The sequence below is a fragment of the Chelativorans composti genome (assembly GCF_039541695.1).
GTDB lineage: Bacteria > Pseudomonadota > Alphaproteobacteria > Rhizobiales > Rhizobiaceae > Chelativorans > Chelativorans composti.
This window is the reverse complement of sequence record NZ_BAABGS010000009.1, coordinates 56,885-158,582: the sequence shown is the minus strand read 5'-3', so window position 1 is coordinate 158,582 and position 101,698 is coordinate 56,885. Positions and strand designations below refer to the sequence as shown.

Below are 101,698 nucleotides of genomic sequence, written 5' to 3'. Positions count from 1 at the left end.
CGTGACGATCTCGTCGGGCTTGTGTCGCTTGTTTGCCATTGTGGTCCTCCTTCAGGGTCAAAACCATACTTCAAGGTGGACCCGTTCAATGGGGGTGGATCACTTGCGCCGGCGTCCGACCTTGCACCCTTCGCCTATTCCGGGCTGGTCTGGTCCATGGCGGTCACATGGCTGGTCTGGGGCACGATACCCGAAATCTGGACCTTCCTCGGTGCAGGCGTGATCTTCAGCAGCAGCTTCTTCTACTTCGTGAGCTCCAAGAAGAAACGCGAACAGAAGGTCTGACGCTCCCGCGTCCACCTACAGCAAGCAGGGCAGGGGACTTTCGTCCCCCGCCATCAGGTGATCTCGATCACCACCCGTCCGCGAATCCGTCCGGCAAGGATTTCCCCGGCGAGTTCAGGTACGCGGGACAACGGCTCGACTGTCGTCATGGAATCCAGGAGGGCGAGGTCCAGGCTCTCGGCAAGCGTCGCCCATGCGCGGTCACGCTTGGCATGCGGCGCCATCACCGAATCCACGCCAATTAGCGTCACCGCGCGCAAGATATGCGGCATCACCGAACCGGGCAGGTCCGCTCCTCCGGCTAGCCCGCAGGCAGTCACCGCACCACCGTAAACCGTCTGCGCCAGCACGTTCACGAGCGTTGTCGAGCCGACCGTATCGACGGCGCCAACCCAGCGTTCCTTCTGCAGCATGCTCCCCTTCTCGGCGAGGGTGCCGCGATCGACGAAACCCTTGGCGCCCAACGAGGCCAGATACTCGTGGGTTTCCTTGCGTCCGGTCGAGGCGGTGACCCGGTAGCCACGGCTGGCGAGCAGCGCCACGGCTACGGAGCCGACCCCGCCGGCCGCACCGGTGACCAAAACTTCGCCCTCCCGCTCCCGGATGGTGCCCCAGTCCTCGAGCGCGTTGACGCAGAGAGCGGCCGTATAGCCCGCCGTTCCGATCGCCATCGCCTGCCTGAGCGAAAACTTGGCCGGGAGTCTGGTGAGCATGTGCGGTTTCACCCGCTGGTAGCGCGCATAACCGCCCCATTCGGTTTCAGACATGCCCCAGCCGTTGACGACAACCTGATCGCCGGGTTTCCAGTCCGGGGAACGGGACTCGACTACCGTGCCGGCCAGATCGATGCCCGCAACCATCGGCAACCGCCGCGCAATGCGGCCCTTGCCACTGACGGCGAGCCCATCCTTGTAGTTCAGGCTGGAATAGGCCACCTCAACCAGGACGTCGTTATCCGGCAAATCGGATAGGGCAATGGGTTTGAATCCGGCACGCGGCTTGCCATCTACGTCCTCGATCATCAGCGCCTGAAAAGACTGTGTCACCAACTCCTCCATAGAATCAAACGACGCTCGCCACTCTTCTCCCAAATCCCCGGGCGCGGCCGCTACACCTGGGCACGGTTCATGCCCGGCTTGCGGGAATGATCGGCCCATGTGGTTACGATTCATACCCATTTTGCGAACCCAGGCCAGAGAACAGTTGCCCGGTGCAGCACAAACGGGTTTCAGCACGATCGTTCCCGTTGTCGGACCGGAGATGAGCTTGATCAATGCGCCCGCAAAAAATCCGTGCCACCCGACACGCTTGGCAGAGTGCCCATTGGCGCCGCTGCCATCTTGAAGGGAAACATCTTTCTTCAGATGCGGATACTGGCGCGCATATTCAGTCCTTTGAGGAATTCATGAGCGGATTGTCCCGATACCTCGCGGTTCTCCGCCTGCTGGGCGACGAGAGACCGCACATGACTGTTCCGGAAATCGCCCAGGCACTGAACACACCCACGAGCTCCGTCTACCGCACCGTGCGCGAGCTGCTGGCTGACGGATTTCTGGAAGCATCCGTGGAGAACAAGTACCGGCTCGGCCCGGCGATCATTGAGTTCGACCGCAGGGTACGCCTGTCCGACCCGCTCATCCGCACCGGGGAGCGGTTCCTGCCCCAGCTTGCAGAACAGGTGCGCGTACCGTGTCTGGTCTCTCTCTGCCGGCTCTACGGCGAGACGGTCATGTGCATCGCCGATTTTCACCACCCGGCTGTCGATTTCGTCTCGAGCTACGAGCGCGGACGCCCGATGCCTTTGCTACGGGGCGCGACGTCCAAGATCATTCTGGCCTACATGCCCACGCGCAAGCTCCAGCGCCTCCTGCGCACGCATCTTGCAACGGAAGAGGAGTATGAGGCCGTGAAGGCGGAGCTCGCTGCCCTGCGCAGGGTCGACTACTGCATCACCAGGGGCGAAGTGGACCCCGGCCTGATAGGAATTGCGGCGCCGATCCACGATCCAAACCTCGGCATCAACGCAAGCATTACCGTCATCGCGAAGCAGTCGGATCTCAATGGCGAACTGGCGATGCAGGTCCTGCCGTTCCTCGTTTCGACAGCCAAGATCATCAATGACCTGATGTCAAAATCCAGCATCCCGGGTCTCTGAGCGGAGCCCGTCTACGCGCCGCCCGCATCCGCCGGAGACCGGGTACCGTCTCTGCCGCTTCGCATCCGAACATCGCACTGCTGCCAGGGCAGGGCATGCAACGGGGTATGACCGGTGCCGGGCCACGTCATCATGTGCTACACGCTGGGCGGACCCCGCCTGCAAGAGAATGAGTCGCTGTGACCGATACTTCCGACAAGTCCCACGCAGCCCCGCACAGGCCTTCGCACGTGGACAACTATCTGGTGGGAATGCTGTTTGCTCTCCTCGCCTTCTTTCTGCTGGCGGCGATGAACATGATCGCCAAGCTGCTGTCGGTCAATCACAGCGTCCTGGAGATAAGCTTCTACCGCAATCTTATCGCGGTCATGCCCTTTCTGTTCGTTGTCTTCGGGATGGGCAGGCGGGACATCCTGAAGGCGAAGGGAGACGTGAAACTCCTGATCTTCCGCTCCGTGCTCGGAACTGTGTCTTTGGCCGTGACTTTTGCTGCCTATGCGGCCATGCCGATGGCGGACACGACCGCCTTTCTGTTCACGACATCGCTGATCGTCCCGGCACTCGGCTTTTTCATGCTCGGCGAACGGGTGAGCTCGTTCCGCTGGTCGGCGATAGCCGCGGGCTTCATCGGGGTCCTGATCATGGTGCGCCCGGCGGGCGACGTGAACGTTCTTGGTGTTACCCTGGCGCTGAGCGCCGCCTTCATACACGCCTTTCTTCAGATCCTCCTGCGTAAGCTGGGCAAGGTGGAATCGCCTGAAACCGTGACGTTCTATTTCTTGCTGATCGGGATGCTCGTGACCGCCGTGCCGATGCCGTTCATCTTCACCATGCCCACCATGGAGCAGGTTCCGTTGCTGATCGCCATCGGTCTCTGCGGCGCGCTGGCACAACTCTGCCTGTCCATCGCCTACAAGAACGCACCGGCCAACGTGGTGACGACCTTCAACTACAGCGGCATCATCTGGGCGACGGCCTTCGGCTGGTTCATCTGGAGCGACTGGCCGACGCTCAACGTATGGATCGGCGGCGTGCTGGTGATCCTCTCGAACCTGGTGATCCTCTGGCGAGAGGCGAGGGCAGGCGCCCGCCAACCACGCGCCGTCGAGTAGGCGTTCGCGGGAGACGGCCGCGCTGCCATCAGCAACGCGGTCTGATTTCTTTGGTCGGTTACTCGGCCGCCTTGTCGTAGGCCGCCGGGACGTAATTGAGGATCGGACCGAGCCAGCGCTCGACCTCTTCGATCGCCATGCCCTTGCGACGGGCATAGTCCTCCACCTGGTCGCGCTCCACCTTGGCGACGCCGAAATAGTAGCTCTCCGGATGCGAGAGATAGAGACCCGAGACCGAGGAGCCCGGCCACATGGCCATGCTCTCGGTGAGCTTCACGCCTGCCTTGGACTCCGCATCGAGTAGCCGGAACAGCGTGACCTTCTCGGTATGATCCGGCTGAGCCGGGTAGCCGGGGGCAGGGCGGATACCCTTGTACGCTTCGGCAATCAGCTCGTCGTTGGTCAGGTTTTCGTCCGGCGCATAGCCCCAGAGCTCCTTGCGCACATATTCGTGCATGCGCTCTGCGAAAGCCTCGGCGAAGCGGTCGGCCAGCGCTTTGACCATGATCGAGCTGTAGTCGTCGTTCGCGCGCTCAAATCGCTCGGCGATGGCGACTTCCTCGATGCCCGCGGTCACCACGAAACCGCCGATGTAATCGCGCTTGCCGCTCTCCAGCGGGGCGATGAAGTCGGCGAGCGCCAGGTTCGGCTTGCCGTCGCGGCGGCTCAACTGCTGGCGAAGCGTGAAGAAGGTCCCAAGCTCCTGGCCGCGGCTCTCGTCGGTGAAGACGCGAATGTCGTCACCGACCGCGTTCGCGGGCCAGAAGCCGACCACGGCCTTCGGCGCGAACCACTTCTCCTCGATGATCTTCTGGAGCATCGCCTGCGCGTCCTCGAAAAGCTGCCGGGCGGCTTCCCCCTGCTTCTCGTCCTCGAGAATCTGCGGATAACGGCCGCGCATCTCCCAGGCCTGGAAGAAGGGCGTCCAGTCGATGTAGCGGGCCAGCTCGGACAGATCCCAGGTCTCGAAGGTCCTCGTGCCAAGGAAAGAGGGAACCGGCGGCTCATAGTTCGCCCAGTCGATCTTGTAGGCATTGGCGCGCGCTTTCTCGATCGGCACGCGCTGCTTGTCCGCCTCGGCCCGTTCATGCGCCTCCGCCACCCGCTTGTACTCGGCACGGACGGACTCGATGAACTCGTTGCGGGCATCCGACAGCAGCGAGGAGACCACGGCCACCGCGCGGCTCGCGTCGTTGACGTGAACAGCCTGGCAGCGGCTATAGGCCGGATGGATCTTCACCGCGGTATGGACGCGGCTGGTGGTGGCGCCGCCGATTAGCAGCGGAATGTCGAAGCCCTCACGCTCCATCTCGGAAGCCACATGCACCATCTCGTCAAGCGACGGCGTGATGAGTCCGGAAAGACCGATGATGTCGACCTTCTCTTCCTTCGCCGTCTGCAGGATCTTGGTCGCCGGGACCATGACGCCAAGGTCGATGATCTCGTAATTGTTGCAGGCGAGCACGACGCCGACGATGTTCTTGCCAATATCGTGCACGTCGCCCTTCACCGTCGCGAGCAGGACCTTGCCTGCGGACTGGCGTTCGCCACCGGTCTGGTTGGCAAGCTTCTCCGCCTCCATGTAGGGCAGGAGGACGGCCACGGCCTGCTTCATCACGCGGGCGGACTTCACCACCTGCGGCAGGAACATCTTGCCCGAGCCGAACAAGTCACCGACCACGTTCATGCCGGCCATCAGCGGGCCCTCGATCACGTCGAGGGGGCGCTTGGCCTTCTGGCGGGCCTCTTCGGTGTCCACCTCGATGAACTCGGTGATGCCATTGACCAGTGCGTGCTCAAGCCGCTTCTCGACCGGCCACTCGCGCCAGGAGAGATCCTTTTCCTTGCTCTCCTTGCTGGCGGAACCCTTGTACCGTTCGGCAAGCTCCAGGAGGCGCTCGGTCGCCGTGCCGCCGGCCTTCGGCTTGCGGTTGAGCACGACGTCCTCACAAGCCTCGCGCAGCTCCGGGTCGATCGTGTCATAGACAACCAGCTGCCCGGCGTTGACGATGCCCATATCCATGCCCGCCTGGATGGCGTGATACAGGAACACCGAGTGCATCGCCTGCCGCACTGGCTCGTTGCCACGGAAGGAGAAGCTCAGGTTCGATACACCACCAGAGACGTGAACGTGCGGCAGGGACTTGCGGATCTCGGCCGCCGCCTCGATGAAGTCCACGCCGTAGTTGTCGTGTTCCTCGATACCGGTCGCGACCGCAAAGATGTTCGGGTCGAAGATGATGTCTTCCGGCGGAAAGCCCACCTTCTCCGTCAGCAGCTTGTATGCGCGGGTGCAGATTTCCACCTTGCGCTGCCTGGTGTCGGCCTGGCCCTTCTCGTCGAAAGCCATGACGACAACCGCGGCGCCATACATGCGGCAGAGCCGCGCGTGATGCAGGAATGCTTCTTCGCCTTCCTTGAGCGAGATGGAATTGACGATCGCCTTGCCTTGCACGCACTTCAGGCCGGCTTCAATCACCTCCCACTTGGAGGAGTCGATCATGATCGGCACACGGGCGATGTCGGGCTCAGCGGCGATGAGGTTAAGGAACTCCACCATCGCCTTCTTGGAGTCGATCAGGCCCTCGTCCATGTTGACGTCGATGACCTGTGCGCCGTTCTCCACCTGGTCGCGGGCCACGTCGAGCGCAGCCGCATAGTCGCCGGCGGTGATCAGTTTGCGAAACTTGGCGGAACCGGTGACGTTCGTGCGCTCGCCGACGTTCACGAAGGGAATGTCTTCCGTCAGTGTGAACGGCTCAAGGCCGGAGAGCATCAGCAGCGGGCGGGGCTCAACCGGCTTGCGCGGGGCAAGACCGCGCACCGCCTCGGCGATCATGGCAATGTGTTCCGGCGTCGAGCCGCAGCAGCCGCCCACCACGTTGACCAGCCCCTCCTGCGCAAAGTCGCGCAGCTGGGCGGCCATCATCTCCGGCGTCTCGTCATACTTGCCGAATGCGTTCGGAAGGCCCGCGTTCGGATAGGCGCAGATGAAGGTATCGGCAACGCTCGCGAGCTCCGCGATGTGCGGACGCATGGCGGCAGCGCCGAGGGCGCAGTTGAGTCCCACCGTAAAAGGCTTCGCGTGGCGGATCGAATACCAGAATGCCGTCGGCGTCTGGCCGGAGAGCGTGCGGCCGGACAGATCCGTGATCGTGCCGGAGATCATCAGCGGCAGACGGACACCCTTTTCCGCAAACACCTCCTCGCAGGCGAAAATGGCCGCCTTGGCGTTCAACGTGTCGAAGATCGTCTCGATCAGGATGATGTCCGCGCCGCCATCGACCAGGCCGCGAATCTGCTCGCCATACGCAAGGCGCAGCTCGTCAAAGGAAATGGCGCGAAAGCCGGGGTTGTTCACGTCAGGCGAAATGGACGCCGTGCGATTGGTAGGACCAATGGCACCGGCCACGAAGCGGCGCTTGCCGTCCTCGCGCTGGGCGCGCAACGCCGCGCGGCGCGCGAGCCTCGCGCCCTCGCGGTTGAGGTCGTAGACGGCATCCTCCATCCCGTAATCCGCCTGAGCAACCCGGGTCGAGGAAAAAGTGTTGGTTTCAAGGATGTCCGCGCCGGCGATGGCATACTTGTAATGGATCTCTTCAATCGCCGAGGGCTGCGACAGGATCAGAAGGTCGTTGTTGCCCTTCTGGTGACACTCACAATTGATGAAGCGCGAGCCCCGGAAATGTTCCTCGTCGAAACCCAGGCCCTGGATCTGGGTGCCCATCGCGCCATCGAGAATCAGGATGCGCTCCCGCGCTGCCGCGGTCAGGGCCGCAAGCACCTCCGCGCCATCGGGCCTGGCGACTGGACCGAGAAGATTATCCAGCAAAGACGGTTCCTGCGGCATGACAATTCCTTATGTGACGGGCTCTTGGGCTTTTCACATAAAGACATCTTTATGTCAACATACAGTCATTGGCATAGAGAAATGCCGGCCCGGCACCGGCCGGACCACCTAGTTCTCCGATCCGTCGGTCGCCGTCAGGTTCGCAAGAACAGCAGCCCGAAAGCTACTCCAATTGCGACAATGGCCAGCAGAAACCACCATACGCTCACGGCACGCGGCTGGACAGCCCCTTCGATCGGTCGCATGGCCTCGGCATGGGACGAGGCATGAGCATCCCGGTTGGTCCGGGGCGTGTCCGATGGGGTTTCCGGTGGCAACGGATCTGAAGACCCCCCCGCTTCAGCGTCCGTTTCCAGCGGCGCGGCTGCGGGATCGAAGCCGGGGACCTTGTCGCCATCGAGACCCTTCTGGATGCGACCACGGGTCTGGGCGGCTTGGCGTGCGGGCGTGGCCTTGTCACGAATGACCGTCATATGGCCCTCCTTCTATTCTCGGAAGAACCCGCAAGGATGGCGCCGGTTCCCTCATGGGGCTGCAACAGTCTGGCGACAGCCAGCAGTGCCCAGACGACACTCCCGCCGAACCGCCTTCGGGCGGATCGAGACAATCGGGACTTCATGATGTCGGATGCACCGCATCCCATCCGTCCTTGGTCCAACCAACTCAGGAAGGAGGATCCCGATGCCCAGCACCGTACGCCTGCACCGCGTTCTCACCGCCAGCCCGGAAAAGGTCTACCGCGCCTTTGTGGAGGCCGACGCGGTTGCCAAATGGCTCCCGCCCAACGGCTTCACCTGCACCGTCCAGCAATTCGAGCCGACGATAAAAGGCACGTTCCGAATGTCATTCCGCAATTTCACGACCTCCCAGGCCGAGTCCTTCGGGGGCGAGTTCCTGGAGCTCTCGCCCGGCGAGCGCATCCGCTACACGGACAAATTCGACGATCCGAACCTGCCCGGCGCCATGGAAGTCACTGTAACCTTGAAGAAGGTTTCGGTGGGCACGGAGCTCGAAATCGTCCAGTCCGGTATACCGGATGCCGTTCCGCCGGAGGCCTGCTATCTCGGCTGGCAGGAGTCATTGCGCAACCTGGCGCGTCTGGTGGAGCCCGAGATCACGGCATAGGCTTGGGGAACCCGCATGAACGAGACTCGGCCGGGCGCCGGCAACTGGCGCCCCCGACCGCGCTAGCCGTTCTTGAACTCGGCCTGCCGCTTCTCGATGAAGGCTGCCATGCCTTCCTTCTGGTCCTGCGTGGCGAACATGGAATGAAACACGCGACGCTCGAAACGCACCCCCTCCGACAGCGAAACCTCGTCAGCCCGGTGGACGGCCTCCTTCGTCATCATGGCGATCGGAAGAGACATGGAGGCGATGGTCTCGGCAGTCTTGATGGCGTCGTCGAGCAGATTGGCAAGCGGCACCACGCGCGCGACGAGACCCGCTGCGCTCCGCTTCCTCCGTATCCATCATCCGGCCGGTCAGGCACATCTCCATGGCCTTCGCCCGCCCGATCAGGCGCGTGAGGCGCTGCGTTCCGCCCATGCCGGGCATGACGCCAAGCTTGATCTCCGGCTGGCCGAACCTGGCGTTGTCGGCGGCAATGATGAAGTCACACATCATCGCAAGCTCGCAGCCGCCTCCCAGCGCATAGCCGGCAACCGCTGCGATCATCGGCTTGCGGCGCGAAGCCACGCGATCCCATCCCGCGAAATAGTCGTCGAGATAGGTGCCGGGATAGGTGATGTTCGCCATCTCCTTGATGTCCGCGCCAGCGGCAAAAGCCTTCTGCGAACCCGTGATGACAATGCAGCCGATGGACGGATCGCGGTCGAACCCGTCCAGCACCTCATTCATCTCCCGCAGAAGCTCCGAGTTGAGCGCATTGAGCGCCTCCGGGCGGTTGAGTGTGATGAGCCCCACCTTGCCACGCGTTTCCACCAGTATAGTCGAATAGGACATCAGTCCTTGCCTCCACCCCTTAGAAAATTGATGATTCCGGAGAAGTCCTCGCTGGCGTGCCCGGCTGCAGCGAACAGCGAGTAAAGCTGCGCCGCCTCGGCGCCAAGCGGCGTCGTGGCGCCGGTGGCGTTTGCCGCCTCCTGCGCGAGCCGCAGATCCTTCAGCATCAGCGCAGCTGCAAAGCCTGGCTTGTAGCCGTTGTTCGCCGGTGAGGATGGAACGGGGCCCGGCACGGGGCAGTAGGAGGTCAGCGACCAGCACTGGCCGGACGAAGTGGACGCCACATCGAACAGGGCCTGATGCGAGAGGCCCAGCTTCTCGGCCAAGACGAAGGCCTCCGCGACGCCTATCATGGAAATCCCGAGGATCATGTTGTTGCAGATCTTGGCTGCCTGCCCTGCTCCGGCGTCGCCGCAATGGACGATCTTCGCACCCATCTTCTCAAGAACCGGCCTGGCCCGCGCGAAGGCTTCCCCCGTTCCGCCGCACATGAAGGTGAGCGTGCCGGCTGTGGCGCCGCCCACGCCACCTGACACCGGCGCATCCAAGGACGCGAGCCCGCGGTTCGCCGCCGCAGCCATTTCGTGCGCCTGGCGGGCGCTGCCGACATCGAGCGTGGAACTGTCTATGAGAAGCGCGCCATCCTTCATGGCCGGCACGATCTCCCGCCAGACGGCAAGAACGTGCCGCCCGGCCGGAAGCATGGTGATAACGACATCGGCATCACTCACGGCCTCCGGCGCAGACGTCGCGGTCTTGATGCCTTTCTCCCGGGCGTCTGCGCAGGCCGTGGGCGACAGATCGAAACCCGTCACCCGATAGCCGCCTTTAACCAGATTGGCAGCCATCGGGCAGCCCATGTTGCCAAGCCCGATGAATGCGATCGTCTCCGCCATGGCGCGTCCTCCTTCGAGCGCATGTTCACAGCAAACTGAGACGATCCTAGGCCGTTCCCCGCTCCCTGCTCAAGACACAGCTTCGCGCGTCAACGGAAGCAGAAACGGCCGGAGCATTTCCCGCGTCGAATGCGAAGACCCATCGCCGGAACGTCTGGTGCCCTGGAGACCATCCGCGCTTTCGGCAGAGCAGTAATGGCAGCAAGAGGCCTTAGTGGCAGGCCATGGCCGTCAGCGCCTGGCGCTGCACGATGTCGACGCCGCGCAGTCCGGTCAGCCGGATGACGCCGCGCCGCTTCAGCGTCGAGAAGGCGCGGGAAACCGTTTCGATCGTCAGGCCGAGATAGTCGGCGATGTCAGACCGCGTCATCGGAAGTTCGATGTGGGACTGTTCGCCCTGCTGCTCGGCCATTTCCAGGAGGAAGCTGGCAATCCTCTCCATGGCGTTCTGCCGGCCGAGCATCATGAGATGGTCTTCTGCACGCAGCAGGCACTGAAGCGCCATGGGCAGCAGTTCGTTTGCCATCTCCTCGGAGCCGGATCCGGTCGAAAGGATCTGGATCCCGCTGTCACAGACGGCTTCTGCAAAAAAGCGGCGCTCCTTGCCGGCCTCGAAGCCGAAGACCTCGCCCGGCAGATGGAACGCGGAGATCTGGCGCCGGCCGTCCGACAGCAGGCGGTAGACACGCACGCATCCGAATGCCACCCGATAGAGCTTCCCGCAGGCATCGCCCTCAGCATAGATCTCTGATCCAGCCCGAAAGAAAACCGGTGCCGGCAGGTCCCTTTCGGGACGAACAGCAGCCACATTCGGATTGCGGAACTTGTGACCATGTGCAGTGGAAACACCAGGAATTTCAGATGCGAGCATTTGACAACCCTCCGTGTTTGTCGGGTTATCTATACTGAAGATGCCCAGCTCCGAAATTGTGCCGTATCCTTACGCAATTATACGTATTCATAACAAATGAAGCTTTTTCAATGGCAACAATTTTTGATAGTGAAATAGTTTATAATATATCACAGTCCTGGATCTGGAATATACTGAGATAATGGCCTATAAATAAAATAAATGGCAGAATCTAAAAATACGATAATCCTGAACAATACACAACATGATTGCGCATCAGGCTGCCGACGCGAGTACGGACGGATAGCCGGCCCTGCAATGGCTGGACACAAAAGGTTCGCATCAAAAAAAGCATCGGCGCGCAAGTTCGCGCGCCGGTGCAGTGCGACTTTGCACATGCCCATCAACCTGCGTTGATGGCGATCTTCTTTTCGGCTTTGGCTTCAGCCGTCTTCGGCAGCTTTACCGTCAGGACGCCCTTGGCGAAGCTTGCCTCGATCTTGTCGGCATCGACGCCTTCGGGAATGCGGAAGCTGCGCTGGAACGAGCCGTAACGGCGCTCCGACAGGTAGTAACCCTTCTGCTTCTCTTCCTTGTTCTCCGACTTCTCACCCTTGATCGTCAGAGTACCGTTCGCAAGGCTGACTTCGACGTCCTTCTCGTCCAGGCCCGGAAGTTCGGCCGTGATTTCGTAGCAATCATCCTTCTCGGCGATATCCGTTGCCGGAACGAGGGTGCCCGCAACATTCGACAAACGAGGCACGTCAAAGCCTAGAAAGCGCGACGGAAGTCTCCACTCGTCGAACAGCCGGTCGATCTCCCGGCGCAGGTTTTCAAAGGGCGACCAATCGTCAACCTTGGCAGGATCGGTGTTCTTGGAAATCGGGAGTTTATTGCCCAACATGGGTCTTCTCCTTTGGTCAGAGATTGCCGCAATGATCCGGGCACCGACCATCGGCCTCAGCGGCGGCTCACATGCTTCGATGCCGCGGATCCTTCTGCCGAACGTGACTGCGGAACCCAGCCACAAAAGCACTCAGAGGGCTGGCCAACCAGCTTGTGTCCCGTTGCAAGCGATCAACCAGCATCAACAGAAGAGCTCTCATGACACTTTCCTTCATTGACGCCGATCAAACATAAGCAAGAAGATCTTTGCGAACAGAAGCGACACCATAAATTTCATGTGCAGAATAAGCCTGTCCCGGGCACAGTCTGCGCCAGAGACACCGTAAATCCAGCAAGTTGAAAAAAGTTACATTATAAATTTAGGCTCAGTACTTCCGAGCGCAAGAGCTTTCGGTAGCGCGCATCCGACAACGCATTATCTGGCACATGCCTTAGGCCTGCGGCGGGAGAGACACCAGGACGCCCCGGCTCCCGGAGCAATAGCTGACCAATCCAGGCGCGGAAGAAGGGATGATGAGGCGCGGCCTGCAGCCATGGGCACCGTGACGACCACGAGGCATCCGGGCGTCAGCGCCAGATGCAATTCTTCGATTGGTTTTCGGCTGGCGCGTTCACACGCTTCCGTTGGACTGTTATGCGTCCTCCGGAATGTCCGTCACGTCGCGGATCTCGACGTTGCTCGTCAGCGTGTTGCCGACGGTACAGAGATGGTGCGCCTCGTCGATCAGCTTCTGCCGTTCCTCTTCCGAAAAATCGCCCTTGATCGCGAAGAGGCAATCGAACCTCGCCACCCGCGACGGCTGATCAAGCGCCTTTTCATGGCGCACATCCACCTTCACGGAAACCAGCCGATCCTGCCAGCCAAGATTGCGGGCGGCGATCCTGACGCTCAGCACGAGGCAGCCAGCCAGCGCGGCGTCCATCATTTCAAGAGGTGTCATGCCACCGTCACGCACCCCACCGGCGATATCGATGCTCGCGCCCGTCGACCGCGCCACAACCTTCCCCTGCCCCTGTCCCGGCAGGAGGGCTTCCACCACACTGGATCTCTTCACGATATTGACCATGACACGCCCAACAAAAGTTTCACTGACCGGCGCAAGCTGCGAATGATGCACGCAACCTTCCCCTCCTTCCAGATAGAGCGTCAGGGGCAAAGGCGCAACAAGGCCGGGAGGCCTTGTCTACGCCAAAATCCATTCTAGCGGCTCGTCCTTGCATGAAATGATATTGCTGTGACCATTGATTTCGTAAAATAGTTTTCTTCGCCGGTCCCGTTGGAAACGTCTACATTCACGCCAAATCGTCTGGCGCCAGCAACAATCGCCCGGCGCAACGAACAGGCATGAGGAGAACAACAAGATGACCGTAAAGCAGAAGTGGGCTGGCTGGGGTGCCGGCATCGCCACGGCCCTGATGCTGGTGCTCTCGGGCACCGCCGAGGTCCGGGCGCAGGACGCAGATCCGAACGCCATCATCCGAATCGGCTCGCTCTACGAGCCGCAGAATCTCGACAACACCGCCGGTGCTGGCCAGGGCATCAACGAGGCTTTCAACGGCAATGTCTACGAGGGCCTGTTCCAACTGCAGGACGACGGCTCCGTGAAGCCCAAGCTTGCGGCCGAATATTCGGTCAGCGACGATGGCCTGACCTACACCATCAAACTGCAGCCGAACGTGACCTTCCATTCCGGCGACCCGCTGACCTCGGCTGACGTCAAGTACAGCATCGAGCGCGTGACAGCGGAGACCTCCAAGAGCTCGCGCAAGAGCAGTCTCTCCAATATCGAGAGCATCGAGACGCCGGACGACCAGACGGTCGTGATCCGCCTTAAAAGCCGCTCGATCTCGCTGCCCTACAATCTCACCTACGTCTGGATCGTAAACGATGCGGCCGGCAACATCACCTCGGCCGCCGACGGCACCGGCCCCTACAAGCTCGACACCTGGCGCCGTGGCTCCAGCATCAGCCTTGTCCCCTTTGAGAACTACTGGGGCGAGAAGCCGAAGAACGGCGGCGTGACGTTCAACTACTTCACGGAGGCGACGGCGCTCAACAACGCCCTGCTCACCGACGCAGTGGACATCATCACCAGCGTCCAGAGCCCGGATTCGCTCGCCCAGTTTACGGACAACCCGGCCTTCACCGTATCTGAGGGCGCGTCCACGACCAAGGAAGTGCTTGCCTTCAACGACCGCATCGAACCCTTCAGCAACACGAAGGTCCGCAAGGCCATCACCCGCGCGATCAACCGCGAACAGCTGCTCAAGTCCATCTGGGGTGAGTATGGCACGCTGATCGGCTCGTTCGTGCCGCCGACCGACCCGTGGTACATCGACCTTACCGGTGTCGATCCGTATGACCCCGAGAGCGCCAGGCAGCTGCTGGCCGAGGCCGGCTATGCCGATGGCTTCACCTTTACGCTGGATACCCCGAACTACGATCCGCACCCGATCGTCGCGCAGTTCGTTCAGAGCGAGCTCGCCAAGGTCGGCATCAAGGTGAACATCAACATCATCACCGCCAACGAGTGGTACACGAAGATCTACCAGGCGCGCGACTTCGAGGCGACGCTGCAGGAGCACGTGAACCATCGCGACATCGTCTTCTACGGCAACCCGAACTTCTACTGGGGCTACAACAATCCGCAGGTCGTGGACCTGATCGCCTCGGCCGAGGCCAGCGCCACCGAGGAAGAGCAGGTGGAGAAGCTCAAGGAAGCCAACCGCATCATCGCTGAGGACGCGGCCAGCACCTGGCTTTATCTCTATCCGCAGATCGTGGTATCGAGCGCGTCGGTGAGCGGGTATCCCGTCAATGGGCTGAACTCGCAGTTCTTCGCCTACGACATCGTGAAGCGCGCGCAATAGACGGCCACCTAATATGACGAAAGGGCGGGCCAGCGGCTCGCCCTTTTCCCCTCCGCAGGATCACAGGCTCTATGAGGGCCGGTGCTCCCGCCGCACCAGCTCCGCCTTGCGCCGCGCGGTCTCCATGCCCAGCGAAATGAAACTGCGCGCATGCCGCGCCAGATCCACGTTATCGGTCCAAAGGTTGCGCCAGATGGCCGCCTTCAGTGAAAGATCCTCATCTACAATTTCCGAAGAGAAGGATTCGAAGGTGATGTAGTCATCGTAGCCGATAGCCACGAGCGCATCGAACACGGCTGCGAAGTCGATGCTGCCGGTACCGAGATAACCCCGGTGGCTTTCGCCTATGTGGACATAGCCCACCTTGTCGGCGGCGTTCCGCAGCGCCAGTCCCAGGTCCGCCTCCTCGATGTTCATGTGGAACGTATCGAGGTGGAGGAACACATTCGAGGCGCCCGTGTCCCTGATGTATGCCAGGCCCTGAGCTGCAGTGTTGAGCAGGTTGCTTTCGAAGCGGTTGACTATCTCGAGATTGAGCGTGACACCCGCCGCCTTGGCCCGCTCGGCCACCCTGGCAAGATTGGAGACACTGCGGTCCCAGGCATCCGGTGTCGGCGCCTCCGGCGTATAGCCATGGGCCGAACTCAGGATGCCGCCGAGTTTGGTGCCCCCGAGATCACGGGTGAGCGCGACAGCTCGGTCAAGAATGGCCACGCCATTCTTCTGGATGTCCGGATCGGCACTGGAAATGTCGCCGTCGCGCGGCAACCCCATGCTGATGGCCACCGCAAGCCCATATTCCTCAAGCCTTCGTGCCAGCCACGGCATGTCGACGGCGGTTGGGTCAAGATAGGAGAATTCGATAAGATCGAAACCGGCTTCCTTGGTGCGGGACAGAACGCTCTCGATTTCGTTGCGCGACGAGCTAGCGCTCCAGACAAAGGAGTGAATGCCGAGTTTGGTCATGGCAACCTCTCGCGTTCGGGGACTGCGGCTGCCGCCGCTGCTACCCCACGGACCGGACCGTTCCCGCAAAGGCGGAAAAAGCCCATCTTCAAATGAAAGGCGCAGCCGGAAGACTCCGGCTGCGCGATGGCAGGTCAAGCTTCAGCGGGCAGCGGTCCAACCCTTGTACTCGTTCACGTTCTCCGCGGTGATCAGCTGCGGATCGAGCAGCACGGTGTCCTGCTCGGGCTTCTCGCCCTGGAGCACCTTGTAGCCCAGCTCCAGCGCCATACCGGCCATCACGTAAGGATCCTGCGAGGCCGATGCCTTGATCATCGAGGTGCCGGTCTTCAACGCCTCTTCGATGTCCGGAGCCCCGTCCACAGCGGTGATGAAGAACTCGGTACGATTGAGCTGGCGCGCCGCAAGCTCGGCGCCGATTGCTGTCGGGTCGTTGATCGCAAAGACAGCATCCACGTCGTCAAAGCGGGTCAGCAGGCTCTGCATCACGTCCAGACCGCCCTCGCGGGAGGCCTTGCCGTTCTGATCATCCGACAGAATGTTGATGCCCGAGTGTTTCTCGAACACGCTCTTGCAGCCCTTCACGCGGTCAATGATGGACGACGACTGCGGACCGTTGATGATGATGACATTGCCCTGGCCGTTGAGCTGGTCAACGATGTACTGACAGGCGATCTCGCCAGCCTTCACGTTGTTGGTCATGACCGTGACATCGGCGCCGGGCGCGGACACGTCAAAGGCGGCGACGACAATGCCGGCATCCTGAGCTTTCTTCACAGCCGGCGCAATGGCACTCGCATCCACTGCGTTGAGCATGATGATATCGACGCCAGCCGCGATGAAGCTGTCGATCTGGGATACCTGCTTGTTCAGGTCGTAGTCGGCCGAGACCGACGTGATCTTCACGTCCGGGTTGATCTCCTTGGCGCGGTCCTCGATGCCCTTGATCGTGGCCACGAAGAAGGGGTTGCCCAGCAGGCCCACAGAGATGCCGATGCTGTTCAAGTCTTTCGCCACGGCCGAACCCGCCATCATGGACGCGAGTGCGGCGCCGCAAAGCAGCCTTTTCATCCTCGTCATTGTTGCTCCTCCTCTTCCTCCGTTTTACGCCGGATGGCGCTGACTCACCGGTCGTGAACCGGTGTTGGATCATCAATCACGTCCTACTCACTCCCTGGAGCCGGTAGCGATCCAGCGCCACGGCCGCGATGATGACCAATCCCTTGATAATGTACTGCCAGATGTCCGAGACCCCCACGAGGATGAGGCCATTGGACAGCACAGCTATGATGAGGGCGCCGATCAGCGTGCCCCAAATGGAACCGACTCCCCCCACGAAGCTCGTGCCACCGAGAATGACAGCCGCGATGGCATCGAGCTCATAGGCTTGGCCAAGCTGCAGCCCGTTGGCCGCGAACAGGCGCGCCGCCGACATGGCACCGCCAAGGCCGGACAGGAGGCCGGACATCGAGTAGACGAAGAGCAGTACAAGCGACACCTTGATGCCAGTTAGCCGTGCCGCCTCCATGTTGCCGCCCACGGCATAAATCCAGGTGCCTAGCACCGTCCGCCGCAGGATGAACCACGATACCAGAACCACCGAGATGGCTATGATTGCCAGCCAAGGCACGCCAAACAATGTGCCATTGCCGATAAAGGCAAAGGGCAGCGACGGGTTGAACACCGTGGTGTCGTTGCCGAGAAGGCGGGCAACGCCGCGCACGGCCGTGAGAGAACCCAGTGTCACAATGAACGGCGGTAATCGCAGATAGGCGATGAGCGCTCCGTTGATGAAGCCGCATGCAAGACCCATTGCTAGTGCTGCGAGAATGCCCAGCATGCCCCAGTCTGGGAAAAGTGAGACGATGACCGCGATCATCGCCGAGGCTGCCAGCACCGAGCCGACCGACAGGTCGATTCCGCCCGTGAGGATCACGAAGGTCATGCCGGCGGCGAGCACGATGTTGATCGAGGCCTGCTGCATGACGATCGACAGATTATTTAGCGTCAGGAAGCGGCCCGAAAGCAGCTGGAAGCCGATCACCAGCAGCAGCAGAACCGGCAGCATGCCGAGAGCGGAGATCAGCATCCGAAGCCGGAGCTGTCGGTCTCTCTGGGTCTGGACAACAGCGTCAGTCATCGCCTTTTCTCGATCTTGCCTTTGCGTTTCACGATCATGCCGCCGGCACGCGTTCCTGAAGGCTCGCGGCGCCCGTGGACAGGGCCATGACGGCCTCCTGGTCAATCGGCTCGGTTGCGCTCGCCGCCACCTCGCCAGCGATCCTGCCCTCACGCATCACCAGCGTCCGGTCAGCCACGCCGACGATCTCTGGAAGCTCGCTGGAGATGATGACAATCGCGATGCCACCGCGGGCGAGTTCGTCGATCAGCCGGTAGATTTCAGATTTGGCCCCCACATCCACGCCGCGCGTCGGTTCGTCGAGAATGATGACCTTGGGCTTGGTCTCCAGCAGACGCGCCAGCAGTACCTTCTGCTGGTTCCCGCCCGACAGCGCGCCAGCCTTCATCGCAGCGCTATGCGCTCTGATGGACAGGGATTCAATCGCCTGGGCCGCACGCCGCGCCATGGCCTTGAAGTCGATGAGACCACCCTTGCGGGCATCCTTCCTTAGCACGCTGACACTTACGTTCTCGGCGATGGACATGTCGAGGAACAGGCCCAACACCTTGCGGTCTTCCGTGAGATAGGCCACGCCCTGGTCCAGGGCCTCGCGCGGTGAACTGATCGACAGCTCCTTGCCGTTGAGAATAATGGTTCCCGAGGTTCGCTTATCCGCGCCGTAGATCAGGCGCGCCAGCTCCGTCCGCCCGGAACCAACGAGGCCGGCAATGCCAAGCACCTCGCCGCGGTAGACATCAAAGGAGCAATCGTGGACCCGCTTGCCGTCCCCCACGTTGCGCACCGAAAGAATGATCTCGCCACTCTTCGGCGTGTAGTGCTGCTTGCGATAGAAGGAGGAAAGGTCCCGCCCCACCATCATGGAGACCAGCCGCGAGGCAGACAGCTCCTCGCGCTCAAGCGTGCCCACATAGGTGCCGTCGCGCAGCACGCTGCAGCGGTCCGCCAGGCGATAGATCTCTTCCATCCGGTGGCTGATGTAGATGACGGCGATACCTTCCTTCTTGAGGTTATGGATCACCTCGAAGAGCTTTTCCGTCTCCCGCGTTGTCAGCGAGGTCGTCGGCTCATCCATGACAATGATCCGCGCATCGGCGCTGAGGGCGCGGGCGATCTCCACCAGCTGGCGCTCGCCCAGCGACAGTGTGCCCACCAGCGTCGTCGGGGAAAAATGCACTCCCAGACGTTCAAGAATTGGTCCGGACGCCTTCACCATCGCACGGCGATCGACCGTGCCGTAGCGGGAGGGCTCGCTGCCCAGGAACATGTTTTGGGCGACGGTGAGGTTTGGCGCGAGCGACAGCTCCTGATAGATGACGGCAATTCCCCTTGCCTTGGCCAGCTTCGGATTGCCTGTCGGCATCGGCTCACCGCCGACAATAATCTCGCCGCCGGGATCTGCCGTGTAGGCGCCGGAGAGGACCTTCATCAGCGTGGATTTTCCCGCACCATTCTCGCCCATGAGCGCGTGCAGTTCGCCCGGGTAAACGGTGAAGGAGACATTCTTTAGCGCCTGAATTGCTCCGAAGGTCTTGCTTATATTGCGCATTTCAAGCACCGGAGCGGTCGCCCGCGCAGTGACGGAAAAGGCCCCCTGCCTGGTCGCGAGATTCTCGTTTAGCGCGTTCATGAGCGACTCCTTGCCTTTTGCCGCCGCTCCTCGACCTTGTCGCGCCACTCGGCGCGGTATTCGACAAGGCCGCGAAGTTCGGAAGGAACCGTAACGCTGCATTCGACCGGCCTTGGCTTTCCACCCAGCGCCTCGAAAGCAAGCGCTGCAGCACCAACCGCCGACCCCTCGGGGTTGTCGCTGGACAGCACCTTCTGCTCCGGCCGGAGCTGGGCCAGCACCTCTGCATAGGCACCCGTCTTCACCAGCCCGCCGTCGACGATGATGGTGTTGCGGGAACCGATAAGGTCAAGACAATAGTCGCTCATCAGCGTTACGTAGAGCAGCGCCAAGGCAGCGCGCTCGACATCCGAGCCGATCGCTCCCGTGATCTCACCTCGCGTTTCCTGCGAAGGTCCACCAGGTGCGAAACTTGGCAGCGCGAACAGCCTGCGGTCGATCACGGCCTGAAGGCTTTCGCGGCTCACCCGCGGGGATGCACCTTCGCGGATTGTGTCGAACTCACGCCCGCCCATGAAGCGGATCGTGGGTACCGGCGCGCCGTCCACGCTCACATTGGCCAGCATGTCGCGCTCCTCGTCCAGCAGGGAAAACGGGCATTCACTGTTGAAGATGACGACCCAGGTGCCGCTGGAGATCAGCGTGAAGGAATCGTGGCCCGCAGCCCGATAGCAGTAGAGCGACGAATTGGAGTCGTGTACCGCGTTGTGGACCGCCAGAGTGCGCGCCTCTCCTGCTGGCAGCGCGATACGGGTGTCACCCACCACTTCGCCCGCCCGCACAAAGGGCGGCATCTTTTCGCGCCAGCCGCGTTGGTCAACCAGAGAAGAGAAATCGTTCCGCAGCGGTGCCCACAGATGCGAATGGCAGCCGAGATAGGAGCGCTCCGACACGGCCGTTCCGGAAAACCGCCAGGTCCAGAACTGCGGATATCCCAGGATGTATTGCGATGCCTCCAGCACATCCGGTCTGACATTTTCCAGCCAAAGAATGTGCCGGCCAAAGTTGAAACCCATCGGCAGGCGCGGTGAATAGGTTTCGGAAAATGACGGAATTAACGCGTCGATTTTTGCCGCAATATCCTCCGGCGGCTCCTGTTCATAATCCAGGATCGGATAGGTGAGGCGGTCGCCCGAGACGAGGGCGAAGGTGCACCCGTGACCGGAAACCATCACGCCTTCGACGCCGTATTCGGTAACTGCCTTGCCGAGCGCAGCTCGCATCCAGCTCTCCAGCCTCGCGTCATCGAGCACGCGGAAACCCTCATGGTTCCGCCACGCCGGGGCCTCACGCTGCTCGTCGAGGATCTCCCCCTCTGGAGAAAAGACAAACATCTTGGAGTTCGTCTTTCCGAGGTCGAACACTGCAACCGGCGCGATCATGCCTCGTCCCCCGCCCTTCTCGCGATCATCAGCCGGATGCCTGCACTCTCGATCATCTGGGCATTCTTGTCCGAAATTCCCTCGTCCGTCACCAGCGTGCTGATGCGCGGAAGCGGCAGCACGACATGACGTGGCCGGAGCGAAAACTTTCGACTGTCCGCCAGCACCACAATCTCGTCCGCGCATTCGCTCAGATCCCGGATCACTTTCACAAGAAGCGGATGGGATTCGAGAATGCCTTCGTTGCTGATGCCCTGCGTGCCCAGAAAGAACTTTGAAGCGAAGAAGCCTGGCGAGGAAGACTGCAGAGAATGGATAATGCCGGGCTCGCGGTGCAGCTCGCCGCCCGCGACAGTAAGCTGGCACGTGCCGTGCTCACCCAGATAGGAAGCGAGCGGCATGGAATTCGTGTAGATACGCAGGTTCCGGCGGGCCAGTCGTATGCCGAGGTAATAACAGGTAGACCCAGCGTGAACGATAATGGAATCCCCGTCTGCAACAAGGTTTTCCGCCACCCGGGCAATGGCCTGCTTGGCATCAACGGCGATGTCTCGGTTCTCGTTGTAGGGACGGGCGGAGGCGTAGCCCGCGGCATATCCTTCAGCCGCCGAAATGCCGCCATAGACCTTACGGGCCAAGCCAGTCTCGTGGAGTTTCTCAATGTCGCGCCGGACGGTTGCGGCCGAAACACCGAGCACCTTCTGAAGGTCCCGCACCGAGGCAAACGGGCGTTCCTTCAACAGTTCCCGGATAACTCTGTGGCGATCACTGTCGCTCACCAGCCTGTTCCTCCCCGCGTCTTTTCGCGCGTCCTTGATCAGATATAATCAGAATGGGCGGCGCATAGCAAGCAACTTTGCTCACGGTTGACGAAACTCAATCATCATGTGATAGCTAGCGGAACCGCCATCCAGCGGGTGCCCTTCGGAGGAAACTGTGACCAAAGCGTCAATGCTCCCCGCGCTTAGAAACCTGTCGGCAAGGCTTGGCAGGGACATCACGCGCACCCAGGGCGCGGGCGGCAACACCTCCGTCAAGTCCGGCGGCATCATGTGGGTGAAAGCCTCGGGTACCTGGCTTGCCGAGGCCAAGGATCGGGAAATCTTTGTGCCCGTCGCGGTCGAGCCGCTGGTGGCCGCCCTCCAGGCGGATGACGGGAGGGTTGAAACCTCCATCACGGACTTCGTAGTGGAAAGCCTCAACGAAACCCGGCTGCGCCCCTCCATAGAGACCAGTGTGCACGCGGTGCTGCCGCAGGCCGTCGTTGTCCATTTCCACTGCGTGAACACCATTGCTCATGCCGTGCGATCGGATGCCGAGGCCTTGGTCGGGGCGCGAATGCAGTCAGTGCCTCATCTCCGGTGGGCCATGATCCCGTACCGCAGACCAGGCGTTCCGCTGGCACATGCAATAGCGCAAGTGGCATCGGAAAGACCGGATGTCCTTGTCCTTCGCAACCACGGCATCATCATTGCAGGCGAGAGTGTGGACGAAGTGGACGAAAAGATCGAAGCCGTCACCTCCGCGCTCCGAATAGAGCCGCGGCGCACGCCGCGCCCCGACCTCGACTACCTCTCCTCCATTGTTTTGCCCGGATACTGTCTTCCTGAGGATGAGGCTATACATGCCGTGGCCCTCGATTCCGCTGCCTTCCGGATTGCGCGCGCCGGCTCTCTTTACCCCGACCACGTGATCTTTCTGGGGACCGCGCTTGGCGTCATGAATAGCGGGTCGGATGTTGCAGCCACGAAATCTGGCGGCGGTAATGGCGCACCAAAGCTGATTCTCGTCCCCGGTCGCGGGGTTCTTGTATCGGAAACGCTGTCCTCCGGCGGCTTGGTCATGGCGCGCTGCCTTACCGAGGTGGCGCTTCGCATCGATCCGCGGGCACCGATCGAATATCTGGGGCGCAGCGAAGAGCGCGAACTGCTCCACTGGGAAGCCGAGCAATACCGCCAAAAACTTGACCGCCCGGAACGTTAGGCGATGCAGAGCCAGACCCACACAGCCCTTGCCCTGGGGATTGATATCGGTACTTCGGGCGTTCGCATCGCGGCCGTCGACAGCGAAGGCCGTATGAAGGGCTTTGCGGCAAAGGGTTTTACCAGGCGCGAGGAACGGCACAGCCCCGCCGCCTGGTGGAGTTGCGTGGAGGAGTGCTTTGGAACTCTGGCCGGGCAAGTCGATCTGAATCTCGTCGCAGCGGTCTCAGTGGACGGCACATCCGGCACCGTGCTTGCGCTTGATTCATCGCTGATCCCGCGCGGCCGCGCGCTTATGTATGACGAGACCTGTCCCGATCCCGCAATCGTGTCCCGGCTCGACGCACTGGTGCCGGAAAGCAGCACCGCACGCGGTCCCTATTCAGCGCTTGCACGGGCAGTTTATCTTGCGCGGAAACATGGTGCGCGGCACATCGTTCATCAGGCCGACTGGATCGCCATACGGCTTGGCGCTTCCATCACCAGCGACGAGAACAACGCTCTCAAGACCGGATACGACCTCGAAACCGGAACATGGCCTGAATGGATCCAGGAATCGGGCCTGGGCCTCGAGGTCCTGCCGGAGGTGAAGCCTGCCGGAAGCGTGATCGGACCTGTCGGTGAACAGGCTGTAGCGCTGGGCCTGCCTCCGTCGGCAGTCATCGTTAACGGAACAACGGATGGCTGCGCCTCATTCCTTGCCACGGGCGCGAGCGAGCCGGGTGATGGCGTCACGGCACTTGGATCCACGCTTGTGCTGAAACTCCTGTCCGACCGGCGGATCGACGCCCCTGCCTACGGTGTCTACAGCCATCGCATAGCGGGCATGTGGCTTGCCGGCGGCGCGTCGAACACGGGAGGCGCAGTGATCCGCCACTTCTTCGAAGACAGGGACCTGCCGGCGCTGACAGCGAGGCTCGAGCCGGACCGTCCAACCGGTCTCGACTACTATCCGCTGCTGGGCCCCGGCGAGCGTTTCCCCGTCAACGATCCGGCCTTGCCGCCCCGGTTGGAGCCCCGGCCCGCGGACAATGCAACCTTCTTCCAGGCACTGCTGGAGGGCATTGCCGCTGTGGAGGATCAGGGTTACCGGCGCCTCGAGGCGCTGGGGGCGCCTGCTCTCAGGTCCGTGCGCAGCGTGGGCGGAGGCGCGGCGAACGAGGCGTGGGCCCGGATACGCCAGAAAAGGTTGGGCGTTCCCTTCCTTCCTGCGCTTTCAACCGAGGCGGCCGTTGGCACCGCTCTTCTGGCCTGGAGGGTCCTGCGCCAATGATGAAGAACGTGCCACTTTCCAGCCTCATCAAGTCCTTCGATGTCTTTTTCCTTGACCAGTTCGGAACGCTGCACGACGGCGTTGCGCCCTACCCCGGCGCCGCGGAAGCCTTGCAACGCATCCGGGCCGCCGGCAAGCAGGTGGTCATCCTGTCAAACTCCGGAAAGTCCGCTGAAGCTAACGCCAGACGCTTCGTGAAGATCGGCTTCCCGAAAGACTCTTTCGATCAATTTGTCACCTCCGGCGAAGTGGCGGTCGATCTCCTGATGAGGGGTGCGTTGAATTTGCCGCTTTCGCCCCGCACCCGATGCTTCACCATATCGCGTGACGGAGACACCTTCCTCGCAGACAGGCTAGGGCTCGAGGCCGTCGAAACGGCGGACCATGCGGACCTCATCGTCATTTCCGGCAGCCAGGCCCACCGCATCAGCCTCGACACATACCGGGAGATGCTGCGACCCGCGGCCGAAGCCGGCGTGCCGGCGATTTGCACCAATCCCGACATCATGATGCTGACGCCCCAGGGCCTCGCTCCAGCCGCAGGCAGCATAGCCAAGATCTACGAGGCGCTCGGCGGCACGGTTTCCTGGGTCGGCAAACCTCACCGGGCAATGTATGAGTATGCTTACCGGATCTGTGGTGCGCCACCGAAGGATCGAATCGTTGCCATCGGTGACAGCATGGAACATGATATCTTCGGCGCCCAGCGTTTCGGCATTTCTTCAGTGCTGATCCATCTCGGGGTGAGCTCTGGAATCGCCAGGAAGGAGCTGGAAACTGTCGCTGAGAAGGCCGGCCTCGGAATGCCCGCCATACTCGAGCGTTTCTCTTGAAGCCTGCGGAAACGCATCGTCGAGATGATTGCACGGATGGATAAACCCGTCCGCTATCGCATCATCGCTGAGGATGCGGCCAGCACCTGGCTTTATCTCTATCCGCAGATCGTGGTATCGAGCGCGTCGGTGAGCGGGTATCCCGTCAACGGGCTGAACTCGCAGTTCTTCGCCTACGCCATCGTGAAGCGCGCGCAGTAAGCCGGACCGGGCAAGCTGCGGAAGGAGGGAGCTATCCTAGCTTACATTCTTCGTCGGCTTGCCATTCTGGCCTTCTCGCTGCTGGCTGCCTGCATCGTCCTGTTCGTCCTGCTGCGGCTCCTGCCCGGAGATCCGGCCAATGCCCTCCTCTCCGTAGGGGCCGACGAGGCGCAGATCGCAGCCGCTCGGCGGCAGGTGGGTTCCGACCTGCCGCTCGCGCAGCAGTTCGTCCATTTCATCTCGAGCCTCGCGCGGTTCGACCTCGGCACGTCCTTCGTCAGTCGCGTGCCGGTGCTCGACGAGATCATGGCGCGGCTTGCCGTGACACTGCCGCTGACCGTTCTTTCCTTCCTGCTCGCCATCGTCGTCGCCGTGCCGCTCGGCATTATCGCCGCGGTGAGGGCGGACCGCTGGTATGGCGCGGCCATTTCCGTCATTTCGCAGCTTGGCATTGCCATTCCCGTTTTCTGGGTCGGCATCCTTCTGGTCACGGTCTTCGCCGTAAACCTGCGACTGTTTCCCTCGGGGGGCTTCCCTCCGCAGGGCTGGGGCGCGCCGCTTGCGGCGCTCCGCAACCTCTTTCTGCCCATCATCACCATCGCCATCGTGATGTCCGCCTCGCTACTGCGCTACGTGCGATCCGCCACGCAGGATGTGCTGGGCAGCGACTACCTGCGCACGGCCCGCGCCATGGGCTCGGGCTTTGGCGAAGCGCTGGTGCGTCACGGCGTCCGTAACGGAGCGGTCCCGGTCGTCTCCATCCTCGGCATCGAGCTTGCCACCACGCTGCTCGGCGCGGTGGTGGTGGAGCGCGTCTTCGCGTTGCCAGGCCTCGGTTCCATGCTGCTGCTCGCCATCGAACAGCGCGACTATCCCAACATCCAGGGCGTGCTCTTCATCTCCACGCTGCTGGTGCTGCTCATCGGCTTCCTTGCCGATCTCGCCCAGCGGCTGATCGACCCGCGCCTGCGCGAACGCTCGGGGAACAGGCCATGACAGACCTTGTCGAGCTCAAGGCACCTTCGTCCGCACGCCGCACAGCCCGTTCGCTGACCCTTGCCGTCGGCCTGATCCTGGTCGGCCTGCATCTCCTTGTCGGCATCCTTACGCTGTTCTGGACCCCCTATGACCCGACGGCCATGACCGGCGGGCGGCTGGCACCCCCCTCCTGGGAGCACTGGGCCGGCACGGACCGTCTGGGCCGCGACCTCTTCACCCAGATCATGATCGGCTCGCGCATTGCACTGACCGTCGGCGCGGGCGCCGTCGCCATTGCAGCGCTCATTGGTGTCACGCTCGGCGTTCTTGCCGCCTTCGCAACGCGCACGCTGGATGACATGCTGGCCGCGACCTTCGATATCCTGATTGCCTTTCCGACGCTGCTGCTCGCCATGCTGGTGGTGGCGGCAACTGAAACGGCGAGCCTCTTCTCGGCAATCCTTGCGCTTGGCATCGCCATTTCGGCGATCGTGGGGCGGCTCACCCGCATTCTCGCTAAGCGTGTGCTGGCGATGGACTACATCACAGCCGCCCGCACGGCCGGCTCGTCCTGGCTCAGCATCGTCTTCCGCCATGTGCTGCCAAACATCTGGCCAACCCTGTCGGTGAATTTCGCGCTGCAGTTCGGCATCGCGATCATCGCGGAAGCCTCCCTCTCCTACCTCGGGCTTGGCGCGCCGCCGCCCAACGCCTCGTGGGGGCGGTTGCTGCAGGAGGCGCAGGGCACGGTCTACACCGCTCCCTTCGGCGCGGTGGCGCCGGGCATCGCGCTGGTCTCGCTCGTGATCGGCATGAACCTGCTGGCAGACGGCCTGCGCGACATTGGCGATCCGACGCGGAGGGGGCGCCGATGAGTCTGCTCAAGATCGACAGTCTCACCATCCGTGCAGGCGGCCAGGTGTTGGTGAAGGATGTTTCGCTCACCATCGAGCACGGCGCACGTGTCGGACTGATTGGCGAATCCGGTTCCGGCAAGTCGCTGACGGCCTTCGCCGTAGTCGGCCTGCTGCCGCCGGGGCTGAAGGCGAAAGGCTCCATTCTGCTCGACGGTGTTCAGGTCATTGGCGCGGCAGACCAGCAGCTGAGGCCGCTGCGCGGCAGCGCGGCCGCGTTCGTGTTCCAGGAGCCGTTGACTGCGCTCGACCCGCTGATGAAGATCGGCCGGCAGGTAGCCGAGCCCATCGCGCGGCGCCACCGCCGCGAGGGCAGGTCCGCAAGCCGGCAGGAGATCGCCGCCGAGGTACGCCACTACCTCGAACGCGTCGCGCTGCCGGACATCGACCGGATCGCGAATTCCTACCCGTTTCAGGTTTCCGGCGGCCAGCGCCAGCGCGTGGCGATTGCCATGGCCCTCGCCTGCCGCCCGAAACTGCTGATCGCCGACGAGCCGACGACCGCGCTCGATGTCACCACGCAGGCGGAAATCCTCGAACTTCTCTCCACACTTGTCCGCGAGGAAGGCATGGCGCTGCTCTTCATCAGCCACGACCTGCCGGTGGTGGCGAAGGTGGTGGAAGAAGTGACCGTCCTGCGGCGAGGGGAAATTGTCGAACAGGGACCGGTGCGGGCCGTGTTCTCCGCTCCACAACATGAGTACACGAAGATGCTGGTTGAGGCCGCGGCGGCCTTCGACCGCGCGCTGGGAGAGCCCGTGCGATGACGCTGATCTCCGTCGAATCGGTCGCATTCAGCTACGGCCGCAAACCGGTTCTGCACGATGTCTCCTTCACCGTGAAGAAGGGCGTCAACCTCGGGCTCGTGGGCGAGTCCGGATCGGGCAAGTCCACCATCCTCAAACTGCTGCTCGGGCTCGAAAAGCCCTCCGGCGGCACGATCCGCTTCGAGGGAGAAACGCTCAACCTGCGTGACCGCGAATTCATGCGCCGCTACCGCCGCGCCGTGCAGGCTGTCTTTCAGGATCCCTATTCTTCGCTCGATCCGCGGCAGAAGGTTGAATCCATCATCGCAGAACCGCTGCGCGCGCTGAGGATCCCGGGCGACCACCATGCGGCGATTGTGCAGGCGCTTGCGGACGTAGGACTGCCAGCTGACGCCATCTCGCGCTACCCCCACGAGTTCTCCGGCGGCCAGCGCCAACGCATCGCGCTGGCGCGCGCCATCGTGGCCAGGCCGCAGCTGGTGCTGGCGGACGAGGCGGTGAGCGCGCTCGACCTTTCCACCCGCATCCGCATCGTCGAACTGCTGAAGGAGCTGTCGCAGGCGATCACCATCCTGTTCGTCTCGCACGACCTCGGCGTCGTCGCCGCACTCTGCGAAGAGATCGTCATCCTGGAGAAGGGCCGGATCGTGGAGGCAGGCCGCACGGCCGATATTCTCGCCAATCCGCAGCATCCCTACACAAGGAAGCTTCTCTCCAGCGTACCGCGCATGCCGGCGTGACGGCACCCTCGAAATTGGGACTGTCCAGAGGACAACCGGCGAAATAATCTGCGGCAGGGAGGAAAGTCGAAAGACTCTTGATCCCGCTCAATGCCGAGCGTCCATCGTGGATCAACTCTGCAGGCAAGCAAGCTGCAAGGAGGTGCTTCCATGCCGTTCAAAGTCATTCTCGCCGTCACGGGCCCTGATGTTCCCGATCCCAGGCTGGATCTGGCTGTTTCTCTGTGTCAGGACGCGGAAGCGCACCTGGCCGTCCTTGCCACTGCAGTTGCCGCGCCGCCGCCCATCGGCCGATATGCAGCAGAGATTTCGGACGCCTGGCATGAAGAGCGCAGAGCCGAGATCGCCAATCTGCAAAAGTTCGCAGCCGAGCTCCGGGAAAAGCTCGCCCAAAAGGATGTTTCGTCCGACATCTCCACGATCTACGAGGAAGAGGGCTGGGTGGACGACGTCATCGGCCAGCGCGCAAAGTACACCGACCTGGTTCTGCTCGGGCCGGACCTGCTCGCCCATCCGCTGATGAAGGAGAAGGTGGTTGAAGGAGCACTGTTCCGCGCCGGAAAGCCCCTGCTTGTCATTCCCGAGGGCGCCAGGCCGACGCTGAAACCGAAGCGCATTCTGGTAGCCTGGAACGCACGCATCGAAGCCTCCAAGGCTGTTTCGGCGGCCATCGAACTGCTGGCTGGAGCGGAGTCGGTCCACGTGGCCCTCGTCGATCCGGAGCAGGGCGAGCGCGATCACGGCTTCGAGCCCGGCGCCGACATTGCGACATACCTGGCCAAGCACGGCGCCAAGGTCACCGTCGACCGCCTGCCGAGCCAGGGTCGTCCCGTCGAGGACATCCTTCGCCAGCATGCCGTGGATGTGGCCGCGGACATGCTCGTCATGGGCGCCTATGGTCATTCCAGGATGCGCCAGCGCATCTTCGGCGGCGTCACGCGGTCGATGCTCGACAATCCGCCGCTGCCCGTCTTCCTGGCCCGCTGACGTTTCCCGATCAAACCGATGGATTGCGCCGGGCAATCCGGCGCGGTCCTGTATCGAGCGGCAGAGGACGATCCTCGATCCGTCGCGGTCTCCGCCGCCATCAAACGGAACTTCGTCATGTCCGACATGCAGCAGCGGGTAGTGGCCTTTCTGATCGAGGCGCTCGCGCGGGAGCTGGGCGCCTCGGTCGAAACGATCAACACCCACATTTCCCGCATCTTTCTCGCCGGCGACCGGGCCTTCAAACTGAAGCGCGCCGTCAAGCTGCCCTATGCCGATTTCTCAACGCCGGAGCTGCGATACGCGGCGTGCCGCAGAGAAGTGGAGCTCAACCGCCTGACGGCCCCCGATCTCTATCTCGGCGTCCGGCGCATTATCCTCGACACAGACGGCCAGCTGTCATTCAACGGCGATGGCGAACTCGTGGATGCCATCGTCGAAATGCGCCGCTTCGATCAGGCTCAGATCATGGACCGGATGGCCGACGCCGGACAGCTCACGCCACAGCTGATGGCGGACACGGCGTCGATGATCGCCCGCTTCCATGAGAACGCCCCCATTGTCCGGGCGGGGACAGGCACTTCCAATCTCGTGGACGTGCTGGACATTAACCGGGCGAGCTTTGACCGCACCAACCTTTTCATCTCCGCCGAAGTGGATGCGCTCGACCATCAGCTGCGCACCAGTCTGTTCCGTCATGCGGACGTGCTCAACCGCCGTGAAGAAGCCGGAAAGGTGCGGCGCTGCCACGGCGACCTGCATCTGCGCAACATCTGCGTCTTCGAGGGACGCCCGCTCCTGTTCGACTGCATCGAGTTCAACGAGCAGCTTGCGACCGTGGACGTGCTCTACGACCTCGCCTTCCTGCTGATGGACCTGACGCATCGCGGACATGTGGATCTCGCCAATCTGGTCGCCAACCGCTACTTCGACGAAACGGACAATGAAAACGGGTTCGCGCTCCTGCCGTTCCTGATGGCGATCCGTGCCTCGGTCCGCGCCCATGTGACCGCAACGCAGGCCGAAGAAGCGGGCGATCCTTCGGGGGAACTCAGCCAACGGGCCCGCAGCTACTTTGACCTCGCCCGCAGCCAGCTCGCCGTTCTCTCCCCTCGCCTCATCGCCATCGGAGGGCTGAGCGGGTCGGGCAAGACGGTGATCGCCGAAGCACTCGCGCCCCGCATCGGCGTTGCGCCCGGCGCACGGATCATCGAGAGCGACCGCATCCGCAAGGCTCTCCATGGCGTTCCGGCTGAGACCAGGCTGCCGCCTGAGGCCTACCGTCCGGAAGTCTCAGAAAGGGTTTATGGGGAGATGGCCCGGCGCGCGGAAACCATTCTCGAAGGCAGCGCCCCCGTGGTCGCAGACGCCGTTTTCCAGCGCCCGGAAAACCGGGAGCGCATCGAACACGCGATGCGGAAGCGGAAGCTACCCTTCCTCGGCGTGTGGCTGGACGTGCCGGAGGACGTGCTCAAGGAGAGGGTGCGGCAGCGGCAGGGCGGTCCGTCCGATGCGACGGTCGATGTGCTGGCGCGTCAGATGATGGTCGACACCGGCGACATCACCTGGCACCGCGTGAATGCCGCCCGGCAGCCGGAGGCGATCATCGCGGATATCCTGTCCCTGCAAGCACCATGATAGCATTTCGGGGGGCTTCCAGCGATGCGTTGACTTTCGTCAACGCGGTGCGCCCGGCCCGGCCATTTACTGGTCGCAGGTCTTCCGCATGGGATGCAGTGGCCACGAGTCCAAGGCGGAGGCCTCGAGCAACGCAAGGAAAGAGGACTGAAATGATCCTGCCGACCGGAACGATCGTCGCCGTGGTCGATGGCGAAAAGCTGCGGATGTTCCGCAACAAGGGCCACGAGCCCCGCATCGAGCTGGTACCGCTGCCCGCTCCCGATATCGAGCCGGTGAAGGGAGGATCGGGCGTCCGTCACATCAACAAGGCTTCCAATCCCGACAGCGATCGCCTGGACGAGGACGCCTTTGCCGCCGCAGCGGCCGAATACCTGAACGGGCAGGCCATCAAGGGCGCCTTCGAGAAACTGTACCTCGTGGCTGATCCCCGCACGTTGGGCGAAATGCGCCGCAACTTTCACGACGCGCTGGAGCAGCGCCTGGTGGGAACGCTCGACCGCGATCTCGCCGGCCTTTCGCTTGAGGCGATCGCCGAGGCCATCGTGGCCGCGCGATGAGCCGTGCGGGTTTCTTCGGCCAATGGCAAAGAGCGGCCACTGCGCCGCCCTTCTTCTTTTCCGGCTCCCGGCGGTGAAGCGGCCGCCTTCTCCCCCGAACGCCCTTACCTGATGGAAGCCCGGAAGCGCCAAAGCGCGATGACAAACAGGGCAGAACCGATCGCCAGCATGATCACCAGCTGATGCCACACGGCATCGAGCCCCGCGCCGCGAAACAGGACCGCCTGCGCGAACTGGATGAAATGCGTGTCGGACGTAAATGACATGACTGTCTGCAGGAAGTCCGGCATGCTTTCGATCGGCGTCATCCCGCCGGCCAGGATCTGCAGCGGAAACAGCACCAGCATCAGCAGCAGGCCGAACTGTGGCATGGACCCCGCGATCGTCGCCAGCAGAATGCCAAGCGAGGCCGTGCAGAAGAGCTGAACAGCGACGCCCACCATCAGAAGCCACAGGGAACCGGCCACCGGAATGTGGAGCCACGCCTGGATGACAGCCGTCATGGCGAACAGGACAGCGATCATCACGACAAGCGCCATCGGCCAGATCTTGGAAACCATGATCTCAGTGGAAGTGACCGGCATCACCAGCAGATGCTCGATCGTTCCCCGTTCCCGTTCGCGGATCAGCGCTGCACCCACCAGGATCACCGAAAGCAGCGAGACATTGTTGATGACTTCCATCATGCCGCTGAACCAGCCCGGATTGAGTTCCGGATTGAAACGGGCGCGCAGCACAAGATCGACGGTGGGCGTATCAGTGCCGCGGTGGCGCTGCAGGAACTCGTTCACCTCGCCCGAGACGATCGCCTGGACATATCCCGCTCCGGTGAAAGCCTGTGACACGCGTGTCGCATCGACGTTGAGCTGGAGCGCAGGCGCCTTTCCTGCCAGCAGGTCGCGCTCGAAGTTTGGCGGGATGACCAGCGCGAACGTGTCCATGCCCGCATCGAGCCGTCTGTTCATGTCCTGCTGCGTGATCATGGTCGGCGGCCTGAAATAAGGCGGATAGAAGGCCGACACGATGCGCGTCGACAATGACGAGACATCTTCGTCGACGATCGCGATCGCCGCCTTGTTGAGGGTCAGCGGCGTGGCCGTCGCCGAAATGTAGATCTGCAGCGAGAAGGAGAAGGCGATGACGGCGAGAAGCGCAGGCGTCCGCAGGAGGCCCCAAAGCTCCTTGATGCCCAACCGCCATATGGTCGAGAACCGTATCGTCGTCATTTCGCCTGCTTCCGAAGGAACATCACGCTCAGCATCAGCAGCACCGGTCCCGCCGCTGCCAGAGGCAGGAAGGACCAGACCAGGTCTCTGAGACCCAGAGCTTTGGCAAAGACGCCACGCGAAATCGTGATGAAATGGGTTGCTGGGTTGACGTGACCAATCGCTGCGCCAATGCCTTCCATCGCCGCCACAGGATCGATCAGGCCGGAGTAACTCACCGCAAGCAGCATGGAGGCTATGGTTGTGAGGAAGATCGCCGCGATCTGGCTGTTCATGAAGCTGGAGATGAAAAGCCCAAGCCCCGTCGCGGCAATGGCATAGAGGAAGCCGCCGAGCATGTAGGCGGCAAGCGAGCCGGTGAACGGCACGCCTTGCACCACAACGGCGAACACCAGCAGCGTCACGAAATTGAGCATCGCCATCGCCACGTAGGGGATCTGCTTGCCTAGCAGGAACTCTAGCCTGGAGACCGGCGTCACGTAGAGGTTCACGATCGAGCCCATTTCCTTTTCGCGCACGACCGCAAGCGTGGCCAGCATGGTGGGGATGAAGAGAAGGATGACACCGATAACGGCCGGCACGATTGCCACGATGCTTTGCAGGTTGGGATTGTAACGGAAGCGCGTCTCGAGCTCGAACGCGCTCGCGAGCGCCCGGTCGCCATAGAGCTCCCGTGCCTTCTGCGTGAGCCAATGCGCGTGCAGGCCCTGAACGTAGCCCTGCGCTGTTTCCGCCCTCATCGGCATCGCGCCGTCAAGCCAGGCGGCTATTTCCACCGAACGGCCCGCCGCGTGATCCCGCGCGAAGCCGGGCGGGATCTCGAGGGCGAGGCTCAGTTCGCCCTCGCTCATGCGCTTGTCGAGATCGGTCGGATCCCTGATGGGTGGCTCTTCCGTGAAATAGCGCGACCCAGAGATTTCGAGCGTGTAATCGCGACTGATGGTGGTCTGATCGCGATCAAGGACGGCAAAGGGCAGGTCCTCGACGTCCATGCTGATGCCGTAACCCAGCACGAACAGCAGAATAAGGCTGCCCACGAAGGCGAACGAGGCGCGGATGGGATCCCGCCACAGCTCCAGCGACTCGCGCAGCGCATAACTGCCTAGCCGCCGCAGGTCGAGGAAACGCCTTGGCTTCGGCTGTTCGTGATGCCTGGCGACGGCGTGGAGCGCCTCCAGCTCGTCTGCCACGCTGACCGCTCCGCTTCCCGCCTCATTCGCGATGGCCTCCTTGAGGCAGGAGACGAAGGCCTCCTGGAGATTGGCCGCACCCCGCTGCCGGACGATGTTGGCCGGCGTGTCCGACACCAGAACTTTGCCCGCGTGCATGAGCGAGATGCGGTCGCAGCGCTCGGCCTCGTTCATGAAATGGGTGGAGATGAAGATGGTCACGCCGTCGTTGCGCGACAGGTCCACGAAGCTTTGCCAGAGCGCGTCACGTGCGATCGGGTCCACGCCGGAGGTCGGCTCGTCGAGGATGAGGATTTCGGGCTTGTGGATCATCGCAACGGCCAGCGACAGGCGCTGGGTCACGCCGAGCGGCAACGCATCCGGCAGCCGGTCCATGATGTCCACCAGCTCGAATCGGCGCGCCATTTCCTCGACGCGCGCGGGGATCTCCTCCTCGGGAATCTGGAACAGGCGTGCATGGAGCTCGAGGTCCTGCCGGACGGTGAGTTCGGTGTAGAGCGAGAAGGACTGCGTCATGTAGCCGACGCGCCGGCGCGTCTCGAGATCGCGCGGATCAACCTCCTGGCCGAACAGCTTCGCCGTGCCTTCGCTTGCCGGCAGAAAGCCGGTCAACATCTTCATGGTCGTGGTCTTGCCACAGCCGTTGGAGCCAAGGAAGCCGAAGATCTCTCCCCTGGCGATGCTGAAGCTCACGTTGTCGACGGCGGTGAAGTTGCCGAAGCGCATGGTCAGCCCATCCGCCTCGATGGCCGGCGTGCCGCTGCCATCCTCGGGGCGCGGCGGAATCGCGACCTTGCGGTGAAGCTTTCGCTTTTCCTCCGGCAGCAGCTCGATGAAGGCATCGTCCAGCGTGTTTGTGCCGGTACGTTCCTGCAGCTCGGCAGGCGTTCCCGTTGCGAGCACGCGCCCGCCGTACATCGCGACGAGATGGTCAAATCCCGCCGCTTCATCCATATACGCGGTGGCGACGATCACGCCCATTTCGGGACGGTCCTGCCGTATGCCGTCGATAAGCTCCCAGAACTGCTGGCGGGATAGCGGATCGACGCCGGTTGTCGGCTCGTCGAGGATGAGCAGGTCCGGATCGTGGATGAGCGCGCAGCACAGGCCGAGCTTCTGCTTCATGCCGCCCGACAGCTTCCCGGCAGGGCGATTGAGGAACGGATCGAGTCCCGTCGCCTTCAACAGTTCATGGATGCGCCGTTCGCGCTCCGCGCGGGCGTGGCCGAAGAGGCGGCCGAAGAAATCGACATTCTCGAAAACGGAGAGTGTCGGGTAGAGGTTCTTGCCGAGGCCCTGTGGCATGTAGGCGATGCGCGGGCCTGCGCGGCTGCGCTGGCGCGCGCTGCGCATGTCGGCCCCGAGAGCCTCGATTTCGCCCTTCTGTATCCGGCGGGCGCCCGCGATCAGCGAAAGCAGGGTCGACTTGCCGACACCGTCCGGTCCGATCAGCCCGACGATCCGTCCCGCCGGGAAATCCAGCGTGACGTCATCAAGGGCGACCGTCTTCCTGAAGACATGGGTGACGGAGCGCACCCGTGCGGCGAATGACTCTATCGCTTCAGGCTGAACGGATGCGATCATTCCAGCACACCGGCGCGCAGCGACTCCGGCCACTCTGCGTTCGGATCAAGCTTCACATAGGCCATGCCAGGCATGCCCGGCTTCACATACCGGGCATATTTCTGGAGGAGTTCCGGCGGGACACGAACCTTCACGCGGAACATCAGGTCCAGGCGCTCCTCTTTCGTTTCGACCGTCTTCGGCGTGAACTGTGCAACATCCGAGACGAAGGAGACCTCGGCCGGCACGGCAATGTTGGGCGCCGTGTCGAGCACGATCCGCGCCTCCGCGCCGACCGCCACACGTCCCGCCTGCACCGTCGGCAGGAAGAACGTCATGTAGACATCATTGAGGTCGATCAGGTTCAGCACGCGGCCGCCGCTTGCGATCACTTCGCCCGGCTGCGCCACACGGTACTGGATGCGCCCGTCACGCGGGGCGCGCAGCACGCTGTCGTTGATCTCCACCTGGATGCGTTCGATGGCAGCCTCCGCCGCCTCGATGGCCGCGTCCGCGTCCACGATGCTGGCCTTGGCAGTGGCAATGGCCGCCTGGGCGGAAGCGGCCTGGGCCCGCGCAACGTCGAGCGCGGCGCGCGCACTCGCCGCCCTTGCCCGGTCGGTATCGAGCGTCTGCTGGGAAATGGCATTGGTGCGAACAAGCTGCTCGGAACGTTCGAGCTGGCGCTCCGCAGTCTCAAGCTCCGCCTGGCGCTGGGCGATGACAGCCTGGGCAGCCGAGTATTCCGCCTCGGCCTGGGTCATGTTGCTTTCAGCCACCTCCCGGGCAATCTTGCCACGCTGCAGCTGCGCCTGGGCCTCGCGCAGCTGTGCCTCAAGCTGCTGGGTATCCATGTAGGCGAGGATTTGATCTTGCTCGACGGTATCGCCCTCGTCCACGAGGATTTCACGGACCCGACCGCCCGTCTTCGAGGCGATGTCGATGGACACGGCCTCGATGCGTCCGTTGCCCGCGGCGATCCACGACGGCAGTTCCGGCTCGGTCAGCCTCTGGACAAGGAACCAGCCCGCCACGACGGCAGCGGCCAGAACGGCAATCCACAGCCAGTTCCTCGAAAACACGTCCCTCGCTTCCTTAAACACCAGCTCTTACCCCTCCGAGCACCTCCGGCGTCAGGACGGATGCGTGCCGTCCCGGCCATCTGGCAGGACTTGTCTGAATGCGCCTTCTTGCACAGCGGGAGCGCGGTTCATCGAACCATACCGGGAAACCCGAGTGTTTGGCCGTGTCGGTAAGCATCGTTGCCGCGCATCCAACGAATACGGTTTCAGACGGTTGACGTCCTTCCGTCGTCGACTGACAGCCGGATCATGCAGGATGCCGCCCTCCAAACCATTGATGAAAATCAACCGCGGCAGACTTTGTCTCCACTACGATTGATCAGCTTCGCATCCATCGTGACAATGTACGATGGATGAAGACCAAGATGCGGGCGGCGCCAGGGCAGCACGGGCGCCGCCCGTCAGACAACCGCTCCAGGAGCATGGACGATCGTGAATTCGTTTACCGCCCAGCGACCGGAAGCCGGCGCACATGATCACCCAAAGGGATCGGCAGGTATCGAACCGCATCGCGAAACCCTCGAGGACGTGCTCGCGGCCCTTGGATCGGATTCCAGATGCGGCCTGTCCGACGCCGAAGCCGCCAGCCGGCTCACGCGGTTCGGCCCCAACCAGCTCGAGTCAACCAAGCCCATTCCGGCCTGGCGCAAGTTCCTGGCACAGTTCACCGATGTCCTGGTCGTTCTGCTGATCATCGCCGGTGTGATTTCGGCGGTGCTGTGGGTGGTCGAGGGCGAGTCTGCACTGCCATACGAAGCTATAGCCATCTTCGTCATCGTGTTGCTAAACGGAATTATGGGCTATGTGCAGCAAGCGCGCGCGGAGCGGGCGGTGCACGCGCTGCGCAACATGTCCGCTCCCCAGGCGACGGTGATTCGCGACGGCGTACAGAAGCGCATACCCTCCAGCCTTCTCGTGCCGGGCGACATCATCCTGCTCGAAGAGGGAGACACCATCCCCGCCGATGCGAGACTGATCGTGTCAACCTCGCTCAAGACGATGGAAGCCGCGCTGACGGGTGAAAGCCTGCCTGTCACAAAGCACACCGCCCCTGTTCCCAGGGACGCCACGCTGGGCGACCGGCACAACATGGTTTTCAGCGGCACGGCCGTCTCCTACGGACGCGGGAAGGCTGTTGTCTCCGCGACCGGGATGCAGACCGAAATGGGCCGCATTGCCGGAATGCTTGAACAGGCGCCGGCCGAACGCACGCCGCTGCAGGAGGAACTCGACCGTGTCGGCCGCACGCTCGGCAAGGTCGTGGTCGCCATCGCGGTCATCATGATCGCGACCATCGTGATGGTCGGCAACATCGATGGAGCAGCGAGCTTCTTCGATGTGCTGATCCTGGGCGTGGCGCTCGCCGTTGCTGCCGTGCCGGAGGGGCTGCCGGCCATTGTCACTGCCGTCCTTTCCATCGGCGTCCTGCGCATGGCGAACCGCAATGCCATCGTGCGCCACCTGGCAGCCGTCGAGACACTCGGCTCCGCCAATGTCATCGCCTCGGACAAGACGGGCACGCTCACGAAGAACGAGATGACCGTCCGCAAGATCGTGACGGCCAGCGGCGTAATCCGGATGTCGGGTTCGGACGAGCCGGAAATCATCCCCCGCGGCGACGCGGATCCCGAACGGCTCCGGGCCGAGCTGAGCCGCGCCCTGATCGCCGCGGAACGCGCCAACAACGCCGTGCTCCAGAAACACCACGACGGCCGCTGGTCCGTGCAGGGCGATCCGACCGAAGGAGCGCTGGCGGCCGCCGCATGGAACAGCGGATTCGAGCGCGCCGAACTCGACCGCCGCTTCCGTCGTGTTGCGGAGATTCCGTTTTCCTCCGAGCGCAAGCTGATGAGCACCCTGCACGAAGTTGCCACCCGCGACGGCCAGCTGCGGGCCTTCACCAAGGGCGCCCCGGACGTGCTGCTGACGCGCTGCTCCCATGAGCTCGTGGGAGAGGAAACGCGCCCTCTCACCAAGGAGCGCCGGGCGGCCATCATGGCCGCCAACGAGGCGCTCGCCGACGAGGCGTTGCGCACCCTGGGCGTTGCATTCCGCAGCGTGGATGCCGCCGAAGCCGATGATTGCCCGCCGGAGGAGATCGAGAACAATCTCGTCTTCCTCGGCCTGATCGGCATGATGGACCCGCCGCGCGAGGAGGCGAAACAGGCTGTCGCCGACGCGAAGGCGGCTGGCATCCGCCCGATCATGATCACCGGTGACCACCCACGCACCGCGGCCGTCATCGCGGCGGAACTCGGCATCACCGGCAACCGCCGGGCCGTCACCGGCGCGGAGCTGGAAAGAATGTCGGACGAGACGTTCGATCGAACGGTGCGCGAGGTCTCCGTCTACGCACGCGTCAACCCCTCACACAAGCTACGCATCGTGCAGTCCCTGCAGCGCCAGGGAGCCATCGTCGCCATGACCGGCGACGGCATCAACGATGCCCCTGCCCTCAAGGCCGCGGACATCGGCATCGCCATGGGCATTACCGGGACGGACGTGTCGAAGGAAGCGGCCGACATCGTGCTCGCGGACGACAACTTCGCCACCATCGTCGCGGCAGTGGAGGAGGGCCGGGCGATCTTCTCGAACATCCGGAAGTTCCTGCGCTATCTCCTTTCCTCCAACATCGGCGAGGTGATGACGATGTTCTTCGGCGTGCTGCTGGCGGGCTTCATCGGCCTGACCGACGCCGACGGGGGCCTCGTCCTTCCGCTCCTCGCCACCCAGATCCTCTGGATCAACCTTGTGACCGATGGGGCCCCTGCCCTAGCCCTCGGCGTGGACCCGGCACACCCTGGCCTCATGAGGCGCCAGCCCCGCCCGCGCGGTGAAGGCGTGATCCCGCCCCGCATGTGGGTAGGCATCTTCATCGTCGGCGCGACCATGGCGGCGGGCACGCTGGCCGTGATCGACGCCGCTCTGCCAGGCGGGCTGATCGAAGGCACCGGAACGGTTCCCTACGCCCAGACCATGGCCTTCACGACGCTGACGCTGTTCCAGCTCTTCAACGTCTTCAACGCCCGCTCCGACGAGCGCAGCGCCTTTACCGGCCTTTTCAGCAACCGCTGGCTCTGGGGCGCGATCGTTCTCTCGATCCTGCTGCACGCGGCGGTCATCTATCTGCCGGTCCTGCAGAAGGCCTTTTCAACGGTGAGCCTAAGCCTGTCCGACTGGCTGTTCTGCACGGTGGTGGCAAGTTCGGTGCTCTGGGTGCGCGAGCTGACCAAGCTCGCGTTCGCTACGGGGAACGGAAAGGCTATTTCAGCCTAGGCGAACGCGCCCATCGGTCGGGAATGGCGGCTGAGGAGGGCTGACGGCTTTTCCCTGCCCAGTCCACACACGTGATGATACGGCGGTTACTCGTCGCCTTCCCGCGCGCCATTGTCCTGCACCAGGTGGACGACACCTACGACCTTTTCCAGCGGCAGGCAGAAGGCCAGTCCCTTGCCGGGTGCGTTGAGTTCCCCGGCCTCTTCAGCCGCGCGCAGTACCCTGTCCTTCATGACCGCGGGGACGACGGTGAGCACGACCTCCTTCTCCGGCTCGATCTTGATGCCGAAAACCTGTTGCTGCTCATTGCGCCCGATGCCGCGTCCGATGAGAACGGTGCCCCCGTGCGCGCCGGCGTTCATCGTGGCCTCCAGGATCGTGTCGCCCCATCCGCGGCGGACGATGCTTACGATCAGATACGGCTCGAGCACCTGTTCACTCATGGTTTTTGCTCCTTTAGACGTTTCCGCCCGATCAGCAGGCCAAGCACGGTCACCGAAATGATCGGCGCGACAGCGATGAGCGCCACCAGACCCAGGCCGTGCGTGACCGGATCCTGATTTTCCATCGCCGACGACGCACCAAGCGCCAGCGCTAGCAGAAAGGTGTTTGCCAGAGGCCCCGTCGCCACCCCGCTCGCATCGATGGCTATGGCCACGAAATCGCTGTCGCTCCTCCAGATGAGCAGGACCGCGAGGACATAGCCCGGCAGCAGCAGGTAGAGGATCGGGATGCCATGGACGATGCGGAGGAACCCCATCGTCACCCACACGGCAACGCCGATGCAGACCGCGTAGAGCACAAGAATTCCGGGGATCGTTCCCTGTGAGGCTTGGTCCACCTGATCGGCGAGGATGCGCACCGCGGGCTCGCCCCAGGTGGTCACGAAACCGAGGAAGAGCCCGATGGCGACGATCCACCACCAGTCCTCGACCGACCCGATCGCCTGGCCGATCGCGCGGCCGAACGGCAGAAAGCCGATGCTCACTCCGAGCAGGAAGAGGAAAAGGCCCACGGAAGCAAGCAGGCTGCCGCGCAAGATGTCCATCACTTCCCGGCGGGGAAGTCTCAGCATGAAGACCTGGAAGAGAATGAAAAGTGCGGCCAGCGGCACGACCGCCACCGCGACGCTGAAAGCGGTCTCCGCTACCCGATCGAGGACGGTGCCGTTCAGCTCCACAGGACCCCCATCAGCAGTACCGAGAGAATTGCCCCGACCGAGACAAGGCCTGAAATGCCGAACCCGTCACCGACGGCCGAGCGGCCGGCGAGCACCGAGCTTAATCCCATGGCGATGGCTATCAACACCGGCGCGGTGAGAACGCCGGTCGTGACGCTGCCCGCATCGAAGGAAAGGGCGACAAACTGATCCGGCGTGAACAGGGCCAGCACCAGCATCGCCAGATACGCTCCTACGACGAGATATTTTATCGGCCAGCCGAAAATGATGCGCGCACTGCCCAAAGCGGTGAACAGACCGACACCGCCCGCGATGACGTAGAGCACGGCGATCTTCGGAATGGAGCCGCCGGAGGCCTCGTCCGCCTGCCCGGCCAACACCAGCACGTCGGGCTCGGCGGCTGTCGTCGCAAATCCAAGGGCGAATGCCACGGCCAGAATCAGGGCGAGCGATCCCTTCTGCGGCAGCTCCGCCCCGATGAAGCGGCCCATGGGCAGGATGCCCAGATCAACACCCAGGAGAAGCAGGACCATTCCCACGCCGGCCAGGAAAGCCCCGGCGATGAACTGGAGAAACAGCTCGAGCGGCGCATGGACGAGCGTGACCTGCAGCACACCTACCACCACCATGAGCGGCGCGATGGCCCTGGCGACTTCGATCACTTTCTCGGTTGTCTTTGACGCCATGCCCCCGCTCGACAACAATCACTGGAAATTCGGGCGCTATACTGCCACAGAGTGACGAGCGTTGCCCTTTCCGAGATAAGTGTCAAATCGGGCGGCGACGACGCGCACCAGCACATGGGCCTCTGACGGGATCCCGAACAGGTCGCCGTTCCGGACAAGAAGGCTGTCTTTCTCTTTCGTCAAGGCTTCGGCTTCCGTAACGATCTGGCGTCCGAGTTCGCCGAAGCGGTCTTCTGCCTCAGCAGCCGAGAAGGCGAACTCGCACATCAGCCGCTCGATCACCCAGCCCCGCGCCAGATCCTCGTCAGAAAACGCGATGCCGCGCGCGGTGGCAAGGCCGCCTTCCTGCACCTGCTTGCTGTAGATATTGATGGCCGGCGTGTTCTGCGCATAGCCCTGGCGCAGGCGCGATACGGAAGAGGGCCCGAGACCAATCAGCGTTTCGCAACGGTCGTCCGTATAACCCTGGAAATTGCGGCGGAGCCTTCCGGTTCGCGCTGCCTCGGCCAGTGAATCGTCGGGCTTGGCGAAATGGTCGAGGCCGATAGGCTGGTAGCCTGCCTCCACAATGAGCCGCGTGGCGAGCTGCTGCTGCGCGAAACGCTCCTGCGGGCCGGGCAAGGCCGACTCGTCGATCATCGTCTGGTGCTTCTTGAACCACGGCACATGCGCATAACCGAACTGCGCGATGCGGTCCGGCGAAAGCTGCAGGGCCTGTTCCAGCGTCGCCTGCAGGCTTTCGAGCGTCTGGTACGGCAAGCCATAGAGCAGATCGAGGTTGAGCGAACGCACGCCACGGGCACGGCAGCCATCCACCACGGCTTTCGTCAGCTCGAAGCCCTGTTCGCGGTTGATCGCCTTCTGCACCTTCGGGGCGAAGTCCTGTACGCCCAAGCTGGCGCGGGTCATGCCGATGGCTGCGAAGGCGTCGAGCCGCGCTTCGTCAATGTCCGTAGGATCGAGCTCGACGCTGATATCCGCATCCGGCAGAAAGTCGAAGGCGTCGCGGAGCGTGGCGTTGAGCGCCGCCACGTCCTCGGGCCTCAGGATCGTGGGCGAGCCTCCGCCGAAGTGCAGCGCGCGCACGCGGGAACCCTTCACCAGTTCGCCGACGGTAGCAATCTCCTGCTTCAGCGTTTCGAGATAGGTCGCCACCGGCTCATAGCGCTTGGTCATCTTGGTATGACAGGCGCAGAACCAGCACAGGCGGTCGCAGAATGGAATGTGAATGTAGAGCGAGATGTCCTCGCCCTCTTTGACCTGCCCGAGCCAGCCGCGGAAGACGCCCGCGTCGACACCGGCGTGAAAGTGCGGCGCCGTCGGATAGCTTGTGTAACGCGGCAACGACTCCGTCAGGTGCGCCGTGAGGCCCCGTGGTGCGGTGCCAATCATCTGTTCGCCTGCTCTTTGCATTTGCGATCCCCTTCGCTGTCGGCCGACCTTGTGCATCGACCGTCCGCGGACGCATTGATGCGGATCAAGGCAGGGCGACGCAGCGAATGGCTAGTGTCCTGCTCGCCCGGTGCATCAAGCTTCATGCGCATGATTTCATGCAATCAAGTGAGGTGGCACCTTCAGAAGGGAGGGCGACATGCCGGATCTGGCAACCTTCATCTCCGCCGCGACCCTATTCGCATACCTCGGCCTTGTGGCGTTCGTCTTGTTATTGGGGCAAAGTGAACGCGAGACGCCGCGCTTTGCCCGAGTTTCAACCCGGCAGGACCTGATGTGACACTTGCACGCGAACCGGTGCGCATACCACTCACCCTGCACGCCGATCGGTCTCATTCCAGGAAGGGGAGGACCATATGCCTGTTGAAGCCTTGTTTCCGCTGATCACCTATCCCGACCCCACCAGCGCCGGAAGTGTCGCGAGCGCCGTAAAAGCCGCGCGCCTGATCGGGGCCCGGCTCCATGGGATAGCTCTGGAGGTACAGGTTCCAGCCGTCTCGAATGCGCTTTCCGGCGCGCTGGTCGATGTCCGCAAGCTTGCGGCGGAGGCCGAGGCGCTGAGCCGCAAGCGGGGCGAGGAACTGCTCCGCACCATTTCCAGTGCCGCGGACGAGGCCGGTATCACGTGCGAGACCGAGATGGCCCGGGCTATCGAGGCCGAGTTCGGCAATGTCATCGCCACGGCGGCGCGCTACCACGATGTCTCGTTCGTCGGCTGGGATCCGCTCAGCCGCACCGTCCGCGCAACGACGGAAGCCCTGATCTTCGATTCCGGCCGGCCGGTGCTTCTGCTGCCCGAAACGGCGCCGGAAGACTTCAACCACATCGCCATTGCCTGGGATGGAAGCCGGGTCGCCGCACGCGCGGTGGGCGATGCCCTGGCTCTGTTCGGCAATGCGACGAGGGCGACCGTCATCCTCGTCACCGACGAAAAAGCCATTCCCGACACGAAAGGCGCCGAGCGGCTGGCGGCTTTCCTGACCCGTCGTCGGCTTGAGGCAAAGGCGCACTACGCGACCACGGCGGGTCGCGCCATCGGCGAGACCCTGCAGGCCGAGGCAAAAGCCGTCGGGGCGGACACGCTGGTGATGGGCGCCTACGGCCATTCGCGCCTGCGGCAGTTCATCCTGGGCGGCGCGACCAGGGGAATCCTGGACAACCTGCAGCTCCCGGTCCTGCTTTCTCACTGAGGGCAGGCTTCCCGCCAGTGGCCTGCGGGCGGAAACGGGCATGATTGCAGCATATCGGAGAATGACGAATGACCATCCGTAACCTTGAATACGCTGTTCATCCCAAATCCGTCGCTGTGCTCGGTGCATCGACGAGAAAGGGTTCGGTCGGTTACACCGTGCTCTGCAATCTCATTAACGGCGGCTTCGAGGGAGACATCTGGTCGGTCAACCCGAAGTATGACGAGATCGAAGGCAGGCGGTGCTACCGCACCGTCGCCGATCTTCCGGCGGCGCCGGAGCTTGCAGTGATCGCCACGCCCGCGCCCACCGTGCCCGGCCTTATCGCCGAACTCGGAGAGAAGGGCTGCCGCGCGGCCGTTGTCATTACCGCGGGCCTCACCCGCGCCAATGGCCTGCGGCAGGCCATGCTCGACGCGGCCAAGCCCCACCTCCTGCGCATTTTCGGGCCGAACACGATTGGCCTGATCGTCCCGCCCGCGAAACTCAATGCGAGCTTCGGCCATCTCCAGCCTGTGGCTGGCGGGCTTGCCCTGCTGTCCCAGTCCGGCGCCATCACGGCCTCCCTAATCGACTGGGCAGTGGAGGAGCAGATCGGCTTTTCGCACATCGTCTCACTCGGCGACATGGCCGACGTGGACGTGGGTGATTACCTCGATCTTCTCGCCGGTGACGCGAATACCAGCGCCATCCTGCTCTATCTCGAGACGGTGACCGAGCCCCGCAAGTTCATGGCTGCCGCCCGCGCGGCTTCGCGCGTGAAACCCGTCATCGCCGTCAAGGCAGGACGCCATCCCGCAGGGGCCAAGGCCGCCTTCACGCATACCGGCGCCCTCTCCGGCTCCGACAATGTGATGGATGCGGCGCTGCGACGGGCCGGCATCCTGCGGGTGAAGAGCCTGAGCGAGCTGTTCATCGCCGCCGAGACGCTTTCGCGCTTCCCGCGTCTCGAGCGGGCCCGAGTTGGCATCGTGACCAATGGCGGCGGCGCGGGCGTTCTTGCCGTCGACCGGCTGATGGACCTGAAGGCGGAGCTCGCCGAGCTCGCGCCGGCGACGATCGAGCGCCTCGAGCGCGAGATGTCCTCCAACTGGTCACGCACCAATCCCGTCGACATCATCGGCGATGCACCGCCGCAGCGTTACGCGGCCGCGGTCAGCGCCGTGGCGGAGGATCCGAACACCGACGTCATCCTGATCATGAACTGCCCGACGGGCGTGGCCTCTCCGGCGGAAGCCGCCCGCGCAGTTGCCGAGCTTTCACAGAAGGGCATGATCGCCGGAAAGCCGGTGCTCACCTGCTGGCTTGGTGAGGCGACGGCCCGCGAAGGACGGAAGGTTCTGCAGGAAGCCGGAATCGCCACCTTCGCCACCCCGGCCGACGCTGCCAATGCAGTCGCCTATCTCGGCGGCTGGGCACGGGCACAGAAGGAGCTGACGCGTGTCCCCTCCATGATCAGCGGAGAGTGCGAGCGCGACATGGAGAAGGTCCGCGCCATCTTCCGTACGGTTGCCGCAGAAGGCAGGACCATCCTCACAGAACCGGAAGCCAAAGCCGTCCTCGCCGCCTACAGCATTCCCGTTCCGGAAACCGTCGTCGTCACCACGCCGGAGCAGGTCGAGCAGGCTGCCACGCGGCTGCTTTCGGTATCGGGCAAGCTCGCCGTCAAGCTCATGTCCAAGACCATCACGCACAAGTCCGACGTGGGCGGCGTCGTGCTGGACATCGGTAGCGCCGCGCAGGCGCGAGAGGCGGCGCAGGCGATCCTCGGTCGGCTGGCGGCCATCGGAAAGGCAGATGCCGTGGACGGCTTCTCCGTGCAGCCCATGATCACCAGGACGGGCGCCCATGAGCTGATCCTCGGCATCGGCCACGACAACATCTTCGGCCCGACTCTCCTGTTCGGCGCAGGCGGCACGGCGGTCGAGGTCATGAAGGACACGGCCATCGCCCTGCCGCCCATCGACAGCGTGCTTGCCGGCGACCTGATTGATGCCACGCGCATCGGCAAGCTGCTCGTCGGCTACCGCGACCGGCCTCCGGCAGATCGCGAAGGCATTATCCGCTCTCTTAACGCCCTCTCGCAGCTGGTCGTCGACTTCCCGTGCGTCGTCTCGGTCGACATCAATCCGCTGTTGGCCGACAAGGATGGCGTGATCGCACTCGACGCGCGCATCGTGATCGACCCGGCAACGGTGGAAAAGACCGGGCCCAACCCGGCACTGGCGATCCGCCCCTATCCGGACGGATGGGAAAAGCACGAGGTCCTCAATGACGATCGCTATTTCCTACGCCCGATCAAGCCCGCGGACGTTGTCCTCTATCCCCCCTTCCTGGAAAAGGTCACGGAGAAGGACATCCGGCTGCGCCTGCTGGCGCCGCGAAAGCACTTCCCGCAGGAGATGCTCGTGCGCCTCACCCAGATCGACTACGAGCGGGAAATGGCCTTCGTCGCGCTCCGCGAGGAAACGGGAGAGCTCGCGGGCATAGTGCGGCTCTTCTGCGATCCCGACAAGGAGACGGCCGAATACGGCATTCTGGTGCGCAGCGACCTTCAGGGACGCGGTATCGGCTGGGCGCTGCTCAATCACGTCATCGACTACGCGCGTACCGAGGGTATCAAACGGATCGACGGCTCCATCTTCGCGGAAAACACGAAGATGCTGACCATGGCGAAAGACCTTGGCTTCTCGGTCCGGCCGTCCGGCACTGATCGTACGGTCCTGCAGGTTTCGCTCATCTTGTGAAGATATTGCGCAAGAAATACCAATTGCGGTAGGCGCAACCTTCAAATGGTGTTCTAGACTTGGCGCAAATATTAATAAACATTGACGCACGTCAATCCTGAATAAGCAATGCGTGGTAGCGTATCAATAAAGTCATGGAGCCGGGATGGCGGCGAACTTCCGCCATCCGATCTGATGGTTCACTTACCGTAGGCTGCGGCAGGATCGGAATTGCATCTCTTGCCGTGCCGAAGAGAGGGGCAATTCGACATGGCTACGGCATCCGACGAACTCGCCGAACCGAAACGTTTTCGTTTCCCGACCGCGTTCACCATCCTTTTCGGTCTCATCATCCTCGTCGCCGCGCTGACATGGATCATTCCAGCCGGCCAGTATCAGCGCGTCATGAATGAGGCGCTCGGGCGCGAGGTGCCGATCGCCGGCACCTACACGGAGGTGGAACCGAACCCGCAGGGCATCTTCGACGTGCTCATGGCGCCGATTGCCGGCATCTACAACCCGGTGACAAACGAGGCGAACGCCATCGACGTCGCCCTGTTCGTCATGATCCTGGGCGGCTTCATCGGCGTCATTACCTCGACCGGTGCCATCACCGCGGGCATCTCGAAAGCCATGATCACGCTCAAGGGGCGTGAGAAGTGGATGATCCCGGTGCTCATGGGCCTGTTCGCATTCGGCGGCACGACCTACGGCATGGCCGAAGAGACGCTGGCCTTCTACGTGCTGCTGATCCCGATCATGATCGCAGCCGGCTACGATGCGATGACCGCCGTGGCGATCATCCTGCTCGGCGCCGGCGTCGGCGTGCTCGGCTCCACGGTCAATGCCTTCGCGACGGTAATCGCGTCCGACGCGGCAGGCGTTCCCTTCACCACCGGCATGACGCTGCGCCTGGTGATTCTTGCCCTGTGCTGGCTCGCCTGCGTGCTCTACGTGATGCGCTATGCCGAGCGCGTCCGCGTCGATCCATCCCGCTCCTATGTCTATGACCTGAAAGAAGAGAACGAACAGCACTTCCTTGCCGCCTATAGAACCGAGCAGCAGCCTGAGTTCACTACGCTGCACAAGATCGTTCTTGCCATCTTCGGCCTTACCTTCGTGGTAATGATCTGGGGCGTGCTGTTCGCCGGCTGGTGGATGGGCGAAATGACGGCCCTGTTCCTGACATCGGCCATCATCGTCGGCCTCATAGCCCGTCCGGGCGAGAAGGAATTCGTCGACTCCTTCATCAACGGCGTGCGCGACCTGGTGGGCGTTGCGCTGATCATCGGTCTTGCCCGCGGCATCGTCGTCGTGATGGACGCCGGCCGCATCACCGACACGATCCTGCACTGGGCGGAAGTCTCCGTCGGCGGCCTGTCCGAAGTTGTGTTCATCAACGTGATCTACTGGATCGAGGTGCTGATGTCTTTCTTCGTCCCGTCCTCATCCGGTCTCGCGGTGCTGAGCATGCCGATCATGGGACCGGTGGCCGACTTCGCGAACGTGGGCCGTGACCTCGTGGTGACCGCCTACCAGTCCGCCAATGGCATCGTGAACCTCATCAACCCGACCTTCGCGGTCGTCATGGGCGCGCTCGCGATCGGCCGTGTGCCCTACGAGCGCTGGATCGCCTTCATGTGGCCGCTGCTGCTGATCCTGACCGTCATCATCATGGCGTGTCTCAGCGTCGCGGCCCTCATCTGATGGAGACTGAAATGACCCTGACCTATGGCGTTCATTCCGAGGCAGGCAAGCTGCGGCGCGTGCTGGTGCACCGGCCCGGCACGGCCCTCGCCCGCCTAACTCCCGGCAACTGCAAGGAGCTGCTCTTCGATGACGTTATCTGGGTGAAGCAGGCCCGCGTGGAGCACATGACCTTCGTGGACGCAATGCGCCACCGCGGCGTCGAGGTCGTGTTCCTGCGTGAGCTGCTGGCGGAAACGATGCAAATCCCGGAAGCCCGGCAGTGGCTGCTGGAGCGCCGCGTCAACGACAACACGGTCGGTGTCGGCTTGGCCGACGAACTGCGCGCCTATCTTACCGAAATCAGCGCCGACCAGTTGTCGAGCATTCTGATCGGCGGGATGAACAAGGCGGAGATGCCGATCAAGGCCCATAGCGTCGTCGCGGCCGTGATGGAGCCGGAAGAGTTCATCCTGCCGCCCCTGCCGAACCACCTGTTCACCCGTGACACGACCTGCTGGATCTACGAAGGCGTGACGCTCAACCCGATGCGGTGGAACGCGCGCCAGCTCGAGACGGTCAATATAGCGGCGATCTACAAGTTCCATCCGGATTTCCGCGATGCCGGCTTCCCCGTCTGGTGGGGCAACCCGGACCTCGATTACGGGCTCGCGACCGCCGAGGGCGGCGACATCATGCCCATCGGCAACCGGACGGTCATGATCGGAATGGGCGAGCGGACGACGCCCCACGCGGTGGGCCAGATCGCCCGCGCGCTGTTCGCCCAGGGCGGTGCCGACCGGGTAATCGCCTGCCGCCTGCCCGTCGAACGGGCCAGCATGCACCTCGACACGGTGTTCACCTTCTGCGACCGCGACCTGGTGACGATCTTTGCCGACGTGGTGAACCACATCCGCGTGTTTTCGCTGCGGCCTGGCGAAAAGGACTGGCAGATCGACGTGCGCCCCGAGGAGCGTCCGCTCACGGAAGTCGTGGCCGAGGCGCTGAATCTGAAGGAACTCCGCGTAGTCGAGACGGGCGGCGACGCCTATGTCCGCGAGCGCGAGCAGTGGGACGACGGCAACAATGTCGTGGCCCTCGAGCCGGGTGTTGTCATCGGCTACGACCGCAACGTCTACACCAACACGCAGCTGCGCAAGGCAGGCGTCGAGGTCATCACCGTCCCCGGTTCAGAGCTTGGCCGCGGCCGTGGCGGCGGACACTGCATGACCTGCCCGCTCATCCGCGACCCCGTATGAGGAGGGACCGGCATGCCAGTGAACCTGCGTGGCCGCAGTTTTCTCAAGCTGCTGGACTTCTCCCCGGACGAGATCCGCTTCTTGCTGCGTCTCGCCGCCTCGCTGAAGCAGGCGAAGTACGGTGGGTATGAGCGGCCAACGCTCACCCGCAAGAACATCGCCCTGATCTTCGAGAAGGACTCCACCCGTACCCGCACGGGCTTTGAGGTGGCGGCCTACGATCAGGGCGCCCATGTCACCTATCTGGGCCCCACCGGGACCCAGATAGGCAAGAAGGAATCGATCAAGGACACCGCTCGGGTGCTCGGCCGCATCTATGACGCCATCGAGTACCGCGGGTTCGGGCAGGACACCGCCGAGACACTCGCGCGCTATTCGGGTGTGCCCGTTTATAACGGGCTCACCGACACTTTCCACCCGACGCAGATTCTTGCCGACTTCCTCACCATGCGCGAGTACACGCGCAAGCACCTGTCGCAGCTCAAGTTCTGCTTCCTGGGTGACGCGAAGAACAACGTGGCCAACTCGCTGATGAGCGGCGCGGCCCTGATCGGCATGGAAATCCGCCTCGGCGCGCCGAAGTCCTGCTGGCCGGACCCGGCTCTCGTCGATCAGTGCCGGGAGATCGCCGAGAGGACCGGCGGCAAGATCGTTCTCACTGAAGACCCCCATGAAGCCGCGCGCGGTTGCGACTTCGTCTACACGGACGTTTGGGTATCCATGGGAGAGCCGGACAGCGTGTGGGAGGAGAGGATCAAGCTGCTCACGCCCTATCGCGTGACGAGGGACATCATGGCGGCGACGGAAAACCCGCACGCCAAGTTCATGCACTGTCTGCCCTCGTTCCACAACCGCGAGACGGAGATCGGCGAGAAGATCTTCCAGCAGTTCGGCATCGATTGCATGGAGGTGACGGAAGAAGTGTTCGAGTCCGAAGCTTCGGTCGTTTTCGATCAGGCTGAAAACCGTATGCACACCATCAAGGCGGTTCTTGTCGCCACGATCGGAGGCTGAAGTCATGCGTGTGGTTGTGGCCCTTGGCGGCAACGCGCTACTCAAGCGCGGCGAGCCTATGACGGCAGAGGTGCAGCGCGCGAACGTGCGTGTTGCGGCCGAGGCACTCGCCGACCTCGCCCGCGACCACGACATCGTGGTGGCGCACGGCAACGGCCCGCAGGTGGGGCTGCTTGCGCTGCAGGCAGCGGCCTACAAGGGCGTGCCCCCCTACCCGCTCGACATTCTCGGCGCGGAAAGCGTCGGCATGATCGGCTATCTGGTCGAGCAGGAGATGATCAACGCCATGCCGGACGGCTCGGCCTGTGCGACGCTGCTCACGCAGGTGGAGGTCGATCCGGACGACCCCGCCTTCCGCACGCCGACCAAGCCCATCGGTCGGCTCTATGAGGCGGACGAAGCCGAAAAGCTACGCGCCGAAAAGAACTGGCCGATGGTCGAGGAAAGCACTGGCAAGTGGCGGCGCGTGGTGCCTTCGCCCACGCCGCAGCGCATCGTGCAGGTCAACCCGATCCGGATTCTGGTGGAAACCGGAGTGACGGTCATCTGCGCGGGCGGCGGCGGCATTCCGGTGATCCGAAATGACGAGGGCGATCTCGAAGGCGTAGAGGCGGTAATAGACAAGGATCACGCGGCGGCGCTTCTCGCCCGTGAGCTCAATGCCGATGCCTTCCTGATGCTGACCGACGTGGATGCGGTTTACGCCGACTGGGGCACGCCAAACCAGCGGCCGCTGCAGGACACGACCCCCGCGGAACTCTCCGCCATGTCCTTTGCCGCCGGTTCCATGGGACCGAAGGTCGAAGCGGCCTGCACCTTTGCACTATCAGTTCCTGGACGGCTGGCCGGCATCGGGCGGTTGCAGGACGCCCGCGCCATTCTCGAAGGGCGTGCCGGCACGCGCGTGCGGGCGGTGGAATAGCCGCCCTTCCGTCCTGCAAAGACGGCCGGTCCTGTCACCTCCGCACATGTCTGTTTGCCCGAACAAGACAGCCGCACCACATTTCGGTGGCGCGGCTGCGGTGTCGGTGACGCAGCCCTGACTAATGGTCGCGTCACGGTGCCGTATAGGCGCCGTCGACCAGGTGATAGCTGCCGGTGATGAAGGACGCCTTGTCCGACAGCAGGAAGCAGGTAAGCGCGGCCACCTCTTCCGGCTTTCCAAGGCGCCCCACCGGATGCAGAGCGGTGATCTGTTTCAGCGCCTCGGGGTCGATGTTGTTGGTCACCAGCGGTGTCTCGATGAAGCCTGGCCCGACCGCGGTCACGCGGATGTTCTTCGTCGCATACTCCATCGCCGCCGTCTTGGTGAGACCCACGACGCCATGCTTGGCGGCCACGTAAGCGCTGGAGTTGGCGAAGCCCTGGGTGCCAAGGATCGACGACATGTTGACGATCGCGCCACCGCCCGCCTCAAGCATCGCAGGGATCTCGTAGTGCATGCAGTAGAAGACGCTCATCAGGTTGATGTCGATGACCTTGCGCCAGCCGTCGAGCGGATATTCGGCCACCGGCGCCGACGGGCCGCCGATGCCCGCGTTGTTCACGGCCAGGTGCAAGGCCCCGAACGTCTTCTTGGCAAAGGCCACCATGGCCGCGACCTCCTCCGGAACCGACACGTCGATACGGAAGGAAGCAGCCTTGCCGCCCTTGGCTTCAATTTCGGCCACAACCTTTTTGGCGCCCTCCTCGTCGAGGTCGGCGACCACGACGGCCGTTCCCGACGCCGCGAGCTGAAGCGCGCAAGCTGCTCCAATCCCAGACGCCGCGCCCGTTACCAGCGCGACCTTGCCTTCAAATTCCTTGGACATCTGCATCACTCCTTCATGGGTTCGGAAACCCGACACGGCAGTCTTCCCGCTGTCGCGTGCTTTGTGCGGGGAGTTCCGGCGCCCCCGTCACAGGCATAACGGTCGCCGGTCTTGATCAGTTTTCCCTCACCATTCTCCGGCTAACAGCCGAGTGTAGCGCGTTGCGCTCACACGGGTTCGACGATCTTGATCTGATAGGTCCGCATCTTGTCTTCATCGTCGCGGACGGACACGTATTCGCCAACCACAAAACGCTCTTCGCCGAGGCGGAAACCGATCTCGTCGTCATCCTCTCCTTCGCCGTAGTCGAAGAACCACTGTCCGCCGGGCTTGCGGCGCAGCTTGCCAATCTGGTCCTCCTCGCCGGGGCGGAAGCGCCGCACGCGGCAGTCGTCCTTGCGCTTCTTCCATTCTTCGGGATCAAGCGTGCCGTCCGGGGTCAGCGGAACCACGAGATCGTACCCGAAGTTCCGATCGCCCATGGGATGCTCCTTCTCGCGGGCGAGCTCCATGCGAACGTGCCACAAACCCAGAGCCGATTTCCTGTCAGTCGCTTCCATTGCGTCCTCCGTGGGTAGCGATTCAGCTTCTCAGGTCCGCGGTCCCCCGACATTGATTGGCGTCAATCGATCCTGAACCATGGATTGACGCGGCACAAGGTTCTTCGCTCTAGTAGGGTCAAGCCTTTGCAAAATTGGCGACCCACCCCGCAAGGAGACATTTGATGGCCTTTAAGACTGTACTGTCGGTCGTTGAGACCCGGGCGTCCGAAAACGACCTGAAACTGGCGGTCGACCTTTGCCAGAGAGAGAACTCGCATCTGGCAATCCAGCTCATCACCATTGCCATTCCTCCTCCCGAATCGCCCAGCGCCCCCATGAGCGACACGGCCTGGGTTGAGGCATACCGCAACCTCACGGACCAGCTTAACCAACGGGTGAACACGATAAACACCCTGTTTGCACAAACGGGCGTGTCGGGAGACATTGCTACCGAGTATCTGGACAAGGGCTCCGTCGATGAGGCAGTCGGCATCCGGGCGAGATGCGCGGACATCGCCGTGATCGGCCCGGAGCTGATGGCAAATGATTCCCTGAAATCGTCTGTGCTCCGGGGGCTTTTCTACATTGCACAGATCCCCGTGCTGCTCGTGCCCAAAGGCAAGTCGGCCACGTTCCACCCAAAGACGGTGCTGCTTGCCTGGGATGGCGGCCTGGAAGCCAGCCGCGCTGCGCATGAGGCGCTTCCGCTGCTCCTCAACGCGGGGAAGGTCCACATCACCATGGTCACCCCGGACGATTCGACCGAGAAGCGCACGATGGAACCGGGGGCTGATCTTGCTGCCTATCTGGCGCGCCACGGCGTGAACGCGATCGTCGACCGCCTGCCCCGGGACGGACGGCGAGTCGCGGAGGTGCTGCAGGCCCATGCCGCGGACATTTCGGCCGACCTGATTGTCATCGGCGCGTACAGCCATTCGCGCCTGCGCGATCTCATCTTCGGCGGCGTGACGCGCACGATGCTCTCGGACGCCCGGCTGCCGGTCTTCATGGCCAGGTGATATCGCTTGAGTCCCGCGAAAGCCGTTCGCGGACGGCTCTCGCGGCCGGCGAGCTCACCGCCGGAAGTGCGGTTCCTCCGCCAGCGGCTCGAAGCAGCGCGCAACCTCGTCATCCGAGATGGCGGACAGCTCCGCGGGCTCCCAGCGCGGTTTGCGGTCCTTGTCCACGATCGCCGCGCGTACACCTTCGAGGAAATCGGGGCGCTGGATCGCGTGCACACCGGCGCGGTATTCATTGAGCAGGCATTCCTCGACCGTAGACGCGTTCCGCGCCAGGCGCACCAGCCGCAGTGCGAGCTTCACGCTCATGGGACATTTCGCCAGGATCGTCTCGCGCGTTTCCTGGGCGAAGGCAGTCACGGACCTGTCGAGCGCGGCAACGATGCTTTCAGCATCGTCGTGCAGGAAAGCGGCATCGATCTCGTCCCTGTAGGCGGGCAGGACGATGCCCTGCGCAGGCTCCTCGAAATCCTCCAAAATGGTTTCGATCTCGTCCGCCAACGACACCTTTACCAGGGTCTCGACCAACTCATCGAGCCTTCCTGTCGGGATCATCATGTCAGCGAACCCAAGCTGGATGGCGTCCCCCGCGGCGAAACTCTCGCCCGTCAGGGCCAGATAGGTTCCAAGCTCTCCCGGCGCCTTGGCCAGATACCACGTCGCGCCCACGTCGGGCACGAAGCCGATGCTCACCTCCGGCATTGCCAGCCTGGAGCGCTCGGTGACTATCCGGTGACGGCCATGTACCGAGAGCCCGATACCGCCTCCCATCACGATGCCGTCCATGATCGCGATGAACGGCTTGGCGAACCGGGCGATTCGCGCGTTGAGCTCGTATTCGGCCCGAAGGAACCGAGCCGCACCGTCGGTTCCTGCCCGCACGGCCTCGTACATCTCCCGAATATCGCCGCCGGCGCACAGCCCGCGGTCCCCGGTACCATCGAGCAGTACGGCGACCACACCCCCTTCAGCCTCGAACCGGTCGAGCGCGCGCGAGATGATACCCGCCATCTCAGTGTTGAGGCTGTTGAGCGCCTTCGGCCGATTCAGCTTGATGCGGCCAAGCGCGCCCTGGCGGAAAACAAGAACAGGTCCTTCAAGCACATCCGTCATGTGGTCTCCGTTTCCTCAAACGTGCTGTTTCTGACGCTCGGAATGACTCGCCCGGACTTCGGGAGCTTCAGAACAATCTGGTCCAGCAGGACAACACAAGCAATCCGGATGCTCAAACAACGTCTGGATGCGGCTGAATCAGGCATTCCGCCCCGCGGTTGCAGACTGGATCGCAGAACAGGTCACGGAACTTCAATTTGATGCGGAAACGTGGGAAATCACATCCCTCACCAATGAACACAATGCCAGGCGGCCCAAGGCTTAGGGCGGTGTGAGCGCATTTGATCTATAACAAACATAGATGGATATGCCGGGGCGCAGCGTGCAAGATCCTCCGCGGGTGGCCGGTCATGGTGGTCGGCACCCTCCAGCTAGAGAGGAGAAATCATGTCCTGGAAGTCACCGAAAATCGTTGAAGTGCAGGTCGGCATGGAAATCAACATGTACGCCTGCGCAAAGCGCAAGTAACAGCACGTTTGTCTGCCGCAACCTCGAGAAGGGCAAGTCATCATGTTGCGAGCCATCGTATTGGGAGCTGCGGCAGGCGGCGGCGTTCCTCAGTGGAACTGCAATTGTGAGAACTGCCGGACCGCACGAGGCACCCTATCCCTTCAGGCGACGCAGGCCTCCCTGGCCGTCAGTTGCGACGACAGCCACTGGTTCCTGATCAACGCCTCGCCTGACGTGCGGCAGCAGATCATCGCAACACCTAGACTACATCCCAGGGAAGGCGCCTTGCGACACACGCCGATCGCAGGCGTCTTCCTCACCAACGGCGAGGTGGACGCGGTGGCCGGCCTGCTTTCCTTGAGGGAAAGCTCGCCCTTCACAATCTACGCCCACCGCAAGGTGCTATCGGTGCTGGCGGAAAACAGCATCTTCAACGTGCTCAATCCTGACTTTGTGCGGCGCGAGCCGATCGAGATCGAACGGCCCTTCGAGCCGAAGCTGCCGGACGGCAGCCACTCCGGGCTCGAGGTCACGGCCTTCGTCGTGCCCGGCAAGCCAGCCTGGTATCTGGAGGGCACAGGACGCGAAAAGCCGGAAGAGGAAGGCGACACGATCGCCCTCCACATCCGCGCGAAGAGTGGAGGTGAGCTCTTCTTCATCGCCGCCTGCGGCGAGGTCACGCCCGAGCTGGAGAAGCGGATCGCAGGCGCGCCGCTCGTCTTCTTCGACGGCACGCTCTGGCGCGACGATGAGATGATCACCTCCGGTCTCGGCTGGAAAACCGGCCGGCGTATGGGCCACATCTCCATGTCGGGCGAGGACGGCGCAATCGCGAGGCTCGCCGACCTCGGCATCCGGCAGAAGGTTTTTCTTCACATCAACAATTCCAATCCCGTGCTCAGACCCGGCTCCGAGGAGCGCCGGCAGGCCGAAGCGGCGGGATGGCTAATTCCCCATGACGGAATGGAGCTCACCCAATGAACGTGGTCCCGACGTGGTCCGACATTGACGACAGCCCGCTGGAAAGCGCCGAGGCCCTCGAAAGGCGGCTCTACGAGATCGGTGCAAAGCGCTATCACAACCTGCACCCGTTCCATAAGATGCTGCACGGCGGCAAGCTCAACAAGGGACAGGTCCAGGCCTGGGCGCTCAACCGCTACTATTACCAGAGCTCGATCCCCATCAAGGATGCGCATGTTCTCTCGCGCTTCCGCGACCGAAACATCCGACTGGAATGGCGCAAACGCATCGAGGACCATGATGGCGTTGCCGGCGACGAGGGCGGCATCGAACGCTGGCTCGTCCTGACCGATGGCCTCGGGCTCGACCGGGCCTATGTGGAGTCAACGCAGGGCATTCTCCCCGCCACACGCTTCGCGGTAGACGCGTACGCGAACTTCGTGGCACAGCGCACGCCGCTCGAGGCGATCGCCTCCTCACTCACGGAGCTCTTCGCCCCGCAGCTGCACGAGGAGCGGATCGCCGGCATGCTGGAGCACTACGACTTCATCTCGCCGAAGGTGATGGCCTATTTCAAGCGCCGCCTGGACCAGGCTCCGCGCGACGCCATGTTTGCCCTCAATTACGTCAAGGAGCACGCCCGCACGCCGGAGGAGCGCAAGGCCGTTTGCGAGGCGTTGATCTTCAAGACAAACGTGCTCTGGGTGCAGCTTGACGCGCTCTACCATGCCTATGTCTGCGGCCACATTCCGCCCGGAGCCTTCCGCCCGGAGGAACACGCATGAACACGGCTCCCGCCAGCAGCCCCCGTCTGGAGCTTTCGGAGCAGAGCCGCCCGAAGCTTTCGCGCCACGCACGGCTGAAGTTCGACAAGATACGTGAGCAATGGGTGCTGCTGGTGCCGGAGCGTGTCCTCGTTCCGGATGAGACGGCGGTGGAAATCCTGCACCTCTGCGACGGCGAGCGTAGCATCGCAGCCGTGGTGGACGAGCTTTGCAGGAAATACGCGGCCGACAGACAATTGATCAGAAACGACGTCATCGCCCTGCTGCAGGACCTGGCCGACAAGGGTTACCTGATTGACGCCGGGGAGGAGAAAGCATGACCGATCTGCTTGAAGAACCAAGAGACGGAGCGAAAACGCTTGCCGGCGCGGGCAAGAGCTATGGCATTCCCATGTCGGTGCTGGCGGAGATCACCCACCGCTGCCCACTGCAATGTCCCTACTGCTCCAATCCGGTGGAGCTGGAGCGCGCGGGCGCGGAACTCACCACCGAGGAGTGGAAGCGCGCCATGAGCGAAATGGCGGATATGGGCGTGCTGCAGATCCATTTCTCCGGCGGGGAACCGACGGCGCGGAAGGATCTCGTCGAACTTGTCCGCCATGCGACCGAGGTGGGCCTCTACTCGAACCTCATCACTTCCGCCGTGCTGCTCACTCGCGACAAACTCGCGCAACTCGCTGATGCTGGCCTGTCCCACGTCCAGATCAGCTTCCAGGGCAGCGAGGCGGGCATCGCCGACCGCGTGGGCGGCTTCAAGGGGGGCCATGCGAAGAAGCTTGAGGTCGCGCGCTGGGTCCGGGAGGTCGGCCTGCCACTCACCATCAACGCGGTCATGCACCGGCAGAACCTCCACCAGTTGCCGGAGATCATCGACATGGCGGTGGCGCTGGATGCGGACCGGCTGGAGGTCGCCAACGTCCAATATTATGGCTGGGCGCTGAAGAACCGGGCTGCGCTGATGCCAACGGAAGAGCAGGTCGACTGGACGACCAGGATCGTCGAGGAGGCGCAGGAGCGGCTGCGCGGCATTCTCGCCATCGACTACGTGATCCCGGACTACTACGCGCTGCAGCCCAAGAAGTGCATGGGCGGCTGGGGCCAGCAGTTCTTCAACATCTCCCCCTCCGGCAAGGTGCTGCCCTGCCACGCCGCGGAGAGCATCACGGGCCTGCATTTCGACTCGGTACGTGACCATTCGCTCGCATGGATCTGGGAAAATTCACCCGCGCTCAACCTTTACCGCGGGACGGACTGGATGCCGGAGCCCTGCCGCAGCTGTCCGAAGAAGGAGGAAGACTTCGGCGGCTGCCGCTGCCAGGCCTTCGCCCTCACGGGTGACGCTTCAAACCCCGATCCGGCCTGCGTCTTCTCGCCCTTCCACGAGCAGATCTTCCGCGCCGCGAAGGAGGAAGCAACAGGCCCGGCCGAACGGTTCATCTACCGCAATTTTGCGGGCGGCACGCCTGAAGGCGAGCGGTAGTGACAATGCAGGAAGCGCTGGTTCCGGCGCACCTCCGGTCGGAGTACCTCGAAGCGGGCGATGGCCACGAGATTTATGTGGAGACGGTGGGCAATCCCGAAGGCATTCCTGTCGTCTTCCTGCACGGCGGGCCGGGAAGCGGCTGCCAGGCCGAGCACCGGACGTTGTTTGCAGATTCCCGGCTCCATGCCGTGCTCTTCGACCAGCGTGGCGCGGGGCGCAGCCGGCCGCATGGCGAGCGGCGAGCAAACACCACCGGGCATCTGATTGCAGACATGGAACTCATCCGCCGCCACCTCGGCATCGAAAAATGGCTGGTGGTGGGCGGCTCATGGGGCGCGACGCTGGCGCTCGCCTATGCCGAACAGCATCCGGAACGCGTGCTGGGCATCGCGCTGCGAGCCACGTTTCTCGGAACGCGCGCCGAGCTCGAAACGGCATTCCGTGAGAACCTCTCCCGTTTCTACCCGCTGCTATGCCGAGACTTTCTCGCCCTGCTTCCTGAAGCTGAGCGGCATGATCCCCTGCCCGCCTACTGGCTTCGCATTCTCGGCGTGGACCCGGAGGAGGCCGCGAGCTTTGCCCATGCGTGGGCCGCCACCGAACGGGCGCTCGCTTCGCTCATGCCACACGCCGACCGGCTTCCGCCACCCGGCAAGCCTTCACCCAGCGCGTACATGGAAGCGCATTACTTCAGCCACGGCTGCTTCCTTGCCGACGCTCCCGTGCTGGAAAACGCGGGGAAGCTTCACGGCACTCCCGGCATCATCATTCTGGGGCGCTACGACCTGCTCTGCCCGCCGGAGACAGCTTATGCGCTCGCCGCACGCTGGCCGGAAGCGGAAGTGCGGGTCGTTGAGGGCGCGGGCCATTTGCTTGGAGAGCCGGGCGTGCGCGAGGCCGTGGTAAAGGCTATCGGCGATCTTGCTGACAGGATCGGTGAACGAGGCGACCTATACGGCCGTTAGCGTGAACAGGCCTGGGCGCTCCGCGAGCGCTGCCTGGAGCGCTTCCTCCGAACCCAGCACGGCAACACGCTTCGGCTGCGCCTCGATCAGGTCGGCCAGACGGAGGAAGTCGTTCCGCGTAGCGGACAGCAGGCTGTCGCGCCGTGCCTGCCGCTTCTCCAATGAGTCACCGGACAGCATTGAAAGCATGGCCTCCAAGCTGCTCTCGCGCGGCAGTTTCGGCCGGTCCCACTCAGCGATGGCGCTGATGATGCCCTGCCGGATCTCCGTTTCCGAAATTGGCCCCCGCAGGAATTCGAAAACGGAGCCGAAGACATCCAGCGTCCGCGACAGGTGCGGATCGCGATAGGACAGAAAACGGAGCGGACCTGCGAGTGGATCGAACCGCGCCAGCGTGCCATAGGCCCCGCCCTCCATGCGCACCCGGTTCCAGAGCCACGATCCCGTGACATGACGCACAACCGCTGCGAAGGCTCCCGCGCGATCGTCCTTCGGCACCCTCACACCCTGGGCCACGAAATTGACCGAGGCGTTGACGGCAATGCCCATCGGGGCCCGGAGTTTCGGGACCATCGCCACTCCGAAACCCGTCTCCTCCGGCAGGCTGCCGAGGGCCTCCACTGCCACTGCCGCGCTTGCTTCCGCGACCGCCGGCGCTGCCGTCACGCTACAGATCACGCTGTTGCGCCGAACGAGCCGGCCGTGGAGATCCTGCAGGTCATCCCGAATGCCGTCCCATTCCGCTTCCACTCGATTCTTTAGGCGCCTCAGAAACTGAAGTTGCGAGATACCTTGCAGGATTTCAGCAAGCGCGCCGGCTTCGTTAAGGGCCGAGGAAACTGCCAGGTCCGCATAGTCATGCCCGCGTTGGATCAGCCCCGCGCTATGGCGGGCGATCTCGTCTGCCAGCAGCGTCATGAAGCGTTCACGGTCATCGGGTAAGGGCGCGGCTAGCAAATCCACCACGAGCGCCAGGATTTCCGGCAAGTTCTCCTGCATGCCCGCCAGCCGCAGGAACAGCCAGGCCTGCGGACCGTCAGATGTCGCAAGGGCGCGGGTCTCCACTGAGGTACGGCCGAGCAGCCGGTTTCTGCGCGCAGCGAAGGCTCCGTTCTCCAGCATCATCCGTCCGAAAAGCGGCGCGAGCGGCAGAAGCGAAGGCGGAAGGCGATGCAGCGGCAGCCCAAGCTGAAAATGGCAGATGCCGTTGGTCTGTAGCGGGAAGAGCAGAATGCGCGGGTTGCTCTCCCGAACGATCTCGCACGGGATCCGCTCTTCCTTCCGCCCGATCTCGTCGATACCAAGAACCGGCACGGTTGAAGCCGCGGGTTTCTCCTTCGCGGGAGGTTTGTAAAACGGCAGCAATGCCGCCAGCCTGGCCTGCTCGGTCGCAGCTTCGCGCGCGGCCTGCTCCGCATCCGGCTCGAGGATCACCGTCGCGTGATGCGGATTGTCCGCCAATAGTCTTCGGATTCGATCGCGAATGCTGGCCGTGTCCTTCACCAGTTCCCCAAGCGTCGCCAGCGGCTTCTCGAAGGCCAGAAAGTCGAGCGGGTCGCGCCCTGCCCGCCAGAAGGCAAGGAGCTCATGCATGAGCGCCAGCCCGGACGGCATGCGCCCGCCATCATTCTCCCGCAGGCGGAATTCAAGACGGTGAAGCGCGGCGTTCGCCAGGTCCGGATCAAGCCCATGGCGGACGATTTCGGTAAACGTGCCATCAACAATTTCATCGAAACGGCCAACCGCCAGCTTCGCGTTGAGGCCGCCCATTTTGATCGAAAGCACGGGCTGAGGTGTTTGGCGGGAAAGGCCCGAACCCGTCACGTGCCCGCCCAGGCCGCTTTGATTGACCGCCCTTCGCAACAGCCCGGCATCAGACCCGACAAGAAGTTCTGCCAGAAAGTCCTGTTCCAGCGCCTCGGGCAGGTCAATGGGCGGCGGCAGAACCCAGCCGCGCGTGATGTGCCCTGCGGAAACGTCCGCCACCGCGGGGAATGTACGGTAAAGCTGCCTCGGTCCGTTGAACTGCGGCTGTAGCGGTGGCGGCTCCAGCTTCGGTCCACGCTTGAAACCTGCCAGCCGCTCATCGAGAAATGCCAACGCCTCTTCGACATCGAGATCGCCTGATAGAAACACCAGAGCGTTCGAGGGCTGGTAGTGGAGCGCATGAAAGGCACGCATCGCTTCGGGCGTCAGCGACGGGATCGCGACAGGGTCGCCGTCATGGTCGAACCGGTAGAATGTGTCGGGGAAAAGGGCCGCCCGCAGCGCCCGGTCAAGCCGCGCGTCGGGATGGCCATAGGCACCTTTCATCTCGTTGTAGACCACACCGCCGAAACCGGCCGGCCTGCCGTCCTCTTCGCTGGGCTCGATGTGCCAGCCTTCCTGCCGGAAGGTGGTTTCCCTCAGCAAGGGATGAAGCACCGCGTCGAGATAGACGTCGAAGAGATTGTAGAAGTCGCGCAGGTTCCGGCTGGCCGCCTTGAAAACGGTCATGTCCGGCAGCGTCGCGGCATTGAGATGGGTCTGCAGCGACCCCTTCAGCAGCTCCGCGAAAGGCGCCGTGGACGGGTAGCGGCGAGAACCGCAGAGCACCACGTGTTCCAGAACATGCCCGATGCCGGTGTCATCGGGCGTCTCAGTGCGGAAGGCGATGCCAAAGCACCTGTTGACGTCACCATTGGTCAGGGAAAGCACCTCGAGTCCGGTTCGGTCATGAACGTAGGACCGGGCAACCGAACCGCGTTCGGGGATCTTGATCTCCCGCAGGAGTCTGAACGCCTGCCCTGTCACTCCGCCGGTCTCCCCATGATCACCGCATTATCCGGACAAGGATGCACCACCTGGCCCGGCAGTGCTAGCGTTTCGCCAGGATCGGCGGCGTGTCGCGCAGCGCGGGGAGTTCAATTTCTCTCGACACGTCCTGCAGGATCTGCAGGAAGCTCGCATAGGGCTGGGTATGCTGATACTGGGTCGGCACGAGCGCCACGATCTTTCGCGGCGGGAAGGAAACCCGGTAGAGGCGAAACCCTCCTTCGGCTGGCCCGTCCATGACGCAGGCAAGCGCGGGTGCAAGGCACACCCCCACGCCGGCGCGCACCAGCGCCAGGGCGTCGCCGTAGCCGCGCGTGCTGGCAACCTGGCGGTTCTCCGGCAGCAGCTCCGAATACCACTCCTGCACATGCTGGCTGTGGGCCGTGCCGAACGAAAAACGGATCGACCGGTTGAGAACGTCCCGCACACCCCGCGAAAGCCCGTCCGAACTGGCTATTCCCTCCAGTTGGACGTTTCCCGGAACCACGAGCACATATGGATCTTCCAAAAGGGGAATCTGCATGAAGCCCGTGCCGGCGCTCGCCACCGCGCCCGCGTTGATGAGGCCGATGTTGGCCCGCCGGCCATAAAGCATCTCGAGGACATCCGGCGGCGCGGCATCATGAATGTCGTATTCCACGTCGGGAAACATTTCCTGCGTCCGCGCGATCGCCCGCGGCAGCACCAGGCGCAGCATGGAACTCAGACCCGCGATCCGCAGCGTGACGCGCAGGCCTGCGCTGAACTCGGCAAGTCCGTCCTCAAGTTCCTGCATGTTGCGCAGCACGGCTTCAGCCTTGCGCAGCAGGAAATGGCCCGCCTCCGTCAGGATCATCTGATTTGAGCGCCGCTCGAACAGCGGCGTGCCAACAATGGCTTCCAGATTTGCGATCTGCTGGGAAAGCGTGGGCTGCGTGAGCCCGAGCTGCTTGGCCGCCTTGGTCAGGGTCTCGCCGTGGGCGACAGCCCAAAAGATCCGCATGCGCTGCAGCGTGATCTCGCCGCCGTTGCGCTTGCCGGACTTTCGCGGCAGCTCGGCATTGGACACGGTTCCTCCCCCATGTGAGTTTATCCGACTGAGTTTATCCGACCGTTTCCGGCCATCCGGCCAGAGACTCGCGTGGATGCTTATCACACCCCCTTAATAATACTATCACCTCAAAAACGTTCAGGGCACGCATGATGCTCCCCTCAACAAGAACCCGGCCTCGCGGCCGGGTCTTGCAACGCGTTCCGCCGATCCGACGCTGTTCAGCGCATCGTCGGGATGACGAACTCGGCGCCGCTGCGAATACCGGAGGGCCAGCGCGACGTGACCGTCTTGGTCTTGGTGTAGAAGCGGATCGAGTCCGGCCCGTGCTGGTTGAGGTCGCCGAAGCCCGAAGCCTTCCAGCCTCCGAACGTGTAGTAGGCAAGCGGCACCGGAATCGGCACATTGACGCCGACCATGCCCACATTCACGCGGGAAACGAAGTCCCGCGCCGCATCACCGTCACGCGTGAAGATGGCGACGCCGTTGCCATACTCGTGCTCGCTCGGAAGCCGCAGCGCTTCCTCATATGTATCCGCCCTTACGATGGACAGCACCGGCCCGAAGATCTCCTCCTTGTAGATGTGCATGTGGGGCTTGACCTCGTCGAACAGACAACCGCCCATGTAGAAGCCGTTCTCATAGCCCTGCATCGTGAAGCCGCGGCCGTCGACCAACAGCTTTGCGCCTTCCTGAACGCCGAGGTCCACGTAGGAGATTACCCGGTCGCGGTGCGCTTTCGTCACCAGCGGTCCAAAGTCCGCGGTGGGATCGGTGGATGGTCCCACTTTAAGAGATTCGACGCGCGGGACCAGCCGCTCCACCAGCGCGTCTGCGGTGGCTTTGCCCACGGGCACGGCCACCGATACGGCCATGCAGCGTTCGCCGGCCGAGCCGTAGCCCGCGCCGATGAGGGCGTCGACCGTCTGGTCGAGGTCAGCGTCCGGCATGATGATGAGATGGTTCTTGGCGCCGCCGAAGCACTGCACCCGCTTGCCGCTCGCCGCCGCGCGCGAATAGACGTACTGGGCGATGGCCGACGATCCAACGAAGCCGACCGCCTGGATATCCGGATCGTCCAGAATGGCGTCAACCGCCTCCTTGTCGCCGTTCACCACGTTCAGGATGCCGGCTGGAAGGCCCGCCTCCATCATCAGCTCGGCAAGCCGCATCGGCACGCCCGGATCACGCTCCGAGGGCTTCAGAATGAAGGCGTTGCCGCAGGCAATCGCCGGCGCGAACGTCCACATCGGGATCATGGCCGGAAAGTTGAACGGCGTGATGCCCGCCACCACGCCCAACGGCTGGCGCATGGAATAGATGTCGATGCCGGGCCCTGCCCCTTCCGTGAACTCCCCCTTCATCAGGTGAGGAATGCCGCAGGCGAACTCCACCACCTCGATGCCGCGCTGGATGTCGCCCTTCGCATCGGCAATGGTCTTGCCCTGTTCGCGCGCCAGCAGGTCGGCCAGCGAATCCATCTCCCTGTTCACCAGCTCGAGGAATTTCATCAGCACGCGGGCACGGCGTTGCGGGTTGACGGCGGCCCACGCAGGTTGCGCGGCCTTCGCATTCTCGACCGCCTTGCGAACCTCGTCCTTCGATGCCAGCGCGACCTGCCCGATCACATCGCCAGTCATTGGCTGGTAAAAGTCCGCGAACCGGCCGGACGTACCCTCGACGTGCTTGCCTCCGATGAAATGGCCAACCTGACGCACAATAACCTCCTCCAATTCGGTCTTTCTTAGATAGCAAGGATGGCGCGCGCAGCGAAGGATGAAGTTTTCACATTCCCGAGGCAGCTGGAAGATCAGGAGTGCTCGGTCGCGACTCCATCATTCAGTTGGATAGCAAAAATACTCTACAACGATACTGTGATCAGAAATAGTTTCCTAAGGCTCGCTTTGACGGAAAGGCGGTCATGCCTAGAATGATGGCTGCAGATTTCGCAATTTCGCGCCAACGGGACGCTCGTCCTGCAGCAACGGAGAATTACCCATGTCATTGTCGCGTCGCACGCTTCTCAAGGGCGCAGGACTGCTGCTTGCGTCCACTGCACTTCCCATCACCAGTTTCAGGCAGGCTCTTGCGCAGGATCTTCCGACGGGTGGCCGTCTGATCGTCGCCGCGGACTCCGAGCCGCGCAATCTCAACCCCGCCATCGTCGCCTCGAACGGCGTGTTTTTCGTCGCCAGCAAGGTAATCGAGCCGCTGGCGGAGGCCGATTTCAACGGTCAGGATGGCCTGGTACCCCGGCTCGCCGTCTCCTGGGAAGGTTCGGATGACGGCCTTTCAGCCACCTTCAGACTGCGTGAGGGTGTCACCTGGCACGACGGTACGCCGTTCACCTCGGCCGACGTCGCCTTCTCGGCGATGGAAGTCTGGAAGCCGCTGCAGAACCTCGGCCGCATCGTATTTGCCAACCTCGAAGCTGTCGACACACCGGACGAGCACACGGCTGTCTTCCGCTTCTCCAAGCCAACGCCGTTCCAGCTCATCCGCAATGCTTTGCCGGTGGTCACCAGCGTGCTGCCGAAGCATCTCTATGAGGGCACCAATATTGCCGAGAACCCGCACAACAACCAGCTGGTTGGCACGGGGCCGTTCAAGTTCGCGGAGTACAAGCCGGGCGAATACTACCGGCTCGTGCGCAACGAGAACTACTGGAGCGAAGGCGAGCCGTATCTGGACGAGATCATCTACCGCGTCCTGCCGGACCGCTCGGCGGCCGCCAGCGCAATCGAGGCAGAGGAAATCCATCTTGCCGCCTTCTCGGCGGTACCGCTGGCCGATCTCGCCCGCATCAGCAAGGTGCCGGGCATCGATGTCGTCACCAAGGGCTACGAGGGCCTGACCTACCAGCTTGTGGTGGAGATCAACCATCGCCGCAAGGAACTGGCCGACGTCAACGTGCGCCGCGCGATCGCCCACGCCATCGACAAGAAGTACGTGGTCGACACGATCTTCCTCGGCTACGCGACACCGTCGACGGGCATCGTTCCGCAGAACGCGCCGGAATTCTACAATCCGGACGTTCCCCAGTATGAATTCGACGTCGCCAAGGCGAACGAACTGCTCGACCAGGCCGGCTACCCGCGCGGCGACAACGGCATCCGCTTCTCGCTGAGGCTGCTGCCGGCGCCGTATTTCAACGAGACGCGTCAGTTCGGCGAATACCTGCGCCAGGCGCTGGCGGCGATTGGCATCGACGCGCAGCTGGTCAACAACGACTCTGCGGCGCACCAGAAGGCGGTTTACACCGACCACGACTTCGACCTTGCCGTGGCTCCGCCCGTGTTCCGCAACGATCCGGCGATCTCCACGACCATCCTGGTGCGCTCCGGCACACCTGCCGGTGTGCCTTTCTCCAACCAGGGTGGATACGAGAACGCCGAGATCGACGCCCTGATTGACCGCGCTGCCGAAACCGTGGATACGGAGGAGCGCACCCGGCTCTACAAGGAGCTGCAGGTGAAGGTGGTCGAAGAGCTGCCGCTGATAAACGTGGCCGAGTGGGGCTTCATCACCGTGACACGGGACAGCGTGCTCAATGTGGGCAACAACCCGCGCTGGGCCGTCTCGAACTGGGCAGATGTAGCCCTCAAGCAGTAAACGCCTTCAGCGGCGCGGAGTACAACGACTGGTGAAGAACGCCCTGAAGCTGATTGGACGTCGCGCGATCAGCAGCATTCCCGTGCTGCTGATCGTTGTCATTGGGACGTTCTTCCTGCTCGAGCTGGCGCCCGGCGATGCCGTGGATGCCTACATCGTCTCCATCGGGGGCGGCGACGCCGCCCTAACGGAGCAGTTGCGCCAGACCTACGGGCTCGATCAGTCGCCGCTCAACCGGCTCTGGCTCTATCTCACCTCGCTTCTCCGCTTCGACCTCGGATGGTCGGTGGGCTTCAACCGCCCGATCATCGACCTGATCCTCGAGCGTCTTCCGAATACCTTCTATCTGATGGGCAGTGCCACGGGACTGGCCTTTGTGCTCGGGACGGTGCTGGGCATCGTTGCCGGAGCCCGCATCGGCAGCCCGCGCGATCGCGTGCTTTCCATCGGCTCGCTCGCCCTATACGCAATCCCGAACTTCTGGCTGGGCCTCGTGCTCAGCATCGTCTTTGCCGTGCAATTGCGCTGGTTTCCCACCTCGGGCATCGAGACCATTGCCTCAGGCAAAGAGGGCTTGGCGCGTTTCCTCGACATCGCCTGGCACCTCGTGCTGCCGGTTTCCGCGCTCGCCATGATCTATCTGGCGCTGTTCCTGCGCGTGATGCGCGCGGGCATGGCGGAGGTATGGCGGCAGGATTTCGTGCGCGCCGCCCGAGCAAAGGGACTGTCCCGCCGCCGCATCGTGCTGCGCCACGTGGCGCGCAACGCGCTGCTGCCGGTCGTGACCATGCTCGGCCTCCAAGCCGCCTCGATCCTCGGCGGCAGTGTGGTGATCGAAAGCGTCTTCGCCATCCCCGGCTTCGGGCGTCTGGCCCAGGAGGCGGTCGCCATGCGCGACGCGCCGCTGCTCATGGGCATCATCGTCGTGAGCGCCGTTCTCGTCGTGCTGGTCAACATGATCGTCGATCTCGTCTACGCCTTCCTGGATCCGCGGGTGGGCGCATCGGAGCGCAGCTCATGAGTGCACTCCGCCGCTTTGCCCGCTCGCCCGAAGGCGTTGTGGGCTTCGTCATTCTTCTGACGCTCGCGAGCGTCGCCCTGCTTGCCCCGGTGCTCTTTCCCGGGGATCCCTTGCGTATTGCAGGTGCGCCGCTCATTCCGCCCTTCACGGATCCCTCTTTCCCGCTCGGCACCGATCGCCTCGGCCGTGACGTGCTTGCGGGCCTCGTGCATGGCGCGCGGGCCTCGCTGATCGTGGGCATTGCCGCCGCGCTCGTGGCGGTCTTGATCGGCTCAATCGTCGGCACGCTCGCGGGTTTCGCCGGCGGACTTATCGACGAAGCGCTGATGCGCGTGGTCGACGCATTCCAGATCGTACCGGGATTCCTGCTGGCGCTTGCCTTCGTGAGCGTGCTGCAGCCGAGTCTGCCCATCGTGATCCTCGCCATCGCGCTGGGCGCCTGGACCGGTCCCGCACGCCTCGCCCGCGCCGAGGTGCTCTCGATCCGTGAGCGGGACTATGTGGCTTCCGCCCGCATCATCGGCATGCACCCGCTGGAGATCGCCCTGCGCGAGGTGCTGCCCAATGCGCTGCCGCCGGTGCTGGCGTTGAGCGCGGTGATCGTGGCCGGCGCGGTGCTCACCGAAGCCGCCCTCTCCTTCCTCGGTTTGGGAGACCCCAACATCGTCACCTGGGGCTCGATGATAGCCGAAGGCCGGGCCGTGCTGCGCTCCGCGCCGTATCTTTCCATCATCCCGGGCCTCGCGCTGGTGGCCACAGTCGTGGGAACCTACCTCTTCGGCGAGGGCCTGACCGCCATGCTGTCGCGGCGGGAGCAGCACTCATGACGGCTCTTCTGAAACTCGAAGGCTATACGCTCACCTATCCGCGCCAGACGGAACCGGCGCTGATCGACATCTCGCTCGAGCTCGCGGCCGGAGAGAAGCTCGCAGTGATCGGCGAGAGCGGATCGGGCAAGAGCACGCTCGCCCGCGCGGTGGCATGTCTCAACCCGCGCGGCACCTGCGAGAGCGGCACCATCTCCTGGCCGTCGCTCGGCCGATCCGCCCAGGCGGGAAGCGATTTCGGCATGGTGTTTCAGGATCCGGGCTCCAACCTCAATCCGGTGCTTCGGATCGGCGAGCAGGTGGCCGAAGCCGCTCGGGAGCATCTCGACTTGAGCTGGAAAGAAGCCGAGGCCGTGGCGCTGGATCTTCTGAAAAAGGTTCAGATCCCGCAGCCGGAGGCGGCACTTCGCGCCTACCCGCACCAGTTCTCGGGAGGTCAGCGCCAGCGCATCGCCATTGCCGCGGCCATTGCCGCCCGCCCGCGACTGCTGATCGCCGACGAGGCTACCAGCGCGCTCGACACACTGGTGCAGGCGGAGATCGTGCGCCTGATCGAGACGCTGGTGACGACCGAGAAAATGACGCTCATGTTCATCACCCATGACATCGCGCTTGCGAGCCAGCTCGCCGACCGCATCGCGGTGATGCACCGGGGGCGCCTGGTGGAAATTGGTCCGGCGGAGGAGATCGTGGCGAACCCGCGGGATCCGTACACCCGCCACCTTCTCGACACCCACATCGACCTCGACGACGCGCCGAGGATTTCCGGGGGAGCCGCATGACCCCGCTGATCAAGGTCCGCAATCTTTCCAAGCGCTACCGCAGCCACGGCCGTGAGGTGCAGGCGCTGGATGATGTCTCCTTTACGCTCGGGGAACGCGAGACGCTGGCGCTCGTCGGCCCTTCGGGGAGCGGCAAGTCCACGCTTTCACGCGCCATCACCCGGCTGATCACGGTGGATGGCGGCGAGATCTGCTTTGCCGGCGAAGACTGGCTGGCGCTGAAAGGTGCGGAACTGCGCCGCAAGCGCCGGTACATGCAGATGGTGTTCCAGGACCCGCTGGAAGCGCTCAACCCGCGCGCGACGGTCTTTTCTGCCATTGTCGATCCCATCCGCATCCACGGTCTTGCGCCTCGCGCACGCTGGCGACAGGAGGTATCGCAGCTTCTTGACCGCGTGCAGCTGCCTTCCCATCTCATGGACAGGGCCGTGCACGAGATTTCAGGCGGCCAGCGCCAGCGCGTCGCGCTCGCCCGCGCGCTTGCCTGCAAGCCGCGGCTGATCGTGCTCGACGAGGCTGTCTCGGCGCTCGACGTGTCGCTCCGCTCGCACATAATCGACCTGATGATCGAGCTGCAGCGAGAGGAAGGCCTGAGCTACCTGTTCGTTTCCCATGACCTGGCGGTCGTGAAGGCCATGGCCCACCGCACTGCGGTGATGGAAGCAGGCCGGATCGTCGAGCTCGGTCCGACACAGGATGTGATCGACCGACCGCAATCAAACATGGCCAAGGCGCTGATCGCCGCCGTGCCCCGCCTCATCCGCTCGAGGAACCCATGACACACAGCATCCCTCACAACGTTCTTCTCGATCTTCCTCCCTTCCCGCCGCAGCGCACTGGCGAACTTGCCGACCGCGTAGCGGCGCTGCTGGGCACAAAGAATGACGTCCTGCTTGTCCAGGGCGAGGCGATCATCGCGCTCGAGGCGGCGGCTACGAGCCTTGCGCGCCCAGGCCTGAAGGCCCTCAACATCGTCACCAGCCCCTATGGCGCCTGGTTCGGCCTGTGGCTGGAGCGCGGCGGCTCCGAGGTTACCAATCTCGCCGCCGAGAATGCCCTGCCGATCACCTTCGCGGCTGTCGAAGCCGCGTTCGAGAAGCAGGACTTCGACCTCGTCGCACTGGTGCATGCGGAATCCGCGAGCGGTATCCTGAACCCCCTGCCGGAGATCGCCGCCCTCGCCAGGTCGAAGGGCGCGCTTGTGGTGACCGACTGTGTGGCCTCCGTCGGTGGCCATCCGGTCGAGGTGCACAGGCTCGGCATCGACATCGCCGTGATCGGCCCGCAGAAGGCGCTGGCCGGTTCCGCCGGCCTTTCCATGCTGTCGGTGAGCCCCGCCGCCTGGGCGCAGATCGAGAAGCCGGGGGCAAAGGAAATCTCGACGCTTTCGCTGCTCGACCTCAAGCGCAACTGGCTGGAAAAGGGCCGTGGCGCGCTTCCCGGCATGCCCTCGAGCCTCGAGCTTCACGCGCTTGACGCCGCCCTCACCCGCGTCGAAGCGGAGGGCCTTGCCAACGTGATCGCCCGCCATGAGACGGCTGCGCGGGCTTCCCGCGCGGCGCTCAAGGCGCTTGGTCTGCGCGAGCTCACGCCACCGGAGACCGCCTCCAATCTCGCCACGGCGATCGTGCTGCCGGAGGGCATTTCCGTGCCCGACGCGTTGGCAGCGATCGGGCCCAATGGCAGGGCTATCTCAGCCAGCGTTGGAGCGGCTGCGAACCGCGTGCTGCGCTTCCAGCACACCGGCAGGCTCGCAGGTTTCGAGCCGGTCGTGGCGAACATCGCGGCGCTTGCCGGCGCGTTGAACCGCCTTGGACACAAGGCCGATCCGGGGGCAGCGGTCAACGCCATTCTTGAGGTTTACAACAAGGCATCTGCTGCATGATCCGCGCGGTTCTCTTCGATCTCGACGACACCCTGATTTTCGCCTACGCCAATCCGGCCCCGGCCTGGCGGGCGGTCGCGGAGGAATTCGCGCCTTACCTCGGCGCGGCTCCGGTCGATGCCGTCGCAAAGGCTCTGGCAGATTCCACCGCCGTCTTCCTGAGCGATGACGAGAACCGCCGCCGCTGGCGCCTGGAACAGGTGGTCACGCGCCGGTCCGTGGTGCGCCATGCGCTGGAAAAAGCAGGCTTCCCCGATCTTGCGAAACTCGCGGAGGATATTGCCGACCGCTACGCCTCGTATCGGGAAGAGAACATGTTCCTCTATCCCGACGCTCACCAGGTGATAGACCATTTCCGCGAGCAGGGGCTGAGGCTCGGCCTGGTCACCAATGGCGCGACGGAAGTGCAGAACGCCAAGATCGACCGCTTCGGTCTGCGCAACCGGTTTGACCATTTCCAGGTCGAAGAGGAAGCCGGGTTCGGCAAGCCCGATGGCCGCGCCTATCGCGAGACGCTGGCCGCCCTGAACGTGAGGCCGGAAGAAGCGATCATGATCGGCGATGATCTTGTTTGGGATGTGCTGTCGCCCAAACGCGAGGGACTCATGGGCATCTGGTGCAACCGCTTTGGTCTCAAGCTGCCGCCGAGCATTCCGGCGCAGCCCGATCACACGATCACCCGCCTTGGCGAGCTTCTCGATATCTATCCTGCGGAACAGCTGCGGCGTTGCCAGCTGCAAGGCTGCTAACAGCAGCCAGACCACAAGACTGCAAGCCCCTTGAATCACCGAGCCAGTGAGAGGTGCCGGGACTTCTCACCGGGCTCACAACGACGAAACGCGGCCCCTGCCTTCCCGGACCGGAGCCGCGTCCCGAATCTCAGGCACCAGCGTCAGGCGCGATCCGCCTGCAGGATGCTCGCGTAGTTGGCGACGGCTGCGCCGCCCATATTGAAGAGCAGGCCCCACTCGGCACCCTGGCGCTGCATCTCGCCGGCCTGGTCTGTCAGCTGACGGTAGCCCAGCGCGTGCATGGAAACGCCCGTGGCGCCCACGGGATGACCCTTGGCCTTGAGACCGCCCGAGAGATTGACCGGCGTCTTGCCGTCGGCAAGCACGCGGCCCTCGTCGATCGCGCGGGCGCCCTGGCCCTTCGGCGCAAGTCCCATCGCCTCGTAGATCAGGAGTTCAGCGATGGTGAAACAGTCGTGCACCTCGGCGAAATCGAGGTCGTCAACGGTGATCCCCGCCACCTTGTAGGCCTGCTGGATGGCGCGTTCCGGCCCCTCAAACAACACGAAGTCACGCCGGCTCATGGGCAGGAAGTCGGACACGTGCTCGGCAGCGGCAACGCGCACGCGGCGCCTGGCGGAAGCAGCCTTTCCGTTCTCGCTGCTCAGCACGATTGCTGCAGCGCCATCCGAAATCAGCGAGCAGTCGCTGAGCCGCAGCGGCGGCGCGATCAGCGGGTTCTTGTCAGTTACCTCGCGGCACTGCTCGAAGGTCAGCGGGCGGTGCATCTGCGCGAGCGGATTCTTCATGGCGTTCTGGTGGTTCTTGGAACCGATGCGCGCCATCGCGTCGAGCGGATCGCCGAACCGCTCCGTGTAGACCTGGGCGAAGAGGGCGAAGACCTGCGGGAAGCTGAGCCCCGCCTCGCGCTCGTCATTCTGGTAGCCTGCACCGGCCAGAGCGGTCGTCACCTCCGGCGTGGAGCGATGGGTCATCTTCTCGGCGCCCACGACGAGCACATTACGCGCTTTGCCCGCCTGGATCAGGTTCATTGCGCTGAAGATGGCTGCGGCACCCGAAGCGCAAGCGTTCTCGCAGCGCGTGGCTGGCGTGAAACGCAGCGCGGGATGCGCCTGCTTCACCAGGGACGAGGGGAAGCCATCCGGAACCAGGCCGGAATTGAAGTGTCCAAGGTAGATTGCGTCAATTTCGGCAGGGTCGATCTCCGCCTCCGCAATTGCCTCCCGCGCGGACTCGACGATCAGTTCCTCGAGGTTCTGCGTGAGACGGCCGAACTGGGTATGGCCGCTGCCGATGATGTAAATGTTTGAACTCATGAACGCTCCTCTTCCGCCCAATCATTCCCGAGGCGTTGTTAAACAGTACGAGGGGATAACGACTTATCTAGGCAAAATCTACGTACAATTTCGCCTCGGAAGGCACCGGTGCCGAGATAAACCTTACTCCCGTCCGCCTCGTACCCCAAGAGAAAGAACACGGCTGATCGTTACAAAGCCAGCTCACGAATGGAACGCAGATGGCATTCGCGCGTTAAGGGTCACGGTTTCGCATGCGCTGGCACAGCCGGCGCCGGGGAATCGTGACAGGGACGCACCGACAAGGGGTGAGGTGAAGCGATGCCATCGAAGATGAGGGGAATGATTGCCGCTGCCATGTTCATGCTGGCTGCGGGTCACGCGAGCGCGCAGGTCGTCGTCTCGTCCAAGATCGACACGGAAGGCGGAGTTCTCGGCAACATCATCATCCTGATGCTGGAAGCCAATGGCATCGCGACGGAGAACCGTCTACAGCTCGGTGCAACCCCGATTGTCCGCGAAGCGATCAAGGCGGGCGAAATCGACATCTACCCCGAGTACACCGGCAACGCCGCCTTCTTCTATGATCGCGCGGGCGAAGAAATCTGGAACGACCCAACAGCCGGGTACGAGGAAGCGAAGAAGCTCGACCATGACGCCGAGAAGATCGTCTGGCTGACGCCGGCTCCCGCGAACAACACCTGGGCAATCGCCGTCACCAATGACGTGGCCCAGCAGAGCAACCTCAAGACCATGACCGACTTCGCCAGCTGGGTAAACAATGGCGGCGAGGTTAAGCTCGCAGCCTCCGCCGAGTTCGTGAACTCCGAGGCCGGGCTTCCCTCCTTTCAGAAGGTCTACAATTTTACCCTGTCCTCCGATCAACTGATCACGCTATCGGGCGGAGACACGGCAGCCACCATCCAGGCCGCAGCGCGCGGCACAAATGGTGCCAATGCAGCCATGGTCTACGGCACCGACGGCGGCATTGCCGCTTCCGGACTCGTGGTACTGGAAGACGACCAGCATTCCCAGCCGATCTACAATCCGGCGCCGATCATCCGTGAGGAAGTATTGAACGCGAATCCGCAGATCGCGGACATCCTTGCTCCCGTCTTTACCGCGCTGGACCTTACGACGCTCCAGGAGCTGAACGGCCGGGTACAGGTTGGCGGGGAACCCTCGAATGCCGTGGCCGAGGACTTCCTGCAGACGAAAGGGTTCCTGAAATAGCCACGAAGGCTGGCAATCCATGGCAGAAGCAGCCCTTCAGGCATCGACCAGCCGTTCCAGATCGCTCATGTGGGGCATGGCGCGCATAGACCGGGTGGGGCTGCTAGCAGCGCCCATTGCGGTCGCAGCCCTCTTCCTGCCCTTCATGAACATTGCCGCCAACCGGATCGTTGAAGGCGAGCCGCGACCGATCCTCGAGTCTCTCACATCCGTTCAGGCGGCCGGACTGTTTCTTGCAGTGGGGGCAATGGCCCTTGCCGCGCTGTTGCGTGTGCCACCTGCCTCCAAGGCCGTGATGGCGGGTGCAACGGCCCTGGTGGCTGCCATTTTCGCCGGCCTCGCCGCCGACAATCTAGCCGCAGACGCCGGCAGCTTCGCACGCATCCGGCCCGCAAGCGGATTCTGGCTGCTGCTTTTCGCCTGCTTCCTCACGATGGCCAATGCGATGGCCCACATCCGCCTGAACCCGTGGGTGCGGCTGGCGCTGGGCATAAGCTTCCCGTTTCTTCTCGTCCTGCTCGTGGCAAGCGGCATCTGGTCGAACCTCTCGCTCCTCAAGGAGTATGCCAATCAGGCACAGGCTTTCTGGCGCGAGGCCGGGCAGCACCTGTTTCTCTCCGGCGGATCGCTTCTTTTTGCCTGCATAGCCGGCATTCCGCTCGGCATATTCTGCCGTTATGCGAGCCGGGCCCGCCCGACGGTGCTGAACGGGCTCACCTTCATACAGACCATTCCTTCACTCGCCCTGTTCGGGCTGCTGATCGCCCCTCTTTCCTGGTTCGCCGCCCACATTCCGTTCGCAGCCTCGCTGGGGATCAAGGGCATTGGCACCGCCCCTGCGCTGCTCGCACTCTTCGCCTATTCGCTGCTGCCGATCGTGCTCAATACGCTTGCGGGGTTGGAAAACGTTCCGGCCGCGACGCGGGAGGCTGCGCGTGGCATGGGGATGACCGGGCGGCAGCAGCTCATGCGCGTGGAACTTCCCCTCGCCCTTCCCGCAGTCCTCGCCGGCATCCGCATCGTTCTGATCCAGAATATCGGCCTCGCCACCATTGCAGCTCTCATCGGGGGCGGGGGGTTCGGTGTCTTCGTGTTCCAGGGGCTGAGCCAGGCGGCGATCGATCTCGTGCTGCTCGGCGTTATCCCGACCATCGTTCTCTCCTTCACGGCAGCCGTGCTGATGGATGCCTTGATTGACATCAGCCGCGCCTCGCACCGGAGGACCCGGTCGACATGATCGAAATCGAAGAACTGACGAAAGTCTATGACGGCAACACGGTCGTCGACCGCGTAAGCCTCACGGTGCCCGAAGGAACGGTTGCCGCCATCGTCGGCACTTCCGGCTCGGGCAAGACAACCCTGCTGCGGATGATCAACCGGCTGGTAGAACCGACCTCCGGCAGCGTGCGCATCGGCGGGCAGGACACCCGTGCCATCCCGCCCCATGAACTCAGGCGGCAGATCGGCTACGTGATCCAGGGTTATGGTCTGTTTCCCCACCGGACGGTGGCGGAGAATATTGCCACCGTTCCCCAGCTGCTCGGCTGGGACCGGGACAGGATCGCGCGGCGAGTGGATGAGCTGATGGAAATCTTCCAGCTGGATCCTGCCCAGTACCGCGACCGTTTTCCGAGCGAGCTTTCCGGCGGCCAGCAGCAGCGCGTGGGCGTGGCCCGGGCACTGGCGGCGGAGCCGAAGATCCTGCTCATGGACGAGCCGTTCGGCGCGCTCGATCCCATCATCCGTACCAAGGCGCGGGACGACCTGATGGAGATCCAGAAGAAGTTCCGCACCACCATCATCATCGTCACGCATGACATGGATGAGGCGATCCAGCTCGGTGATCGCATTGCGGTGATGCAGGAAGGCCGTGTTCTCCAGTGGGATACGCCCACGGGTATCCTGCTCGATCCCGCCCACGATTTCGTGGCGGAACTGGTGGGCGTGAGAGACCGTCCCTTCCGCCTGCTCTCGCTGCAACCCGTGCGGGATGCGGTCGAGGAGGGAGACGCCTCCGGCCCGCCCGTCACCGAAGACACCTCGTTGCGGGATGCGTTTGCGGAAATGCTCTGGTCGGGTCGCCGCGCCCTCCCCGTGGTCTCGCGCGCAAACAAGCGGCTCGGCCGGCTGACGCTCGAGGGCATTTCAAGACGGGCGGCGAGGCTGCAATGAACCGCGCCTGGCTGATACGGCTTGCTCTCTGGGCCCTGCTCTGCCTCTTCGTGACAAGGCCGGAGACCTTCGCAGGACTCCTGCAGCCGCTCGCCAACCGCAATGCGCCGATGATCTACAGCCAGGCCCCGCTCTGGCAGCTCACCGCCGCGCATCTGGCGCTGACCGTCGCCGCGACACTCCTGGCAACGATCGTAGCAGTCGCCGCTGCGATATTCGTCACGCGGCCGGCGGGCCGGGAGTTTCTGCCGCTGTCGCGCAGCCTCTGCAATGTCGGCCAGACCTTCCCGCCGGTAGCTGTGCTTGCGCTTGCCGTTCCGGTGCTCGGTTTCGGCTCGGCCCCAACCTTCGTGGCACTGTTCCTCTATGGGCTGCTGCCGATCTTCGAGAATACGGTGGCGGGGCTCACGACGATCCCCGCTCCGGTCCAGGAGGCTGCGCGCAGCGTCGGCATGACCGGTTATCAAAGGCTGATCAAGGTCGAGCTGCCTCTGGCGGCTCCGCTCATTCTGGCGGGCATCCGGGTGTCCACCGTGATTGCGCTTGGAACGGCCACCATCGGCTCAACCGTGGCGGCCCGAACCCTCGGCGAGGTCATCATCGCGGGTCTCATCACCAGCAACCTCGCTTATGTGGTGCAGGGCGCGGCACTGGTTGGCATGCTCGCGATCCTGATATTCGATCTGCTGACGCTCGCGGAGCGCGCTGTCGGACGCAGACCGATGCCGGTCATGGGGGCGACCGTGGCGGCAAATCCGAGTTAGGCGTTACCTGAAACCAAGTCGAGCACTGAGACGAACATTCGGATGCCGGTCAGTTCCGCCGCCCCAGCCCGCCGTTCTCGATGATGAAGTCGATTACTTCATCAAGGCCAGCGCCTCGGTGAAGATCGGTGAAGGTGAAGGGCCGTTTACCGCGCTGACGCGCGGCGTCCTCGCGCATCACGTCGAGGTCGACGCGGACGTAAGGAGCAAGGTCAGCCTTGTTGATGACGAGAAAATCGGAGCGGGTGATGCCGGGCCCACCCTTGCGCGGGATTTCCTCGCCCTGACAGACGGAGATGACGTAGATCGTCAGATCGGCCAGGTCCGGCGAGAAGGTCGCCGCCAGATTGTCGCCGCCCGACTCGATGAACACGATGTCGAGATCGGGGAACCTACGGTTCATCTCAGCGATGGCCTGAAGGTTGATGGAGGCATCCTCGCGGATGGCCGTGTGCGGGCAGCCGCCCGTCTCCACCCCCATGATGCGATCCTCGGACAGCGCCTGGCAGCGGGCGAGCATCATCGCATCTTCCTGCGTGTAGATGTCGTTGGTGATGACGGCGATCGAATAGTGGCCGCGCAGCGCCTTGCAGAGCTTTTCCGTCAGGGTTGTCTTGCCGGAACCGACCGGTCCGCCGATGCCGACACGCAAGGGTCCGTTGATCTGTGTCATGAGCGAAACAGCCTCGAAGGTTGGGTTTCATGCTTCATGGCCATCACTTCGGACATGAAGGTGGCCGAGCCGAGTTCATCGAGCCCCGACTGCGCCACCCGCGCAGCGGTCGCCACCAGCAACTGCTCGAGATTGGCCATGATCGTGGTGACGGCATTCTGGCCCGTCACCGACAAACGGATGGACGCCTGAAGCTGGTTGATGCAGAAAGCCTGCAGGAAAGCCGCCACGGTGGCAGCCAGCGGCACGCCATGCGCGCCCGCAACCGCCCCGACCGCAACCGGATAGGGACAATCGGCGGGAAGCCGGTCGAACACGTCGCTCGGCCAGCTCTTTGCCGCTGCAAGAAACGCCCTGCCCTGCAGCATGGTTTCCATGTGCCGCTCGCGGGAGCCTGCCAGCGCCTCGGCCAGTTCCGCCAGCTCCCGAAGCTGTTCTGTCGAGGACGAGGCCCGCCAGCTTTCCGCACACAGCACCGCGTCGTTCCAGCCGGAGCCGCGCGTCACCAACCAGCGCAGCCAGTCCTCAAGCGAACGCACATCAGACGTGAGACCATCATGCACCGCCCGCTCCAGCCCGTGGCTGTAGCTGAACGAGCCCACCGGGAAGACCGGCGAAAGCCAGGCCATCAGCCGCAGCAAGGCCGTGCTGTTTTCACCCGCGCTCATCATGTTCATGACCCTTGTGGTGATGATGGTGGCCGTGCGAGTGGTGATGATGGTCATGATGATGATGATGATCATGACCGTGGCCATGATGCGCATGGCCGCCGGAATAAGCACCGCGCACCGGCGCGAAGATTGCCTCCACCTCCTTCACCGCGGCGCCCAGACCCTCCAGCATCGTCCTGATGACGTGGTCGTGCAGGATGTAGATCCGGTCGGCCTCGATCTGCGCCGGCAGATGACGGTTGCCGATATGCCAGGCAAGCTCAGCAATGTGCTTCTGGTTCTGGCCGGTGATTTCGTAGAGCTTCTCCACGGCGGCACAAACCTCCACCGATCTCCCGTCTTCGAGCACGAGCCGGTCACCATGCTCCAGCACGACCGGTTCAGCCAGGTCCACCAGCACCTTCACGCCGCTCTCAAGTGTGATGGCCTTGCGGCGCAGGTGCCGCTCGTCCCGCTCCAGCACGACACGGTCCGCTGGCGTTTCAGCGCCGGCCTCGGCTGCCGGGATGATCCTGGTGACACGTAGCATGGGCATCCTCAGAACAGGAAGTAGCGTTGCGCCATCGGCACAATGTCCACGGGATCGCAGGTCAACAGTTCGCCGTCGGCCCTCACCTCGTAGGTCTCGGGATCGACCTCCATGTGCGGCATGGCATCGTTGAGGATCATGGAGCGCTTGCCGATACCCTCGCGCGTGTTGCGCACGGCCACCATCTGTTTCTCTACGCCGAGCTTTTCACGCAGGCCGTTGTCGAGTGCTGCCTGGGAGACGAAGGTGACGGACGTATTCGTGCGCGCCCGACCGAAGGAGCCGAACATCGGACGGTAGTGCATCGGCTGCGGCGTCGGGATCGAGCCGTTCGGATCACCCATGGAAGCCGTGGCGATCCAGCCACCGAGCAGAACCATGTCCGGCTTCACGCCGAAGAAGGCAGGCGACCAGATGACGAGGTCCGCGCGCTTGCCGACCTCGACCGAGCCGGTCTCGTGGGCAATGCCATGCGCGATTGCAGGGTTGATGGTGTACTTGGCGACATAGCGGCGGGCGCGGAAATTGTCGTTGCCTGGCGCGTCTTCCGGCAGGCTGCCGCGCTGTCGCTTCATCTTATCTGCCGTCTGCCAGCAGCGGATGATCATTTCGCCGACGCGGCCCATGGCCTGGCTGTCGGAGGAAATGATCGAGAAGGCGCCCATGTCGTGCAGGATGTCTTCCGCAGCGATAGTCTCCTTGCGGATGCGGCTCTCGGCAAACGCAATGTCCTCGGGGATGGAGGGCGACAGGTGATGGCAGACCATCAGCATGTCGAGGTGTTCAGCCACCGTGTTGACCGTGTAAGGTCGCGTCGGGTTGGTTGAGGCGGGCAGTACATTCGGGAACTGGCAGACGCGGATGATGTCCGGCGCATGGCCGCCGCCCGCACCTTCGGTATGGAAGGAATGGATCGTGCGGCCCTTGAAGGCCGCGACCGTGTCTTCGACAAAACCTGCCTCGTTCAGCGTGTCGGTGTGGATTGTCACCTGCACGTCGAAACGGTCGGCGACCGACAGGCAGTTGTCGATGGCAGCGGGCGTGGTGCCCCAGTCCTCGTGCAGCTTCAGGCCGCAAGCCCCCGCCAGCACCATTTCCTCGAGCGCCTGCGGCAGCGAGGCGTTGCCCTTGCCGAACAAGCCAAAATTCATCGGCAATCCGTCGAAGGCCTGGATCATGCGCGCGAGGTGCCACGGTCCGGGCGTGCAGGTCGTGGCGAGCGTGCCGTGCGCGGGGCCGGTGCCGCCGCCGATCATGCAAGTGATGCCCGCATTAAGCGCCTCATCCACCTGCTGCGGCGAGATGAAATGGATATGCGTGTCGATACCGCCGGCGGTGACGATCTTGCCCTCGCCCGCGATGATCTCGGTTCCCGGGCCGATGATGATCGTGACACCGGGCTGGATGTCCGGATTGCCCGCCTTGCCGATCCCGGCGATGCGACCGTCGCGGATGCCTATGTCGGCCTTATAGATGCCGGTGTAGTCGAGAATGAGCGCGTTGGTGATGACCGTGTCGACGGCGCCGTCTGCACGCGAGACCTGGCTCTGGCCCATGCCGTCGCGGATGACCTTGCCGCCGCCGAACTTCACCTCCTCGCCGTAGATGGTGAGGTCGCGCTCGACTTCGATGAAGAGCTCCGTGTCGGCGAGCCGGAGCTTATCGCCGGTGGTCGGGCCGAACATCTGCGCGTAGGCTGCACGGCTAATCCTTGCTGGCATGTGTGTTCCCCACCGTTCCTAGAGCCTGCCCATGATCATCTGGCGGAAGCCGTAAACCTCGCGCTTGCCACCGAGCGGGATGAGCGTGACGTCCCGCTCCTGCCCCGGCTCGAAGCGCACGGCTGTGCCGGCCGGAATGTCGAGCCGGCAGCCGCGCGCCTTTTTGCGGTCGAAGGCAAGCGCCTTGTTCACCTCGTAGAAGTGGAAGTGGCTGCCGACCTGGATGGGCCGGTCGCCTGTGTTGGCGACCTTCAGCGTGACCGTGGGCTGGCCGGCGTTAAGCTCGATCTCGCCTTCACGGGTGATGACTTCTCCGGGGATCATAGCGCCTCACCCTGCCATCAGCATCAGGCCGCCAAGCGCGGTCGCGCCGCCGGCAACCCGCAGCAGAACCGGGCCGAAGCGGCCGAGAGCGATCCCCGAGACGATGCCGATGACGTGCAGCAGCACGGTCGCGGCAACGAAGCCCGCGCCATAGGCAAGGAACCCCGCCGTTCCGACTTCGGTTCCATGGGCGTGTCCGTGGAACAGGGCGAAGAAGCCTACCAAGGCGCCACCCGCGAGCGCCGACATGGGCAGCGCGAGCGCAACCAGCAGGCCAAGTACCACCACCGAAGCGAGGATGGCCGGTTCCACGAAGGGCAGCGGCACGCCTGCCGCCCCGGCGATGAAGCCCAGCATCATCACGCCCACAAACGCCGCGGGAACCAGGATGAGCGCGCGGCCGCCCAGCATCGCCGCCCACAGTCCGACGGCCACCATGGCCAGCATGTGGTCCAGACCCGAGAAAGGATGGCCGAAGCCGGCCGCGAACGAGTCATGGGCGCCCGGCCCCACATGGGCGAGCGCGGGGCTGGCGACCAGTGCGGCAGCGGCTACCGGTGCGAGAACCTTCAACGTCTTCATGCAGTTATCCCCTCTGGATCAGTTCCGCCTCAGCGGATCGGCTGATGAACGGTCACGAGCTTGGTGCCGTCCGGAAATGTTGCTTCGACCTGGATGTCGTGGATCATCTCGGCCACGCCCTCCATCACCTGATCGCGGGTGAGGACATGGGCGCCCGCCTCCATTAGCTCGGCCACCGAGCGGCCATCGCGCGCACCCTCCACCACGAAGTCGCTGATGAGGGCTATCGCCTCCGGATGATTGAGCTTCACGCCGCGCTCCAAACGTCGGCGCGCGACCATGGCCGCCATGGCAACCAGAAGCTTGTCCTTTTCCCGTGGCGTCAGATTCATTTCTTCGTTCCGCTTTTCGCTCGCACGTCGTCACAATGCCCAAACTTTAGGCAGTCCTGCCTTTCCGTTCAGCAGGGCCAGCAGAGGCGAAAGCCGTTTGCGCAGCCCGTAGCCATCAGCACCGTGAAGCCTCACCAACAGCTTGAAGGCAGACCCGACCTGCCAGAAGCTCACGCCGCCCCCATCGCCGACGATCTTCCGGACCGGATCAACCGGGCATTCGTCCCTGCCGGACACCATCATCACCGTTGCAATTGCCGTGCCACCATCGAGCACCGGCCGGGCAACCAGGTCGTTCGCGGCGTCCGGACCGACGAGAAACTCCTCCGCATGAACCAGCCGTCCGGCGTAGCGCACCCGCCAGCGGTCGCTGAACCGCGCCTGCCGTACCTGCTCGCCCATCGCCCGCCGCCCGAAGATCGTGGCTTCGACCAGCAGCGCCTCCGCGCCTTCCGCGATGTCCACCTCGAGGCGGCGCGTGAGCGATGACCGGTCGAAGACAATGGTTTCCTGAGGCAACCACGCAAGGCGGGCTCCGGTTGCAATCCGTAACCGGGATGTGATCCGCGCCTCGCCACCCGCGGAGCGGTAAACGCGCTCGCAGGCCTGCGTGGTGATCGTGCCAGACGTGCCTTCATCGAGCTCGACATCCCATGCCAGCCGGTCGCCGCCGGTAAGGCCGCCCGCCATGTTGATGAGGATCGCTTCAAGCGGATCGCCGGCCACTTCCGGCATGCGGATCCTCGCCGCGCCTTCCTGGTAGAGCCTGCACATGCGCGTGCGGCCGTCGCGGAACCGGAGCGCGATCTCGCCCCTGCCGTCCACCCTTTGCCGCGCGAGACTCGCCAGACCGGTTGCGTTCATTTACGTGGATCCTGCGGTTGCATCTTTGTCTGCTCAGGGACAGCCGTCCCATTCGATTCCATCACAATTCCATTGTCTGTGGATGGAAGCATCTTTCGTGCCGCACTGACACAAGATGTCAGCAGAGAACGGGCGGGCGGATTGCTATGCCCTCGCCCCGGAGTCATGCTCCCCCGGCATCCAGACCAGCCGCACGAACGAGGGAGGTGTTCATGACGTATTATGCTGGTACTGTCGCCGCGGTTCCCACGAAGAACCGCCAGATCTACATCGACCATGTCCACGAGGCCTGGCCTGTCTTCCAACGCTATGGCTGCACGCGCATGGTCGAAGGTTGGGGCGTAGACATTCCGAAGGGGAAGGTGACTGACTTCTACAAGGCAGTGGATGCCCGTGAGGACGAGACCATCGTCTTCGCCTGGACCGAATGGCCGGACAAGCAGGCGGCCGACGCGGCATGGGAAAGGATGCAGGCCGAGAATGCCATGATGCAGATCTCGGAAATGCCGTTCGACGGAAGCCGGATGATCTATGGTGGATTCTCGCCTGTGTTCACCGCCGGCTCGGATCAGACGGCCGGTTATATCCAGGGATTTGCGCTCGCCGTGCCCGAAAGGAACAGGGAAGCCTATATCAGGATGGCCAGTGAAGCCTGGGAAAGCGCCTTCGCTCCCAATAAGTGCCTCGGCGTGGTGGAAGCCTGGGGCGTCGACGTTCCCCACGGCACGAAGACCGACTTCTATCGCGCGACGAAGGCGGAAGACGGCGAAGTGCCCCTGTTCAGCTGGACCGCCTGGGCCGACCGCGAGACATGCGATGCCGCCACGAAGGCAATGGAAGCGAGCATGGAAGGTCAGGAATTCCCCGAGATGCCTTTTGACGGAATGCGCATGTTCTGGGGCGGGTTCGAAGTTATCTTCGATTCAGCGAGGCTGTGACCGCTGGACCCCCGCATCACCTGAGTGGGGGTCGCCGTTCACAACCGACTATCTCTTTCCTGCAATCGCTCTGGCACTGACACAAACTGACGTCTAAGGATTGCATTTTCATTGTGCGCAGTATTGCCGTTGGGTTATAGGCATGCGTTGCTGTTTTCATTTGATCCGTTTCTATTCATTTCAATACTTGAGAAATTGTTTGGAGGAAATTTGAGGGGTTTCAGGGAGATTGCCCGTATCGCCGCCGCCTTTGTCGGTATCATCGTGGGAGCCGGGTTCGCGTCCGGGCAGGAAATCGTCCAGTTCTTCTCAAGCTTCGGAATAACCGGACTGGCGGGCGTGGCGTTCAGCACAATCCTGTTCACGCTTTTTGCCGCGGCACTGTCGGGGCTTGGACACCATTTCAATGCAGCCAGCCACAAGGACGCCCTCTATGCCATCAGCGGTTATCCCGCCAGCGTCTTCCTCGACGCGCTGATCACCATCTTCATGCTGGCGGTGCTGGTTATCATGTTCGCCGGTGGCAGCGCGCTCGTCGAGCAGCTCTCGGGCGTCCCCGCGATCTGGGGCGCCTTGCTCATAACCGCGATTTCTGTCCTGATTGTCTGGCTTGGCCTTCAAAAACTCATCACCATCATCTGTTGTGTTACGCCCCTTATGGTACTGCTGGTGGTCATCGTGGCATCGACGGCTTTTCCGGGAATGACCGACAGCGCGGGGGCCATGGAACGTGCGGCGCTGAAGCTGCCCGCTGCCTCGAACCACTGGTTCCTGGCATCGGTGCTTTACGTCTCCTTCAACATCGTCGCCGGCGCGCCGTTTCTCATTATCATGGGTAGCAGGGCCACCAGCCGCCGGGTTGCGCTCAGGGGAGGGATGCTGGGAGGAATCCTCCTTGGCCTTCTCATGCTCCTGCTGGCGGCCAGCTTCTATGTCCGGGCTTCCGAGATCGCAGAAGTTCCCCTGCCGTCCCTCTACCTGGCCATGCGCGCATCGCCGGTGTTCGGGTTCCTGATGGCCTTCGTCATCTTCGCCTCCATCCTCAACACGGCCGTCGGCGTACTCTGTTCCTTTGCCGCCCGGCTGAGTGAGACGTCTCCATCCCGTTTTCGCCCCGCGAGCGCCGTAGGGGCTGCCTTGGCCTTCGGGGGAAGCCTGCTCGGCTTCACCCAGCTCATCAACAAGATCTACCCGTTTTTCGGTTACCTCGGACTGGTCCTGATGGTCTGGATCCTGTTCGCCTGGTTCAGGTTCCGCCCCTGGAGGGCCACTGGAACCCAGGAATGCGAAGCGCCCAACGCCGCACTCTGATCTAACGAAGAAACCTCCGGCAGGGCCGGAGGTTTCCAGGCGAACTGCGGATGCTCGTCGATCCAAATCAGCCGCACCGCATGGCGGCAGATGCCGGGGTGAAAAACAGGTCAGGAAAATCAGCGCGTTCTTCTTCGTTCCAGTGCTCGTGATCATGGCGCTCCGCGTACGATCGCCAGAGCCAGCCGGTCTCGGCCATCTCTGAAAGAATGTCATTCCCGAAAGCATTCGGAATCCGCTGACAAATTTCCCGCTTCGCGGATTTTGGCAGAAGAAGTTTGTTTCAGTTCCAGGCGAGCGGGTGAGATAAAGGACCTCATTCCATTCATCGGGTAGGGGGTCCATGACCACAGCTACGATTGACACCAGACTGCCAGAGATTCGCGTGGACACATACGCGCTTCTGGTCGTCGCGCTCGCCTTCATCGTAGGCGTGATGGCCATCACGAATCTGGTCAGCCTGAACCAGGCGCTGCTGTTCCTGACCGGCGGCATGCTGGGGTTCGCGCTTTATCAGGCGTCGTTTGGTTTCACCGGCGGCTGGAAGCGTTTTGCCACCGAAGGACGCAGCCGCTCCATGCGCGCGCAGTTCTTCATGATAGGCATCACGGCCATCGTCTTCATTCCGTTGATGAGCGGCGCCGCGGATCTCGGTCGCAGCTTCATCGGCGCCTGGGCCCCTGTCGGCGTTTCGGTGATCTTCGGGTCGTTCCTGTTCGGTCTCGGCATGCAGCTGGGCGGCGGCTGCGGCTCCGGTACTCTTTTCACCGTCGGCGGTGGCAGCGCCCGCATGCTGGTGACGCTGGCCGGGTTCATCATCGGCGCTACAGTCGGAACCTGGCATCTGCCGTTCTGGCTCGAACTGCCCTCGTTGCCGGTCATCCGCTTCGGCCAGACCTTCGGCGCCCTTGGCGGCACGCTCCTGACGCTCGCTGGCCTCGCGGCGATCATCGGCTTGCTTGCCTTCGTCGAGAAGCGCAATCATGGCAACGTGGAACCTATCTTCTCCGGTCTCCGCAACCTCACGCTGACGAGCTTCCTGCATGGTCCCTGGCCGCTGATCCTCGCAGCCCTCGTGCTTGCGCTCGGCAACGTGTTCACCCTGCTGCTCGCTGGCCACCCCTGGTCGGTGACCTATGGCTTTGGCCTGTGGGGCGCCAAGCTCTTCGAGGCCGTCGGCATCCCGGTCTCCGGCTGGCAGTTCTGGCAGAACCCTGTCCAGGCGGCAGCGCTCCACAACAGCGTGCTGTTCGACGTGACCTCCGTCATGAACTTCGGCGTCATTCTCGGCGCAGCATTGGCGGCGACGCTTGCCGGCAAGTTTGCAACGAAGGCGCACATGCCGTTCCTGTCCTGGCTTGCGGCGATCATCGGCGGTCTGCTGATGGGCTATGGCGCCCGCCTCTCCTTCGGCTGCAACATCGGCGCCTTGTTCTCGGGCATTGCCTCGGGCAGCCTGCACGGCTGGGTCTGGTTCGTGATGGCTTACATCGGCAGCCTTGCCGGCATCTACCTGCGCCCGCTGTTCGGCCTGGATGGGTTCAAGCGGTCATGAGCGGCAGGAAGACTGCCCTTGTCGGCGCCGGCGGCGCGGTGACGGCCGACTGGCATCGAGCCCGGCACCGGTCGCGGCGGCTTCCGCAGCAGCACTAGCCGCGTTGAATCCCTGTTCGGCCGGATCGATCTAACCTCCTGAAGCCAGACTGCGGCGGCCCTCGGCCGCCGCTTTTTTCGGAGCCCCGCACGGAAAGGGCCTTTTCCGGGACCATTTTCCCTTTTGTGCAGCGCCGCAGAGTGTCGCTTTCGGGACGTGTCGGCAGGCAGGCGAGCGCGGTCACGCGCCTGGTCATTGATGTTGGCGAAAGCGCGGAAATCGTTCGGTCAAAGGAAAAGGGGCCTGCCATCGCAAGCCCCCAGTAGACGGATGAGCTTCGGCTCAGGCCGCCAGCTTCGGAACCGCGTCAATCAGCATCTTGGTGTAAGGATGCTGCGGGGCAGTGAAGACCTGCTGCGCCGGTCCCTGCTCCACGATCTCGCCGTGCCGCATCACGATGACCCGGTCGCAGAGATGGTTCACGACAGATAGGTCATGGCTGATGAACAGCATCGTGATGTTGAGGTTCCGCCGCAGCTCCATCAGCAGGTTGATGACCTGCGCCTGGATGGACACGTCGAGCGAGGCCACCGGCTCATCGCAGACGATGACCTCCGGCTGCATGGCGAGGGCACGGGCGATGGCTACGCGCTGCCGCTGGCCGCCCGAAAACTGGTGCGGATAGCGGTCGGCCATCGCCGGGTCGAAGGCCACGGCGCGTAGCCACCGGTTCACATATTCCCTAGCATTCTGCCGGGTGCAGAATCCGTGTGCGATCGGACCTTCGGCGACCGATTGGAAAATCGTCCGCCTTGGGTCGAGCGATGCGAACGGATCCTGGAAGATCATTTGCACGCGCGTCCCGAGCTTACCCTTCTCCGACCGGACAGGCTGGCCGCCCACTGTCACCGTGCCGGCGTCGGCCGGATAGATGCCGCAAAGAATGCGGCCGAGCGTAGACTTGCCGGAACCCGACTCGCCGACGAGGCCCAGGATTTCGCCGCGAGCGATGGTGACATTCGCCGATTTCACCGCGTTGACGGGCTTCGGCTCCTTGGCCAGTCCCGCGCGGATGCCGAGCCTGCGCAGGAACCCGGCCTTCGGCGCGAAGATCTTCTCGACACCCACAGCCTTGACGAATTCCGCATCCGGATCCGCCCCGATGGCAGATCCGCCGAGACCCGTGAAATCCATCCTGCCTGCGGCTTCCGTCGCGGAAGAGGCAAGCAGCTGTCCGGGTTGCGAGCGGGAGGGCAGCGCGTCGAGCAGTCCCTTTGTGTAAGGATGCTGCGGGTTGTGCAGCACCTCACGCGCGCGGCCTGCCTCCACGATCTTCCCGTGGCGCATGACCGCGATCGTGTCGGCGATGGAGGAAACGGTCGCCAGGTCGTGGCTAACCCAGATGAGCGACGTGCCCATCTCGGCGACGAGTTCCTTCACCACCTTGAGGATTTCGGCCTGGACCGACACGTCGAGCGCAGTGGTCGGTTCGTCAGCGATCACGAGCTGCGGCCGGTGCAGGAGCGCGATTGCGATCGCCACGCGCTGGCGCATGCCGCCGGAGAACTCGTGGGGATACTGGTCCACCTTGTTCTCGGGGTCGACGATCTGGACCTTGCGCAGCGCCTCGACGGCCCGGCGGCGGACCTCCGCGTCCGACACCTGCTCGTGCGCACGGATGGCCATGCCGATCTGGTCGATGATCTTGACCACCGGGTTCAGGGTCATCATCGGGTCCTGGAAGACCATCGAGATTTCCTTGCCCCGTATCTTGCGCAGCTCCCGTTCGTTCAGTCCGACCAGTTCGCGCCCGTTGAACCTGATGGAGCTGCCCGGCTGGATGCTTCCGTTCGCGTCCAGCAACCCGATCAGCGAGAAACCGGTGATCGACTTGCCCGAGCCGGATTCGCCCACGAGACCCATTACCTCCCCGCGCTCCAGCGTGAAGGAAATGCCGTCCACGGACTTGATGGTGCCCTTGTCCGTCTGGAAATAGGTCCTGAGGTTAGTGACTTCCAGAAGATGGGTCATTTGCGCAACCTCGGATTAAGCTGGTCACGGATCTGGTCGCCGACCAGGTTGATCGCCATGATGAGAATGATCAGCGCCACGCCAGGGTAGATCGCAATCCAGTAGCGGCCCGACAGCAGGTACTGGAAACCGTTGGCGATGAGCATCCCGAGCGACGGTTCGGTGGGCGGCAGGCCGACGCCGAGGAACGACAGGGTCGCCTCGAGCGAAATGGCCGAGGCCACCTGCACCGTCGCCACAACGATCAGCGGCGGCAGAGAATTCGGGATGATGTGCCGCGTGACGACGAACCATCCGCTCATCGGCACGGAGAGCGCGGCCTGAACATAATCCTTCTGACGCTCCGCCGAGGCGGCGCCATGGGCCGTTCGCACGAAATAGGCATATTGGGCGAACACCAGCGCGAGGATCAGCTGCGACTTGCCCTGCCCAAGCATGGCCGCCACCACGAAGGCGAGAAGGATCGCCGGGAAGGACAGCTGGATGTCCACAATGCGCATGATGAGCGCTTCGATGCGCCCGCCGACATAGGCGGCGAAGCAGCCGACCACGGCGCCGATGGTGAAGGCGATCGCACCGGCCAGCAGCCCCATCTGCAGGGAGATGCGCAGGCCGTACACGATGGCCGAGAGCAGATCGCGGCCCTGGCTGTCGGTGCCGAGCAGATGGACGATGCCGCTCGACCCCACATAACCCGGGGGACGGCGGGCATCACGAAGGACCAGCGATTTCAGGTCATACGGGTCCTGCGGTACGATGAACGGCGCGAAGATGGCCACGACGATGATGGCAAGCACGACGACCAGTGCCCCCACCGCGACCTTGTTGCGGCGGAAGGTCCGCCAGAATTCGGCTGCCGGAGAGACGGAACTTGCGGATCGAGCTTCGACGGTCATGTCAGCCTCTCCCGTGGCGCAGGCGCGGATCGAGCGCGGCATAGGCGAGATCGACGCAGAGATTGATGAAGACGAACAGCGCGGAGACCAGCATGAGATAGGCCACCATGACGGGGCGATCGAGCGACATGATCGAGTCCACGATCAGCTTGCCGAGGCCCGGCCAGTTGAAGATCGTCTCGGTCACCAGCGCGAAGGCGAGCGTGGAGCCCAGCTCGAGACCGAATACCGTCACCAGCGGGATGGAGATCAGCTTGAGGACGTGTCGCCGCAGGATCGTCCCTTCGGAAATGCCCGCCGCCCGGGCAAACTTGATCGTGTCGGTAAGCATCGTCTCGCGCGTGCCCGATGCCGCCAGGCGGCACATCATCGACATCTTGAACAGCGACAGGTTGAGCGCCGGCAGGATGAGATGCTTCCAGCCGTCGGCCGTCAGGAACGAGAACGGAACTCCAAAGAGCTCAGCCGTCTGTCCCCGTCCCCCCGCAGGAAGCCAGCCGAGCTGAACGGCGAAGACCATGATGAGCATCAGGCCGATCCAGAAGGTCGGCACGGAGAAGCCGAGAATGCTTACCGCCATGATCGACTTCGCCAGGACGCTGTTGGGCTTGTAGCCGGCATAAATGCCGAGCGGAATGCCCACGGCGGAAGCGAAAAGCACGGCAATCAGGGTAAGTTCGAGCGTTGCCGGCAGCCGCTGCGCGATCAGCGTCATCACCGGCATGTTGTAGACGAACGAACGCCCCAGGTCCCCCCGCATGAGACGTTCAAGAAACTCCAGGTATTGCTGCCAGATCGGAAGATCGAGCCCGTATTGCCTGATCACCTGGAGCCGCATTTCCTGCGTGGCATCCGGAGAGATCAGCACGTCAATAGGGTTTCCGATGACATACACACCCAGGAAAACAAGCAGGGACATGACGAGCAGCACGATGACCGCCTGTCCGAACCTGCGCAGAATGAAGGATGCCATGCCTGCCCCTCTTTTATGGTTATTGCGGGCTGGTGAAGGGGCGCGCGGCGCGCGCCCTCCAGGTCAGTGCCAGCCGTGTTCTATCTCGTAACGGGTCTCCTCGACGCCCACTTTCCAGATTGCGAGCATGTCCTCGTCGGAACGCTGGAAGACGCCGTGGTAGTTGCCCTCGCCGATGCGCTCGCGCTTGCGGCCGGCATCGACGCGTGAGGTCGCGGCGAAATCGATGCGCTCCTTCTGGAAGTTCGGGATCGGCGCGCCGGGCAGACGGGTCCACGGGAAGTTCTCCATCCAGCTTGCGTGCGACGCAGCCGGATCAATCTCCATGACCTTCGCCCAGGTCTTGGGCGCGCGCCACCAGTCATGCAGCTTCACCGAAGCGTCACGGTGACGGTTCAGCCACTCGCTGATCACCGGATTCACCGGCGTGTTGCCGCCGTGGCCGTTGACGATGAGAATGCGGCGGAAGCCCGTGTGATAGAGGCTGTCCAGAATATCCTCGATGATGCCGATGTAGGTGCGCATGGACAGCGTCACGGTGCCCGGAAAATCGACAAAACCGGAAGCCATGCCGTAGGGAAGGCAGGGAAAGACCGGGACACCGAGCGGCTCGGCGGCTTCCACGGAAACCCGCTCAGCCAGAATCATGTCGGTGGCCAGGCTGAGATAGGCATGCTGCTCGACGGAGCCGAGCGGCAGTACGCATCTGTCATCCTTCTTTACCTGTTCCTCGACCTTGCTCCAATGCATGTCCTGAATGCGCATTTCTCATCCCTTTTTCTGGAAGTTTGCGGACGCGACATTGACTGTCGTCGGCCCCTCGCCCGGCGGACGAGGAAAAGCAATTTAGTTCTTTATGGATCAAAAATTGCCATTGACGCAAGATAGTTTCGGCAAATAAAGTTCCATTTGGGATTATTTCCGGAAAGCGAGACATGCAAGATGAGCAATCCGGTGCAACAGGCACTCTTTGAAGGACGCGCAGGGCGGGAGGTTCCTGCGCTTTCCATCAGTTCGGATGCCGAAGCACTCATGCATGCCAAGCTGTGGAATAATCCGTGCTGGTTCTCGTTTCGGCTGAACTACCTGGCCCTGCACTTCAACAACCCGGTCTACGGCTTCATCCAGCAGCATCTGGGCCTCTTGCGTCCGGAGTTCGTGGTGCTCTGGTCCCTCTATCTGGGAGGGCGCTCCACGCTGTCTGATGTTGTCCGCACCTCGGGTTTCCCCAAGAACACCCTGAGCCGCGCAACGAACAAGCTCTTCCGCCTCGGCATGATTGAGCGCGAGACTGATCAGGAGGACCAGCGGAAGATCCTGCTGGCCCTCACTGAAAAGGGTCTCGGCGCGGTCAAGTTCGCGGAAGGCGTGATGATCGAGCACGAGCGCCGGATGCTGGAGTGCCTGAGCCCTGCAGAAAGGCTGTGTCTGTCCGAAATTCTGACCAAGCTCGTTTCGGCGTCCGATCAGTGGCCCCAGGTGATCGATGCCGACGAACTTGAACCAAACCGATCCTGCTCCAAGCCACAGCAGGACACTGTCAATTGGGCATCACATCTAGAAGAGGAACAAGAATGCTGAAATCCATGCTGCGAACTGCCCTTGTCGCCACCATGCTGGCGTCCCCGCTCTCCGCGTGGGCCGCTGACCTGGTGATCGCGACGAAGTCGGGCCCGGCCTCGATGGACCCTCACTTCACCGCCACCGCCGCGAACGCCGAGGCGACGAAGCACGTCTTCGACACGCTGCTGCGTTCGGGCAACGACCTGGAGATCCTGCCCTCGCTCGCTACGAGCTGGGAAGCCATCGACGACACCACCTGGGAATTCAAGCTGCGCCAGGGCGTGAAGTTTCATGACGGCTCGGAGTTCACCGCCGAGGACGTGAAGTTCTCCATCGAGCGCATCCCGAACGTAACCGGCCCGAACCCGTCGACAATTTACGTGCGCCGCGTTGCCGGCGTCGAGATCATCGACCCCTACACGATCCGCGTGAAGACCCACGGCCCGGCCCCGACGCTGCCGAACGACTTCGTGCGCCTTTTCATCGTCTCCCACAAGGCTGCCGCCGACTACTCCACCCAAGAGACTGCGGCCGAGGGCTTCAACACCGGCAAGGCCACCATCGGCACCGGGCCTTACAAGTTCGTAAGCTGGGCTCCGACTCAGGACCTCGTGCTCGAAAAGTTCGAAGAGTACTGGGACGGCCCGCAGCCGTGGGACAAGGTGATCCGCAAGGAGATCCCGAATGACGCGGCCCGCGTCGCCCAGCTGAAGGCCGGTCAGGTCGACATCATCTCCAAGGTTCCGACCACGGACCTCGCCAGCATCGAGTCCGATCCGAACCTCGCCGTCGTGAAGTACGAGTCCATCTACATCCCGTACCTGGAGTTCGACTTCCGCGAGGACACCCCGCAGGTCTGGGACAATGCGGGCAAGAAGATGGAGAAGAACCCGTTCCTCGACCCGCGCGTTCGTGAAGCGTTCGACCTCGTGATCGACCGCGAGACGCTCGTCGAATACGCGCTCGAAGGCATGGGCGTGGTCTCCACGCAGCTCGTGACACCGAACATCTTCGGCTACAACAAGGACATCCCGGTTCCGGAGTACAACGTCGAGAAGGCCAAGCAGCTGATGGCCGAAGCCGGCTACCAGGAGGGCTTCAAGGTCTCCCTCGCCTACGCGAACGACCGCATGCCGACCGAGCTCGGACCGACGATTGCCCAGATGCTCTCCGCCATCAACGTGACGGTCGATGTGCAGGGCGTTCCGGCCGCCGTGTTCAACCCGGCCAAGACCCGCGGCGAATACTCGCTCTACATGGCTTCCTGGGGCACGCTGACGGGCGAGGCGAACTACATGCTCTCCTCGCTGATGCACACCAACGACCCGGAGAAGTCCATGGGCGCCTTCAACGTCCGCGGTTACTCCAACGCGAAGATGGACGAGCTGATCCAGGCCGCCAGCGTCGAGATGGACGAAGCCAAGCGCCGCGCGCTGCTTGAGGAGGCCAACATGCTCGTCGCGACCGACCGTCCGGACCTGCCGCTGGCGATCAACCTCTCCGCCTGGGGCCTGAAGGCTGACAAGATCACCTACACCCCGCGCTCGGACGAGGACACCCTCGCCATGGACGTGAAGCCGAAGCAGTAATCTGTCCGGCTCGAAATCCTGGGATACCGGCCATGCCGCCGGTATCCCTTACGACCATATGCTCGTCATTGACGGCCGCACCTTTGCGGACCGCAATTGCCCGAAACGGGTACGCGTAGCAAAAGCGCCTCTTTGTTCCCGGACAAGGCAATCTTCTGAACACGGAGTTTCCCCATGACAAAGTTCGCCCTCGCCATTCACGGCGGCTGCGGCGTGATGGCCAAGCTGGATCTTACCGAGCAGGAATGGCAGGAAGCCCGCCGCGATCTGGGCCGGGCGCTGGAAGCCGGTTACGCAATCCTTGCCGCGGGCGGCAAGGCGACCGACGCCGTGCAGGCGGCCGTCGTCGTCATGGAGGACAGCCCCCATTTCAATGCTGGCCACGGCGCAGCACTCAACGAGAACGGCATCCACGAACTTGACGCCTCGATCATGGACGGCTCGACGCTGGCCGCCGGCGCTGTGAGCGCCGCCCGCCACATCCGCAACCCCATTCTGGCCGCCCGCGCGGTCCTGGAACACGACGATGCGGTGCTGCTCACCGGACCGGCCGCCGACCGCTTCGCCGAGGCGAAGGGGCTGGAGATCGTGGAACAGTCCTATTTCACCACCGAACGCCGCAAGAAGGCCCTCGCCGCCATGAAGGCGCATGCCGCTGCCGGCACGCTGGAGCAGGCCCGCGAGGCGGAAAAGCACGGCACGGTCGGCGCGGTAGCGCTCGACCAGCACGGCCACCTCGCCGCGGCGACCTCTACCGGCGGCTATAACAACAAGCCGGACGGGCGCGTGGGCGACAGCCCGATCATCGGCGCGGGCACCTATGCCCGCGACGGCGTGTGCGCTGTTTCCGGCACCGGCAAGGGTGAGTTCTTCATCCGCCATGTGGTGGGACACGAGATCGCCTCGCGCGTCGCCTATCTCGGCGAGGACGTGAAGACCGCCGCCACCAAGGTTGTCATGGAAGACCTGAAGCCCCACAACATCGGCGCAGGTCTCGTCGCCGTGGGCGCGGACGGCACGATCGCCGCCCCCTACAATACGGACGGCATGTTCCGCGGCTGGGTTTCGGACGATGGCGAGTTCTTCGTCGCTTCCCACGACGAGGTCTTCCGCTACGAACCGCGCCAGAAGTAGCGCGCGGTCATCCCGAACAGACAAGAAAGCGGACAGGCTCGTCCTGTCCGCCTTCCTTTTTGCAAATCACCTTTGCGCAAATCATCAGCAGGTGCCATTTTTTGTTCCACCCGTTTCGCGCCCGGTGCATGGCAACGGTCCGGGAAACCTGTTTATTCGCCCCGGTGACGGATCTGACGCCTGGCATGTGCCTTGCATGGTCACCCGCGACGATACGGAAGCACGCCGCGAGGAAGACTTTAACGAGTTTACCTCTTCCGTATCGGCCTTGCGGGCATTGACCGAACGAACAACCAGACTTTCCAGACAAGGAGAACCCGACACCGTCGTGCCGGGTTCTTGCAAAGTCACCCCTGACTTGGTCCTGTGCCCCGTGGCCAGGACCATTTTTTTGTCGATGCTCCATTGCCGATGATCAGAATATCCTCGAAACGTCCTGCCCAAAGGCCATGGCACCCGCATAGCGGGCCTGCGGTCCTGCCTGCAGCGGATGGAAGCGTGCGCCCTGCACGTCCCTGAACAGGCGCTCGATGACGTTCCGGCGGTAGAAGCCGGCCCCGCCTACCAACTCCAGGGCGAGTTCGACCGTGCGGATCGCATTCTTTGCCACCAGCGAACGGCCGATCATCACCTCGTTTACCGTTGCCGCCGAAGGGTTATTCAGCTCCGCCGTCTCGACCATCCAGCGATGCGCAAGCTGCGCCGCCCGCAACGCGGTCTCCATCCGACCGGCCGGGTCTAACGCAACCGGGCTGGAACTCTTGCCCTGCGCCATCTCGATGGCCAGGTCGCGCGCCCGCTCGGCGATGCCCAGATAGACGGCGTAGATGAGCGGGAAGGCGATGGTCGAGATGATCTGGAACACTGGATGCCATTCACCACCCTTGCGCGAGAAGACCACCGCGCCGTCAGCGATGAACAGACCATCCATGATCACGTCATGGGAGCCCGTACCTCGCATGCCCATGGCATACCAGGTATCCTCCACCCGCACGCCAGCAGCCTTCATCGGCGCGCCGAAGTGGATGACCGTAGGGCCGTTCTCGTCGTCTTCGACAATTGCGCAAGGGCACAACGATCAAGACAGTACGTGAAAAAATGGGGCCGGGCGGTCGTAAGCAGCGGATGGTTGAAGCCGAAGGGCTGATTAGCAGCTACAGGGTTTTGTCTCGCACAGACACTAACCGTGTCAGCTCGGTAGAGATCGAGGCGCCCAAGTGGATCTATCAGGAGATCGTAGAGGGCAAACAGCCGGACGTGCTAACCGTCCATCCCGATTATTTTTTGATCGAACCGGGCATAGGCCGGTTTGTCTATCGACTGGCTCGGCGTGCGGCTGGCAAGGGCGAAGCAAAGTGGTCTTTCCGCACAATTTATGAGCGCAGCGGCAGCACGGGGCAATTCAAAGATTTCTCCCGTCACTTGCGCAAGATCATCGCCTCAAATGACCTGCCAGAGTACGACCTGCGAGAGGAACGCGGTCAGAGTGGTCCCTTGCTTATCATGACTTACAGGAACGGTGCCGCGCCGTTGGAGAGCGGACAGGGTGGCTAATAGACGGTGGGCCGGGGCTTTCCGGCAGGTGTCGGCGAGCAATTCAGCAGCTATTGACAGCTATTGACTTCGAAATCGGGTCTGGCCTGTGGATAGACCGTCTATTAGCCACCCATCACCGTCTATTAGCCACCCATCACCGTCTATTAGCCACCCTGCCACCGTCTATTAGCCACCCACCCCTCTTGTAACTATCTGATATCTAAAGAGAAATCGGCATTTCTCGGCCCTAAAACTCTTTTAAAACTCTATAAAACTCTTAAAACCCTCTCAGCCTGTGGGTAATTCCAGTTCCATGAGAAGTGCAAAGCACCGCCTCTTGGGGGCTTTGCCCCCGCCGGCTCGCTCGCTTCGCTCGCCCCGGCATCCCCCAGCGGCTGCGCCGCTAAAGTGTGTTCGCTTCGCTCACGACTATTTCAATCCCTGCGCGGCCGCATGACGCGGCCTTGCCCAAAGGGGCGCTGCCCCTCTGGACTCCCCGCGTTCGCCACGTGGCAGGGGAGCAGGACGGGCGGCCTTCGGCCTTCGACCTGCCCCCCATGCCCTCAGCGTAACCGGGTTCCAGCCGCGTCAAGGCCAAGCCCTTCGGGCGGGCTACGCCCGGCCTTGACCCGGCTTCCACCCTCACAGCCAAAAACATCCCAGGAGCACTCAGAACGCGAAAAGAGCGGTTAGGCATGGTTTGGGTGGCCTCGGCTTCGAAAGCGCCTCAGAGGCTCTAGAAACGCCTAGGAGAAGCCATCAGTGTATGGGCTTCATGAGCTGCGGAAGGCGGGTCAAGGCTCGCGTAGCGACCGCATAGCGGCTTGGCCTTGACGCGACTGGAGCGGCCAGCCTCCCAGCGAGGGGCAGGCATAGCGCAGCGACGTCCTGCCCCCGAGCCTCCCGGCGGCGAGGGCGGGGCGTGCAGAGGGGCAGCGCCCCTTGCCCAAGCCCGAAGGGCGCGGAGTGCATCACGTTTGCACAATCGATGCATCATGGTTGCCTGACTGCTGCATCACACCTGTAGCCGGTGGCCGGTTTTTTAGCCTTGTAGTGCTTTTGTAGTGCTGGAAGGCCAGCATTCATGCGGGTTTGCGGCCGTTTTGTAGTGGTCGAACACTACAGGGGTTTTTCGCAGTCCGAGAAATATTGTTATTTTTCAATGGTTTACGGCCACCGGAAGGTGCGTATTGTGTATAGACGTGTTAAGGGCCAATGAATGGGAATAATTAGAGTTTTGCCATGCCCGAGACACACCGCACTTTAAGGGGGTCAAACCTTGGCCCCAATGCGCAAGGCGCATTGGGATGATGCGGCTATGAGGCAGATGTGATGCAGGTGCGATGCAGCGATCATGCATAGCTGCTCACCCTGCCTTGCGACCACGGAAATAACCGACAGCTCGGCCGCGAGGTCATGGGCGTCGTGCAGGGCGGATCGGTGTCGTGGCAGTTGGGGCGGCAGAGGGGCCTGAGTCTGTAAAGCTGTTGGCAGCTTCTCAGGAATCTGGCACGTAGCGCACGTCAGTCTGCGTCTCGCGCCATTCCCGTAGCATGGTCGCACGACGTTTCGGGTAGCGTTCTTCAAGGTTCGTGAGGGCGGTTATTCGATCTGTTCGGAAGTGCCGGAAATCCTTTCGTTCCTCGCACCATCCAACAAGTATCCGAACCTTCTGAAAATAGCCCAAGGCGAAGGGCCATATGGTTCTGTCCGAATGGTTTCCTGAAGCATCGACATAGGCCAAGCGTAGCTTCTGCTCGTTGCGGATCGCCGTCCGCGCGATTTTGAGATCAACCGTCTCGGCATCTTTGAACGTCCTTGGTCCAACTAGCAGAGCATTGCCTTCCAGCTCATCCTTCAAGCTCTCCGGCAGCACCGCCGCAATTTTTGCGAGCGCATCCGAAGCGGCTTTCGTCATCGGCCCATCCGCAAACTTGGACACCCACCGAAAGCCGAGCATCAGAGCTTCCAGTTCCGTTTGAGAGAACATTAGCGGCGGCAGCATGAAACCCGGCCGCAGGATGTAGCCGACGCCCGGCTCACCCTCGATGCTCGCACCCTGCGCCTGTAGCGACGCAATATCCCGATAGAGGGTGCGAATACTAATGCCGAGTTCCTCGGCCAGCCGTGCCCCACTCACCGGGCGCTTGTGCCGCCGAAGGGCTTGCAAGAGGGACAGCAATCGTTCGGATCGGGTCATGATTTATACTGCCAGTTTTTGGCAGCGGTGTCGCGTAAATTCGCCCAGCAACATCGCAACAGGACGACTTTCTATGACACTTCCGAACCTCATTCTTCTCTATGTCGAAGACCCTGCTCGCAGCAGCGAGTTCTATGAAAAGTTGTTGGGTAAAGCACCGGCAGCATCATTCCCGACCTATGTAGCCTTCGAGTTTTCCAATGGCATGAACCTTGGCCTATGGTCCACGAAGGCGGCGAACTTTGTGTCGTCTGGAACGGGCCATCGCTTTGAACTGGCGTTCATGGTGGACGACGACGCAGCGGTAGATCGGCTTTACGAAACTTGGCGAGCCGCTGGCGTGCCAATCGAGCAAGAGCCGAGTGTAGCGGTCTTTGGACGCACATTCGTTGCTCTTGATCCAGATGGGCATCGCCTGCGCGTCTGCACGCCCGACGAATAAGTGCCGAGCAGGTTTAGCGGATGCGACGGCAGCAACGTTCAGCGCCAATGATCGACCGTCAAAGGGGAGTGCCGACCTCACTCGGGTCGCGCATTCCCCTCGCATCCTTGATTCAGACGTTCCAGGCTGGACCGGCGATTGATCCATGGCAAAACCGCCGACCTTGCGCCGACCGGCTTCGGCTAGCAGGTGCGCGAAGCCATGGACCAACGGCGCGAGCACCATATCGAACAGGCCAACGCTACCCGCAGCAGGGACGGCCGTATCTTCTACCGGCGCAATCTTCTCGCCACCCTGCGCGAGCGCGAGGTTATGGGCGTCGTGTAGGGCGGTTCGGTGTCGTGGCAGTTGGGAAAGCAAAGGGGATTGGGTCGATAAACTTCATAGAATTTCTCGGCGTCGTGTTGAGAATTTTGTTCGGAATTGCGTTTCCGATCTTCGAAAGCAGCTCCGTAAACAGAGTGTCCCACTTTGCCTCGTCTAAATCGACAAGACCAAATGCGCGCAGCATACTCGCGCCGTCCTCATCCGTCTTGTGCAGAAGTTTTGACCGGCCCATCCAGCGGCGATTCGAAATAGACGATCATGCGCAGATGGCGATGCTCGTCCACGATCAGCGTCTCGTGGGCAAAATCCCGGCGGGAACCGTCCGGGCTCAGGACCGCTCCGATGCCTCTGGCGTAGCTGTCCATGTCAGGTTCCTCGAACCCGCGTCGAAAAACGGGCGACAGCTTCTTCAATTCGTCAATCAGCGCGAGCATCGTGGGATCGTCAGGTGCCGTGGCAAGGTCCGCGCGGAACTGCGCGAGAAGTCTGAGCGCATCGTCCTGCCATGCCGGCAGGCGATAGCGCATATCAGGATCGGCGAAGACCATCCGCATGACATTGCGATCCGCCTGCTCGCGACCGGAGAAGGCGAACAGATCGTCGGCCGCTGCATTCCACGCGATGACATCCCAGCGCAGGTTGAGCACATAGGCGGGACGAGCCGCGAGATCGTCCAGCATCTGTTGGATCAGGGGGCTCACGGATGGCCACTGATAGGCTTCCGGCGGAGGCGGACGGCGGTGCG

Annotated in this window: 92 protein-coding genes and 3 pseudogenes (1 of these 95 only partly in view); 52 read left to right on the top strand and 43 right to left on the bottom strand. The window is 63.0% G+C overall.

Annotated features, from left to right (window positions below):
• A pseudogene (locus ABD906_RS01780) lies at positions 1-285 on the top strand (hypothetical protein); the annotation flags it as partial.
• A gap of 53 nt (positions 286-338) precedes the next feature.
• Here ABD906_RS01780 and ABD906_RS01775 read toward each other — a convergent pair.
• Positions 339-1,331: an MDR family oxidoreductase gene (locus tag ABD906_RS01775; RefSeq protein ID WP_345097868.1), complete on the bottom strand. Its 993-nt coding sequence runs from the start codon at positions 1,329-1,331 to the stop codon at positions 339-341.
• A 359-nt stretch (positions 1,332-1,690) separates the two neighbouring features.
• Between ABD906_RS01775 and ABD906_RS01770 the strand changes: the two genes are divergently transcribed.
• The gene (locus tag ABD906_RS01770; protein WP_345097866.1) at positions 1,691-2,440 is read left to right on the top strand and encodes an IclR family transcriptional regulator; all 750 of its coding nucleotides are present in this window, start codon (positions 1,691-1,693) and stop codon (positions 2,438-2,440) included.
• Between the two features lie 179 nt (positions 2,441-2,619).
• Positions 2,620-3,552: a DMT family transporter gene (locus ABD906_RS01765; protein ID WP_345097864.1), complete on the top strand. Its 933-nt coding sequence runs from the start codon at positions 2,620-2,622 to the stop codon at positions 3,550-3,552.
• A 58-nt stretch (positions 3,553-3,610) separates the two neighbouring features.
• Here the strand turns inward: ABD906_RS01765 and metH are convergent, their stop codons facing one another.
• Both metH and ABD906_RS01755 read right to left on the bottom strand, forming a co-directional pair.
• Positions 3,611-7,402: a methionine synthase gene (gene metH / locus ABD906_RS01760; protein ID WP_345097863.1), complete on the bottom strand. Its 3,792-nt coding sequence runs from the start codon at positions 7,400-7,402 to the stop codon at positions 3,611-3,613.
• 134 nt (positions 7,403-7,536) lie between these two features.
• On the bottom strand, positions 7,537-7,875 hold the full coding sequence (locus tag ABD906_RS01755; protein WP_345097862.1) for a hypothetical protein: 339 nt from the start codon (positions 7,873-7,875) through the stop codon (positions 7,537-7,539).
• A gap of 208 nt (positions 7,876-8,083) precedes the next feature.
• On the opposite strand from ABD906_RS01755, the gene ABD906_RS01750 reads away from it, so the two are divergent.
• Entirely contained in the window at positions 8,084-8,527 is a 444-nt protein-coding gene (locus ABD906_RS01750) for an SRPBCC family protein (RefSeq protein ID WP_345097861.1), read from the top strand.
• A 62-nt stretch (positions 8,528-8,589) separates the two neighbouring features.
• On the opposite strand, the pseudogene ABD906_RS01745 reads toward ABD906_RS01750, so the two are convergent.
• The 5 genes and pseudogenes from ABD906_RS01745 to ABD906_RS01725 all read right to left on the bottom strand — a co-directional run bounded on the left by ABD906_RS01745 (position 8,590) and on the right by ABD906_RS01725 (position 13,071).
• Positions 8,590-9,364, bottom strand: a pseudogene (locus ABD906_RS01745) (enoyl-CoA hydratase).
• Positions 9,364-10,305 carry a 3-hydroxyisobutyrate dehydrogenase gene (gene mmsB / locus ABD906_RS01740; protein WP_345097890.1) on the bottom strand — a complete coding sequence of 314 codons (942 nt, stop codon included), beginning with the start codon at positions 10,303-10,305 and terminating at the stop codon, positions 9,364-9,366. Before mmsB ends, ABD906_RS01745 begins: the two are co-directional and overlap by 1 nt.
• Positions 10,306-10,471: 166 nt before the next feature.
• The gene (locus ABD906_RS01735; RefSeq protein WP_345097860.1) at positions 10,472-11,131 is read right to left on the bottom strand and encodes a helix-turn-helix domain-containing protein; all 660 of its coding nucleotides are present in this window, start codon (positions 11,129-11,131) and stop codon (positions 10,472-10,474) included.
• Positions 11,132-11,513: 382 nt separating this feature from the next.
• Positions 11,514-12,014 (bottom strand): Hsp20/alpha crystallin family protein, encoded by a 501-nt coding sequence (locus ABD906_RS01730; protein ID WP_345097859.1) that lies wholly within the window; start codon positions 12,012-12,014, stop codon positions 11,514-11,516.
• A gap of 634 nt (positions 12,015-12,648) precedes the next feature.
• Complete coding sequence (locus ABD906_RS01725) at positions 12,649-13,071, bottom strand: OsmC family protein (RefSeq protein WP_345097858.1); 423 nt, start codon at positions 13,069-13,071, stop codon at positions 12,649-12,651.
• A 307-nt stretch (positions 13,072-13,378) separates the two neighbouring features.
• Between ABD906_RS01725 and ABD906_RS01720 the strand changes: the two genes are divergently transcribed.
• A complete protein-coding gene (locus ABD906_RS01720; protein WP_378187921.1) occupies positions 13,379-14,887 on the top strand; it encodes an ABC transporter substrate-binding protein in 1,509 nt (502 codons plus the stop codon).
• Between the two features lie 69 nt (positions 14,888-14,956).
• On the opposite strand, the gene ABD906_RS01715 is transcribed toward ABD906_RS01720, so the two are convergent.
• The 6 genes from ABD906_RS01715 to ABD906_RS01690 all read right to left on the bottom strand — a co-directional run bounded on the left by ABD906_RS01715 (position 14,957) and on the right by ABD906_RS01690 (position 21,784).
• Positions 14,957-15,853 (bottom strand): sugar phosphate isomerase/epimerase family protein, encoded by an 897-nt coding sequence (locus ABD906_RS01715; protein WP_345097857.1) that lies wholly within the window; start codon positions 15,851-15,853, stop codon positions 14,957-14,959.
• 141 nt (positions 15,854-15,994) lie between these two features.
• The gene (locus tag ABD906_RS01710; RefSeq protein WP_345097856.1) at positions 15,995-16,933 is read right to left on the bottom strand and encodes an ABC transporter substrate-binding protein; all 939 of its coding nucleotides are present in this window, start codon (positions 16,931-16,933) and stop codon (positions 15,995-15,997) included.
• 76 nt (positions 16,934-17,009) lie between these two features.
• Positions 17,010-17,993 (bottom strand): ABC transporter permease subunit, encoded by a 984-nt coding sequence (locus ABD906_RS01705; protein WP_345097855.1) that lies wholly within the window; start codon positions 17,991-17,993, stop codon positions 17,010-17,012.
• Positions 17,994-18,027: 34 nt separating this feature from the next.
• The gene (locus tag ABD906_RS01700) at positions 18,028-19,623 is read right to left on the bottom strand and encodes a sugar ABC transporter ATP-binding protein (RefSeq protein ID WP_378187918.1); all 1,596 of its coding nucleotides are present in this window, start codon (positions 19,621-19,623) and stop codon (positions 18,028-18,030) included.
• Positions 19,620-21,005 carry an FGGY-family carbohydrate kinase gene (locus tag ABD906_RS01695; protein WP_345097854.1) on the bottom strand — a complete coding sequence of 462 codons (1,386 nt, stop codon included), beginning with the start codon at positions 21,003-21,005 and terminating at the stop codon, positions 19,620-19,622. Before ABD906_RS01695 ends, ABD906_RS01700 begins: the two co-directional genes overlap by 4 nt.
• Positions 21,002-21,784 carry a DeoR/GlpR family DNA-binding transcription regulator gene (locus tag ABD906_RS01690; RefSeq protein WP_345097853.1) on the bottom strand — a complete coding sequence of 261 codons (783 nt, stop codon included), beginning with the start codon at positions 21,782-21,784 and terminating at the stop codon, positions 21,002-21,004. Before ABD906_RS01690 ends, ABD906_RS01695 begins: the two co-directional genes overlap by 4 nt.
• 157 nt (positions 21,785-21,941) lie before the next feature.
• Between ABD906_RS01690 and ABD906_RS01685 the strand changes: the two genes are divergently transcribed.
• The 11 genes from ABD906_RS01685 (at position 21,942) to ABD906_RS01635 (ending at position 31,878) form a co-directional block, all read left to right on the top strand.
• Complete coding sequence (locus ABD906_RS01685; RefSeq protein ID WP_345097851.1) at positions 21,942-22,988, top strand: class II aldolase/adducin family protein; 1,047 nt, start codon at positions 21,942-21,944, stop codon at positions 22,986-22,988.
• 3 nt (positions 22,989-22,991) lie between these two features.
• The gene (locus ABD906_RS01680; RefSeq protein ID WP_345097850.1) at positions 22,992-24,260 is read left to right on the top strand and encodes an FGGY-family carbohydrate kinase; all 1,269 of its coding nucleotides are present in this window, start codon (positions 22,992-22,994) and stop codon (positions 24,258-24,260) included.
• Positions 24,257-25,093, top strand: a complete 837-nt coding sequence (locus ABD906_RS01675) for a TIGR01459 family HAD-type hydrolase (protein WP_345097849.1) — start codon at positions 24,257-24,259, stop codon at positions 25,091-25,093. Before ABD906_RS01680 ends, ABD906_RS01675 begins: the two co-directional genes overlap by 4 nt.
• Positions 25,094-25,129: 36 nt before the next feature.
• Positions 25,130-25,294: a hypothetical protein gene (locus tag ABD906_RS01670; protein WP_345097848.1), complete on the top strand. Its 165-nt coding sequence runs from the start codon at positions 25,130-25,132 to the stop codon at positions 25,292-25,294.
• 45 nt (positions 25,295-25,339) lie between these two features.
• Positions 25,340-26,290 (top strand): ABC transporter permease, encoded by a 951-nt coding sequence (locus tag ABD906_RS01665; RefSeq protein WP_345097886.1) that lies wholly within the window; start codon positions 25,340-25,342, stop codon positions 26,288-26,290.
• The gene (locus ABD906_RS01660; RefSeq protein ID WP_345097847.1) at positions 26,287-27,147 is read left to right on the top strand and encodes an ABC transporter permease; all 861 of its coding nucleotides are present in this window, start codon (positions 26,287-26,289) and stop codon (positions 27,145-27,147) included. The genes ABD906_RS01665 and ABD906_RS01660 overlap by 4 nt, the downstream gene beginning before the upstream one ends.
• On the top strand, positions 27,144-27,953 hold the full coding sequence (locus tag ABD906_RS01655) for an ATP-binding cassette domain-containing protein (RefSeq protein WP_345097846.1): 810 nt from the start codon (positions 27,144-27,146) through the stop codon (positions 27,951-27,953). The genes ABD906_RS01660 and ABD906_RS01655 overlap by 4 nt, the downstream gene beginning before the upstream one ends.
• Complete coding sequence (locus tag ABD906_RS01650; protein WP_345097845.1) at positions 27,950-28,693, top strand: ABC transporter ATP-binding protein; 744 nt, start codon at positions 27,950-27,952, stop codon at positions 28,691-28,693. Before ABD906_RS01655 ends, ABD906_RS01650 begins: the two co-directional genes overlap by 4 nt.
• Positions 28,694-28,843: 150 nt before the next feature.
• Positions 28,844-29,680, top strand: coding sequence for a universal stress protein (locus ABD906_RS01645; protein WP_345097844.1), 837 nt, complete (start codon positions 28,844-28,846; stop codon positions 29,678-29,680).
• 117 nt (positions 29,681-29,797) lie between these two features.
• Positions 29,798-31,318, top strand: coding sequence for a bifunctional aminoglycoside phosphotransferase/ATP-binding protein (locus ABD906_RS01640; RefSeq protein WP_378187912.1), 1,521 nt, complete (start codon positions 29,798-29,800; stop codon positions 31,316-31,318).
• 152 nt (positions 31,319-31,470) lie between these two features.
• The gene (locus tag ABD906_RS01635; RefSeq protein WP_345097843.1) at positions 31,471-31,878 is read left to right on the top strand and encodes a baeRF12 domain-containing protein; all 408 of its coding nucleotides are present in this window, start codon (positions 31,471-31,473) and stop codon (positions 31,876-31,878) included.
• A 104-nt stretch (positions 31,879-31,982) separates the two neighbouring features.
• Here the strand turns inward: ABD906_RS01635 and ABD906_RS01630 are convergent, their stop codons facing one another.
• From ABD906_RS01630 to ABD906_RS01620, 3 genes are read right to left on the bottom strand one after another with little or no spacing between them, the layout of a single operon-like run.
• Positions 31,983-33,095, bottom strand: coding sequence for an ABC transporter permease (locus ABD906_RS01630; RefSeq protein ID WP_345097883.1), 1,113 nt, complete (start codon positions 33,093-33,095; stop codon positions 31,983-31,985).
• Between the two features lie 5 nt (positions 33,096-33,100).
• Positions 33,101-35,878: a ribosome-associated ATPase/putative transporter RbbA gene (gene rbbA, locus ABD906_RS01625; protein ID WP_345097842.1), complete on the bottom strand. Its 2,778-nt coding sequence runs from the start codon at positions 35,876-35,878 to the stop codon at positions 33,101-33,103.
• Complete coding sequence (locus tag ABD906_RS01620) at positions 35,875-36,939, bottom strand: HlyD family secretion protein (RefSeq protein ID WP_378187909.1); 1,065 nt, start codon at positions 36,937-36,939, stop codon at positions 35,875-35,877. Before ABD906_RS01620 ends, rbbA begins: the two co-directional genes overlap by 4 nt.
• Positions 36,940-37,437: 498 nt before the next feature.
• On the opposite strand from ABD906_RS01620, the gene ABD906_RS01615 reads away from it, so the two are divergent.
• Complete coding sequence (locus tag ABD906_RS01615; RefSeq protein ID WP_345097880.1) at positions 37,438-40,215, top strand: cation-translocating P-type ATPase; 2,778 nt, start codon at positions 37,438-37,440, stop codon at positions 40,213-40,215.
• Between the two features lie 86 nt (positions 40,216-40,301).
• Here the strand turns inward: ABD906_RS01615 and ABD906_RS01610 are convergent, their stop codons facing one another.
• Genes ABD906_RS01610 through hemN form a run of 4 tightly spaced genes read right to left on the bottom strand, consistent with a single transcriptional unit; the run spans position 40,302 to position 43,494 of the window.
• On the bottom strand, positions 40,302-40,658 hold the full coding sequence (locus ABD906_RS01610; protein WP_345097841.1) for a P-II family nitrogen regulator: 357 nt from the start codon (positions 40,656-40,658) through the stop codon (positions 40,302-40,304).
• Positions 40,655-41,395, bottom strand: a complete 741-nt coding sequence (locus tag ABD906_RS01605; RefSeq protein WP_345097840.1) for a DUF1538 domain-containing protein — start codon at positions 41,393-41,395, stop codon at positions 40,655-40,657. Before ABD906_RS01605 ends, ABD906_RS01610 begins: the two co-directional genes overlap by 4 nt.
• Positions 41,386-42,081 carry a DUF1538 domain-containing protein gene (locus ABD906_RS01600; protein WP_345097839.1) on the bottom strand — a complete coding sequence of 232 codons (696 nt, stop codon included), beginning with the start codon at positions 42,079-42,081 and terminating at the stop codon, positions 41,386-41,388. The genes ABD906_RS01605 and ABD906_RS01600 overlap by 10 nt, the downstream gene beginning before the upstream one ends.
• 36 nt (positions 42,082-42,117) lie before the next feature.
• A complete protein-coding gene (gene hemN / locus ABD906_RS01595) occupies positions 42,118-43,494 on the bottom strand; it encodes an oxygen-independent coproporphyrinogen III oxidase (RefSeq protein WP_345097838.1) in 1,377 nt (458 codons plus the stop codon).
• 178 nt (positions 43,495-43,672) lie between these two features.
• Here hemN and ABD906_RS01590 point away from each other — a divergent pair, with 178 nt between their 5' ends.
• The 7 genes from ABD906_RS01590 (at position 43,673) to arcC (ending at position 52,330) form a co-directional block, all read left to right on the top strand.
• Positions 43,673-43,813, top strand: coding sequence for a hypothetical protein (locus tag ABD906_RS01590; protein ID WP_345097837.1), 141 nt, complete (start codon positions 43,673-43,675; stop codon positions 43,811-43,813).
• A 76-nt stretch (positions 43,814-43,889) separates the two neighbouring features.
• On the top strand, positions 43,890-44,723 hold the full coding sequence (locus tag ABD906_RS01585; protein ID WP_345097836.1) for a universal stress protein: 834 nt from the start codon (positions 43,890-43,892) through the stop codon (positions 44,721-44,723).
• Positions 44,724-44,791: 68 nt separating this feature from the next.
• Positions 44,792-47,470 carry a bifunctional acetate--CoA ligase family protein/GNAT family N-acetyltransferase gene (locus tag ABD906_RS01580; protein ID WP_345097835.1) on the top strand — a complete coding sequence of 893 codons (2,679 nt, stop codon included), beginning with the start codon at positions 44,792-44,794 and terminating at the stop codon, positions 47,468-47,470.
• A 249-nt stretch (positions 47,471-47,719) separates the two neighbouring features.
• Complete coding sequence (locus ABD906_RS01575) at positions 47,720-49,156, top strand: YfcC family protein (protein WP_345097834.1); 1,437 nt, start codon at positions 47,720-47,722, stop codon at positions 49,154-49,156.
• Between the two features lie 11 nt (positions 49,157-49,167).
• Positions 49,168-50,394, top strand: coding sequence for an arginine deiminase (gene arcA, locus ABD906_RS01570; protein WP_345097833.1), 1,227 nt, complete (start codon positions 49,168-49,170; stop codon positions 50,392-50,394).
• Between the two features lie 12 nt (positions 50,395-50,406).
• The gene (gene argF, locus ABD906_RS01565) at positions 50,407-51,408 is read left to right on the top strand and encodes an ornithine carbamoyltransferase (protein ID WP_345097831.1); all 1,002 of its coding nucleotides are present in this window, start codon (positions 50,407-50,409) and stop codon (positions 51,406-51,408) included.
• 4 nt (positions 51,409-51,412) lie between these two features.
• Positions 51,413-52,330 carry a carbamate kinase gene (arcC, locus tag ABD906_RS01560; protein WP_345097830.1) on the top strand — a complete coding sequence of 306 codons (918 nt, stop codon included), beginning with the start codon at positions 51,413-51,415 and terminating at the stop codon, positions 52,328-52,330.
• Between the two features lie 133 nt (positions 52,331-52,463).
• Here arcC and ABD906_RS01555 read toward each other — a convergent pair whose 3' ends face one another.
• A complete protein-coding gene (locus tag ABD906_RS01555; RefSeq protein WP_345097829.1) occupies positions 52,464-53,219 on the bottom strand; it encodes an SDR family NAD(P)-dependent oxidoreductase in 756 nt (251 codons plus the stop codon).
• Between the two features lie 167 nt (positions 53,220-53,386).
• Positions 53,387-53,779 carry a hypothetical protein gene (locus ABD906_RS01550; protein ID WP_345097828.1) on the bottom strand — a complete coding sequence of 131 codons (393 nt, stop codon included), beginning with the start codon at positions 53,777-53,779 and terminating at the stop codon, positions 53,387-53,389.
• Between the two features lie 164 nt (positions 53,780-53,943).
• On the opposite strand from ABD906_RS01550, the gene ABD906_RS01545 reads away from it, so the two are divergent.
• The gene (locus ABD906_RS01545; protein ID WP_345097826.1) at positions 53,944-54,780 is read left to right on the top strand and encodes a universal stress protein; all 837 of its coding nucleotides are present in this window, start codon (positions 53,944-53,946) and stop codon (positions 54,778-54,780) included.
• A 54-nt stretch (positions 54,781-54,834) separates the two neighbouring features.
• Here the strand turns inward: ABD906_RS01545 and ABD906_RS01540 are convergent, their stop codons facing one another.
• Positions 54,835-55,893: an enoyl-CoA hydratase/isomerase family protein gene (locus tag ABD906_RS01540; RefSeq protein WP_345097825.1), complete on the bottom strand. Its 1,059-nt coding sequence runs from the start codon at positions 55,891-55,893 to the stop codon at positions 54,835-54,837.
• A 387-nt stretch (positions 55,894-56,280) separates the two neighbouring features.
• On the opposite strand from ABD906_RS01540, the gene pqqA reads away from it, so the two are divergent.
• Genes pqqA through pip form a run of 6 tightly spaced genes read left to right on the top strand, consistent with a single transcriptional unit; the run spans position 56,281 to position 60,536 of the window.
• Positions 56,281-56,361 (top strand): pyrroloquinoline quinone precursor peptide PqqA, encoded by an 81-nt coding sequence (gene pqqA / locus ABD906_RS01535; protein ID WP_345097878.1) that lies wholly within the window; start codon positions 56,281-56,283, stop codon positions 56,359-56,361.
• A gap of 42 nt (positions 56,362-56,403) precedes the next feature.
• Complete coding sequence (gene pqqB / locus ABD906_RS01530; protein WP_345097824.1) at positions 56,404-57,324, top strand: pyrroloquinoline quinone biosynthesis protein PqqB; 921 nt, start codon at positions 56,404-56,406, stop codon at positions 57,322-57,324.
• Positions 57,321-58,088, top strand: coding sequence for a pyrroloquinoline-quinone synthase PqqC (gene pqqC / locus ABD906_RS01525; RefSeq protein ID WP_345097823.1), 768 nt, complete (start codon positions 57,321-57,323; stop codon positions 58,086-58,088). Before pqqB ends, pqqC begins: the two co-directional genes overlap by 4 nt.
• Positions 58,085-58,408: a pyrroloquinoline quinone biosynthesis peptide chaperone PqqD gene (gene pqqD, locus ABD906_RS01520; protein WP_345097822.1), complete on the top strand. Its 324-nt coding sequence runs from the start codon at positions 58,085-58,087 to the stop codon at positions 58,406-58,408. The genes pqqC and pqqD overlap by 4 nt, the downstream gene beginning before the upstream one ends.
• A complete protein-coding gene (gene pqqE, locus ABD906_RS01515; RefSeq protein ID WP_345097821.1) occupies positions 58,405-59,568 on the top strand; it encodes a pyrroloquinoline quinone biosynthesis protein PqqE in 1,164 nt (387 codons plus the stop codon). The genes pqqD and pqqE overlap by 4 nt, the downstream gene beginning before the upstream one ends.
• A gap of 5 nt (positions 59,569-59,573) precedes the next feature.
• Positions 59,574-60,536 carry a prolyl aminopeptidase gene (gene pip / locus ABD906_RS01510; RefSeq protein WP_345097877.1) on the top strand — a complete coding sequence of 321 codons (963 nt, stop codon included), beginning with the start codon at positions 59,574-59,576 and terminating at the stop codon, positions 60,534-60,536.
• Here pip and ABD906_RS01505 read toward each other — a convergent pair.
• The 3 genes from ABD906_RS01505 to ABD906_RS01495 all read right to left on the bottom strand — a co-directional run bounded on the left by ABD906_RS01505 (position 60,522) and on the right by ABD906_RS01495 (position 66,098).
• Complete coding sequence (locus ABD906_RS01505; protein WP_345097820.1) at positions 60,522-63,329, bottom strand: insulinase family protein; 2,808 nt, start codon at positions 63,327-63,329, stop codon at positions 60,522-60,524. The two genes, pip and ABD906_RS01505, sit on opposite strands and share 15 nt — an antisense overlap.
• A gap of 64 nt (positions 63,330-63,393) precedes the next feature.
• On the bottom strand, positions 63,394-64,398 hold the full coding sequence (locus ABD906_RS01500; RefSeq protein WP_345097819.1) for a LysR family transcriptional regulator: 1,005 nt from the start codon (positions 64,396-64,398) through the stop codon (positions 63,394-63,396).
• A gap of 203 nt (positions 64,399-64,601) precedes the next feature.
• On the bottom strand, positions 64,602-66,098 hold the full coding sequence (locus ABD906_RS01495) for a CoA-acylating methylmalonate-semialdehyde dehydrogenase (RefSeq protein ID WP_345097818.1): 1,497 nt from the start codon (positions 66,096-66,098) through the stop codon (positions 64,602-64,604).
• Between the two features lie 280 nt (positions 66,099-66,378).
• Between ABD906_RS01495 and ABD906_RS01490 the strand changes: the two genes are divergently transcribed.
• Genes ABD906_RS01490 through ABD906_RS01460 form a run of 7 tightly spaced genes read left to right on the top strand, consistent with a single transcriptional unit; the run spans position 66,379 to position 73,256 of the window.
• Positions 66,379-67,992 carry an ABC transporter substrate-binding protein gene (locus tag ABD906_RS01490; RefSeq protein ID WP_345097817.1) on the top strand — a complete coding sequence of 538 codons (1,614 nt, stop codon included), beginning with the start codon at positions 66,379-66,381 and terminating at the stop codon, positions 67,990-67,992.
• A gap of 31 nt (positions 67,993-68,023) precedes the next feature.
• Positions 68,024-69,013: an ABC transporter permease gene (locus ABD906_RS01485; RefSeq protein WP_345097816.1), complete on the top strand. Its 990-nt coding sequence runs from the start codon at positions 68,024-68,026 to the stop codon at positions 69,011-69,013.
• Positions 69,010-69,840 carry an ABC transporter permease gene (locus ABD906_RS01480; RefSeq protein WP_345097815.1) on the top strand — a complete coding sequence of 277 codons (831 nt, stop codon included), beginning with the start codon at positions 69,010-69,012 and terminating at the stop codon, positions 69,838-69,840. Before ABD906_RS01485 ends, ABD906_RS01480 begins: the two co-directional genes overlap by 4 nt.
• Positions 69,837-70,622, top strand: coding sequence for an ATP-binding cassette domain-containing protein (locus ABD906_RS01475; protein ID WP_345097814.1), 786 nt, complete (start codon positions 69,837-69,839; stop codon positions 70,620-70,622). The genes ABD906_RS01480 and ABD906_RS01475 overlap by 4 nt, the downstream gene beginning before the upstream one ends.
• Positions 70,619-71,401 (top strand): ABC transporter ATP-binding protein, encoded by a 783-nt coding sequence (locus ABD906_RS01470; RefSeq protein ID WP_345097813.1) that lies wholly within the window; start codon positions 70,619-70,621, stop codon positions 71,399-71,401. Before ABD906_RS01475 ends, ABD906_RS01470 begins: the two co-directional genes overlap by 4 nt.
• Positions 71,398-72,507: a pyridoxal-phosphate-dependent aminotransferase family protein gene (locus ABD906_RS01465; protein ID WP_345097812.1), complete on the top strand. Its 1,110-nt coding sequence runs from the start codon at positions 71,398-71,400 to the stop codon at positions 72,505-72,507. The genes ABD906_RS01470 and ABD906_RS01465 overlap by 4 nt, the downstream gene beginning before the upstream one ends.
• The gene (locus tag ABD906_RS01460; RefSeq protein ID WP_345097811.1) at positions 72,504-73,256 is read left to right on the top strand and encodes an HAD family hydrolase; all 753 of its coding nucleotides are present in this window, start codon (positions 72,504-72,506) and stop codon (positions 73,254-73,256) included. Before ABD906_RS01465 ends, ABD906_RS01460 begins: the two co-directional genes overlap by 4 nt.
• 143 nt (positions 73,257-73,399) lie before the next feature.
• Here ABD906_RS01460 and ABD906_RS01455 read toward each other — a convergent pair whose 3' ends face one another.
• Positions 73,400-74,575, bottom strand: a complete 1,176-nt coding sequence (locus ABD906_RS01455; protein ID WP_345097810.1) for an acetyl-CoA acetyltransferase — start codon at positions 74,573-74,575, stop codon at positions 73,400-73,402.
• A 300-nt stretch (positions 74,576-74,875) separates the two neighbouring features.
• On the opposite strand from ABD906_RS01455, the gene osmF reads away from it, so the two are divergent.
• From osmF to ABD906_RS01435, 4 genes are all read left to right on the top strand, one after another.
• Entirely contained in the window at positions 74,876-75,787 is a 912-nt protein-coding gene (gene osmF, locus ABD906_RS01450) for a glycine betaine ABC transporter substrate-binding protein OsmF (protein WP_345097809.1), read from the top strand.
• Between the two features lie 67 nt (positions 75,788-75,854).
• Positions 75,855-77,024, top strand: coding sequence for an ABC transporter permease (locus ABD906_RS01445; RefSeq protein ID WP_345097875.1), 1,170 nt, complete (start codon positions 75,855-75,857; stop codon positions 77,022-77,024).
• Entirely contained in the window at positions 77,021-77,959 is a 939-nt protein-coding gene (locus tag ABD906_RS01440) for an ABC transporter ATP-binding protein (protein WP_345097807.1), read from the top strand. The genes ABD906_RS01445 and ABD906_RS01440 overlap by 4 nt, the downstream gene beginning before the upstream one ends.
• On the top strand, positions 77,956-78,723 hold the full coding sequence (locus ABD906_RS01435) for an ABC transporter permease (protein ID WP_345097805.1): 768 nt from the start codon (positions 77,956-77,958) through the stop codon (positions 78,721-78,723). The genes ABD906_RS01440 and ABD906_RS01435 overlap by 4 nt, the downstream gene beginning before the upstream one ends.
• A 49-nt stretch (positions 78,724-78,772) precedes the next feature.
• Here ABD906_RS01435 and ureG read toward each other — a convergent pair whose 3' ends face one another.
• From ureG to ABD906_RS01395, 8 genes are read right to left on the bottom strand one after another with little or no spacing between them, the layout of a single operon-like run.
• Positions 78,773-79,396: an urease accessory protein UreG gene (gene ureG, locus ABD906_RS01430; protein WP_345097803.1), complete on the bottom strand. Its 624-nt coding sequence runs from the start codon at positions 79,394-79,396 to the stop codon at positions 78,773-78,775.
• Positions 79,393-80,073 carry an urease accessory protein UreF gene (locus ABD906_RS01425; RefSeq protein ID WP_345097873.1) on the bottom strand — a complete coding sequence of 227 codons (681 nt, stop codon included), beginning with the start codon at positions 80,071-80,073 and terminating at the stop codon, positions 79,393-79,395. Before ABD906_RS01425 ends, ureG begins: the two co-directional genes overlap by 4 nt.
• Positions 80,051-80,596, bottom strand: a complete 546-nt coding sequence (gene ureE / locus ABD906_RS01420; RefSeq protein ID WP_345097802.1) for an urease accessory protein UreE — start codon at positions 80,594-80,596, stop codon at positions 80,051-80,053. The genes ABD906_RS01425 and ureE overlap by 23 nt, the downstream gene beginning before the upstream one ends.
• 8 nt (positions 80,597-80,604) lie before the next feature.
• Positions 80,605-82,317 (bottom strand): urease subunit alpha, encoded by a 1,713-nt coding sequence (ureC, locus tag ABD906_RS01415; protein ID WP_345097801.1) that lies wholly within the window; start codon positions 82,315-82,317, stop codon positions 80,605-80,607.
• A gap of 18 nt (positions 82,318-82,335) precedes the next feature.
• Positions 82,336-82,641 carry an urease subunit beta gene (locus tag ABD906_RS01410; RefSeq protein WP_345097800.1) on the bottom strand — a complete coding sequence of 102 codons (306 nt, stop codon included), beginning with the start codon at positions 82,639-82,641 and terminating at the stop codon, positions 82,336-82,338.
• A 6-nt stretch (positions 82,642-82,647) separates the two neighbouring features.
• Entirely contained in the window at positions 82,648-83,223 is a 576-nt protein-coding gene (locus tag ABD906_RS01405; protein WP_345097799.1) for a HupE/UreJ family protein, read from the bottom strand.
• Between the two features lie 29 nt (positions 83,224-83,252).
• On the bottom strand, positions 83,253-83,555 hold the full coding sequence (locus ABD906_RS01400; protein ID WP_345097798.1) for an urease subunit gamma: 303 nt from the start codon (positions 83,553-83,555) through the stop codon (positions 83,253-83,255).
• Positions 83,556-83,585: 30 nt separating this feature from the next.
• Positions 83,586-84,419 (bottom strand): urease accessory protein UreD, encoded by an 834-nt coding sequence (locus ABD906_RS01395; protein WP_345097797.1) that lies wholly within the window; start codon positions 84,417-84,419, stop codon positions 83,586-83,588.
• A gap of 212 nt (positions 84,420-84,631) precedes the next feature.
• Here ABD906_RS01395 and ABD906_RS01390 point away from each other — a divergent pair, with 212 nt between their 5' ends.
• The 3 genes from ABD906_RS01390 to ABD906_RS01380 all read left to right on the top strand — a co-directional run bounded on the left by ABD906_RS01390 (position 84,632) and on the right by ABD906_RS01380 (position 88,223).
• Positions 84,632-85,357 (top strand): DUF1428 domain-containing protein, encoded by a 726-nt coding sequence (locus ABD906_RS01390; RefSeq protein ID WP_345097796.1) that lies wholly within the window; start codon positions 84,632-84,634, stop codon positions 85,355-85,357.
• A 210-nt stretch (positions 85,358-85,567) separates the two neighbouring features.
• A complete protein-coding gene (locus tag ABD906_RS01385) occupies positions 85,568-86,668 on the top strand; it encodes a YkvI family membrane protein (RefSeq protein ID WP_345097794.1) in 1,101 nt (366 codons plus the stop codon).
• Between the two features lie 343 nt (positions 86,669-87,011).
• Positions 87,012-88,223, top strand: coding sequence for a YeeE/YedE family protein (locus ABD906_RS01380; RefSeq protein ID WP_345097792.1), 1,212 nt, complete (start codon positions 87,012-87,014; stop codon positions 88,221-88,223).
• Between the two features lie 381 nt (positions 88,224-88,604).
• Here ABD906_RS01380 and ABD906_RS01375 read toward each other — a convergent pair whose 3' ends face one another.
• The 4 genes from ABD906_RS01375 to ABD906_RS01360 form a co-directional block, all read right to left on the bottom strand.
• A complete protein-coding gene (locus ABD906_RS01375; protein WP_345097790.1) occupies positions 88,605-90,293 on the bottom strand; it encodes a dipeptide ABC transporter ATP-binding protein in 1,689 nt (562 codons plus the stop codon).
• Positions 90,290-91,189 carry an ABC transporter permease gene (locus ABD906_RS01370; RefSeq protein WP_345097789.1) on the bottom strand — a complete coding sequence of 300 codons (900 nt, stop codon included), beginning with the start codon at positions 91,187-91,189 and terminating at the stop codon, positions 90,290-90,292. Before ABD906_RS01370 ends, ABD906_RS01375 begins: the two co-directional genes overlap by 4 nt.
• A 1-nt stretch (position 91,190) precedes the next feature.
• A complete protein-coding gene (locus tag ABD906_RS01365; RefSeq protein WP_345097788.1) occupies positions 91,191-92,162 on the bottom strand; it encodes an ABC transporter permease in 972 nt (323 codons plus the stop codon).
• Positions 92,163-92,225: 63 nt separating this feature from the next.
• Positions 92,226-92,927 (bottom strand): creatininase family protein, encoded by a 702-nt coding sequence (locus ABD906_RS01360; protein WP_345097787.1) that lies wholly within the window; start codon positions 92,925-92,927, stop codon positions 92,226-92,228.
• Between the two features lie 177 nt (positions 92,928-93,104).
• Between ABD906_RS01360 and ABD906_RS01355 the strand changes: the two genes are divergently transcribed.
• From ABD906_RS01355 to ABD906_RS01345, 3 genes are all read left to right on the top strand, one after another.
• A complete protein-coding gene (locus ABD906_RS01355; protein ID WP_345097786.1) occupies positions 93,105-93,743 on the top strand; it encodes a MarR family winged helix-turn-helix transcriptional regulator in 639 nt (212 codons plus the stop codon).
• Positions 93,737-95,314: an ABC transporter substrate-binding protein gene (locus ABD906_RS01350; protein WP_345097785.1), complete on the top strand. Its 1,578-nt coding sequence runs from the start codon at positions 93,737-93,739 to the stop codon at positions 95,312-95,314. Before ABD906_RS01355 ends, ABD906_RS01350 begins: the two co-directional genes overlap by 7 nt.
• Positions 95,315-95,488: 174 nt before the next feature.
• On the top strand, positions 95,489-96,448 hold the full coding sequence (locus ABD906_RS01345) for an isoaspartyl peptidase/L-asparaginase family protein (protein ID WP_345097784.1): 960 nt from the start codon (positions 95,489-95,491) through the stop codon (positions 96,446-96,448).
• 415 nt (positions 96,449-96,863) lie between these two features.
• Here ABD906_RS01345 and ABD906_RS01340 read toward each other — a convergent pair whose 3' ends face one another.
• A complete protein-coding gene (locus ABD906_RS01340) occupies positions 96,864-97,457 on the bottom strand; it encodes an acyl-CoA dehydrogenase family protein (protein ID WP_345097783.1) in 594 nt (197 codons plus the stop codon).
• Between the two features lie 116 nt (positions 97,458-97,573).
• On the opposite strand from ABD906_RS01340, the gene ABD906_RS01335 reads away from it, so the two are divergent.
• Positions 97,574-98,002 (top strand): replication initiator protein A, encoded by a 429-nt coding sequence (locus ABD906_RS01335; RefSeq protein ID WP_378187887.1) that lies wholly within the window; start codon positions 97,574-97,576, stop codon positions 98,000-98,002.
• Positions 98,003-99,346: 1,344 nt separating this feature from the next.
• A complete protein-coding gene (locus ABD906_RS01330) occupies positions 99,347-99,466 on the top strand; it encodes a DUF3363 domain-containing protein (protein ID WP_345097872.1) in 120 nt (39 codons plus the stop codon).
• A 16-nt stretch (positions 99,467-99,482) separates the two neighbouring features.
• Here ABD906_RS01330 and ABD906_RS01325 read toward each other — a convergent pair whose 3' ends face one another.
• A complete protein-coding gene (locus tag ABD906_RS01325) occupies positions 99,483-100,184 on the bottom strand; it encodes a helix-turn-helix transcriptional regulator (protein ID WP_345097782.1) in 702 nt (233 codons plus the stop codon).
• Positions 100,185-100,257: 73 nt separating this feature from the next.
• Between ABD906_RS01325 and ABD906_RS01320 the strand changes: the two genes are divergently transcribed.
• Both ABD906_RS01320 and ABD906_RS01315 read left to right on the top strand, forming a co-directional pair.
• Positions 100,258-100,626, top strand: a complete 369-nt coding sequence (locus ABD906_RS01320; RefSeq protein WP_345097781.1) for a VOC family protein — start codon at positions 100,258-100,260, stop codon at positions 100,624-100,626.
• A gap of 126 nt (positions 100,627-100,752) precedes the next feature.
• Positions 100,753-100,938 (top strand): annotated as a pseudogene (locus ABD906_RS01315) (DUF3363 domain-containing protein); the annotation flags it as partial.
• Between the two features lie 212 nt (positions 100,939-101,150).
• Here ABD906_RS01315 and ABD906_RS01310 read toward each other — a convergent pair.
• On the bottom strand, positions 101,151-101,698 hold the 3' portion of the coding sequence (locus tag ABD906_RS01310) for a helix-turn-helix transcriptional regulator (protein ID WP_345097779.1). It continues 283 nt past the right edge of the window; only the last 548 of its 831 coding nucleotides appear in the window; the start codon falls outside the window, past its right edge; its stop codon occupies positions 101,151-101,153.

What these genes read in the sequence shown, in the direction of transcription:
- ABD906_RS01640 (WP_378187912.1), top strand. Translation starts at nt 29,798, where the DNA reads ATGTCCGACATGCAGCAGCGGGTAGTGGCCTTTCTGATCGAGGCGCTC.
- ABD906_RS01575 (WP_345097834.1), top strand. Translation starts at nt 47,720, where the DNA reads ATGGCTACGGCATCCGACGAACTCGCCGAACCGAAACGTTTTCGTTTC.
- ABD906_RS01325 (WP_345097782.1), bottom strand. Translation starts at nt 100,184, where the DNA reads ATGACCCGATCCGAACGATTGCTGTCCCTCTTGCAAGCCCTTCGGCGG.
- ABD906_RS01705 (WP_345097855.1), bottom strand. Translation starts at nt 17,993, where the DNA reads ATGACTGACGCTGTTGTCCAGACCCAGAGAGACCGACAGCTCCGGCTT.
- argF (WP_345097831.1), top strand. Translation starts at nt 50,407, where the DNA reads ATGCCAGTGAACCTGCGTGGCCGCAGTTTTCTCAAGCTGCTGGACTTC.
- ABD906_RS01660 (WP_345097847.1), top strand. Translation starts at nt 26,287, where the DNA reads ATGACAGACCTTGTCGAGCTCAAGGCACCTTCGTCCGCACGCCGCACA.
- ABD906_RS01670 (WP_345097848.1), top strand. Translation starts at nt 25,130, where the DNA reads ATGGATAAACCCGTCCGCTATCGCATCATCGCTGAGGATGCGGCCAGC.
- ABD906_RS01470 (WP_345097813.1), top strand. Translation starts at nt 70,619, where the DNA reads ATGACCCCGCTGATCAAGGTCCGCAATCTTTCCAAGCGCTACCGCAGC.
- ABD906_RS01710 (WP_345097856.1), bottom strand. Translation starts at nt 16,933, where the DNA reads ATGACGAGGATGAAAAGGCTGCTTTGCGGCGCCGCACTCGCGTCCATG.
- ABD906_RS01395 (WP_345097797.1), bottom strand. Translation starts at nt 84,419, where the DNA reads ATGAACGCAACCGGTCTGGCGAGTCTCGCGCGGCAAAGGGTGGACGGC.
- rbbA (WP_345097842.1), bottom strand. Translation starts at nt 35,878, where the DNA reads ATGATCGCATCCGTTCAGCCTGAAGCGATAGAGTCATTCGCCGCACGG.
- ABD906_RS01590 (WP_345097837.1), top strand. Translation starts at nt 43,673, where the DNA reads ATGCCGGATCTGGCAACCTTCATCTCCGCCGCGACCCTATTCGCATAC.
- ABD906_RS01445 (WP_345097875.1), top strand. Translation starts at nt 75,855, where the DNA reads ATGTGGGGCATGGCGCGCATAGACCGGGTGGGGCTGCTAGCAGCGCCC.
- ABD906_RS01600 (WP_345097839.1), bottom strand. Translation starts at nt 42,081, where the DNA reads ATGGCGTCAAAGACAACCGAGAAAGTGATCGAAGTCGCCAGGGCCATC.
- ABD906_RS01410 (WP_345097800.1), bottom strand. Translation starts at nt 82,641, where the DNA reads ATGATCCCCGGAGAAGTCATCACCCGTGAAGGCGAGATCGAGCTTAAC.
- pqqD (WP_345097822.1), top strand. Translation starts at nt 58,085, where the DNA reads ATGAACACGGCTCCCGCCAGCAGCCCCCGTCTGGAGCTTTCGGAGCAG.
- ABD906_RS01490 (WP_345097817.1), top strand. Translation starts at nt 66,379, where the DNA reads ATGTCATTGTCGCGTCGCACGCTTCTCAAGGGCGCAGGACTGCTGCTT.
- ABD906_RS01375 (WP_345097790.1), bottom strand. Translation starts at nt 90,293, where the DNA reads ATGACCCATCTTCTGGAAGTCACTAACCTCAGGACCTATTTCCAGACG.
- ABD906_RS01720 (WP_378187921.1), top strand. Translation starts at nt 13,379, where the DNA reads ATGACCGTAAAGCAGAAGTGGGCTGGCTGGGGTGCCGGCATCGCCACG.
- ABD906_RS01460 (WP_345097811.1), top strand. Translation starts at nt 72,504, where the DNA reads ATGATCCGCGCGGTTCTCTTCGATCTCGACGACACCCTGATTTTCGCC.
- ABD906_RS01350 (WP_345097785.1), top strand. Translation starts at nt 93,737, where the DNA reads ATGCTGAAATCCATGCTGCGAACTGCCCTTGTCGCCACCATGCTGGCG.
- ABD906_RS01540 (WP_345097825.1), bottom strand. Translation starts at nt 55,893, where the DNA reads ATGACGGATGTGCTTGAAGGACCTGTTCTTGTTTTCCGCCAGGGCGCG.
- osmF (WP_345097809.1), top strand. Translation starts at nt 74,876, where the DNA reads ATGCCATCGAAGATGAGGGGAATGATTGCCGCTGCCATGTTCATGCTG.
- ABD906_RS01750 (WP_345097861.1), top strand. Translation starts at nt 8,084, where the DNA reads ATGCCCAGCACCGTACGCCTGCACCGCGTTCTCACCGCCAGCCCGGAA.
- ABD906_RS01655 (WP_345097846.1), top strand. Translation starts at nt 27,144, where the DNA reads ATGAGTCTGCTCAAGATCGACAGTCTCACCATCCGTGCAGGCGGCCAG.
- ABD906_RS01320 (WP_345097781.1), top strand. Translation starts at nt 100,258, where the DNA reads ATGACACTTCCGAACCTCATTCTTCTCTATGTCGAAGACCCTGCTCGC.
- ABD906_RS01370 (WP_345097789.1), bottom strand. Translation starts at nt 91,189, where the DNA reads ATGACCGTCGAAGCTCGATCCGCAAGTTCCGTCTCTCCGGCAGCCGAA.
- ureE (WP_345097802.1), bottom strand. Translation starts at nt 80,596, where the DNA reads ATGCTACGTGTCACCAGGATCATCCCGGCAGCCGAGGCCGGCGCTGAA.
- metH (WP_345097863.1), bottom strand. Translation starts at nt 7,402, where the DNA reads ATGCCGCAGGAACCGTCTTTGCTGGATAATCTTCTCGGTCCAGTCGCC.
- arcA (WP_345097833.1), top strand. Translation starts at nt 49,168, where the DNA reads ATGACCCTGACCTATGGCGTTCATTCCGAGGCAGGCAAGCTGCGGCGC.
- ABD906_RS01360 (WP_345097787.1), bottom strand. Translation starts at nt 92,927, where the DNA reads ATGCGCATTCAGGACATGCATTGGAGCAAGGTCGAGGAACAGGTAAAG.
- pqqB (WP_345097824.1), top strand. Translation starts at nt 56,404, where the DNA reads ATGTTGCGAGCCATCGTATTGGGAGCTGCGGCAGGCGGCGGCGTTCCT.
- ABD906_RS01390 (WP_345097796.1), top strand. Translation starts at nt 84,632, where the DNA reads ATGACGTATTATGCTGGTACTGTCGCCGCGGTTCCCACGAAGAACCGC.
- ABD906_RS01405 (WP_345097799.1), bottom strand. Translation starts at nt 83,223, where the DNA reads ATGAAGACGTTGAAGGTTCTCGCACCGGTAGCCGCTGCCGCACTGGTC.
- ABD906_RS01465 (WP_345097812.1), top strand. Translation starts at nt 71,398, where the DNA reads ATGACACACAGCATCCCTCACAACGTTCTTCTCGATCTTCCTCCCTTC.
- ABD906_RS01545 (WP_345097826.1), top strand. Translation starts at nt 53,944, where the DNA reads ATGGCCTTTAAGACTGTACTGTCGGTCGTTGAGACCCGGGCGTCCGAA.
- ABD906_RS01770 (WP_345097866.1), top strand. Translation starts at nt 1,691, where the DNA reads ATGAGCGGATTGTCCCGATACCTCGCGGTTCTCCGCCTGCTGGGCGAC.
- pqqA (WP_345097878.1), top strand. Translation starts at nt 56,281, where the DNA reads ATGTCCTGGAAGTCACCGAAAATCGTTGAAGTGCAGGTCGGCATGGAA.
- ABD906_RS01480 (WP_345097815.1), top strand. Translation starts at nt 69,010, where the DNA reads ATGAGTGCACTCCGCCGCTTTGCCCGCTCGCCCGAAGGCGTTGTGGGC.
- ureC (WP_345097801.1), bottom strand. Translation starts at nt 82,317, where the DNA reads ATGCCAGCAAGGATTAGCCGTGCAGCCTACGCGCAGATGTTCGGCCCG.
- ABD906_RS01755 (WP_345097862.1), bottom strand. Translation starts at nt 7,875, where the DNA reads ATGACGGTCATTCGTGACAAGGCCACGCCCGCACGCCAAGCCGCCCAG.
- ABD906_RS01715 (WP_345097857.1), bottom strand. Translation starts at nt 15,853, where the DNA reads ATGACCAAACTCGGCATTCACTCCTTTGTCTGGAGCGCTAGCTCGTCG.
- ABD906_RS01380 (WP_345097792.1), top strand. Translation starts at nt 87,012, where the DNA reads ATGACCACAGCTACGATTGACACCAGACTGCCAGAGATTCGCGTGGAC.
- ABD906_RS01585 (WP_345097836.1), top strand. Translation starts at nt 43,890, where the DNA reads ATGCCTGTTGAAGCCTTGTTTCCGCTGATCACCTATCCCGACCCCACC.
- ABD906_RS01730 (WP_345097859.1), bottom strand. Translation starts at nt 12,014, where the DNA reads ATGTTGGGCAATAAACTCCCGATTTCCAAGAACACCGATCCTGCCAAG.
- ABD906_RS01700 (WP_378187918.1), bottom strand. Translation starts at nt 19,623, where the DNA reads ATGAACGCGCTAAACGAGAATCTCGCGACCAGGCAGGGGGCCTTTTCC.
- pqqC (WP_345097823.1), top strand. Translation starts at nt 57,321, where the DNA reads ATGAACGTGGTCCCGACGTGGTCCGACATTGACGACAGCCCGCTGGAA.
- arcC (WP_345097830.1), top strand. Translation starts at nt 51,413, where the DNA reads ATGCGTGTGGTTGTGGCCCTTGGCGGCAACGCGCTACTCAAGCGCGGC.
- ABD906_RS01735 (WP_345097860.1), bottom strand. Translation starts at nt 11,131, where the DNA reads ATGCTCGCATCTGAAATTCCTGGTGTTTCCACTGCACATGGTCACAAG.
- ABD906_RS01365 (WP_345097788.1), bottom strand. Translation starts at nt 92,162, where the DNA reads ATGGCATCCTTCATTCTGCGCAGGTTCGGACAGGCGGTCATCGTGCTG.
- ABD906_RS01440 (WP_345097807.1), top strand. Translation starts at nt 77,021, where the DNA reads ATGATCGAAATCGAAGAACTGACGAAAGTCTATGACGGCAACACGGTC.
- pqqE (WP_345097821.1), top strand. Translation starts at nt 58,405, where the DNA reads ATGACCGATCTGCTTGAAGAACCAAGAGACGGAGCGAAAACGCTTGCC.
- ABD906_RS01335 (WP_378187887.1), top strand. Translation starts at nt 97,574, where the DNA reads ATGGTTGAAGCCGAAGGGCTGATTAGCAGCTACAGGGTTTTGTCTCGC.
- ABD906_RS01550 (WP_345097828.1), bottom strand. Translation starts at nt 53,779, where the DNA reads ATGGAAGCGACTGACAGGAAATCGGCTCTGGGTTTGTGGCACGTTCGC.
- ABD906_RS01425 (WP_345097873.1), bottom strand. Translation starts at nt 80,073, where the DNA reads ATGAACATGATGAGCGCGGGTGAAAACAGCACGGCCTTGCTGCGGCTG.
- ABD906_RS01435 (WP_345097805.1), top strand. Translation starts at nt 77,956, where the DNA reads ATGAACCGCGCCTGGCTGATACGGCTTGCTCTCTGGGCCCTGCTCTGC.
- ABD906_RS01455 (WP_345097810.1), bottom strand. Translation starts at nt 74,575, where the DNA reads ATGAGTTCAAACATTTACATCATCGGCAGCGGCCATACCCAGTTCGGC.
- pip (WP_345097877.1), top strand. Translation starts at nt 59,574, where the DNA reads ATGCAGGAAGCGCTGGTTCCGGCGCACCTCCGGTCGGAGTACCTCGAA.
- ABD906_RS01555 (WP_345097829.1), bottom strand. Translation starts at nt 53,219, where the DNA reads ATGTCCAAGGAATTTGAAGGCAAGGTCGCGCTGGTAACGGGCGCGGCG.
- ABD906_RS01400 (WP_345097798.1), bottom strand. Translation starts at nt 83,555, where the DNA reads ATGAATCTGACGCCACGGGAAAAGGACAAGCTTCTGGTTGCCATGGCG.
- ABD906_RS01355 (WP_345097786.1), top strand. Translation starts at nt 93,105, where the DNA reads ATGAGCAATCCGGTGCAACAGGCACTCTTTGAAGGACGCGCAGGGCGG.
- ABD906_RS01695 (WP_345097854.1), bottom strand. Translation starts at nt 21,005, where the DNA reads ATGATCGCGCCGGTTGCAGTGTTCGACCTCGGAAAGACGAACTCCAAG.
- ABD906_RS01635 (WP_345097843.1), top strand. Translation starts at nt 31,471, where the DNA reads ATGATCCTGCCGACCGGAACGATCGTCGCCGTGGTCGATGGCGAAAAG.
- ABD906_RS01610 (WP_345097841.1), bottom strand. Translation starts at nt 40,658, where the DNA reads ATGAGTGAACAGGTGCTCGAGCCGTATCTGATCGTAAGCATCGTCCGC.
- ABD906_RS01650 (WP_345097845.1), top strand. Translation starts at nt 27,950, where the DNA reads ATGACGCTGATCTCCGTCGAATCGGTCGCATTCAGCTACGGCCGCAAA.
- ABD906_RS01345 (WP_345097784.1), top strand. Translation starts at nt 95,489, where the DNA reads ATGACAAAGTTCGCCCTCGCCATTCACGGCGGCTGCGGCGTGATGGCC.
- ureG (WP_345097803.1), bottom strand. Translation starts at nt 79,396, where the DNA reads ATGACACAGATCAACGGACCCTTGCGTGTCGGCATCGGCGGACCGGTC.
- hemN (WP_345097838.1), bottom strand. Translation starts at nt 43,494, where the DNA reads ATGCAAAGAGCAGGCGAACAGATGATTGGCACCGCACCACGGGGCCTC.
- ABD906_RS01675 (WP_345097849.1), top strand. Translation starts at nt 24,257, where the DNA reads ATGATGAAGAACGTGCCACTTTCCAGCCTCATCAAGTCCTTCGATGTC.
- ABD906_RS01475 (WP_345097814.1), top strand. Translation starts at nt 69,837, where the DNA reads ATGACGGCTCTTCTGAAACTCGAAGGCTATACGCTCACCTATCCGCGC.
- ABD906_RS01580 (WP_345097835.1), top strand. Translation starts at nt 44,792, where the DNA reads ATGACCATCCGTAACCTTGAATACGCTGTTCATCCCAAATCCGTCGCT.
- ABD906_RS01645 (WP_345097844.1), top strand. Translation starts at nt 28,844, where the DNA reads ATGCCGTTCAAAGTCATTCTCGCCGTCACGGGCCCTGATGTTCCCGAT.
- ABD906_RS01680 (WP_345097850.1), top strand. Translation starts at nt 22,992, where the DNA reads ATGCAGAGCCAGACCCACACAGCCCTTGCCCTGGGGATTGATATCGGT.
- ABD906_RS01340 (WP_345097783.1), bottom strand. Translation starts at nt 97,457, where the DNA reads ATGAAGGCTGCTGGCGTGCGGGTGGAGGATACCTGGTATGCCATGGGC.